The sequence below is a fragment of the Gluconacetobacter sacchari genome (assembly GCF_014174255.1).
GTDB lineage: Bacteria > Pseudomonadota > Alphaproteobacteria > Acetobacterales > Acetobacteraceae > Gluconacetobacter > Gluconacetobacter sacchari.
In genome coordinates this window covers 283,543-379,605 of the sequence record NZ_JABEQJ010000001.1, presented here as the reverse complement: position 1 = coordinate 379,605, position 96,063 = coordinate 283,543, and the positions used below count along the sequence as shown (strand labels likewise).

At 68.1% G+C, this 96,063-nt stretch carries 86 protein-coding genes, 1 tRNA gene and 2 pseudogenes (1 of these 89 only partly in view); 32 read left to right on the top strand and 57 right to left on the bottom strand.

Annotated elements, in window-relative coordinates:
- Positions 1-70 precede the first annotated feature (70 nt).
- From HLH48_RS01735 to HLH48_RS01715, 5 genes are all read right to left on the bottom strand, one after another.
- Entirely contained in the window at positions 71-1,264 is a 1,194-nt protein-coding gene (locus HLH48_RS01735; protein ID WP_246386655.1) for a TonB-dependent receptor plug domain-containing protein, read from the bottom strand.
- A 681-nt stretch (positions 1,265-1,945) separates the two neighbouring features.
- Positions 1,946-2,881: a 2-hydroxyacid dehydrogenase gene (locus tag HLH48_RS01730; RefSeq protein ID WP_182995757.1), complete on the bottom strand. Its 936-nt coding sequence runs from the start codon at positions 2,879-2,881 to the stop codon at positions 1,946-1,948.
- Positions 2,882-2,951: 70 nt separating this feature from the next.
- A complete protein-coding gene (locus HLH48_RS01725; protein WP_182995756.1) occupies positions 2,952-3,872 on the bottom strand; it encodes an EamA family transporter in 921 nt (306 codons plus the stop codon).
- A 44-nt stretch (positions 3,873-3,916) separates the two neighbouring features.
- The gene (gene parE / locus HLH48_RS01720; RefSeq protein ID WP_182995755.1) at positions 3,917-5,947 is read right to left on the bottom strand and encodes a DNA topoisomerase IV subunit B; all 2,031 of its coding nucleotides are present in this window, start codon (positions 5,945-5,947) and stop codon (positions 3,917-3,919) included.
- Positions 5,948-6,009: 62 nt separating this feature from the next.
- The gene (locus HLH48_RS01715; RefSeq protein WP_182995754.1) at positions 6,010-6,561 is read right to left on the bottom strand and encodes a hypothetical protein; all 552 of its coding nucleotides are present in this window, start codon (positions 6,559-6,561) and stop codon (positions 6,010-6,012) included.
- Between the two features lie 349 nt (positions 6,562-6,910).
- On the opposite strand from HLH48_RS01715, the gene HLH48_RS01710 reads away from it, so the two are divergent.
- Complete coding sequence (locus HLH48_RS01710; protein WP_264812400.1) at positions 6,911-7,423, top strand: hypothetical protein; 513 nt, start codon at positions 6,911-6,913, stop codon at positions 7,421-7,423.
- Between the two features lie 21 nt (positions 7,424-7,444).
- Here HLH48_RS01710 and HLH48_RS01705 read toward each other — a convergent pair whose 3' ends face one another.
- Positions 7,445-7,894, bottom strand: a complete 450-nt coding sequence (locus HLH48_RS01705) for an RrF2 family transcriptional regulator (RefSeq protein WP_182995753.1) — start codon at positions 7,892-7,894, stop codon at positions 7,445-7,447.
- 167 nt (positions 7,895-8,061) lie between these two features.
- Between HLH48_RS01705 and cysK the strand changes: the two genes are divergently transcribed.
- Positions 8,062-9,051, top strand: coding sequence for a cysteine synthase A (cysK, locus tag HLH48_RS01700; RefSeq protein WP_182995752.1), 990 nt, complete (start codon positions 8,062-8,064; stop codon positions 9,049-9,051).
- A 239-nt stretch (positions 9,052-9,290) separates the two neighbouring features.
- Here the strand turns inward: cysK and HLH48_RS01695 are convergent, their stop codons facing one another.
- The 10 genes from HLH48_RS01695 to gltX form a co-directional block, all read right to left on the bottom strand.
- On the bottom strand, positions 9,291-10,433 hold the full coding sequence (locus HLH48_RS01695; RefSeq protein WP_182995751.1) for an OmpA family protein: 1,143 nt from the start codon (positions 10,431-10,433) through the stop codon (positions 9,291-9,293).
- Positions 10,434-10,635: 202 nt separating this feature from the next.
- A complete protein-coding gene (locus HLH48_RS01690; protein WP_182995750.1) occupies positions 10,636-10,974 on the bottom strand; it encodes a DUF1491 family protein in 339 nt (112 codons plus the stop codon).
- Between the two features lie 12 nt (positions 10,975-10,986).
- Complete coding sequence (locus HLH48_RS01685; RefSeq protein ID WP_182995749.1) at positions 10,987-12,576, bottom strand: S41 family peptidase; 1,590 nt, start codon at positions 12,574-12,576, stop codon at positions 10,987-10,989.
- On the bottom strand, positions 12,576-14,834 hold the full coding sequence (gene rnr / locus HLH48_RS01680; protein WP_182995748.1) for a ribonuclease R: 2,259 nt from the start codon (positions 14,832-14,834) through the stop codon (positions 12,576-12,578). Before rnr ends, HLH48_RS01685 begins: the two co-directional genes overlap by 1 nt.
- Before the next feature lie 2 nt (positions 14,835-14,836).
- Entirely contained in the window at positions 14,837-17,554 is a 2,718-nt protein-coding gene (gene topA, locus HLH48_RS01675; RefSeq protein ID WP_182995747.1) for a type I DNA topoisomerase, read from the bottom strand.
- Between the two features lie 36 nt (positions 17,555-17,590).
- Positions 17,591-18,766, bottom strand: coding sequence for a DNA-processing protein DprA (gene dprA / locus HLH48_RS01670; RefSeq protein ID WP_182995746.1), 1,176 nt, complete (start codon positions 18,764-18,766; stop codon positions 17,591-17,593).
- Positions 18,763-19,398 (bottom strand): glycerol-3-phosphate 1-O-acyltransferase PlsY, encoded by a 636-nt coding sequence (gene plsY / locus HLH48_RS01665; RefSeq protein ID WP_182995745.1) that lies wholly within the window; start codon positions 19,396-19,398, stop codon positions 18,763-18,765. The genes dprA and plsY overlap by 4 nt, the downstream gene beginning before the upstream one ends.
- Positions 19,395-20,708 (bottom strand): dihydroorotase, encoded by a 1,314-nt coding sequence (locus tag HLH48_RS01660; RefSeq protein ID WP_182995744.1) that lies wholly within the window; start codon positions 20,706-20,708, stop codon positions 19,395-19,397. The genes plsY and HLH48_RS01660 overlap by 4 nt, the downstream gene beginning before the upstream one ends.
- Positions 20,705-21,670 (bottom strand): aspartate carbamoyltransferase catalytic subunit, encoded by a 966-nt coding sequence (locus HLH48_RS01655; RefSeq protein ID WP_182995743.1) that lies wholly within the window; start codon positions 21,668-21,670, stop codon positions 20,705-20,707. The genes HLH48_RS01660 and HLH48_RS01655 overlap by 4 nt, the downstream gene beginning before the upstream one ends.
- The gene (gltX, locus tag HLH48_RS01650; protein ID WP_182995742.1) at positions 21,667-23,067 is read right to left on the bottom strand and encodes a glutamate--tRNA ligase; all 1,401 of its coding nucleotides are present in this window, start codon (positions 23,065-23,067) and stop codon (positions 21,667-21,669) included. Before gltX ends, HLH48_RS01655 begins: the two co-directional genes overlap by 4 nt.
- A gap of 179 nt (positions 23,068-23,246) precedes the next feature.
- Here gltX and HLH48_RS01645 point away from each other — a divergent pair, with 179 nt between their 5' ends.
- Positions 23,247-25,337: a ComEC/Rec2 family competence protein gene (locus HLH48_RS01645; RefSeq protein WP_246386653.1), complete on the top strand. Its 2,091-nt coding sequence runs from the start codon at positions 23,247-23,249 to the stop codon at positions 25,335-25,337.
- A 10-nt stretch (positions 25,338-25,347) separates the two neighbouring features.
- On the opposite strand, the gene nth is transcribed toward HLH48_RS01645, so the two are convergent.
- Entirely contained in the window at positions 25,348-25,989 is a 642-nt protein-coding gene (gene nth / locus HLH48_RS01640) for an endonuclease III (RefSeq protein ID WP_182995789.1), read from the bottom strand.
- A 289-nt stretch (positions 25,990-26,278) separates the two neighbouring features.
- Between nth and HLH48_RS01635 the strand changes: the two genes are divergently transcribed.
- A complete protein-coding gene (locus HLH48_RS01635; RefSeq protein ID WP_408871441.1) occupies positions 26,279-28,117 on the top strand; it encodes an ABC transporter ATP-binding protein in 1,839 nt (612 codons plus the stop codon).
- Between the two features lie 70 nt (positions 28,118-28,187).
- On the opposite strand, the gene HLH48_RS01630 is transcribed toward HLH48_RS01635, so the two are convergent.
- From HLH48_RS01630 to HLH48_RS01620, 3 genes are all read right to left on the bottom strand, one after another.
- A complete protein-coding gene (locus tag HLH48_RS01630) occupies positions 28,188-28,496 on the bottom strand; it encodes a pentapeptide MXKDX repeat protein (RefSeq protein WP_182995740.1) in 309 nt (102 codons plus the stop codon).
- 106 nt (positions 28,497-28,602) lie between these two features.
- Complete coding sequence (locus tag HLH48_RS01625; RefSeq protein WP_182995739.1) at positions 28,603-29,352, bottom strand: molybdopterin-dependent oxidoreductase; 750 nt, start codon at positions 29,350-29,352, stop codon at positions 28,603-28,605.
- Positions 29,349-29,972, bottom strand: coding sequence for a cytochrome b/b6 domain-containing protein (locus HLH48_RS01620; protein ID WP_182995738.1), 624 nt, complete (start codon positions 29,970-29,972; stop codon positions 29,349-29,351). Before HLH48_RS01620 ends, HLH48_RS01625 begins: the two co-directional genes overlap by 4 nt.
- Before the next feature lie 153 nt (positions 29,973-30,125).
- Between HLH48_RS01620 and msrB the strand changes: the two genes are divergently transcribed.
- Genes msrB through HLH48_RS01600 form a run of 4 tightly spaced genes read left to right on the top strand, consistent with a single transcriptional unit; the run spans position 30,126 to position 32,502 of the window.
- Entirely contained in the window at positions 30,126-30,590 is a 465-nt protein-coding gene (gene msrB, locus HLH48_RS01615) for a peptide-methionine (R)-S-oxide reductase MsrB (RefSeq protein WP_182995737.1), read from the top strand.
- Positions 30,591-30,603: 13 nt separating this feature from the next.
- Entirely contained in the window at positions 30,604-31,308 is a 705-nt protein-coding gene (msrA, locus tag HLH48_RS01610; RefSeq protein ID WP_182995736.1) for a peptide-methionine (S)-S-oxide reductase MsrA, read from the top strand.
- Between the two features lie 29 nt (positions 31,309-31,337).
- The gene (locus HLH48_RS01605; RefSeq protein ID WP_264812315.1) at positions 31,338-31,868 is read left to right on the top strand and encodes a sigma-70 family RNA polymerase sigma factor; all 531 of its coding nucleotides are present in this window, start codon (positions 31,338-31,340) and stop codon (positions 31,866-31,868) included.
- Positions 31,858-32,502 (top strand): NrsF family protein, encoded by a 645-nt coding sequence (locus HLH48_RS01600; protein ID WP_182995735.1) that lies wholly within the window; start codon positions 31,858-31,860, stop codon positions 32,500-32,502. Before HLH48_RS01605 ends, HLH48_RS01600 begins: the two co-directional genes overlap by 11 nt.
- A gap of 98 nt (positions 32,503-32,600) precedes the next feature.
- Here HLH48_RS01600 and HLH48_RS01595 read toward each other — a convergent pair whose 3' ends face one another.
- The 5 genes from HLH48_RS01595 to HLH48_RS01575 all read right to left on the bottom strand — a co-directional run bounded on the left by HLH48_RS01595 (position 32,601) and on the right by HLH48_RS01575 (position 36,410).
- A complete protein-coding gene (locus HLH48_RS01595; protein WP_182995734.1) occupies positions 32,601-33,350 on the bottom strand; it encodes an SDR family NAD(P)-dependent oxidoreductase in 750 nt (249 codons plus the stop codon).
- Between the two features lie 24 nt (positions 33,351-33,374).
- Positions 33,375-33,791: a carboxymuconolactone decarboxylase family protein gene (locus HLH48_RS01590; RefSeq protein WP_182995733.1), complete on the bottom strand. Its 417-nt coding sequence runs from the start codon at positions 33,789-33,791 to the stop codon at positions 33,375-33,377.
- Positions 33,792-33,825: 34 nt separating this feature from the next.
- On the bottom strand, positions 33,826-34,500 hold the full coding sequence (locus HLH48_RS01585; protein ID WP_182995732.1) for a peroxiredoxin-like family protein: 675 nt from the start codon (positions 34,498-34,500) through the stop codon (positions 33,826-33,828).
- 108 nt (positions 34,501-34,608) lie between these two features.
- A complete protein-coding gene (locus HLH48_RS01580; RefSeq protein ID WP_182995731.1) occupies positions 34,609-35,703 on the bottom strand; it encodes an alkene reductase in 1,095 nt (364 codons plus the stop codon).
- Between the two features lie 26 nt (positions 35,704-35,729).
- Positions 35,730-36,410: a glutathione S-transferase family protein gene (locus tag HLH48_RS01575; protein ID WP_246386651.1), complete on the bottom strand. Its 681-nt coding sequence runs from the start codon at positions 36,408-36,410 to the stop codon at positions 35,730-35,732.
- Between the two features lie 113 nt (positions 36,411-36,523).
- Between HLH48_RS01575 and HLH48_RS01570 the strand changes: the two genes are divergently transcribed.
- The gene (locus HLH48_RS01570) at positions 36,524-37,408 is read left to right on the top strand and encodes a LysR family transcriptional regulator (protein ID WP_182995730.1); all 885 of its coding nucleotides are present in this window, start codon (positions 36,524-36,526) and stop codon (positions 37,406-37,408) included.
- 15 nt (positions 37,409-37,423) lie between these two features.
- On the opposite strand, the gene HLH48_RS01565 is transcribed toward HLH48_RS01570, so the two are convergent.
- Positions 37,424-38,047, bottom strand: a complete 624-nt coding sequence (locus HLH48_RS01565; RefSeq protein WP_182995729.1) for a TetR/AcrR family transcriptional regulator — start codon at positions 38,045-38,047, stop codon at positions 37,424-37,426.
- 86 nt (positions 38,048-38,133) lie between these two features.
- Between HLH48_RS01565 and HLH48_RS01560 the strand changes: the two genes are divergently transcribed.
- Complete coding sequence (locus HLH48_RS01560) at positions 38,134-38,625, top strand: redoxin domain-containing protein (RefSeq protein WP_182995728.1); 492 nt, start codon at positions 38,134-38,136, stop codon at positions 38,623-38,625.
- 11 nt (positions 38,626-38,636) lie between these two features.
- Here HLH48_RS01560 and HLH48_RS01555 read toward each other — a convergent pair whose 3' ends face one another.
- The 8 genes from HLH48_RS01555 to HLH48_RS01520 all read right to left on the bottom strand — a co-directional run bounded on the left by HLH48_RS01555 (position 38,637) and on the right by HLH48_RS01520 (position 51,000).
- Positions 38,637-39,635, bottom strand: coding sequence for a TonB-dependent receptor domain-containing protein (locus tag HLH48_RS01555; RefSeq protein ID WP_264812321.1), 999 nt, complete (start codon positions 39,633-39,635; stop codon positions 38,637-38,639).
- A 189-nt stretch (positions 39,636-39,824) separates the two neighbouring features.
- Positions 39,825-42,233 (bottom strand): TonB-dependent receptor, encoded by a 2,409-nt coding sequence (locus tag HLH48_RS01550; protein ID WP_182995727.1) that lies wholly within the window; start codon positions 42,231-42,233, stop codon positions 39,825-39,827.
- Positions 42,234-42,429: 196 nt separating this feature from the next.
- A complete protein-coding gene (locus HLH48_RS01545; protein ID WP_182995726.1) occupies positions 42,430-43,146 on the bottom strand; it encodes an MgtC/SapB family protein in 717 nt (238 codons plus the stop codon).
- Between the two features lie 17 nt (positions 43,147-43,163).
- Complete coding sequence (locus HLH48_RS01540) at positions 43,164-45,812, bottom strand: M16 family metallopeptidase (RefSeq protein ID WP_182995725.1); 2,649 nt, start codon at positions 45,810-45,812, stop codon at positions 43,164-43,166.
- 137 nt (positions 45,813-45,949) lie between these two features.
- Entirely contained in the window at positions 45,950-46,696 is a 747-nt protein-coding gene (locus HLH48_RS01535) for a pirin family protein (RefSeq protein ID WP_182995724.1), read from the bottom strand.
- Positions 46,697-46,713: 17 nt separating this feature from the next.
- Positions 46,714-48,273 (bottom strand): efflux transporter outer membrane subunit, encoded by a 1,560-nt coding sequence (locus tag HLH48_RS01530; RefSeq protein ID WP_182995723.1) that lies wholly within the window; start codon positions 48,271-48,273, stop codon positions 46,714-46,716.
- Positions 48,260-49,336, bottom strand: coding sequence for an HlyD family secretion protein (locus HLH48_RS01525; protein WP_182995722.1), 1,077 nt, complete (start codon positions 49,334-49,336; stop codon positions 48,260-48,262). The genes HLH48_RS01530 and HLH48_RS01525 overlap by 14 nt, the downstream gene beginning before the upstream one ends.
- Before the next feature lie 20 nt (positions 49,337-49,356).
- Positions 49,357-51,000 (bottom strand): MFS transporter, encoded by a 1,644-nt coding sequence (locus HLH48_RS01520; protein WP_182995721.1) that lies wholly within the window; start codon positions 50,998-51,000, stop codon positions 49,357-49,359.
- 118 nt (positions 51,001-51,118) lie between these two features.
- On the opposite strand from HLH48_RS01520, the gene HLH48_RS01515 reads away from it, so the two are divergent.
- From HLH48_RS01515 to HLH48_RS01505, 3 genes and pseudogenes are all read left to right on the top strand, one after another.
- On the top strand, positions 51,119-52,039 hold the full coding sequence (locus tag HLH48_RS01515; RefSeq protein ID WP_182995720.1) for a LysR family transcriptional regulator: 921 nt from the start codon (positions 51,119-51,121) through the stop codon (positions 52,037-52,039).
- Positions 52,040-52,095: 56 nt separating this feature from the next.
- Complete coding sequence (locus tag HLH48_RS01510) at positions 52,096-52,305, top strand: hypothetical protein (RefSeq protein ID WP_182995719.1); 210 nt, start codon at positions 52,096-52,098, stop codon at positions 52,303-52,305.
- 87 nt (positions 52,306-52,392) lie between these two features.
- Positions 52,393-52,542: pseudogene (locus HLH48_RS01505) on the top strand (cupin domain-containing protein); the annotation flags it as partial.
- 24 nt (positions 52,543-52,566) lie between these two features.
- Here the strand turns inward: HLH48_RS01505 and HLH48_RS01500 are convergent.
- The 3 genes from HLH48_RS01500 to HLH48_RS01490 all read right to left on the bottom strand — a co-directional run bounded on the left by HLH48_RS01500 (position 52,567) and on the right by HLH48_RS01490 (position 55,664).
- Positions 52,567-52,911 carry an acyl-CoA thioesterase gene (locus tag HLH48_RS01500; RefSeq protein ID WP_182966851.1) on the bottom strand — a complete coding sequence of 115 codons (345 nt, stop codon included), beginning with the start codon at positions 52,909-52,911 and terminating at the stop codon, positions 52,567-52,569.
- A 107-nt stretch (positions 52,912-53,018) separates the two neighbouring features.
- Complete coding sequence (locus HLH48_RS01495) at positions 53,019-54,476, bottom strand: AMP nucleosidase (protein ID WP_182995717.1); 1,458 nt, start codon at positions 54,474-54,476, stop codon at positions 53,019-53,021.
- A 42-nt stretch (positions 54,477-54,518) separates the two neighbouring features.
- Positions 54,519-55,664, bottom strand: a complete 1,146-nt coding sequence (locus HLH48_RS01490) for an energy transducer TonB (RefSeq protein ID WP_182995716.1) — start codon at positions 55,662-55,664, stop codon at positions 54,519-54,521.
- 153 nt (positions 55,665-55,817) lie between these two features.
- Between HLH48_RS01490 and HLH48_RS01485 the strand changes: the two genes are divergently transcribed.
- Complete coding sequence (locus HLH48_RS01485; RefSeq protein ID WP_182995715.1) at positions 55,818-56,483, top strand: DNA-3-methyladenine glycosylase family protein; 666 nt, start codon at positions 55,818-55,820, stop codon at positions 56,481-56,483.
- Here the strand turns inward: HLH48_RS01485 and HLH48_RS01480 are convergent.
- Together HLH48_RS01480 and HLH48_RS01475 are read right to left on the bottom strand one after the other, a co-directional pair.
- On the bottom strand, positions 56,467-57,258 hold the full coding sequence (locus tag HLH48_RS01480) for an alpha/beta fold hydrolase (RefSeq protein WP_182995714.1): 792 nt from the start codon (positions 57,256-57,258) through the stop codon (positions 56,467-56,469). The genes HLH48_RS01485 and HLH48_RS01480 overlap by 17 nt on opposite strands.
- A gap of 53 nt (positions 57,259-57,311) precedes the next feature.
- Positions 57,312-58,328: an NAD(P)H-quinone oxidoreductase gene (locus tag HLH48_RS01475; protein WP_373320174.1), complete on the bottom strand. Its 1,017-nt coding sequence runs from the start codon at positions 58,326-58,328 to the stop codon at positions 57,312-57,314.
- Between the two features lie 211 nt (positions 58,329-58,539).
- Here HLH48_RS01475 and HLH48_RS01470 point away from each other — a divergent pair, with 211 nt between their 5' ends.
- Complete coding sequence (locus tag HLH48_RS01470; RefSeq protein ID WP_264812320.1) at positions 58,540-60,306, top strand: chloride channel protein; 1,767 nt, start codon at positions 58,540-58,542, stop codon at positions 60,304-60,306.
- A gap of 74 nt (positions 60,307-60,380) precedes the next feature.
- Here the strand turns inward: HLH48_RS01470 and glnA are convergent, their stop codons facing one another.
- The gene (glnA, locus tag HLH48_RS01465; protein WP_182995713.1) at positions 60,381-61,841 is read right to left on the bottom strand and encodes a type I glutamate--ammonia ligase; all 1,461 of its coding nucleotides are present in this window, start codon (positions 61,839-61,841) and stop codon (positions 60,381-60,383) included.
- 144 nt (positions 61,842-61,985) lie between these two features.
- Positions 61,986-62,324, bottom strand: a complete 339-nt coding sequence (locus HLH48_RS01460; protein WP_182995712.1) for a P-II family nitrogen regulator — start codon at positions 62,322-62,324, stop codon at positions 61,986-61,988.
- A gap of 223 nt (positions 62,325-62,547) precedes the next feature.
- Between HLH48_RS01460 and HLH48_RS01455 the strand changes: the two genes are divergently transcribed.
- Positions 62,548-63,720, top strand: a complete 1,173-nt coding sequence (locus tag HLH48_RS01455) for an aminotransferase (protein WP_182995711.1) — start codon at positions 62,548-62,550, stop codon at positions 63,718-63,720.
- 107 nt (positions 63,721-63,827) lie between these two features.
- Positions 63,828-63,903 (top strand) — tRNA-His (locus HLH48_RS01450).
- 72 nt (positions 63,904-63,975) lie between these two features.
- Here the strand turns inward: HLH48_RS01450 and HLH48_RS01445 are convergent.
- Positions 63,976-64,848 carry an SDR family oxidoreductase gene (locus HLH48_RS01445; protein WP_182995710.1) on the bottom strand — a complete coding sequence of 291 codons (873 nt, stop codon included), beginning with the start codon at positions 64,846-64,848 and terminating at the stop codon, positions 63,976-63,978.
- Positions 64,845-66,191, bottom strand: a complete 1,347-nt coding sequence (locus tag HLH48_RS01440) for a hypothetical protein (RefSeq protein WP_182995709.1) — start codon at positions 66,189-66,191, stop codon at positions 64,845-64,847. The genes HLH48_RS01445 and HLH48_RS01440 overlap by 4 nt, the downstream gene beginning before the upstream one ends.
- 216 nt (positions 66,192-66,407) lie before the next feature.
- Here HLH48_RS01440 and rplM point away from each other — a divergent pair, with 216 nt between their 5' ends.
- Positions 66,408-66,890, top strand: coding sequence for a 50S ribosomal protein L13 (rplM, locus tag HLH48_RS01435; RefSeq protein ID WP_182995708.1), 483 nt, complete (start codon positions 66,408-66,410; stop codon positions 66,888-66,890).
- 4 nt (positions 66,891-66,894) lie between these two features.
- Entirely contained in the window at positions 66,895-67,395 is a 501-nt protein-coding gene (gene rpsI / locus HLH48_RS01430; protein WP_182949950.1) for a 30S ribosomal protein S9, read from the top strand.
- Here the strand turns inward: rpsI and HLH48_RS22920 are convergent.
- Positions 67,382-67,717 carry a hypothetical protein gene (locus HLH48_RS22920; RefSeq protein ID WP_220794948.1) on the bottom strand — a complete coding sequence of 112 codons (336 nt, stop codon included), beginning with the start codon at positions 67,715-67,717 and terminating at the stop codon, positions 67,382-67,384. The two genes, rpsI and HLH48_RS22920, sit on opposite strands and share 14 nt — an antisense overlap.
- Before the next feature lie 116 nt (positions 67,718-67,833).
- Between HLH48_RS22920 and HLH48_RS22915 the strand changes: the two genes are divergently transcribed.
- Positions 67,834-68,079: a hypothetical protein gene (locus HLH48_RS22915; protein WP_220794947.1), complete on the top strand. Its 246-nt coding sequence runs from the start codon at positions 67,834-67,836 to the stop codon at positions 68,077-68,079.
- A 416-nt stretch (positions 68,080-68,495) separates the two neighbouring features.
- Here the strand turns inward: HLH48_RS22915 and ada are convergent, their stop codons facing one another.
- Entirely contained in the window at positions 68,496-69,545 is a 1,050-nt protein-coding gene (gene ada / locus HLH48_RS01420; protein WP_182995707.1) for a bifunctional DNA-binding transcriptional regulator/O6-methylguanine-DNA methyltransferase Ada, read from the bottom strand.
- Positions 69,546-69,729: 184 nt separating this feature from the next.
- On the opposite strand from ada, the gene HLH48_RS01415 reads away from it, so the two are divergent.
- Positions 69,730-70,959 (top strand): MFS transporter, encoded by a 1,230-nt coding sequence (locus HLH48_RS01415; RefSeq protein WP_182995706.1) that lies wholly within the window; start codon positions 69,730-69,732, stop codon positions 70,957-70,959.
- Here HLH48_RS01415 and HLH48_RS01410 read toward each other — a convergent pair.
- From HLH48_RS01410 to HLH48_RS01390, 5 genes are read right to left on the bottom strand one after another with little or no spacing between them, the layout of a single operon-like run.
- Positions 70,943-72,202 carry an acyl-CoA dehydrogenase family protein gene (locus HLH48_RS01410; RefSeq protein WP_182995704.1) on the bottom strand — a complete coding sequence of 420 codons (1,260 nt, stop codon included), beginning with the start codon at positions 72,200-72,202 and terminating at the stop codon, positions 70,943-70,945. The two genes, HLH48_RS01415 and HLH48_RS01410, sit on opposite strands and share 17 nt — an antisense overlap.
- Before the next feature lie 27 nt (positions 72,203-72,229).
- Positions 72,230-73,513, bottom strand: a complete 1,284-nt coding sequence (locus tag HLH48_RS01405) for an MFS transporter (RefSeq protein WP_182995702.1) — start codon at positions 73,511-73,513, stop codon at positions 72,230-72,232.
- Positions 73,514-73,517: 4 nt separating this feature from the next.
- Positions 73,518-74,552, bottom strand: coding sequence for an ABC transporter substrate-binding protein (locus HLH48_RS01400; protein WP_182995701.1), 1,035 nt, complete (start codon positions 74,550-74,552; stop codon positions 73,518-73,520).
- Entirely contained in the window at positions 74,549-75,625 is a 1,077-nt protein-coding gene (locus HLH48_RS01395) for an amidohydrolase family protein (RefSeq protein WP_182995699.1), read from the bottom strand. The genes HLH48_RS01400 and HLH48_RS01395 overlap by 4 nt, the downstream gene beginning before the upstream one ends.
- Positions 75,626-75,634: 9 nt before the next feature.
- The gene (locus HLH48_RS01390; protein WP_182995697.1) at positions 75,635-78,028 is read right to left on the bottom strand and encodes a TonB-dependent receptor; all 2,394 of its coding nucleotides are present in this window, start codon (positions 78,026-78,028) and stop codon (positions 75,635-75,637) included.
- A gap of 138 nt (positions 78,029-78,166) precedes the next feature.
- Between HLH48_RS01390 and HLH48_RS01385 the strand changes: the two genes are divergently transcribed.
- The 4 genes from HLH48_RS01385 (at position 78,167) to HLH48_RS01370 (ending at position 82,236) form a co-directional block, all read left to right on the top strand.
- Positions 78,167-79,633, top strand: coding sequence for an aminotransferase-like domain-containing protein (locus HLH48_RS01385; RefSeq protein WP_182995695.1), 1,467 nt, complete (start codon positions 78,167-78,169; stop codon positions 79,631-79,633).
- Between the two features lie 314 nt (positions 79,634-79,947).
- On the top strand, positions 79,948-80,178 hold the full coding sequence (locus HLH48_RS01380) for a hypothetical protein (RefSeq protein ID WP_182995693.1): 231 nt from the start codon (positions 79,948-79,950) through the stop codon (positions 80,176-80,178).
- 29 nt (positions 80,179-80,207) lie between these two features.
- On the top strand, positions 80,208-80,354 hold the full coding sequence (locus tag HLH48_RS23715) for a NepR family anti-sigma factor (RefSeq protein ID WP_182995691.1): 147 nt from the start codon (positions 80,208-80,210) through the stop codon (positions 80,352-80,354).
- A 121-nt stretch (positions 80,355-80,475) separates the two neighbouring features.
- Positions 80,476-82,236, top strand: coding sequence for a GGDEF domain-containing protein (locus HLH48_RS01370; protein ID WP_246386645.1), 1,761 nt, complete (start codon positions 80,476-80,478; stop codon positions 82,234-82,236).
- Here HLH48_RS01370 and HLH48_RS01365 read toward each other — a convergent pair.
- On the bottom strand, positions 82,233-82,643 hold the full coding sequence (locus tag HLH48_RS01365) for a DoxX family protein (protein WP_182995690.1): 411 nt from the start codon (positions 82,641-82,643) through the stop codon (positions 82,233-82,235). The two genes, HLH48_RS01370 and HLH48_RS01365, sit on opposite strands and share 4 nt — an antisense overlap.
- Positions 82,644-82,879: 236 nt before the next feature.
- Between HLH48_RS01365 and HLH48_RS01360 the strand changes: the two genes are divergently transcribed.
- Positions 82,880-83,665: a meso-2,3-butanediol dehydrogenase gene (locus tag HLH48_RS01360; protein WP_182995688.1), complete on the top strand. Its 786-nt coding sequence runs from the start codon at positions 82,880-82,882 to the stop codon at positions 83,663-83,665.
- A gap of 95 nt (positions 83,666-83,760) precedes the next feature.
- Here HLH48_RS01360 and HLH48_RS01355 read toward each other — a convergent pair whose 3' ends face one another.
- A complete protein-coding gene (locus HLH48_RS01355) occupies positions 83,761-85,341 on the bottom strand; it encodes a Na+/H+ antiporter (protein ID WP_182995687.1) in 1,581 nt (526 codons plus the stop codon).
- Between the two features lie 315 nt (positions 85,342-85,656).
- Between HLH48_RS01355 and HLH48_RS01350 the strand changes: the two genes are divergently transcribed.
- The 4 genes from HLH48_RS01350 to HLH48_RS01335 all read left to right on the top strand — a co-directional run bounded on the left by HLH48_RS01350 (position 85,657) and on the right by HLH48_RS01335 (position 91,478).
- Positions 85,657-88,110, top strand: a complete 2,454-nt coding sequence (locus HLH48_RS01350; protein WP_182995686.1) for a membrane-bound PQQ-dependent dehydrogenase, glucose/quinate/shikimate family — start codon at positions 85,657-85,659, stop codon at positions 88,108-88,110.
- 73 nt (positions 88,111-88,183) lie between these two features.
- Complete coding sequence (locus HLH48_RS01345) at positions 88,184-89,137, top strand: transporter (protein WP_182995685.1); 954 nt, start codon at positions 88,184-88,186, stop codon at positions 89,135-89,137.
- Positions 89,138-89,378: 241 nt separating this feature from the next.
- On the top strand, positions 89,379-90,257 hold the full coding sequence (locus HLH48_RS01340) for a helix-turn-helix domain-containing protein (protein ID WP_246386688.1): 879 nt from the start codon (positions 89,379-89,381) through the stop codon (positions 90,255-90,257).
- A gap of 75 nt (positions 90,258-90,332) precedes the next feature.
- Positions 90,333-91,478, top strand: a complete 1,146-nt coding sequence (locus HLH48_RS01335) for a PepSY-associated TM helix domain-containing protein (protein ID WP_182995683.1) — start codon at positions 90,333-90,335, stop codon at positions 91,476-91,478.
- Here HLH48_RS01335 and HLH48_RS01330 read toward each other — a convergent pair.
- The 3 genes from HLH48_RS01330 to HLH48_RS01320 form a co-directional block, all read right to left on the bottom strand.
- Positions 91,475-92,311 carry an aldo/keto reductase gene (locus tag HLH48_RS01330; RefSeq protein ID WP_182995682.1) on the bottom strand — a complete coding sequence of 279 codons (837 nt, stop codon included), beginning with the start codon at positions 92,309-92,311 and terminating at the stop codon, positions 91,475-91,477. The genes HLH48_RS01335 and HLH48_RS01330 overlap by 4 nt on opposite strands.
- Before the next feature lie 377 nt (positions 92,312-92,688).
- Complete coding sequence (locus HLH48_RS01325) at positions 92,689-93,381, bottom strand: CBS domain-containing protein (protein ID WP_246386642.1); 693 nt, start codon at positions 93,379-93,381, stop codon at positions 92,689-92,691.
- Between the two features lie 14 nt (positions 93,382-93,395).
- Positions 93,396-93,671: a hypothetical protein gene (locus HLH48_RS01320; RefSeq protein ID WP_220794946.1), complete on the bottom strand. Its 276-nt coding sequence runs from the start codon at positions 93,669-93,671 to the stop codon at positions 93,396-93,398.
- 62 nt (positions 93,672-93,733) lie between these two features.
- On the opposite strand from HLH48_RS01320, the pseudogene HLH48_RS23640 reads away from it, so the two are divergent.
- Together HLH48_RS23640 and HLH48_RS01315 are read left to right on the top strand one after the other, a co-directional pair.
- Positions 93,734-94,060, top strand: a pseudogene (locus HLH48_RS23640) (hypothetical protein); the annotation flags it as partial.
- Positions 94,061-94,124: 64 nt separating this feature from the next.
- Positions 94,125-94,895, top strand: coding sequence for an aminotransferase-like domain-containing protein (locus tag HLH48_RS01315; RefSeq protein ID WP_306309930.1), 771 nt, complete (start codon positions 94,125-94,127; stop codon positions 94,893-94,895).
- 12 nt (positions 94,896-94,907) lie between these two features.
- Here HLH48_RS01315 and HLH48_RS01310 read toward each other — a convergent pair whose 3' ends face one another.
- Together HLH48_RS01310 and HLH48_RS23485 are read right to left on the bottom strand one after the other, a co-directional pair.
- On the bottom strand, positions 94,908-95,801 hold the full coding sequence (locus HLH48_RS01310) for an SDR family oxidoreductase (protein WP_182995680.1): 894 nt from the start codon (positions 95,799-95,801) through the stop codon (positions 94,908-94,910).
- Positions 95,802-95,834: 33 nt separating this feature from the next.
- A protein-coding gene (locus HLH48_RS23485) for an SDR family oxidoreductase (RefSeq protein ID WP_182995679.1) crosses the window boundary here: on the bottom strand, positions 95,835-96,063 show its 3' portion. The gene runs 74 nt beyond the window's last position; only the last 229 of its 303 coding nucleotides appear in the window; its start codon lies off the right edge, out of view; it ends in the stop codon at positions 95,835-95,837.

Here is a 96,063-nt window from a genome sequence, read left to right as displayed (position 1 = left end):
TTGAACGGCACGGGTTCATCTCCCCGAATGCCGTGCGTGCCAGGGCTCTTTCCACTGCGGCTCTCGCCGCTTAGGCTTCAACCAGATGTCTCAAAAACCGAGGCCGGTACACGGCTTCGGTGCGGCGGTTGCCGAATTCGCTCAGACGCTTGTACATCTGAACGTCTTCGCCGAACGGATTATACGGATTGTCCGCCGGAATGATGACCGATGCCGGCAAATTCGACGGCGGAACCGCGCCGGTTACCGGCTCGGGCGCCATCTGGGCCGATGAGGTACGGTGGCTGTACAGCACGTTGGCATACAGGTTGAAGTGCTTGTTGATTTCGTAGTGCAGGTCCCCGCTGAGCGTCGAGTTCTGCAACTGGTTCAGAAGCTGCTGCTGGGCACCGTAATTATAGCGATCGGCGCTGGTGAAATCATGGAACGAGGTCCCGTTGGCCGATCCGGCGAGGTCGGAGCCGCTATCCAGGCCGAAATATTGCCCGTTCGGCGGGATTCCCGAGCCATAAGAAGCCGCGCCGGGCGTGGTCGGATTGTTGGCCTGTACCGGCTGGGCCCATCCCCGGCTGCGTTGCATCACGCCGCCCTGGCTCATGTAGGAGCCGAACAGCGTAAGATTGCCCTTGCCGTGGTCGAAACCGAAGCCCTTGTAGCCGGAAATCAGGCCGGTATCGTTATCGCCATGGCCGGTGATGCCGCCGCGAATGGTGATGTTGCCGTCCGTCGTGTCGTGGCGCAGCTTTATGTTGATCACGCCCGCGACGGCATCGGCGCCATAGAGTTCCGAACCGCCATCCTTCAGGATCTCGATACTCTGAACCAGCGAGGCCGGGATCGTGTTCATGTCCACGCATTCGCCGACGCCGCTCGAAGTGGTGCGTTTGCCGTCGATCAGGACCAGGACGCGATTCGAGCCCAGGTTGCGCAGGTCGGTACAGGACAGGCCGTCCGTGGCGTTGGTCTGGTTGTTGGTGGTGCCGGATGACCCGATCGACGGCAGGCGTTGCAGATAGTCGCCCAGCGTCGTGGAGCCGGACTGCTGGATTTCGCGCGCGGTGATCGTCTGGACCGGGTTGGCCGAAGTGTTGTTCGAACTGCGCAGAAACGAGCCCGTCACGACCACGCTTTCGCCACCCGAGGAGTCGGACATGCCGGACGACGAAGCGGCATTGACGGCCGACAGGGTCCCGGTCTGTGACGATGCGGCCGTCTGGGCGAAAGCTGGCGAAGCCAGCGTTCCGCCGACCGCGAAGCCCGCCATCAATGCGAATCTCTTGCTATAAAGACCCATTCTGTTGTTACCCCGCAGTAATTTGTTCAGGTAAGAAAACGTGTAAACGGGGGGTGCGTGGCTTGTCGATTGATACGGTTCGGCCATGTCATTTTTTTGACGTATTCCGCGTGTGCTGTGTCTTTTCAGTGACAGTCATGATCGTCGCGGCACCAGATCGCCACTCGCTCCGCAGGTCGCGATTGTCATATTTTTATTTTACTAAACAGTCTATTGCGCGAAATTTCTCGATGTTCTTCAGGTATACCGAAAGGATCGCCGTTGCTCCGATGCATCATCCTCTTGCCTCATGTCATGCGGGCTTGTCTCGAGCGTCCGCATAGTCTGGTGAATGACGGCGCAATTAAATTTTGTAATATTTGATATACATACAACGTAATGTACGATCTCGTAACGATCTGGCTGCGATCCCGGATGTGAATGAAATGTTTCGTGTTGTTCGGTATTGTCTCGAAAATAGAATGATTTGGGTATTTTCTGTTTTTTAAAAACAGGGGTCCGGCGGCATACGATATTCGGGAGGGACACCATCATGCTTACAAAGTAATGATCTGTATTTGCCCTGTGATGCGCGCGCGTCAGGCCGATTGCTGATGAATGAGCCGCCAGGGAATGAAAAAGCCGATCATTCCCCTACGGCAGCCCTGTCGTTCAATAGCCGCGCGCCACATCCACCGGGTCGTTGACCGGCAGGCCGGCGCGCAGGCGGCGGATATTCTCGGCAATCTGCGGCGCGGCGGAGTCCGGCAGCGCGACCGAGGCGACGTGCGGCGTGATCAGCACATTGTCCAGGCGCCAGAGCGGATGGTCCGCCGGCAAGGGTTCGGGCGTGAACACATCCAGCATGGCCTGTCCGATCCGGCGGGATCGCAGGGCCTCGACCAGCGCGTCCTGGTCGACGATGTCGCCGCGCGCGACATTGATGAAGCCGGCACCGTGCGGCAGCATCGCCAGCCGCTCGGCATTCAGCAGGCCGATGGTCTGCGGCGTCTTGGGCAGCATGCAGACCACGATGTCGCAGCCGCCCAGAAAGGCGGGCAGGCTGTCCATCCCCGCATGGCAGGTGATGCCGGGTTCGGATTTCGGGCTGCGTGACCAGCCGCTGACGGCAAAGCCCAGGCGCGCGCATTCCCGCGCCGCGAACAGGCCCAGCTCGCCCAGGCCCATGATGCCGACGCGGATGCGCGACAGGGGCCGGGGCTCGATGAAGTGCCAGCGCGCCTGGCGCTGCGCGGCCTCGAAGGCCGGAATGTCCCGGGCCAGCCGCAGCGTCGCGAACAGGACGTAGCTGGCCATCATCCGCGACATCAACGGGTCCTGCAACCGCGTGATCGCCACGCCGGGCGGCAGGTCGTCGCGTGTCACCAGGGCATCCACGCCGGCCCCCAGGCTGACGATCATCCGCAGGTCGGGAAAACGGGCGAAGAAGCCGCGCGGCGGGTTCCAGACCAGCGCGTAGCGGACCCCGGCAGGGTCGGTGACCGCATCGGCCATCGCGAACTCCAGGTCGGGCAACGCCGCATGCAGCGCCGCCCGCCAGGGTTCGGGCGTGTCCAGTTGGCTATAGAAGACTACCCGGTCGGTCATGTCGCGCTCCTCGCTATCGGATCGTTACGAATCTATCGCGTTCCTCGGGCGGCGGGGAGGGGCGGCGTCGCTACATTTCGGGCAGCGCGGGCGCGGGGGCCAGGCCTGGACGCTGGATCATGACGCCGCCGATCGAACTCAGCACGATGCACAGGATCCCCGCCCATTGCGCGGGGGCCAGATGCTCGCCCAGCAGCACCAGGCCGATGATGGCGGCCACGGCCGGGTCCAGGCTGGTCAGGATACCGAACTGGCGCGGGTGCAGCCGCTTCATGGCCAGCATTTCCAGCGTATAGGGCAGCGCGGACGACAGGACGGCGACGAAGCAGGCCAGCAGCGCCGCATGCGGGTGGCTGGCGGCGGCGGGCAGGGTCGCCATCATCATCGGCGTGACCAGCACGGCGCCCACGGCCTGGCCCAGCGCGGTGGCGCGCGCCGCGTCGATGCGCCGGCTGACGCGGCCACCCGCTACGATATAGGCGGCCCAACCCGCCGCGGCCATCAGCCCATAGGCCACGCCCAGCAGGTCCAGCGGTCGCCCGGCCAGCGCCGCGCCGGGTTGCAGCAGCAGGTACAGCCCGCCAAGGATCATGGGAAACAGCAGCCATTCTCGGGCGCGGCGCGCGCCCGACAGGGACAGGGTCAGCGGCCCGAGAAATTCCACCGCGACGGTCACGCCCAGCGGCAGGCGTGCCAGCGACAGATAGAACGACATGTTCATCACGCCGATCGCGGCGCCATACCACAGGATCATCTTCAGCGTGGCGCGATCCGGCGCCGCGCGCCAGGGGCGGGTCAAGATGCCCAGCACGATGGCGGCGATCCACAGGCGCAGGCCGACCGTGCCCAGCGGCCCGAAGACCGGAAACAGCAGCTTGGCGAACGAACCGCCGACCTGGAACGAGACCATGCCCCCCACGACCAGCAGGATGCCGCCCAGAGGATCATGCGCCTGCCCCTCTCCGGCCGGCCCGGGCGCGGGGCCGGTCATCGCCTGCCCGGGCGGGCGGGGGAGTGTTCAGGAACCATCGGGGCTCAGACGTCCAGTTCCTCGACCAGGCCTGCATGGTCCTGGATGAACTGGAAGCGCGATTCCGCCTTGCGGCCCATCAGTTGCTCCACCCGGTCGCTGGTCAGGGCGCGGTCCTCGGGCCGGGTGACCACTTGCAGCAGCGTGCGCTTCCCGGGGTCCATCGTCGTCTGCTTCAGATCGCCCGGCGGCATTTCGCCCAGCCCCTTGAAGCGCGAGATCTCGACCTTGGCGTTGGGTTTGAAATCCGATTTCAGCTTCCGCTCGCGGTCGGCGTCATCCATCGCATAGACCGTCCTGCCGCCCTGGGTCAGGCGGTACAGCGGCGGCTGCGCCAGGTAGACATGACCCCGACGGATCAGCTCGGGCAGTTCGCGGTAGAAGAAGGTCATCAGCAGCGACGCGATATGCGCGCCGTCCACGTCGGCATCGGTCATGATGATGACGCGCCCGTAGCGCAGGCGCGTGGCATCGAACCGTTCGCCGATGCCGCAGCCCAGGGCCTCGACCAGGTCGCGCAGTTCCTGGTTGGCGCGCAGCTTCTCGGTCGAGGCGCTGGCGACGTTCAGGATCTTGCCGCGCAGCGGCAGCACCGCCTGCGTCTCGCGATTGCGCGCCTGCTTGGCCGAACCGCCGGCGGAATCGCCCTCGACCAGGAAGATCTCGGTCTCGGCCGCGTTCTCCCGCGTGCAGTCGGTCAGCTTGCCGGGCAGGCGCAGGCGCCGGGTTGCGCTCTTGCGCGGCGTGTCCTTCAGGTCCTTGCGGCGCAGCCGTTCCTCGGCGCGCTCGATGATGAAGGCCAGCAGATTGTCCGCCTGCGCGGGGTGCCCGGCCAGCCATTGCTCGAACCGGTCGCGCAGCGCGGTCTCGACCAGGCGGCCGGCCTCGGGCGAGGTCAGTTTTTCCTTGGTCTGCCCCTGGAATTGCGGATCGCGGATGAAGACGGACAGTTTCGCGGCGATGATCCCCAGAATGTCGTCGGCCGCGATCGCGCCGGCGCGGCGGTTCGACCGCTGCTCGCCCCAGGCGCGGAAACCCTTCAGCAGCGCGGTGCGAAACCCGGCCTCGTGCGTGCCGCCCAGCGGGGTGGGGATGGTGTTGCAGTACGAAGCCAGGCTGGACGACCCCGCTTCCAGGAACGCCACCGCCCATTCCATCCGGCCGGTCTCGGCGCCGTCCGGCCCGACCGGCAGGTCGGCATCGCCGGACCACATCTCGGCCAGCAGGGCCGCGCTGCCCAGTTCGTCGCGCAGGCTGTCGGCCACGCCGCCGGGGAAATGCAGCACCGCCTCGGCGGGAATGTCGCCGTCACGGATCAGCGCCGGGTCGCAGGCCCAGCGGATGGTCACGCCACGATACAGATAGGCCTTGGACCGGCACAGCTTGTACAGCCGGGCGGCGGAGAAATGGAGCCGTCCGAAGATCTGCGGATCGGGGGTGAAGCGGATCTGCGTGCCGCGCCGGTTCTGCGTCGGGCCGACCTTCTCCAGGGTCGTGACCGGATGGCCGCGCTCATAGGCCTGGCGCCACACGGTGCGGTCGCGCGCGACCTCGACCTCCATCCGCGCCGACAGGGCATTGACCACCGACGAACCCACGCCATGCAGGCCGCCCGAGGTCGCATAGGCCTTGCCCGAGAATTTCCCACCCGCATGCAGCGTGGTCAGGATGACTTCCAGCGCCGAGCGGTCCTTGAATTTGGGGTGCGGATCGACCGGGATGCCCCGGCCATTGTCGCGGATGGTCAGCCAGTCGCCGGCTTCCAGCGTCACGTCGATGGTGGTGGCGTGGCCCGCCACGGCCTCGTCCATCGCATTGTCCAGGATTTCGGCGGCCAGGTGATGGTACGCCCCCTCGTCCGTGCCGCCGATATACATGCCGGGGCGCCGCCGGACGGGCTCCAGCCCCTCCAGCACCTCGATGGCGCTGGCGTCGTACGTCTCGGCCGTGCCGGCCGGAGCCGGTGCGGTGGCCTCGGTCGCGCGGGGGCGCGGTTCCCGCTTCGGGCGCGGCGCGGAAAAGAGATCGTCGTTCATGGACTGTTCTTTGTTCCGCGCCCCTGTTCCCTGTCAAGCGGGACCGGCCTGACAGGCGTGCGTCAGCTCCGGGTGGAGCGGGTGGCGCGCGTCGCGCGGGCTCGGGCCCGCGTACGGGTTTCGGTGTGCTGCGTGCGCGCGGGGGCGGCGCAGGTCTCGTACGACGCGGGTTGGATAATGTCCTTCGCCTGGGCGTAATGCGCCAGGTCCTGCGCGCTTTCCAGCACCGCGACCTCGTCGAACATCGCCGCGCGCTGGCCGCACAGGGCGGTGCCCGATTTCAGCCCATGCTCGGACTGCGTCAGGGAAAGCTGCGTCTTGTAGCTGTCGAACTCCGTCTGGAACCCGCGGCCGTAGGTGGCGCGGAAATAGGCCCCCAGCGTCCTTTCCGTCTCCAGAAGCGACGGATTGAACTTGCGGGTGAACGAATTGTAGCGGTCCTGGAGGCCGCAGGTCAGCGCGGTGACCATGAGTTCGTTCTGCAACCCGTAGATATCGAATGCGTCATGCGCGGGGGAGGGCGAACATTGTCCGGCGGCGCGCGCCGCCGCCCCGTTCACAAGACCGGCAAGAACCAGACCGGCCACGACGGCGCGCCGAATGGGGGAAGTCATGATGTGCTGTCTCTCGCTCTCGATCGATCAGGATGTTGCGCCCCAAGAGGGCAGGTGACATGAACCGACATGTGAACTGGGCTTGCTAGCATTTTATAATGGCAGCATAACCCTGACCAGAGAGTTGGCAATCACATTTTGGGTTCACGGCCGGTCGCCGCACCATGGCGCGTTCTGCCCGGCCTTGCCATCCATGATTGCCGATCCCCCGGGATCGGGTAGGGTCTTTATGTGCGTCCCGGAGTTGCTTTAGAGCGGTGCCGGGCGATTCGCGGCGGCATCCGGGGCTGCCGGTTTCTTGAGCGAGCGGAGTTGACGAGTGCGCGTGCGACGGTCTTCTGCAATTCTGGTGGCGGTGTCAGCCGTGCTGGCCGGATGTCAAAACAAGCCTGCGCTCCAGGTCGCGGGGCCGCCCGATCCGTTCGGCTATATGAAGCGGTCGGCCGTCTGCCGGGTCAGCCCGGTCAAATCGGCCGGGCCGGCGCTGAAGACGGCGTCGATGTCGGTGCGGAGTGATGACGGCAATTGCGTCGTCCTGGTCCAGAGCGACGGCGAGCACGCCTACGCGTCGTTCGGCGTCGCGCCGGCGCCGGAGCACGGCAAGGCCTTCCTGTATAATCACAACGATCATACGGTTGTGATGTACACCCCCAATACCGCTTATGCCGGCCCCGACCATTTCGGCGTGACGCTGATCCGTGGCCCCGGCCAGCCGCGCGATACGCTGGAGATCACGGCGACGGTCGATGCGACGGGCGTGATCGTGCCGACCCCGATGGTAAAGGCCCCAACCCCCGCGCCGGCACCGGCCAAGGGGACGAGCAAGGCGGCGACCCGGCACCGCGCCAGGGCGGCCCACTGAAACCGGGCGCGGCGGGGCCGATCAGATCGAAAAGCTGATCGGCTCGGCCAGCGGCCGGCGCATGCCGCTGGATTCCGCCCGGTGGACCAGGTCGTCCAGGGTCAGCTTGCGGCATTGGGCGGACAGCGTGTCGTCCAGCTTCTGCCAGCACGGATCGATGACCCGGGTGTAAAGCTGGCCCATCGGCCCATCGTCGGACGACGAATCGTCCGCCGTCGCGACCTCGACGATATCGGCCACGGTGATGTCGCGCCGCGGGCGCCCCAGCCGATAGCCGCCGCGCGGCCCGCGCACGCTTTCCAGCAGGCTGGACCGCGACAGGGTCTGGAGCAGCGGTTCGATCCCCCGCCGGGCCAGGCCGGCGCGCTCGGCGATGTCGGCGGCGCTGACGGTGCCGGTGCGTCCGGCATGAAATGCGACATCGAGCATGATGAGCACCGCGATCATGGCCCTGTCACGCCGAAGCAGCATTCCCGATTTCTCCCGCAATTCATGGTGTGTCCGACAGCCGGTCACCTGTCGCCCGTAACGCTAGCAGGATCGGCGGCGATGATCCACGCTTCTGTTTGGTGTGATGATGGATTATGTCAGCTATTACGATTAAATCTGCGGCAATGCGTTGAAGGAGGGAGCGACCCATGGATCATTCAGTGGCGGCGGACGGCCATCTGGGCCTGTCCGGTCCGCGGGGCCGGGTGTACGAATCGATCGTCGACACGGTCGGCGGCACCCCACTGGTCGCCCTGCCGCGCCTGATGCGCGAGGACGAGGTCGCCAGCCGGATTCTGCTGAAGCTGGAATTCTTCAACCCGCTGGGCTCGGTAAAGGACCGGATCGGCGCCGCCATGGTGCTGGCGGCCGAACAGCGGGGCGACATCACGCCCGGCCGCACGATCCTGGTCGAGCCGACATCGGGCAATACCGGCATTTCGCTGGCCTTCGTCGCCGCCGCGCGCGGCTATCGGCTGATCGTGACGATGCCCGAGGGCGCGTCGATGGAGCGGCGCAAGATGCTGCGTCTGCTGGACGCCGAATTGCAGCTTACCCCCTCCCGCCTGGGCATGGCCGGCGCGATCGCCCGTGCCGAGGACATCGTGAAGAAGACGCCGCATGCCTGGATGCCGCGTCAGTTCGAAAACGCGGACAACCCCACGATCCACGCCCTGACCACCGCCGAGGAGATCTGGACCGACACCGCCGGCGCGGTCGACATCGTGGTGGCCGGCGTGGGCACTGGCGGCACCGCCAGCGGCATCGCGCACGCGCTGAAGCCGCGCAAGCCCGGCCTGGCGGTCTATGGCGTGGAGCCGGTGGAAAGCGCGATCCTGAACGGGGACGAGGCCGGTCCGCACGGAATCCAGGGGATCGGCCCGGGCTTCTGCCCACGCACGCTGGATCTGCCGGCGCTGGACGGCGTGCTGACGGTGTCGGAACGCGAGGCGATCGCGGCCGCGCGGCGTTGCGCGCGGCTGGACGGGGTGCCGATCGGCATTTCCTCGGGGGCCGCGCTGCATGCGGGGCTGAAGCTGGCCGAGTTGCCGGAAAACGCGGGTAAGACGATCGTCGTCATCGCCCCGTCCTTCGCCGAACGGTATTTGTCCACATCCCTCTTCACCGGCCTCACCTGACGTTTTGGCCTGGAAACGCGCGCTGGCGGCGATCCGACGCGCGTTTCCTGCGCTTCGGTGCTCACGGCCATCAAGGCCGCTCCGCTCCGATGCTCGGAAACACACGCCGGGCGTGCCGCTACGCGGCACTCTCGCTCGCCAGCCCCCGTTTCCAGGCCAAAACGGAGGCGACCTGAAGCGAATCGGGGTCAAGGGGCCGACTGGCCCCTTGCGGGTTCGGGCGGAGCCCGACCTCCGCCTTACTTCAGGATAATCTCAACCCGGCGATTCTGCGGTTCGCGGATGTTCGGGCCGGTCGATACCAGCGGATGATCTTCCCCGTAACCGTGGATGTCGATCGCGGCACCGGGCACCCCGTCGCGGATCAGTTCGGCCTGCACGGTCTGCGCGCGGCGCAGCGAAAGCGCCATGTTGTAGCGCGCGCCGCGCGGGCCCGGATGGGCGGCGGAATTGTCGGTATAGCCGTTGACCTCGATCCGCGTGGTCTGGGTGTGGGTCGAGGCCTGGGCGGCCGTGGCCACGATGGTGCGGGCGCGATCCGACAGGCCGGACTGGTCCCAGTCGAAGAACACGAGATAGGTCCGGGTCTGGGCCGGGGCGGGGGCGGTGGGCTCGACCGAGGGCGGCGCGGGGGGCGGCGCCGGATTGAATTCGTAGCGCAGGCCCAGCATCAGCGAATGGTTGAAATCGGTCATGGTGTCGCGATTGCCGGTCGCGATGCCGTAGGCGCGACTGGTGTCGTATCCGCCGATCGTGCCCACCGAGCGCGCGCCGTGGGATTGCGGGCCGAGCATGGTCCAGAACCGGTATTCCGCCGTCGCCGACAGGCCGACGACCCACGGCACCGGGAAGGCCAGGCCGAAAATGCCCTGATAGGCGAAATTGCCGAAGGTGCCGCCGATCTGCTGGTTGAAGCCCTGCCCCATGACGGAGGCGTTCATCGACTGCCAGGCATAGCCGACGCCGGCGCCGAAATAGGGGTAGAGCCAGCTCTTGCCGATATCCATGTCGAACAGCGCGTTGGCCATGACGCCATAGGTCTGCTGCCGTCCGCCGACATGGCTGTTGGGCACGGCGCCCGAGCTGAAATCCTTCAGCCCGCTATTGCGGTAATTGCCTTCGACCTCGACGCGGAAGCCGTTGCCCAGCCCCCAGCCGATGCTGCCGATTCCCACCGCGCCGGTATGATACCTGTCCCGCCCGTCGGGGAAATTGGGCGACGAGCGCACCCGCTGGTCCTGGTTGAAGGTGGCTCCGCCCTCGCCGGCGACATAGAGGCCCTGGACGGGCTGGGCGAAGGCCGGGGCGACGGAAAGGGTGGAACCGAAGGCGAGCGCCGTCGCCAGAATCGTTCCTCCGAGCAATCCGTGCCGCACTGTCATGGTCTGGTTTCTCCCTTTGCCGGGTATGCCGTACCGCCCGGTCGAGTGAACGCGCGTCGCCTTTTGGTCTGTCTTCTTTGCCGAAAGACGCGCCGATGGCAATCCATTGGGTGGAATGAGCGGCGGCCGGAGCGGCGCCGGGCGATGGTGACGGGACGGGTGTGGAGCGCACGACACACCCGCATGGTTCCACCGGGGACACTCAGAGCAGGGTTGCCTCGAAGGGCGGCTTCAGATCGGGAGCATCGAATTCCAGCACCCACAGGTCGGGGTCCCGGCCCACCTGGCGGGCGACATAGGCGTCGGCCGCCGCCTGGTCGACCGGGTCGGGCCCGGTGCCGCGAATCCAGGCCGGCTCGCCCTCCGGCGTCCGGGTCTGGGCCAGGACGGCCAGCTTTCCGTCCCGCCCCAGCAGCACGGCGAGGATGCCGCCCGCGTCGGCGTCGCCGCGCCGCAGCACCACTGATGGATGGCCGGTCTGGTTGGCGTGCCGGACCACGGCGGAAACCCACAGGCCGGCGCGCAACCGGGCCTCGGTCATGGCGCGACGCTCTTATGGGGCATAGGTCCCTTCTTCCGGAATGGCGGACAAAGCCGCGCGATACTCCGCCGGGTTGTCGATCAGCGACCGGGCGGCATCCAGGTCGGAATCGGTGCCGATCGCGGCGGGGCAGGCCTTGCGCAGGTCCAGGATCCGCGACACCGGGACGGGAAAGCGGACGGCCCGTGTCGCCCGCACGATATCGCGCATGTCCACCTGGCCGGCGGCCAGGTCCTGGAGCTGCCGTTCCAGGTCGGCCTCGCCCCGGCTGGTGCAGACCTGCGGCATCACGCCCAGCCCCTGCAACGGCCAGCCCAGCGGCGCCAGCACGCGGCTCCAGGTCACGAACAGCTCGCCGCCGTCCGGCATCTGGCCGATCGTCTGCACCAGCCCCTTGCCCAGCGTGGCGCTGCCCACCACCACGGCGCGCCGGTGGTCGGCCAGCGCGGCGGCCAGGATCTCGGCGGCGCTGGCGGTGCGGCCGTCGACCAGCACGACGATGGGCACGCCATTGGTCATGTCGCCGCCCTGCACGGCCCAGACATGGTTGGCCTGCGCGTCGCGCCCATGGGTGATCACCGCCACGCCGCGATCCAGCACCAGGGCGCTGGCGGTCACCGCCTGTTGCAGCACGCCGCCCCGGTTGCCGCGCAGGTCCATCACCAGCCCGCGCAGATGCGGGTCGTCGCTCGCCTGGTCCAGGTACTGGCTCATTTCCTGCGCGGTATCGGCGGAAAAGGCGGTGATGCGGATCACCACCACATGCCCGTCGGCATAGGCGAAGACCGTTTCGGGCGGGACGGAGGCCCGGCGCAGCGTGATCGTGCGCCGCGCGCGCTCGTCGCCCACCAGCAGCGTCACCCTGCTGCCGGGATCGCCCAGCAGCCATTGTGTCACCGCCTGCGGCGTCTGGTCGCGGGTGGACCGGCCATCGACCGCATAAAGCCGCTGCCCGACCACCAGGCCCGCCGGCCAGGCCGGCCCGTTGGCATTGACCGCCGTGATCAGGATCGACCGCGCATCGCGCCCCAGGGTCAGGCCCGTGCCGGCCTCGCCGCCGGTGCGGGTGTCGCGGTCGGTGGTCGCCGGGGCGGGCGCGACATAGCGCGAATACGGGTCCATATGGTTGAACAGTTCGTCGAAGAACCCTTGCAGCAGGCCGCCGCTCCCCGCGTCGCGCACGGCGGCGGACTGGCTCCACGCCGCCTGCATCAGCCGCACCGTCACGTCGGTCCAGCCCGCCTGGTCGGTTTCGGCGGGGTCGGCCACGCGCAGCAGCACGTCCTGCCCCAGTGCCAGTTGCACGGTGCCGTCCCGGTCGGTCACGGTCAGCGACGGGTCGATCGCGCTCAGCCCGTTCAGGCCCCACAGGCAGAAATCGCGCGAGGTATGGCTCTCCAGCGTGCGGGGCAGCAGAAAGGTCAGGGCGGCGTTGAGCACGGCCTGCGTCATCGCGATGTCCAGCGCCGGCCGGGCCGGATCGGCGGCCGCCAGCCGGGGCGTCATCAGGTAGAGGACGATCAGCACGATCGCGGCCGGTCGCGCCGGCCGCCGCAGGCGCGACCGGCCGCCTGCCCGCGTTGAGGCGGCGCGGAGGCGCATCAGCGTGGGCGCTGCCCGCGGGCGCGGCGCGCGGGGGCGGGCGGCGGGTCCGTCAGGGTGAAGAGCAGCCCGCCCGTCACCGGCGTCGCCTCGGCCAGGCGCACGGTGACCGGCTGGCCCAGCCGCAGGACCAGCCCGCTGTCGCGGCCGCGCAGGGTGTGGGTCTTGTCGTCATGGGTCCAGACATCGTCGGGCAGGGTCGATACCGGCACCAGACCGCCGGCCCCGGTCCGCGTCAATGTCACGAACACGCCGAACCGGGTCACGCCCGACACATGGCCGGTCAATTCCGCGCCGACCCGGTCGGCCAGCCAGGCGGCGACATAGCGCTCGGTCGTCTCGCGCTCGGCCAGGATGGCCCGCCGCTCGGCGGTGCTGACCTGCTGGCCGATCTCCTCCAGCTTCGCCGCGTCGGCGGCGAGCATCGCATCGGGCGGGGTCGTGCCCAGGCCGATCAGCGCCCGATGCACCATCAGGTCGGCATAGCGGCGGATCGGGCTGGTGAAATGGGCGTAGGACGGCAGGGCCAGGCCGAAATGGCCGATATTGCCCGGGCTGTATTCGGCCTGGCTCTGCGCCCGCAGGATGGTCTCGCTGACCAGCGTGGGCGCGTCGCCCTCGGCGGCGCGGGCCAGCACCCCGGCCAGGTCGCGCGCATGCAGCGTGCCGGCCGGCGGCAGGGCAAAGCCCATGGCCTCCAGGGTGTCGCGCATCGACGCGGCGCGTTCCGGCGAGGGCGCGGCATGGATGCGGTACAGGCACGGAAGGCGACGGCGTTCCAGTTCCTCGGCGGCGGCTACGTTGGCCAGCACCATGAACTCCTCGATCAGGCGATGGCTGTCGTGGCGGATGCGGGGCTCGATGGCGGTAATCCGCCCGGTCTCGTCGAGTCGCACCACCCGTTCCGGCACGTCGAGTTCCAGCGTGCCACGTTGCGCCCGCGCCGTCGACAGGGCACGCCACGCGGCGAACAGCGTGGCGACCAGGCCCTCGGGCAGGGGGCTGTCCTGCGCGCCGCCATCCGCGATCGCCTGCACCGCGTCATAGGTCAGGCGCGCGGCGCTGCGCATGATGCCCCGGCCGAAACGGTGGCGCAGCTTCCGTCCGTCCGCATCGATATGGATCTCGGCGAACAGGCAGCCGCGATCCTCGCCCGGGCGTAGCGAACACCAGCCGTTCGACAGCGCCTCGGGCAGCATGGGCACCACGCGGTCGGGGAAATAGACCGAATTGCCGCGCCGCCGGGCTTCACGGTCCAGGGCGGAGCCGGGGCGTACATAATGCGCCACGTCGGCGATGGCGACGATCAGGCGAAAGCCTGTGCCGTCCGGCTCGGCATACACGGCGTCGTCGAAATCGCGGGCATCGGCGCCGTCGATCGTGATCAGCGGCACCGCGCGCAGGTCCTCGCGCCCGTCCACCGGCACGCCGCGCGCGCGCGCGGCTTCGGCCAGCGCGTCGGCGGCGAACTGGTCCGGGATGCCATGGGTGTGGATCGCCAGCAGGCTGACCGAGCGCGCATCGCCCATCGGGCCCAGCCGTTCGACGATCCGCGCGGGTTTCAGCCCGTGTCCCGCCATCGGCAGCGGTTCGGCCACCACGATCTCGTCCGTCTCGGCGCCCAGCGTCTCGCCCGCCGGAACGACCCATTCCGCCTTGGCGCGCCGGTCGGCGGGGACGATGCGCCCGGCTTCCCGCGCCCCGCGCGGCGTGGCGGCCGGATCGGCCGGCGTGGCGCGGAACAGGCCGACGATCCGCCCCGGCGCATCGGTCAGCCGGCGCAGGGTGCGGCCCTCGTACCGGCCCGGCCCCACGCGCTTCAGCCGCGCCACCACCCGCTCGCCGGGCGCCAGGGCCGGGCGGCCCTTCTGCTCGGGGTGCATGAAGATGACGGGCGCCGGCCCGTCGCCCTCCCACAGCACGGGCCGGGCGATCGGGTCGCCGTCGGGGTCGGTGCCGGTGACCTGCACCACCGTCGCCTCGGGCATGGCGGCCGACGCGCGGAAGCGGCGCGCGCCGGCCGGGACCAGCGTGCCGTCCATGGCCAGTTCGCGCAGCATGTCGCGCAAGGCCGCCTTGTGTGCCGGCCCCAGGCCGAAGGCGCGCGCGATCTCGCGCTTGCCGACGCGGCCGGTGGCCTCGGTCACGAACCGGCGCAGGGTCTCGCGATCCGGAAGTCCGCCATCCCGTGGGGGGCTGGCGGGGCCGGGCGGCGTTTCGGGCGGCGGCTGAGGGTCGGAAGGCTTCCTCCCCTCCATCGTCACTCGGCCTTGGCTGCCGTGCGGCGGCCGCGCTTCGCAGGGCTTTCGGCGCCTTCGGCCGGCGCGGCCTTTCTGGCGCGGGTGGCCCTGGGCTTGGCGGCCGGGGCGTCGGCCCCGTCGGCCTCCTTCTTCGTCGTCTTCGCCGCCGTCTTGCGCGTGGTGCTTTTGGCGGTCGTCTTCTTGGCGGCGGCCTTGCCCTTGGGCTTCAGCGGCTTGCCCTTCTCGGCCAGCAGCGCCACCGCCTGGTCCAGCGTCACGTCTTCCATCGCCTCGCCACGCGGCACGTTCACCACCATCTGGCCGTGCTGGATGTAGGGCCCGAACCGGCCCTTGCGTACCATCACCGGCTCGCCGTCCCTGGGATGCGGCGCGATGGTGCGGACCGAGGCCAGCTTGCGCGCCAGCACGTCGACCGCGCGGTTCAGCCCGACGGTCAGGATGTCGTCATCCTTGTCCAGCGAGCCATAGATGGCGCCCATCTTCACATAGGGCCCGAACCGCCCCAGCCCGGCCTCGATCGGCTCGCCGGTCTCGGGGTGGAGGCCGACCATGCGCGGCAGCGACAGCAGGCCCAGCGCCTGGTCCAGGGTGATCTTGTCACCCTCTATGCCGCGCGGAATGGTGGCGCGCTTCGGCTTGGCCTTCTTGTCCTCGGGGTCGGGCTCGCCCTGCTGGACATACAGCCCCCACGGGCCGCGCTTGACGGTCACGTCCTCGCCGCTCGGCGCCTGGCCCAGCACGCGCATGCCGTCCTTCAGCGTGTCGGCCTCGCCTTCCTCCTTGGCGTCCACCACCAGGCGACGGGTGAACTGGCAGGTCGGATAGTTCGAGCAGCCGATGAAGGCGCCATAGCGCCCCAGCTTCAGCCCCAGCCGGCCGGTGCCGCAGGCGGTGCAGACGCGCGGGTCGGTGCCGTCGGGGCGCGGCGGAAAGAAATGCGGCGCCAGATCGCCATCGAGCGCGGTGATGACGTCGGAGATCTTCAGATCCTTCGTCTGGTCCACCGCGTGCGAGAAATCGCGCCAGAAGGCCGACATCACGTCCCGCCAGTCGGCCCGGCCGCCCGAGATGTCGTCGAGCTGCTCCTCCAGCCCGGCCGTGAAGCCGGTATCGACATAGCGTTCGAAGAACGAGGTCAGGAAGGCCGTCACCAGACGGCCCCGATCCTCGGGCACGAAGCGCCGCGCCTCGAGTCGCACGTAATTGCGGTCGCGCAGCACCGACAGGATCGAGGCATAGGTCGAGGGCCGGCCGATGCCGATCTCCTCCATCTTCTTGACCAGCGACGCTTCCGAATAGCGCGGCGGCGGCTGGGTGAAATGCTGGTCGGCTTCGACGGTGCCGGTCTTCAGCGGGTCGCGTTCGCGCATCGGCGGCAGCATCCGGCTCTCGTCGTCCTGCTCGTCCTTCGGCGCGGCGTCGTCACGCCCCTCACTGTACAGTTTCAGGAAGCCGTCGAACGCGATGATCGAGCCGTTGGCACGCAGGGTCGCGGCGCCGGCGGCATCCGCGATCTCGACGATCACCTGGTCCAGTTCGGCCGACTGCATCTGGCTGGCGACCGAGCGCTTCCAGACCAGTTCGTACAGCCGCCGCTGCTCGTCGCTCAGATAGCGGGCGACCTCGGCGGGGGTGCGGGCGACATCGGTGGGGCGGATCGCCTCGTGCGCCTCCTGCGCGTTCTTGGCGCGGGTGGAATAGATCCGGGCCTTTTCCGGCACATAGGGGGCGCCGAAGCTGCTGCCGATATGGTCGCGGATGGCGGTGATCGCCTCGCCGGCCATCTGCACGCCGTCGGTTCGCATATAAGTGATCAGGCCGACCGTCTCGCCGCCCAGATCGATGCCCTCGTACAGTTGCTGCGCGACGCGCATCGCCGCCTGCGCGCCCATGCCCAGCTTGCGCGAGGCCTCCTGCTGCATGGTCGAGGTGGTGAAGGGCGGCGGCGGGTTGCGCCGCACCTTGCGCCGCTCGACCGACCGCACCGCGAACGTGCCGCCTTCGACCGTCGCCTTGGCCGCCATGGCCCCGGCTTCGTCATGCAGGTCGAACTGTTCCAGCTTCCGGCCGGCCAGGTGGGTCAGGCGCGCGGTGAAGGGCGCGCCCCCGGGCGTGGTGAACTGGGCGGCGACCGTCCAGTATTCCCGAGTCTTGAACGCCTCGATCTCGGCTTCGCGCTCGCAGATCAGCCGCAGGGCGACCGACTGCACGCGGCCGGCGCTGCGCGACCCCGGCAGCTTGCGCCACAGGACCGGCGACAGGGTGAAGCCCACCAGGTAGTCCAGCGCCCGGCGGGCCAGATAGGCCTCGATCAGCGGCTGGTCCAGCTCGCGGGGGTGGGCCATCGCGGTGCGGATGGCGGATTTGGTGATCTCGTTGAAGGTGACGCGCTGGACATCCACGCCCTTCAGCAGCTTCCGCTCCTCCAGCATGGCGCGGACATGCCACGAAATTGCCTCGCCCTCGCGATCCGGGTCGGTGGCCAGATACAGGTGCTTGGCCCCGCGCAGCGCCTTGGCGATGGCAGCGATCTGCCGGTTGCCGCGCTCGTCGGCTTCCCAGTCCATGGCGAAATTCTCGTCCGGGCGGACGCTGCCATCCTTGGGCGGCAGGTCGCGGACATGGCCGAACGACGCCAGAACGGTAAAGCCGTCTCCCAGATACTTGTTGATCGTCTTCGCCTTGGCAGGCGATTCGACCACGACCACGTCAGTCATTCTGTCTCCGGATCACGCGTCTCGTTCCGGCACCCGTCAGGGTCCGTCGGGCAGGGATGGCAAGACGACACTCCCGCCGGGAAGGGTTTCAATGTCGCCCGCCAGTTCCAGTTCCGACAGAACGGTCAGGATCGCCGATGTCGAGAACTGGCAGCGCCGTACAAGATCGTCAACCGGCGTTGGCGTGAATGACAGCAGACGAAGGATCGCCCGCCGGATGTCCGGCGCCTCCCCGGGGGTGTCAGCAGGGGGCGGCGAACCCGCTCCGGCCGGCGGTTCCGGCCAGGGCGTGCCGCCTTGCGCCGGTCCGCCGGGCCGCCGGAGCGCCTGGGTGGAAAAGAGGTCCCGGTTCGCCGGATCGGGCAGTTCGGCCAGGATATCGGTCTCGCTCTCGGTCAGGATCGCGCCGCGCCGCAGCAGGGAATTGGCGCCCCGGCTGCGCGGATCCAGCGGCGATCCGGGTACGGCGAAGACCGTGCGGCCATAATCCGCCGCCAGGTCGGCGGTGATCAGGCTGCCCGAACGCAGCGCGGCCTCGACGACCACGCAGCCCAGCGACAGGCCGGCGATCAGCCGGTTGCGGCGGGGGAAATGCCGGCTCTGCGGCGCGATGCCCAACGGGGTTTCGGTAACGACGGCGCCGTATTGTGCAATCCTGTCCTGCAAGGACGCATGGTCCGCCGGATAGGGGCGGTCCAGCCCTCCGGCGACGGCGGCGATGGTGGTGCCGGCCCGTAGCGCCCCCGCATGGGCGGCGGCATCGATGCCCCGCGCCAGGCCCGAGACCACGGTGACGCCCCGCGCCGCCAGGGTGGCGGCCAGGCTTTCGGCCATGCGCGCGCCGTTCGACGAGGCATTGCGCGCCCCCACGATCGCGATGCAGCATCCGCCCAGCCGCGCCGGGTCGCCCAGGACCGACAATGCCGGCGGCGCGTCGTGGATGGCGGCCAGCAGCGGCGGATAATCGGGGTCGCCCAGCATCAGGATCCGCCCGCCCAGGGCCGCGGTGCCCGCGATCTCGGCCGCGATCTCGTCCTCGGGCGGAATGCGCAGCCCCCGCGCCCGGCCGGCGGCCCGGGCCCGGGCCGGCAGGGCGGACAGCGCGCTTGCCGCGTCGCCGTAATCGAGCAGAAGCTTGCGATAGCCGACCGGGCCCACGCCTTCGCTGCGCGCCAGGCGCAGGCGCGCGGCCAGCGGCCCGCCCGATGTCACGGGGTCTTCCGTCCGATTCGCGGCTCGGTCCCGTTCAGCAGGCGCCGGATATTGCCGTGATGCCGCGCGATCACCAGCACCGCGATCAGCAGTCCCGCCAGCGGAATCGGGCCGCGCGGGCCGCCGTCCAGCAGCACCAGCAGCACCGGCAAGGCCACGAACGCGGCCAAAGCCCCGGCCGAGGAGATCCGTGTCAGCTTCGCCACCCCCAGCCACAGGGCGCAGCAGGCCAGACCGGCCAGCGGCGACAGGGCCAGCGCCGCGCCCAGCCCGGTGGCCACGCCCTTGCCACCCTTGAATTTCAGCCAGATGGGAAAGCAATGGCCGATGACGGCGCACAGGGCCGCCACCGCCATCGCCGGCGCGGTATGGAAGGGCGAGAGAATGAAGCCGCACAGCACCGCGAAGGCGCCCTTGCCGCCATCCAGCAGTAGCGTCGCCGCCGCCAGCCCGCGCCGGCCGGTGCGCAGCACGTTGGTGGCGCCGATATTGCCCGACCCGATGGCGCGGATATCGCCCGCGCCGCCCAATTGCGTCAGCAGCAGGCCGAAGGGGACGCTGCCGATGCCGTAGGCCAGCACGCCGATGGCCGCCAGCAATTGCAGGACATAGCCCGGGAGTGTGTCGGTCATTCCGCCGCGTCCTGCCCGAAGACCCGGCGCCCGGCCTTCCAGGTGCCGAGCACCCGCCCTTCGACGGCGCGCCCGTCGAAGGGCGTGTTGCGCGCCCGGCCCGGCAGCTCGCCGGCCACGATCTGCCAGGCGCGATCGGGCTCGAACAGGCACAGATCGGCCGCCGCCCCCTGGGCCAGCGTGCCGGCGCCGCTGCCCAGCAGGGCCGCGGGCCGATGGGTCAGCAGCCCCAGCGCGTCGATCAGCGCCAGCGTGCCGCCATGGACCCGCGCCAGCGTGACGGGCAGCAGGGTGGCCAGCCCGGTGCCGCCGGCCGAGGCCATGGCGAAAGGCTGGCGCTTGTCGTCGGCGTCGCAGGGCGCGTGGTCCGAGGCGATGGCGTCGATCGTCCCGTCGGCCAGCGCGGCGCAGACGGCCAGCCGGTCGGCTTCGCCCCGCAGCGGCGGCGACAGCTTGGCATAGGTGCGGAAATCGCCGATCGCGGTCTCGTTCAGGTCGAAATAGGGCGGCGCGGTATCGCAGGTCACGCGCAGGCCGCGCGCCTTGGCGGCGCGGATCAGCTCCAGCCCCTCGGCGGTGGAGACATGGGCGAAATGCAGCCGCCCCCGCGTCAGTTCGGCCAGCCGCAGGTCGCGGGCGATCATGATCGCCTCCGCCGCCGTGGGAATGCCCGGCAGGCCCAGCCGCGTCGCCAGCTCGCCATCGGTGGCGCAACCGCCGCGCGCCAGCGACGGATCCTCGGGGTGCTGCACCACCAGGGCGTCGAATCCCCTGGCATAGGTCAGGGCCAGCCGCATCATCCGCGCGTCGGCCAGGGCCTGCGTGCCGTCGGTGAAGGCGACCGCCCCGGCCTCGTCCAGCAGGCCGATCTCCGCCATCTCGGTGCCCGCGCACCCGCGCGTCAGCGCGCCATAGGGCAGGATCGAGACCATGCCCGTTTCCTCGCCGCGCGCCCGCAGGTGCCGCACCAGCGCGGGGTCGTCGATCGCGGGCTGGCTGTTGGGCAGCACCGCCATGGTGGTGATGCCGCCCGCCGCCGCCGCGCGGGCGGCCGAGGCCACGGTTTCGCGATATTCGAATCCGGGCTCGCCGATCGCCACCCGCATATCGACCAGGCCGGGACACAGCACCGTGCCGCCGCCATCGATCGTCCGGGCGTCCCCGGGCACCCCCTCGGCGCCCGGCAGGTCGATGCCGGCGATCACGCCGCCCCGGACCAGCAGGCGCCCGGGCCGGTCGAGCCCCCCCGCGGGGTCGATCAGGCGGACATTCTCGAACAGCAGCGGCCGGGCCGGGTGGGAAGTGCTCACGTCTGGTCTCCGGCGCGCGACAGCAGGTCCAGGACGGCCATGCGCACGGCCACCCCCATCTCGACCTGTTCGCGGATCACGCTCTGGTCCGAATCGGCGACGCGGCTTTCGATCTCGACACCGCGATTCATCGGGCCGGGATGCATCACCAGCGCCCCCGGCCGGGCCAGCGCCAGCCGCTTGAGGTCCAGCCCGTAGAAACGGAAATATTCGCGCGGGCTGGGCACCTGGCCGCCATTCATCCGCTCGCGCTGCATGCGCAGCATCATCACCACGTCGGCATCGCGCAGCCCGTCTTCCATCGTGTAATGGACATCGACGCCCAGCGCGCCGATGGCGCCGGGGATCAGTGTCGGCGGCCCGACCACCCGCACCTGTGCCCCCATGGCCGTCAGCAGGTGGATGTTCGACCGCGCCACCCGGCTGTGGCTGACATCGCCGCAGATCGCCACCGTCAGCCCGTGCAGCGTGCCGAAATGCCGGCGGATGGTCAGCGCGTCCAGCAGGGCCTGGGTCGGGTGTTCATGGGTGCCGTCGCCGGCATTCACCACGCTGGCCTCGACCTTGCGCGCCAGCAGCGCCGGCGCGCCGGACTGCGAATGGCGCACCACCAGCAGGTCGGTACGCATCGCGTTCAGCGTGGCGGCGGTGTCCAGCAGCGTCTCGCCCTTGTTCACCGACGAGGTGGCGACCGTCATGTTGACCACGTCCGCCCCCAGCCGCCGCGCCGCCAGTTCGAACGAGGTGCGGGTCCGCGTGCTGTCCTCGAAGAACAGGTTGATGACGGTGCGCCCGCGCAGCCGGTCGCGCGGCGTCTGGCGCGAGCGGTTCATCAGCGCGTAGCTCTCGGCCAGGTCCAGGAAGGGCGCGATCCGGGTGGGATGCATGCCCTGGAGGCCCAGCAGGTGCCGCCCGTGCTGCGGGAAGAACCGGGGCGGCACCGCGCGCGGGCTGTCGTTCATCGGGCGACGGCCCCCAGCCGCGCCATCACCTCGTCCCGGCCCAGGGCGGCCAGCGTGGCGTCGATGCCGGGCGAGGTCGCGCCGCCGGTCATCGCGGCGCGCAGCGGCTGGGCCACCTGGCCCAGCTTGTGGCCGTGATTCTCGGCGAAATGGCGCAGGGCGGCGTCGATCGCGGGCGCGTCGAATGCCGCCAGCACCGCCAGGTCGCGGGCCAGCAGGCCCAGCATGGCGCGGGCCTCGTCCGTCAGCAGTTTCTCGGCCTTGGCGTCGAACGCCAGCGGCACGTGCCGGCCCAGGAAGGCGGCGCTGTCGGCCAGTTCCACCAGCGTCTTGGCGCGCTCCTTCAGTCCGGGCATCAGCGCCAGCACCCGCGCGCGCAGCGTGTCGTCCACCGTCACGCCCTCGTGGCCGGCCAGCCGCTCCAGCACGTCGCCGGTCAGGCGGGCATCGTCGGCCTGGCGCAGCCACACGCCGTTGAGGTGCAGCAGCTTGGCGTAATCCATCCGCGACGGCGCCCGGCCGACGCCATCGAGGTCGAACAGATGGATCTGCTCGTCGCGCGACAGGATCTCGGCATCGCCATGCCCCCAGCCCAGGCGCAGCAGGTAATTGTTCAGCGCCTCGGGCAGGTAGCCCATGTCGCGGAATTCCACCACCGACTGCGCACCGTGCCGCTTGGACAGCTTGGCGCCGTCCGGCCCGTGGATCAGCGGCAGATGCGCGAATTTCGGCAGGTCCCAGCCCATGGCGCGATAGATCATCGCCTGGCGGAAGGTGTTGGTCAGGTGGTCGTCGCCCCGTATGACATGGGTGATGTCCATGTCGTGGTCGTCCACCACCACTGCGAGCTGATAGACCGGCGTGCCGTCGGCGCGCAGGATGATCATGTCGTCCATCTCGGCATTGGCGACGCGGACATCGCCCTGCACCAGGTCCTGGATCACCGTCTCGCCCTCGCGCGGGGCGCGGATGCGCACCGTATAGGGCGCCCCGGGCGGGGCCTCGGACGGGTCGCGATCGCGCCAGTAGCCGTTATAGCGGGGCGGCCTGTGCTCCTGCATGGCCTGCTCGCGCATCTGCTGCAATTCTTCCTGCGTGCAGTAGCAGCGATAGGCCAGCCCCCGCGCCAGCAGGTGCTGCGCGATCTCGGCATGGCGGGCCTGGCGGGTGGACTGGAACACAGGCTCCTCGTCGGGGTCGATGCCCATCCAGGCCAGCCCGTCGAACAGCACGTCGACCGCATGCTGGGTCGAGCGTTCGCGGTCGGTATCCTCGACACGAAGCAGGAATTTCCCGCCATGGTGGCGGGCATAGAGGAAGTTGAACAGGGCGGCGCGGGCGTTGCCGATATGCAGCAACCCGGTCGGGCTCGGGGCGAAGCGCGTGCGGACGGTCATGAGCCGGCTCCTTACCATGGGACGAGGTTTGCCGACAGGGGGCGCCGGTATGGGAGTGTCGCGGGTGCGGGGTGTTTGTCTCTTCTCTTTCTGAAGAAAAAGACGCAAAAAGACTTTTGATCCGTTGTCGGTATTCCGCCTTGCCCGGCGGTTTTCCCTTTATAAAGGCTAAACGTTTTTTGGTTCTTTTTTTCAAAAAAGAACGGGACCTGCTCGCCCGCCTGCTGCTGGCGGAACAGCGGCGCCTGGCGCTGTGGCTGCCGGTCGGACTGGGGCTGGGCATCGCGTGGTATTTCTCGCTGCGGCGCGAGCCGGGCACGCCGGAGGTTCTGGCCTGGGCCGGCGTCGCGGCTCTGGGGCTCGGCTGGATCGCCTGGCGGCCTCATGCCCTCGCCCCGCGTCTCATCGGCGGGGGCGCCGCGACGCTGGCGGTGGGGTGCCTCGCCGCGTTCTGGGCCACGCATCGCCAGCCGCCTCTGCCCGACCTGCCGGCACGCGCGACCATCGTCACCGGGCGCGTGGCGGCGGTGGCGCTGCTGCCGGCCGATGGTCCCGCCATCCGCCGGCTGGACCTGGCCGGCGCGGTGCTGGACGACCCGCTGGATGCCGGCATGCCGCCTCTGCGTCGCATCCTGCGCGTGCGCCTGCGCGCCGACGATCCGCTCGCGCCCGTTCCCGGCATGGTGGTGCGGGTCCGCGCCCTGCTGCGGCCCCCGGCCCCGCCATCCTGGCCCGGCGGCCCCGACCGGCAGCGCCGCGCCTATTTCGACGGAACCGCCGGCGGCGGCACGGCCCTGGGCCGGGCGCAGGCCATCGGGCCGGTGCCGGCATCATCGTCGCTGGAGGCCCTGCGCGAGCGGATTTCGGCGCGGATCGTGCGCGTTCTGCCCGGTGCGGCGGGTGGCGTGGCGACGGCGGTGCTGACCGGGTCCGCCGTCGGCATGGCGCGGGCGGACCGCGATGCGTTCGCCGATGCGGGGCTGGCCCACCTGCTGGCGGTGGCGGGGCTGCATCTGGGCATCGTCATGGGGGTCTCGGTGGCGGCGGCGCGGCTGCTGCTGGCCTGTTCGGAATGGGCCTCGCTGCATTGGCCCTGCCGGTCGATCGCCGCCGTCGCCGGGCTGGTGGCCGGTATCCTGTATGTGGGGCTGACGGGCGCGCATCTGCCGGCCCTGCGCAGCCTGACCATGGCGGCGCTGGTGGTGCTGGCCATCGTCACCGGTCGGCGGGCGCTGTCGCTGCGCGGGCTGGCGGTCGGCGCGATCCTGCTGCTGCTGACCGGCCCCGCCGACCTGCTGGAGGCCCCGTTGCAGATGTCGCTGGTCGCCGTCATGGCCCTGGCGGCGGGCGCCGAGCATACCCGTCCGATCCTGGCCCGCCTGACCGAACAGCCCGCCCGCTGGCGGCGCGGCGCGCTGCATGCCGCGCATCTGGCGCAGGCCAGCCTGCTGGCCGGCGGGGCGACGGTGCCGGTGGTGATGGCGCATTTCGGCACGCTCCAGCCCTGGTTCGTCCTGGCCAACCTGCTGGCGGTGCCGCTGATGGCGATGTGGGTGCTGCCGCTGGGCCTGCTATCGCTCTTCCTGATGCCGCTGGGATTCGATTCCGTGGCCCTGGTGCCGATGGGCTGGGGCATCGGGCTGATCCTCGATCTGGCCCGCATGGTCTCCGGCTGGCCGGCGGCGCGCCTGGCGGTGCCGGCCATGCCCGACTGGGGGCTGGCGCTCTGGATGCTGGGCCTGTGCTGGCTCTGCCTGTGGGCGGGCCGATGGCGCGCCTGGGGCATGGCGCCGATGGCGCTGGCACTGGCCGTGCCCTTCCTGGTCGCGCGGCCGGACCTGCTGCTCTCCCCCGACGGCCGCACGCTGGCGGTGCGCGACGGCGCCGCGCTGCGCATCGGTCCGCACCCAGGCAGCGAACGGCTGGTCGAGGATGACTGGCGCCAGGCCCTGGCGTTGCCGGTCATGCCGCTGGCGGGCGGCGCGATCCTGCCGGATCGCGGGCGCGTGGCGCTCCGCCTGCGGGGCGCGCCGCCGGCCCGGTGTGACGGGCTGGCCCTGCTGGTCACGCTGGCCCCCGATGACGCGGGCTGCCCCGGCGCGCGCATGCTCGACTCGCTGGCGACCTGGAAAGGCGGCGCGCAGGCCGTCTTCCTGCGCGCCGGCGGCCCGGTCGTGGTTTCGGACCGCGACTGGCGCGGGGCGCGCCCGTGGGTGCTGGCGCCCGGGCAGCACGGGCTGCCCGTTCTGCCCATGGCGCAGCGGGAGTAGACGAACAGCCTTACGGTGCGATCAGCACCTTCCCCGTATACTGACAGGGCTCGGTCGCCGGGCACCGCCAGCACTCCGGGCGCCGCGCCTTGCAGACATAGCGTCCGTGCAGGATCAGCCAGTGATGCGCCGGGCGCAGCATCGGGGCGGGGATGCGGGCCACCAGTTGGTCTTCCACCGCGCGGGGTGTCTTGCCGGGGGCCAGGCCGGTGCGGTTGCCGATCCGGAAGATATGGGTATCGACGGCCATGGTACTGTCGCCGAAGGCCACGTTCATCACCACGTTCGCGGTCTTGCGGCCCACGCCGGGCAGCGCCTCCAGCGCCGCGCGGTCATGCGGCACCTGGCCGCCATGCCGGTCCAGCAGCGCCTGCGACAGGGCGACGACATTGCGGGCCTTGGTGCGCCACAGGCCGATGGTCCGGATATGCGTGCCGACCGCCTCCTCGCCCAGCGCCACCATGGCGGCCGGGGTGGGTGCGTCGCGGAACAGCCCTTTGGTCGCGCGGTTGACCGACGCGTCGGTGGCCTGGGCGGACAAGGCGACGGCGACCAGCAGCGTGTAATCGTCGACGAAATCCAGTTCGCTTTCCGCATTGGGGTGGGCTTCGGCCAGCAGGGTGATGAAGCGTTCGGCTTCCTTCAGCGTCATGCGGCGGCGGGCGCCGGCGGGGCGGCCAGTCGGGGTGCGGGTCATGCCGTCTCTGCGGAAGATGGTGGGATGGGGCGGTCCGTTTTCGGCCGGTTGGCGCCGTCTGTAAATCGTTCGCGGCGTCGGCCGGCCGCGCCATCTTGCGTTCCAAAGGCGGCGCGGCGATAGTTCGGCCCGAAAACCGGGACAAGATCAGAATGCCCATCGCACGGCGCGGGCGCGCGCCGCGCGGCACGCGACGGCCTGCGCCGTCGCCGCGGTTGGGGCCGACGCACTGAGGATGGCCGGCATGACCGGCCGGAGCATCATGACAGACCTACACGCCGCGCCGGGCCAGGATCGCCCGGCGCGCAACGAATTCGCCGAAGTGCTGGATTTCGTGATCCGTCGCTGGCTGCGCCACCCCGGCGCGCTGGCCTGGACGCTGGCGGGCGTCTCGGTGGCGACGGTGGCCGACGTGGTCACGCCATTGCTCGCCGGATGGATGGTGGATGACGTCTCCCGCGCCGCCGGCGGCGGGGTCGCCACCCCCTCGATGGAGGCCGCCCGGCGCGGCGTGCTGTGGCTGGTCGGCGGCCTGGTGCTGCTGGGCCTGCTGGGGGTGGCCGGCCGCCGCATGTCCTATCTGGGCATCACGCACCTGACCGCGCGCACCATGCGCGGCATCGCCGAGAGCGCCTTTGCCCGCGTCCAGCGTTTTTCGACCGACTGGCACGGCAATAATTTCGCGGGCTCGACCGTGCGCCGGCTGACGCGCGGCATGTGGGCCACCGATACGCTGGCCGACACGCTGATGCTGATGCTGCTGCCCAGCGTGCTGGTCCTGGCGGCGACCACCGTGGTGCTGGCGGCGCACTGGCCGTCGATGGGCCTGCTGCTGGGGGTCAGCGCGATCCTGCTGGTGGTGATGTCCACCGCGCTGACCCTGCGCTATGTCGCGCCCTCGGCCCGGCTGGCCAACCGGTGGGACACCCGGATGGGCGCCGCGCTGGCCGATGCCGTCACCTGCAATTCCGTCGTCAAGGCATTCGGCGCCGAACGGCGCGAGGACGCGCACCTGTCGCGCATCCTGGCCCGCTGGCAGGTGCGGACGGAACGGTCGTGGATCCGGGGCACCAATTCGGGAAATCTGCAGAACCTGGCGGCCCTGGTCATGCGTGTGCTGCTGATCGGCGCGGTGCTGGCGCTGTGGTGGCGCGGCCGGGCCGGCCCGGGCGACGTGGCCTATGTGCTGACGATGGTGTTCCTGGTGCAGGGCTACCTGCGCGATATCGGCCAGCAGATCTCCATGGTCCAGCGCTCGGTGAACGAGATGGAGGAACTGGTCGCCATCTACCGCCTGCCGCTGGGCGTGGCGGACCGGCCGGCGGCCGGCACGCTGCGGGTGACGCACGGCGCCATCCGCTTCGATCGTGTCGGGTTCGGCTACCGGGCGCAGGCCCGGCCGCTGTTCCATGACCTGTCGATCGACATCCCCGCCGGCAGCCGCGTCGCGCTGGTCGGGCCCTCCGGCTCGGGCAAGACCACGCTGATCAAGCTGTTGCAGCGGCTGTATGACGTGACCTCGGGCCAGATCCTGATCGACGGCATCGACATCGCCACCGTGACGCAGGAAAGCCTGCGGTCGCAGATCGCGATCGTGCAGCAGGAACCGGTGCTGTTCCATCGCTCGCTGGCCGAGAACATCGCCTATGGCCGCCCCGGCGCCTCGATGGCGGACATCGAGGAGGCGGCGCGCCAGGCCAACGCGGCGGGCTTCATCGACCGCCTGCCCAAGGGCTACGCCACCATGGTCGGCGAACGCGGCGTCAAGCTGTCGGGCGGCGAGCGCCAGCGCGTGGCCATCGCGCGTGCCTTCCTGGCCAACGCCCCGATCCTGATCTTCGACGAGGCCACCTCCAGCCTGGATTCGGAATCGGAAATCCTGGTGCAGGACGCCATGGAGCGGCTGATGGTCGGCCGCACGGTCCTGGTCATCGCCCACCGCCTGTCCACCGTCGTCGGCCTGGACCGCATCCTGGTCTTCGCCCACGGCACGTTGCTCGAAGACGGGTCGCACACGGACCTAGTGACGCACGAGGGCGGGCTGTATCGGCGATTGTTCGAATTGCAGTCGCTGGACGGGTAGGGGCCTTCCGGCCCCCATCCCCCGCCATCCCCGTCATCCGGCGGCTGCCCGCCGGATGACCCGGCACGCCTCAGTTGGGCTTGGACATGCCGTCGTCATGCGGCGGCGCCATCATGCCGCCATGCCCCATCGTGCCCTTGGACATCGTATCCTTGGACATCGCATTCTTCTCCATGCCGTGGCGGGCGGCCTCCGCATGTTTCCCCATATTGCCGCCGGACATGGCGTTCGGCGCCATCTTGTCGTGCGCCATGGCACTCTTGGACATGCCGTCATGCGCCATGGCGCCGTGCGACATGCCATCCTGCGCGACCGCCGCGCCGGCGATGGCGACATTGGACACCAGCGCGGCCGCGAACATGAAATGACGAATGGACATAGCGATTCTCCCTGATTGAAAAAAGTCCGTGCGGAGACGGACCTTTCCGCCTCACTGTCCTGTTCTTCGCCCGCGCGGGGCCGAAGGTTACAGGGCGCGCGTTATTTTACGATCCGCCGAACCAGTCATATCCCTGGTCCTCCCAATAGCCGCCGGGAAAGCGGTTCGTGACGCTGATCGCCGCCAGGTATTTCGGATTCTTGTAGCCCAGCTTGGTCGGAATCCGGACCTTCATCGGCGCGCCATAGGCCGCGGGCAACCCGCGATCGTCGAAATCCAGCACCATGACGGTCTGCGGATGCAGGGCCGTCGCCATGTCGATGCTGGTCGAATAATCGTCGAAACAGTGAAAATCGACGTATTTCGCCCGCAGGTCGGCCCCGACCCGGTTCAGGAACACCGACAGCGGCACGCCGGACCAGCAGCCGATCGCGCTCCAGCCCTCCACGCAGATATGGCGCGTGATCTGCCGCTTCTGCGGCAGGGCGCGAAACTGCGCGAGCGACCAGGGGCGCCGGTCCGCGACCAGGCCCGATACCTCAAGCCGCCATTGCGCCGGATCGACCGTCCGCACGTCATCCTGCCCGTAATAGGCATTGAACGGGAATGGACGCGTGATCCGCGAGGCATCGAATTCGCGCGCCAGGCGATGGCGGCTGAACAGCAGCGCCTGCGCGCGGTCGGTCAGGCTCATCACCCGCGCGAGCGCGCGTTCGACCGCGGGTTCGTCATCCAGCGCGCAGCCCGACAGCAGGGACAGCCCGCCGAGCGAGACCATGCCCCTCAGCATCAGGCGGCGTTCCAGGCGGCGCAATTCCGGCGCGATGGCCGTTCGATCCAGTTGCGGCCGCTTCATCGCACCGTCTCCGGATCCTGCGGGGCCGGTCTGCGGCCGAACACCATGCCGAACAGCGTCGACGGTACCAGCAGGGCCAGCACCACATGAACGATCAGGAACCCCACGATCAGCGCCATCATCGTGAAGTGGATCCGGCGCGCGATGTCATAGCCGCCGAACAGCCAGGTCAGCCAGCCAAGCTGCACGGGTTTCCAGATCGAAAGGCCCGAGGCCACCGTCAGGGCGGCCACGATCAGCACGCCCGTATAGAGCAGGCGCTGCACCGCATTGTACCGACCCGGCGCGTGAGAAAGCCGAAAGCGCAGCGCAAGGCCCATGTCCCGCCCGATGGCGCGCGCGCCCTGCGGGCGCAGGTCGCGCCGGAAATGGCCCGAGACGACGCCATGCGCCAGATAGACGCATCCGGCGCCCATCAGCGTCCACATCGCCGCGAAATGCCAGGCGATCCCGCCGGCAAGCCATCCGCCCAGCGTCATCCAGGAGGGAAAGGAGAACGGCAGGATGGGCGAGGCATTGTAGATCTGCCACCCGCTGCCGATCATGGCGAGCATCGACAGCGCGCCGATCCAGTGGGTGATCCTGATGACAGGCGTGGGCGTGCGGCGTGGTCGGGGCATCTGCGGGCCTCCAGGCAATGATGTCGGTGCCTTCGTCCGGCGCCCGCGAATGGTTACAGGCTCCCGCAAAAAGATTGTCGGCCGCCGCCCGTAACCGATGGCCCCGGCGCGCCGAAGAACCGGACGATGCTGTTATCGTGAAGGAGCGGTTTCATGACCTCCCGCCGCCAGTTCTGCCTTGCCTCGGCCACGTTCCTGCTGGCCGCGCGCGCCGGCCGCGCCGCGCCGTCCTATGCCGTCGTGCATTCCGACGCCGAATGGCGCCGCCTGCTGACGCCCGCGCAATATGACGTCCTGCGCCGCGCCGGCACCGAAATGCCGTGGTCGAGCCCCCTGCTGGGCGAGCATCGGCCCGGGCGCTTCGCCTGCGCCGGCTGCGACACCGCCGCGTTCGACGCCGGCACCAAGTTCGAAAGCGGCACCGGCTGGCCCAGCTTCTACCGCGCCCTGCCGCGCGCGGTGCAGGAGCGCGCGGACAGGTCGCTCGGCATGGACCGGACCGAGGTGCTGTGCGCCACCTGCGGCGGCCATCTCGGCCATGTCTTCGACGACGGGCCGGCGCCTACGGGCCTGCGCTACTGCATGAACGGCGTCGCCCTCTCGTTCCACCCGGCCTGAAAGGACCCGAACCATGACACGCACCGGAATACTCGGCGTCTCGCTCATTGCCATGGGGACACTCGGCATGGCGTGCCACGCCGCGGAAACGCCGCTGGCCGCGCATCTGCCGCCGCCCGTGGTCGCGGACGCCCCCGCGACGACCCATCATGCGACCGCCATTTTCGCCGGCGGATGCTTCTGGGGCGTCCAGAGCGTCTTCCAGCACATTCGCGGCGTGACCGCGACGCGCGCGGGATATGACGGCGGCGCGAGGGACACCGCCGAATACGAGACCGTCGGCGAAGGCGATACGGGCCACGCGGAATCGGTCGCGGTCGAATATGACCCGACGCAGGTCAGCTACGCCGCGCTGATGCGCATCTTCTTTTCCGTCGCGCTGGATCCGACACAGGTGAATGCGCAGTTTCCCGATACCGGCAGCCAGTATCGCTCGGTCCTGTTCACGCGCACGCCGGAACAGGCGGCGGAGGCGCGCGCCTATATCCGGCAACTGGACGGCGCGCATGTCTTCGCCCGTCCGGTCGCAACGCAGGTCGTCCCGGACCGTGGCTTTTATCCGGCCGAGGACTATCACCAGAATTTCGCGGCCCGCCACCCGGACAATCCCTATATCGCAACCTATGATACCCCTCGGATCGACACGCTGAAGATGCTATATGGCGGACAGTATCGCGATCACCCGATCCTGGCGCTCGCCACGCCTGGCGAACCGTAGGGGCGGGGGCGGCAGCAACAGGAGCGAGAGTGACGGAAGCCGAATGGAGTCACTGGATGGCGGCCGCCCAGCGGGGCGACGCCAACGCCTATCGCTTTGTCCTGGCCGAGGCCGCCGTGTGGTTGAAGCGTTTCTTCCAACGGCGGCTGCCGCCTTCCATGATCGACGACGCCGTGCAGGACACGTTGCTCGCGGTGCATGAGAAACGCCACACATTCGATCCGGCGCAGGGGTTCGGGCCATGGCTGGCCGCGATCGCGCGCCATAAATGGATCGACCGGCTGCGGGCCGAAAACCGGGTGGACATGGTGCCGATCGAGGACGATCTGGCCATTCCCGATCATGAGGAGCAGATCACGACGGCCCATGCGCTGGAGCGGCTGCTTGGCATGCTGAAACCGGCGCAGGCCGAGGTCATCCGGCTGGTGAAGCTGCACGGCCTCAGCATCGAGGAAGCGGCCCGGCGCACCGGACAATCCGCTGCCCTGGTCAAGGTCAATATTCACCGTGGGCTGGGACGGATGAACGACATGGTATTGCGAGGTAGTGATGTCGACTGATCCCCTGATCGACCGGCTCGCGACCGACCTGCGTCCGGTCAGGCGGCGGACGCCCTGGCGTGACGCGACCATTCTGCTGGTCCTCGGCATCATCGAGATCGCCTGGGTGGTATCGGCGGGCCTGATGCGCCCGGACATGCCGCATGCGATGCACATGCCCAGCTTCTGGTGGAAAACCGCGGGCCTGGCGGCGGTCGCGGTCATCAGCGGCGTCACCGCGCTGCTCTCGCTCAGCCCGACGCGCTCGCCGCGGCGCGGCCTGCGCATCGTCGGCGGCGTGGCGTTCCTCATGCTGGGCGCGGGATGGCTGGTCGATGCCCTGCAAGCCGGCGGGCCGGCCGTTCTGTGGCACCGGCTGGACCCGGCGCACGGCCTGGTCTGCGCGCGCAAGATCGTGGAACTGTCCCTGCCCCTCGCCCTGGCGCTGGGCCTGCTGGCAAGGCGGGGCGCGCCGGTCGATTCCCACGGCACGGCCTGGGCCGCGGGCATTGCCGCATCCGCCTTCGGCGCGCTGACCTTCGCGCTGGCCTGTCCGTTCGACGATCCGCTGTATCTGGCGGTATGGTATCTGTCGGCCGGTGGCGTCGTCACCCTTGCGACGCGCCTGGTCCTGCCGTGGCTCACGCGGTGGTAGACGGCAGGCCGTCACGGATGCGCCGCATGGCGCATCCGTGATCCTGCCCCGGGTTTTCGTATCGCCGGCGCCGGTATCGGGCGCGGCGGTCGCGCAAGTCAGATCGCGGCAGCCCCGCCATCGACGATCAGGTCGATCCCCGCGACATAGCTGCTCTCGTCCGAGGCCAGGAACAGCGCGGCGGCGGCGAGTTCTTCCGGCCGGCCCAGCCGCTTCATCGGCACGGCGGCGGCCCATTTGGCACGCACCGCGTCCCGGCCCTCCGGCGTGTCGGCCTGCCCGTCCATGATCGGGGTATCGAACGGGCCGGGGCTCAGCGTATTCACGCGGATGCCGCGCTCCAGCAATTCGGCCGTCCAGGTTCTGGAGAAACTGCGGACCGCCGCCTTGCTCGCGCTGTAGGTCCCATAGCCGGGAACCCCCTTGTTCGCGGCGATCGAGGAGACGAGAATCACCGAGCTGCCGCGCGCCAGCAGCGACAATGCCCGATCGACCGTGAAATACACGCCCCGGACATTGACGCCGAACGTCGTGTCGAAATTCCCGTCCGTCGCATCCGCCAGAAGCTGCGGCGCGACCATGCCGGAATTTGCGACCAGGATGTCGATCCGCCCTTTCTCCGTCCGGATCCGCTCGACCAGACGGTCGATATCCTCGCTCCGCTGAACGTCGCCCTGCACGCCCGCGACCGTGCCGCCGATCGACGCCGCCGCCTTGTCGAGTTCGCCCTGCCGCCGACCCGTGATGTAGACGAACGCGCCTTCCTCGGCGAACCGCCTGGCCATCGCCAGGCCGAGTCCGCTGCTGCCGCCGGTGACGACGGCGACCTTTCCTTCAAGCTTCGTCATGTTTCGCTCCTTCGAACGATACGCTCACAGCAGGCCGCGATGGCCCGCGTAATCGGCCTTCTTGTCCAGGCCGCGCTCGGCCACGATTTTCGTGGCCACCGGCATGACGCCCGAAATGGCGGGAAAGCCGACATAAGGCAGCATCTGGATCAGCGCCTCTTCGATTTCCCGGAGCGGCATGCCGTGATCGAGCGCGAAATTCATGTGAAGGCCGAATTCGTGCGGCTGCCGCAGCGCCACCATGACCGTCATGGTAATCAGGCTCCGGCGCGCCTGGTCGAGCCCATCGCGCGTCCAGATATCGCCGAAGACATGATCGACCGCGTATCCCGCGATATCGGCGCCGAACGTATCGGATTCCGCCGCGGCGGCCAGGCGCGCGGACTGTTCGGAGCCCATCAGCGCCCGGGTGGCCGCATTTCCTTTTTCTCTCGGTGTCATCTGAAGTCCTTGCTGTTCGACGTTTCGATTCGGCTCAGGCGGTAACGGTCGAGGCCTTGCGCAGGGCCGGGAGCATGTCTTCCGGCTCCGGCCGGCGCGTGTAATCCGGGTTCACCTCGGCATAGAGGATCACGCCGTCCCGGCCGATGACGAAGCGGCCCGGCATCGGCAGCGTCCAGCTCTCGTCGCCATTGAATCCCGGCAGGTCGTTTTTCAGGTTCTTGTAGAGTTCGACCAGATAGTCGGGCAGCGCGAAACGCAGGCCGAAGCGCGCCGCGACATCGTTGTGCGTATCCGACAGGATCGGGAAATCCAGGTCGTTCTGGCGCACGGACTTGCGGCTGTTCACCGCCGTCTGCGGCGAGATGGCGATCAGGCTCGCGCCGAGTGCGCGGAACGACGGTAGCGCCGCTTCAAGCGCCTGGAGTTCCATGTTGCAATAGGGGCACCAGACGCCGCGATAGAAGCTGACGACCAGCGGGCCCTTCGCCAGCAGCTCGGCGGACGAGACAGGGTTGCCGTCCGGATCGTTCAGCGTGAAGGACGGGGCCTTGTCGCCCGCCTTCAGCGCCTTTTCGGCGGCTCCGGACGCGACCAGTTCGGCGGTGGCACGATGCATGACCTCGATCACCGCGTGCGGCACGCTGTAAGGCGGCCTGCCGGCTTCGAAATCAGCCTTGAATGCATCAAGATTTTCTTGCAGAGACATCGTCGTTTCCTTCATTGATCGTGGTAGCGGGACGAAGAGTAGGTCGCTCCGTCGTCCCGGGGATGCCGGCGCGGACGACTATCCGCCATTCCGCGCCGGAATGGCGTTTCAGGCGACGGTTTCGTCGTGCGGATAGTCGACATAGCCATGCGCCCCGCCGCCATAGAAGGTCGAGCGGTCGTAAGGGGCGAGCGGCAGGTTGCGTCGCAGGCGCTCCGGCAGGTCGGGATTGCTGATGAAATACCGCCCGAACGCGACCGCATCGGCGTCGCCCGCCCGGACGATCGCCTCCGCGCTCGCGCCGTCGAAGCCGCCGGCGGCGATGAGCGTGCCGCTGAAGACGCCGCGCAGGGTCCTGGCCGCGACCGCGTCGCTCTCGGCGACCAATTCCGTGCCCTTGATGCGCGGCTCGACGACATGCAGGTAGGCGATGCCCATCCCGTCCAGTTTCTCCGCGACATAGCCGAAGGTTTTCTGCGGATCGCTGTCGGACATCTCGCCATAGGTGCCGCTCGGGCTCAGCCGCACGCCCACGCGGTCCGCCCCCCAGACATCGATCGCCGCCTGCGTGATGTCGAGCAGGAAACGGGCGCGGTTCTCGATCGGGCCGCCATATTCGTCGGTGCGATGATTGGTGCCATCCTGCAGGAACTGGTCCGGCAGGTAGCCATTGGCGCCATGGATCTCGACACCGTCGAAACCGGCCGCCTTCGCGCGCGCGGCCCCGTCGCGAAACTGCGCGACGATCGCCGGAATTTCGTCGCGTTCCAGGGCGCGCGGCATGGAAAACGGCACCGGGCCGTTCGCGGTATAGGCATAGCCTTCCGCCTGGATCGCGGAGGGCGCGACGGGCGCCGCGCCGCCCGGCTGAAGATCGTGGTGGGACTGGCGGCCGACATGCCAGAGCTGCAGGACGATCCTGCCGCCATGGGCATGCACCGCGTCGGTGACGGTGCGCCAGCCCGCGATCTGGGCGTCATCGTAGATTCCGGGCGCGCCGGCATAGCCATACCCTTCGGGCGCGACGGGGGTCGCTTCCGAGACGATAAGCCCGCCGCGGGACGTGCGCTGCGTATAATATTCGCGCATCAATTCCCCCGGCATGTCGCCGGGTTCCGAACGCAGGCGGGTCAGCGGCGCCATGACGACCCGATGGCCGAGCGACAGCGCGCCCGCCCGGAACGGCGTGAAAAGCATGGACATAAGGGGCTCCTTGTCTGGAATGGATATCAGCCTTGCGGGACGAGAGCCTCGACGCGGGCAATGCCGCGCCGCACGGCGGGACGCGCCGCGATCGCTTCGTACCAGCGCGCGACATTGGGCGTGTCGTCGAACGACACCCCCGCGAAGGCGCGCCGCCACAGCCAGCCGAAATGGGCGATATCGGCGATGGTGAACGCCTCGCCGGCGACGAATGGCCGGTTCGCCAGCACGCCGTCGAGCACGCCCAGGGTGCGTTTCGCCTCGCCGGAGAATCGCTCTATCGCGATCGGCTGCGGCTCGGCGGCGAAACGCTGGAAGAAGCCTGATTGCCCGAAAGCCGGGCTCAGGCCGGAGGCGTGAAAGAAAAGCTGCTCGAATACCCGGGCACGGGCCACGCCGCCACCCGGCAGCAGCCGCCCGGTCTTCTCGGCGAGATAGACGAGGATCGCGGCGGATTCCGTCAGGACGAAGGGGCCGTCCTCCACGGTCCGATCCACCAGGACGGGCACCTTGCCGTTGGGATTGAGCGCCAGGAACTCCGGCGTCTTCTGCGCGCCCTGGCGGACATTGACGCCATGCAGCGTATAGGGAAGACCAAGCTCCTCAAGCGCGATCGGCACCTTGACGCTGTTCGGCGTCGCAAACGCATGGACATCGAGCAGCGGCCGTTCTTCTCCGGCGGCCGCGGGTATGGATGAACCGGACATCGAGACGTCTTCCTTCCGGCCCGGCCTATCCGGGCATGGGAAAGACATGTCGCCATACCGCTCGACATGGCAGGTGCGTCGAGGCGATAAACGCCATTCCCGGGAGGAATGACATGGATCGATACCAGGCGATGGCGACGTTCGTGCGGGTGGTGGAGACCGGCTCGTTCTCGGCGGCGGCGCGCCACCTCAATGTCGGACAACCGGCGGTGTCCAAGACCGTCGCGCAGCTCGAATCCCGGCTACAGGTCAGCCTGCTCATCCGCTCCACGCATCAACTGACGCCGACCGAGGCAGGACAAAGCTTCTATGAGCGGGCGCGAATCGCCATCCAGGCGGCAGACGAGGCGGAACTCGCCGCGAAGGGCGCGGGGGCGGGCCTGTCCGGGCGGCTGCGCGTTTCCGCCGCGACGACCTTCGCGCGCCTGCATGTCATTCCCAGGCTGCCGCAATTCCTGGCGGCGCACCCGCATCTCGATGTCGATATCCTTCTCGACGACCGCCTGATCGACCTGGTGGCCGAGGGCGTGGATATCTCGCTGCGCCTGGGCGTGCTCTCGGACTCCGCGGCGGTTGCCCGCAAAATCGTCACCGGCGGCCGCTCGGTCCTGGCAACGCCGGCCTATCTCGCGCGGGCGGGGCTGCCGCAAAGCCCGGCGGACCTCGCGAATCACGAGGCGATCGTCTACAGCCAGTTGCCGAGTGCATGGTCGTTCACGCGCAACGGCGCGGCGGTGTCGGTTTCCGTCACCGGCCGCCTGCGCGTCAGCGCCGCCGAAGGCCTGCGCGCGGCGGTCCTGGCCGATATGGGGGTGACCATCGCCTCGGACTGGATGTTCGCCCCGGAACTGGCGAACGGCACCGTCGTCAGGGTGCTGAAGACCTGGTCGCTGCCCTCGATCGATCTCTGGGCGGTCTTTCCCGCCGGGCACATGATGACCACGAAGGCGCGTCAGTTCGCGACCTTCGTCGAAGGGATCATGCGATCGGCCGATTGAACCGCTTCCACGGCATTACGCCGCGTGTCGCGCCACATAGGCAAGCGCCATGTCGACGGCGCATTCCAGCGACCGGGCGTCACGGGCCGTCTTGGCCAGAAGTATGCCCCCCTGAACCGCCGCCACCATGGCGACGGCCACCCCGCCGACGTCGGTATCGGGGCGCAGCCGGCCATCCTGCCGCATGCGGCGCAGACCGTTTTCGATCACCGTGGCCCAGGTCGAAAAGCTCTGCTTCAACTGGAGCCTCGCGTCCTCGGACCGGCTCGACAGTTCGTTGGCGAGCGAGCCGAGCGGGCAACCGCCCACGCCGCCGCCGGCCCGGTAGGCCGCGACGACCATGTCTCCCCACGCACGGAGCGCGGTGAAGGAATCGAGCGCGCCGAGATAGGCCGCATTGGCCGCCACGATGCGGCCGGTCTGTAGGTCGATCACGTCGCGAACCAGGGCCTCCTTGTTCGCGAAATAATGGTAGAGCTGGGATTTGCTGGTGTTCGTGATCTCCATCAAATCGTCCAGACTCACATGCTCCGCGCCGCGCGCATGGATCAGTTCGGCGGCGGCCTCGACGATACGCCGTTTCGTCGCCGCTCCGCGCGGGGTCAGGGGGCGGTTCATGATCGTGGTCTCGCGGTCCATGGCTTCATGCTTCCACATAATGGACTGGACAGTCCACTACGAAAATCGCATGGCTGGACGCCTTGTTCCATATTGCCGAGGACCACATGACCAACCAGCTCAAGAACGGCGACAGGTTTCCGACTCTCGCGATTCCGCAAGTCGACGGCGGCACGCTTGACCCCGCGCGCGATTTCGCCGGAGAGTACGGGGTCGTCCTGATGTACCGTGGCCATTGGTGCCCGTTCTGCAACGAGCAGATCGCGGCGTTCGCCCATGCAGCGGAGGCGCTGTCGCAGGCGGCGATCAAGGTCATGGCCTTTTCAGTCGACGACGAGGCCGCGTCCGCCGCATTCGCCGCCCGGCACAACTGGCCGTTCCCGCTCGGCCATTCAGCCGATGTCGAGACGATTGTCGCGCGTACCGGCGCATACGACATGCGCCACCCGGGTCGCGGACATTTTCTGGAAACGACCGGCTTCATCCTCGCGCCGGACGGCACGATCGTGAACGCGGTCTATTCGACCCGCGCCATAGGCCGCCTCGTCCCCGGCGACGTGATCCGGCTGGTGGCATTCATGCGATCCCTGCCGGGCTGAACGCCCGAATATCAGAACTGGGCCGAAACCGTCCCGAAATACTGTCTCGGCGCCCCGATGAACAGCGTAGGATAATCGCCCGAAACAGGGAAACCGGAAATGCCAAGTCCTCCGATATAGGCGGAATTGAACAGGTTGGTGACGCCGAAACTGACCTGAACATGCCGGGCGAAGCCGACACGCCCGAACGTATAGGTGCTGGAAAGACCCGCTACCCAGTAAGACGGCACATACACGTCGTTGACATAGGAAAGCGGGCGTCTGCCGGTATACGTCGCATTGAAATTGACCTGAAACTTCCTGTAGGTATAGGACGCGTTGGTCTTGTAAATAAAACGAGGATACGCGACCTGGTTCTTTCCCTTCAAACTGACATTTGCGCCTTCATAATTGATATCGCCCCGATACTCGGCGTCCGCATAGCTGGCGGTATTGAGAATTTCCAGTCCCGAGACGGGGCGGATTGTAACCGACGCGTCTCCGCCATTGACCTCCTCACGTCCCGCATTGACGAATGTGCTGATCGGCTGAAGGGGTGATCCCGCTTCCGTAGCGGTAGCCGATGACATAGTTCCAGGTCCTTTCCGGTTTGATATTATCCTTGTTTTCCAGAAATTGCTGTTGGTTTCCCACGGACCACGCGCCGCATTGCCAAGAAACCACGGGTTGTACGTATACGCACGCATGTTTTCGGCAATGTCCAGATAGAGTTCGTTATGTTGATTGATCCGGTAGTTGATGGAAAAATGCGGAAGAAACGCGTTAGACGCCGTGAGCGAACCATCGGGTAGCGCGTCCTGCCCGGTCAGGTCGGGGTCGTTCTGCTTGGCGCCGCCATGTGTCGTCTGGATGGCGGAACGAAACCCGGAGGCAATATGCAGGTTCTTAAGTATCTCGTAGGTATCCTGCAAATAGAACTGAAACGTGTTGGCATTGAACTGGTCATCCAGTTCCTCGGCGAACGGGTTGTGGAACGGACCAAGCGGATTGCGCGGCGGCCCCTCTCCCAGCAGCGGCTGCTGATTCTTTCATCTTGGGCGCTTTGCAGCCTATTACGCCGAAACATTCGGCAAACCGCCAGCCAGGACGATCCGGCGCGTCCTGGAGGGGCGCGCGGCATGAGCGATGATGCATGCCGTGGCATGACAGCGTCGCGTCGGGCCATGCCGGCCCTCCATGAGAGGGCCGGATAGCGCGGGTCAGAAAGCCGTCGAAACGGTGCCGGTCATGCTGAAGCGCGGTTCGACCATGAAGGAATTGCCGTAGCCCAGCGCGGGGGCGTTGCTGCCGCTATAGACATAGTGGCTGTTCAGGTCGCTGCCGCGATACACCACGCCCATCGGCCCGGTGCGGACGATCGATCCGGTCAGGTTGGTGAAGTTCAGGCGGAAGGTCGGCGATTTCGCGAACAGGAAGGCCGGGAAGTGATAGCCCAGCGACAGCGTGTTGGTCACAAAGCCGGGCATGCGCTGGTCGCCGGCGATGCTGACCGATTGCGGCCCGGTATAGTGCAGGCTGCCGTTGGCGAAGAATCCCTTATAGGTATAGGTCAGGCCGAAATTCGCCATGACGCGCGGCGCCATCACCGCCTGCGTGCCCTTGGAATGGATCAGCGTGCCGTCCGGGTCCATCACGTTGCTGTCCTGCGTGGCGTGCAGATACTCGAACGACGCATAGGGGCTGAAGCCATGGATCGACCGGCCCGAAATCATGGCGTCGAAGCCGCGCATCGTCTGGTTGCCGATCGACATGGGCAGGAAGCTGTTCATGCCGATATACTGGTTCACGATGCGGTTCGTGACGTTGTAGTTGAACAGCGACAGGTCGGCGATAATGTATTTGTCGTGATAGCGATATCCCAGCTCTTCCTTGATGGAATACTGGTTTTTCAGAAAGTTCGGTCCAGACGGCAGCCAGCCCATATCCACCGCGCTGGGCTGGCGGTAATCGCCCTCGGCGTTGATATAGATCTGGTGATGCTCGTTGAAGGTGTAGCCGATCGACAGTTGCGGCAGCGGCTCGGTGCGGTTGTTGCTGCAATGCTGGAAATTGTCGCTGTTGTCGCAGACCGATCCCTTGACCTTGGTGCCGTCGATGTTGGCGAAGCTGGCGGTCCAGCTATTGATCATCGCGAACTTGAAGCCCGCATGGATCACCAGCCGGTCTTGCAGATATTTCGCGGTATCCTGGACGAACAGCGAATGGATCTCGTAGCCCGCATTCTGGCCGAAGGTGAAGTCGCCGGTCTTGTACAGATACCACGGGCTGGGCGGGTTGCCGTTGGCCCTGGTGTTGCCGGACGGGTAGGACTGGTTGGTATAGGTATTTTCATACCAGTACCCGACCGAGAACACGTTATGCGGGTCTATCTGGTAGTTCAGCTTCGTGACCACGCCCACGCCGCGCGTGTCGTTTTGCAGGAAGAAGCTGGTCTGGTTCGGGCCGCTATAGGGCGTGCCGTCGGCGTTGCTGATCGGATTGGCGGGCGCGGCATCCCAGCCCTGGCCGAAGGTATAATAGGGTTGCAGGTCCAGGCTCAGGCGCGCGGGCAGCACGATATGCACCGGCGCGGTCAGGAAGACCTGGTTCCAGTGATCCTTGCTGTTCTCCCAGTAATTGTCGTTCCTGGGGTCGGCCGAGCGGCCCCAGCCCTGGCCGGTATGCTTGTACTGGTAGAATTCCTGCGCGGTCGGGTAATTGTCGATGGTGAAGTTCTCGTTGTTCCACGACAGGAACAGCCTGGCGGTCGATCCGTTCTGCCAGTCCTTCTGGAGGCCGAAATCCAGATGGCGGCGCTCGTTGATGCCGGCACCCATCCACGACCGGTTGTGGGTATTGGAGAACGAGATATAGCTGCGCACGCCGCTATGGCCGATCTCGCCCGATTCCAGGCGCAGGAATTCGCGCGACAGGTTGTTGGTGCCGTACGAGAAATCCATCAACCCGCCGAATTTCTGCGCCGCCGTGTGGCTGCGCTCGTCCATCACGCCGCCGGCGGCGGACATGACGGGCAGGTCGGTTGCCGAACTGCCGGGCGCGACGTTGACCTCTTCCAGGTTTTCCGAATCGATGTCCTCGGCCATGTATTTGGCCGCCGCCGCCGGCGCGCCGTCGACCATCAGCCCCATATCCAGGTCGGTCAGGCCGCGCACCTGGATCATGCCGCCCTGCATGCCGGCGGTGTCGGGCGTCGAGACGCTGACGCTGGGCAGGTTCTTGATCAGGTCCAGCGCCGTGCTGGTCGGCGCGCGCATGTCGATATATTCCTTGGCGACGGTCTGCACGGCATGCGGCGCCGTTTCCAGCCGCATCATGCCGCCGCCGCCGTTCAGCGCCTGGCGGGACGAGGTGACCGAAATGTCTTCCGCCGTCGCGGCGCGGGCGACGACGACCGGGCGCGGAACGATGGGGGCCCGCGTGGTCGGCGCGGCGGCCCTGGGGGTGGTGGCGGCCGGCCGCCCGGCGGGGTTCGAGGCATGACGGTACTGGTGGGGCGTCGCCGCGCGGGCGCCCTGGCCCGGTGCCGTGACGATACAGAACACGCCTGCCAGGCAGGTCATGGCCTGCAACCGGCCCCGCAATCCGGGCGTGCGGCAGAAATGCGTCATTCCTCGATCCTTTTCATTTCGTCCGTCCCGCCCCCGCTCTGTGCCGGTCTTGCTGCAAAAGACGAAAGATCGCCTTCCGGATCGGTGCGAAATCGAAATTACGAAGGCGGGGCAATCACCTCAAGGATAAAAGAGACATCACTCTGTTGCCGTTTTGAGCACGCCTGCCGGTCGCGGATTCGCGCGGGCGGCCGGGTCAGGCCTCGGGCGTGACCAGCCAGCTCGCATGCGCCACCCTGTGCATGGTGGCCAGATGAGTGACGACGCGTTGCAACTCGGCCTTGTCGACCGTGGTGCTGGTCAGGGTCGCGACGATTTCCACCTGGTCGGCGCCCCGGTCGACCAGTTCGATATCGGCGACGGGAAAGCGGGCCTGCTCCAGATGCGCCACCAGCAGGTCGCGCAGCGTGTCGACATGCGCGCGGTCCGTCAGCAGGCTGACGGTATAGCTCGCCTCCACCCCGCGTCCTTGCAGTGGAATGCGGTCGATGGCATTGACCAGCGGTCGCAGCAGCGTGTTGCCGGCAATGACGAACACCGTCAGCAACCCGCCCTCGGCCACCATGTCGCATCCGGTGCAGGCACCCACGGCGGCCGAGCACCACAGCGTGGCGGCGGTGTTCAGCCCCTGCACGTTGGTGCCGTCCTTCATGATCACGCCGGCCCCCAGAAAGCCGATGCCCGAGACCACGTAGGAAATCACGCGCACGGCCTCGGCATCGCCCGCGATCCGCTGGGCCAGGTCGACGAAGGCGGCGGCCCCCACCGCCACCAGCACGTTGGTCCGCAGCCCCGCCGTGCGCTGCCGGTACTGACGCTCGGCCCCGATCAGCGTGCCGAACAGAAAGGCCGACAGATAGCTGACGATCGTATCGAGAAAAGCCGGCCCGTTGAATGTCTGGATGAAATGCATCGCATCGGTCCTTGTCGTTAGTCCTGCGGTGGGGCCGGGCCGTAGACGAAGGTCGACAGCCCCGGCGGGTGAACGATCCTGGCGAACAGGTCGCGTATCCGTTCCGGGGTCGCGGCGTTCGCGGTGGCGATGTCACGGTCGGGCTGGTCCAGCGGCAGATCGTGGGTCGCCAGCCCGATATCGCGCAGTGCGATCGCGTCGAGCGAGGCCCCGGCGAACGGCAGGGTGCGCAGATACCCGGATCGCACCCGTTCCAGTTCCTCCGCGCCGACCGGATGGGCGCGCATGTCGTCGAGAATCGACAGGATCTCGGCCTCCACGCGGGGCACCTTGGCCGGGTCGGCGCCGAGCGCGATCAGAAACGTGCCGCGTGTCTCGCTGGTCGAAGCCATGCTGCTCACGCCATAGACATAGCCGGTGCGTACCCGCAGCGCCTGGTACAGCCGCGACGAAAAGCCCCGGCTGAGCACCCCGTTGCCCAGTTCGAACAGCGCGGTCTCCGCCGTGCCCCGGCGCAGGGGTACGGCCTGTGCCAGGATGATGCGGTCCTGGGTCCGGCCCTCCCCATCCATCTGGACGCGCGCCACCGGCGGGTCGGCGATCGGCGGCTCGATCACCTCGGGTTTCGGCTCCTTGGCCGTCCAGCCGCCGAAGGCCGACAGGATGGCCGTCCGCGCCGCCTGCGGTTCGATATCGCCGATGAGTTCGATCACCGTCATGTCCGGCCGATAGGCCCGCCGGAAATAGGCCAGGACGTCATCGCGCGTCAGGCGGCCGATCGTCTCCGGCGTGTCCTCGCGCAGGCTCGGGTCGCCGGCCGGCACCATGGCCGCCCGCACCGCACGGCCGAACGCATGGGCCGGGGTTTGCAGGAATCCCTTCTGCGCCTGGGACAACTTGTCGCGCATGATCGCCAGATCGGCCTCGCGAAAGGCCGGATGCAGTTCGGTATCGGCCAGCAGCGCCAGCGTCGGGCCGAAATCCGCCGTCTGCGCCGCCAGCCCGAATGTGGGGCCGACATCGATGCTGCTGCCCAGCGCATCGGCGGCGGCCTCGGTCGCGACCCGGTCCCGGGCCGCGGTGCCGAACGGCATCAGGCTGGCCGTCAGGCGGGCCACGCCATCCTGCCCCGCGGGTTCCTCCATATTGGCATTCTCATGAATCCGCGCACGGAGCAGGATCGTGTGCGTCCGGTGATTGGGGCGGACGATCAGGCGCAGCCCGTTGGGCAATCTCCAATCGGCGGCGGGCGGCGCGAAATGCGGCGTCGGCGGCGGTGCCAGCACCGATTGTGCCCATTGCGGCAGCGGGGCATCGGGCACAGGCCTGTCGCCGAAGCTCTCGGCCCCGCCGAACCCGCTATCGTGCGGCGGCGCGATATGCTCGGCCGGCAGATCGACCTGGATCAGGGCATGATCCGGCGCCAGTTCGCGCGCCATCAGCGCATTGACGGCGGCGGGCGTCACGGTGGCACACTGGCGCACCAGTTCATCCGGGTCCGACACATCGCGTTCGACCAGCGCACTCAGCCAGGTCTGGGTCAGGCCGAGGATGCTGTTGCGGTCGAACGCCGCATGTTTCACGCGGGCGCGTTTCGCCGCCTCGACCAGTTCGGGCGGCACGCCATGCGCGCGAAAATCGGCCAGCACGGCTTGCAGATCGGCCAGATAGCGCGCCGGATCGGCGCCGCGCGGAAAGCGGATGGTGGCGATGGCCTGCCCCCAGTCACGCCGCCCACTATAGGAGAAATAGGCCCCCAGACCCCGTCCCTCGACCGACAGCCGGCCCAGTCCGCCGCGCCGGTTGTTGATGGCATCGGCCAGGATCAGGCGGGTTGCCATGTCCGGATCGCGCAGGCCGGGCGTCCGCCAGCCGATCGTCACCGTGCCGACGCCGGCATCGGTCGGCGCGCTCAACGTGCGCGGCGCAAGCGGCGGCGGCACTTTCGGCGCCCCCGGCCGGGGCAGCGCACGGCGCGGAATATCGGCGAAATCGGCGCGCACCATTGCCAGCGTCGCCCGCGGCGCCACGTCGCCGACGATCAGCAGCACGGCATTGTTCGGCGCATACCACGAATCGTGAAATTGCCTCAGCCGCTCGATATCGGTGGCATCGAACGATTCCCGCGTTCCCACTCCGCGCCACGCATAGGGCGTGCCGGCGAACAGCGCCGCATTGAACTGCTCCGCCGCCCGATAGCCGGTATTGGACCGGTCGGCGGAGACTTCCTGCTCGATCGCGCCGCGTTCCCGCGCCCACTGGTTGGGGTCGAGCGCGATGCCGCGCATCCGGTCGGCCTCGACATGCAGGATCACCCCCAGGTCGGCCGGCGCGATATTGAACAGATATTGCGTGTAATCGGTGCCCGTCATGGCATTGGCCACGCCGCCGGTCGCCTGAATGATGCGATAGAGCTGGTTCGCGTCCAGGTCTCGCGTGCCCCGGAACATCATATGTTCCACCGCATGCGCCGTGCCGGGAAAATCGGCCGAAGACTGGGCCGATCCGGCAAGATAGACCAGCCGGGTCGCGACCATCGGCGCCAGCGCGTCGCGCACGATCACCACCCGCAGCCCGTTGGCCAGCGTGTCGCGCAGCACCGCCGGTTCGTCGGCCCGGGCCGCCCCCGATAGGGCGCAGGCCAGCAGCCCCATGCCTATCCGCATGATCCATCGCATCCGACCTGCCCGCGCTCCGTATGTTCCCGCTGATGCATCGTACGTCAGATCGCTCAGGGCGGGGAGGGGGGAAGGTCTGCGTGGCGAGGGAACGGGCTACGCTCGTGGCGCTCCCCGGCCGGCAGTCAGAGGCCGGGCTCCAGCCGCGCGGTATCCGCCAGCAGAATCACGGCGTCGTCCGTCGCCATGACGACGCATTGCGTTTCGTCATCGATCCGCGCGCCGTCGCCGGGGCCGAGGCCCGTGCCGTCCAGCGTGACGGTGCCGCGCGCCACCACCAGATAGAGCGCGCGCCCCGCAACCGTCCGGTAGCTTGCCCCTTCCCCGCGCGGGATCGCCGCGTGCAGCAGGCGGGCACTGGCGCGCAGCACGGCCGGCGCGCCGTCGGCAATGGTGCCGGCGTCCTCCGGATCGTCCTCGGGAAAGCCGGAGGCGAGAATGCGAAAGCCGCCATCTTCCAGCCCGGCGAAGGCGGGCCGCGCCTCCTGCGCCGGGGTCCCGCCCTCATCGTCGGGCAGGAACCAGAATTGCAGGAACGACGCGCCACCCGCCTCCGCGCGCCAGCCCATCGACAGGCACCCCTCGGCGGTACGGATCAGATGCAGCCCGTTCGTCCCGACGGCCATGTCGGCAAACAGGTCGCTGCGCGCCGTCAGCGCGCCGTCCACCACCCAGGTGGCGATATCGACATTCCGTTCGGGGCCCAGCGCATACTCCGCGCCGGCCGGCAGATGCACCGCGTTGACCACGCGCAGCCGGCCGTCATGGACATGAAGCGGGTCCTGGTACGGCCCGAAGGCGAAATGGCAGCGCAGAGACGCGTCGCCCTGCCGCACCTGGCCCAGGCTGCCCGCGCGCCGGATCGTGATCATTGGTTCATGGCCCTTCTTCAGCCGTGCGATGTCGCCGGGGTTGCCGGGGTCGCGTCAGGGTAGGTGCTCTCCCACCCGCCGCCAAGCGCGCGGTAGAGCTGCGTGACCGAACGCGCGATGTCGGTGGTCGCATCCACGAAGCGGGCCTGCGCGGCCAGAAGCTGGTTCTGCACGGTCAGCACGGTCAGGAAGTCCGACGCGCCGGCCCTGTATTGCGCCCGCGCGGTGTCCACGGCGATCTCGTTCTCCCGCACCGCCTCGCGCAGCCGGTCGCGTTCGCATTGCGCGGTCGCCAGATCGGCCATCGCGTTGTCGATTTCCTGCCAGGCCTTCAGCATGGTCCGGCGCAGCATGATGGCGGCCTCCTTCTGCTGGGCCTGGCGCAGACGAAGCTGCCCGGTCAGGCGCCCGCCTTCGAACAGCGGCAGGGTGGCGGTCGGGCCGAACCCGTACTGGCGCGAGGCCCAGGACCCCAGCCCGCTGAATTGCAGCGCCTGGATATCGAGGCTGCCCGACAGCGTGACGCGCGGGAAGAAATCGGCCACCGCGACCCCGATGCTGGCGGTCGCGACATGCAGCCGCTCCTCCGCCATGCGGATGTCCGGCCGCCGTTCCGCCAGTTGCGAGGGCAGCCCGACAGGCAGCGCGGCCGGCACGGGCGGAACGGGCGCGGGCTTGCCGAGCCGGGCATTCAGGGCCCCCGGCGCGCGCGCCACCAGGAAGCTCAGCGCATTGAGCAGATGCACCTGCTGGCGCTCCAGCGGCGGCCGCAGGGCCTCGAAGCCGTGCAACTGGCCGGTCGAATCCGCCACGTCCAGCCGCGTGGCGGCCCCCTGGCCGAAGCGCATGGTCGTCAGCCGCACGCTGTCGCGCGCGATGGCGATATCATGGTCCAGGATGGCCAGCCGGGCCTGCACGCCGCGCAGGTCGATATAATCCCGCGCGGTTTCCGCCATCAGCGACACCAGCACGTCGCGGCGCATGTCCTCGCTGGCCCGCATCGCCGCCGTGGCCGCCTCGACCTGCCGGCGCACATGGCCCCACAGGTCGACTTCCCATGAGGCGTTCATGCCATATTGCGGCAGGTTGAAGGACGGGTTGCCGACGCTGCCGGGCAGCGCGGTCGGCCCGAAACCCTGCGTGCCGCTGGCGACGGTGCCCGCCTGCTCGCGTTCCAGGGTGCCCAGCAGGCCGAGAATGCCGTTGGTGCTGGCACGCTCCCGCGCATAGGACGCATTGGCCTCGGCATGGGGAAACTGCGCGGCGCTGGCGATCCGGCGCTCGGCCGCACTCTCCGTCAGGCGCAGCGACGCGGCCTGAAGGTCGAGATTCTCCGCCGCGACTTCCCGCTCCAGCGCCGTCAGCACCGGGTCGTCGAATTGCCGCCACCATTGCGGGTCGGTCGAGGCCACGACCGGGTGGCTGGTCGCGGGTGCGACGCTCTGGTGCCAGGCGCGCGGGCCGTCCATGGCGGGCGTATGGTAGTCGGGCCCGACCGTGCAGGCGGCCAATGCCGCCAGGCAGGCGCCGGCCAGCGCCCGGCGCGCCTGCCCGGGCATGGTTTCAGCGCCAGACATAGCGCGTGTCGCCGGCATGCGGTCCCGAGGGATGCGAGGCGGTATCGATGCTGACTTCCACCGACAGGCCGACACGCACCCTGGCGGCCAACGGCTGGCCGGGGTCGAAGGTCAGCTTCACCGGCACGCGCTGCACGACCTTGGTGAAATTGCCGGTCGCGTTGTCCGGCTGGATCGGCGCGAAGGCGACGCCGGTGGCCGGCGCCACCGAATCGACATGCGCCCTCAGCGGCTGGCCGGGAAAGGTATCGATCCAGACGGTCGCGCTCTGCCCGGTCTGGACATGCGTCAATTGCGTTTCCTGATAGTTCGCCAGCACATAGGCCGCCTGCGTGGGCACCACGGCCAGGATCGCGGTGCCGGGACGCACATAGGCCCCCACACGCACCCCGCGCTCGCCGACAATGCCGGTCACCGGCGCCGGGATGGTGCAGTAGGACAGATTCAGCTCCGCCTGCCGCGCGTCACCCTGCGCCTGAAGCACTTCGCCCTGGGCGCGCGCGAGCTGGGCCTTCAGCACGTCGATCTGCCGGGTCGCGGCGTCGGTCGCGGCTTCGTCCCGCGCCACGGCGGCCGCGGTCTCCTTCTCGCGGGCCTCGGTGGCTTCCTTCTGCTCCACCGTGCCCGCGCCGCCCGACGACAGGTTGCGATAGCGCGCCATGTTCTGGCGCGCGAATTGCCATGTGGCCTGGTCGGCCCGTACCGCCGCCTGGGCGCCCGCAATCACCGATTCCTGCCGCCCCAGTTCGGCTTGCAGGTTCCGGACCGTGCCCTGGGCCGCCATCAGCCGGCCGCGCGCGACATCCAGCGCGGCGCGGTAGTCGTCATCCTCGATATGGGCCAGTTCCTCGCCCGCGCGGACGGCCTCGTTATCCTCGGCCAGCACCCGGTCGATGCGCCCGGCCACCTTGGGCGCGACGGCGGTGAAATCGGCGGTGACATAGGCGTCGTTGGTATATTGGTCGATGCCGTTGCCAAGGACCAGCCGGCTGCCGCCCCAGGCGGCGACCGCCAGCACGACAGCGGCGCTGCCGGCGTAAAGCAGAGGTTTCCTGTAGATCATTTCATTTGGGTCCGCGAGGTTCAGTGGGCGGGAGCCGTCGCCGCGGGCGGGCGAGGCGGATAGACGCGACGGGGCAGGATGACGTTCAGCGCGGCGTAGAACAGACAGACCCAGATCAGGATGAAATAGATATCCGCCAGCCCGAGGACGAGCGACTGTTCCCGGATGTAGGTGTGAAAGACGTCCAGCGCGTTGCGCGCGACATGCCCCGCATCCGGCGAGGTGCCCGCGAGCTGCCGGCCGATCGGCTCGCCGAGCCCCTGCAACGCCAGCCCCTGCGTGCCGTGATGGTCGAGCAGCATGGTGGAATGATACTGCTCGCGCCGCCGCGTCAGGGCCGCGAACAGCGCGAAGGCCACGGCGTTGGCCAGCCCCTTGAGCATGTTGACCATGCCCGAGATGAACGGCCCGTCGGCCGGCCCCAGCGCCAGCGTCGCCAGCATCAGGGTCGGGATCACGGTCATCGGCTGGCCGAATACCTGGAGGATCTGGATGACATAGAAATTGTCGCGCACCCAGTCGGGCGTCAGCCAGGTGCCGCACCAGGCCGCCGCCGCCAGGCACAGCATCCCGCCGGCCAGCACATAGCGGCAATCTACGCGGCGGCTGTTGCAGAGGGCCGCGATCAGCGGAAGCATGATCAACTGCGGCAGCGCCACGACCAGCGAGATCGGCGCGGTCTGGATCGGCCGGTAACCGCGCACCGCCTCCAGATAGGTCGCCGGCAGTTCGGCCATCAGGCCGCAGATCGCCAGAATGCCGACCAGCGACAGCAGCGACGCCTGGATGTTGCGCGACAGCCAGTAATGAATCTTGAAATACGGGCTCGGATGAAAGGATTCGTTGATCAGGAAGACGACGAACGCGGCCCCGCCCCAGAAGGCAAGATGCGTGATGACCGGCGAGCGGAACCAGTCCAGCCGGTCGCCCTGGTACAGCACGATCACCAGCGAACAGATGGCCGGCAGCCCGACCAGCAGCCCGAACCAGTTGAACGTCTCGAACCGTTCCAGACGCATCGGGTCGCGCGGCAGGCCGTAGGCCAGCATGGCGACCGACAGGGCGGCCAGGGGAATGATCTCCCAATACAGCCAGTGCCAGCCGACATGCTCGAACCAGAACGCCTCCAGCGGCAGGCCCAGATTGGGGCCGAAGGTGGCGCTCATGGCATAGCCGCCGATGCCGAACACGCGGATTTCCGCCGGCAGATATTTCAGCATCACGGTCATCAGCACCGGCGGCAGGCATCCGGCCGTCAGCCCCTGGAACGCCCGCAGCACGCAGAGCGAGGTGATGTCGGGCATGAAGGGGGCCGGAACGGCCAGCAGCGCCATCGTCGCGGTGACGAAGATCGAGAAACGATAGATCGAAAACGTCATGTAGAACCATGGCGTGAACGCCATGGACGCGATGTTGAACGCCTCGTAGATCGTGGTGAACCACGTGCCTTCGTCGTGGCCGACATGCATGGCGCCACGAATGTCGGACAGGCCGATTTCCGTGACATGCTCGTTGAATCCCGCAACATGCACGGCCAGCAACATGCCCAGGCAACCGATGATCGTGCGTAACCCGAAAGGCGGGATATAGGACGGCACGGGCGGCGCGGCATGGATCACCGGCGCCGCCGCGCCGCCGCGTGGAGCATGCGGGTCGGACTTCATGGCGCGATCATCATCGAAACCGAATCGCGGAAAACCTCCATTCCGATTATGTCAGGATTTCACTTTCCGGAACCGTTTCCGCTGGCCTTTCCCCTTCATGAAAAGATAAATTGCCCGGATGCGTGGATACGATCTCGACCTGTTGCGCTTCTTGCAGGTGCTGATTGAAGAACAGAGCGTATCCGTCGCGGCGCGGCGCATGCATATCAGCGAGCCGGCGATGAGCCGCCACCTGGCCAAACTGCGTACCGTGTTCGGCGACCCGATCCTGGTCCCCTCGGGCCGGCATCTGATCGCCTCCGCCTTCGCGCAGGGCATCCGCGATCGCGTGCAGGACGTGGTGCGCGCCGCCGACGGGCTGATCGAAACCCAGGTCCTGGCCGCCCTGCATAACATGGCGCCCAAATTCGTCATCCGTGCGAACGATGTCGTCATCGGCCCGCTGGCGCTGCCGCTGATGCGCGCATTGCGGCAGGATTGCCCGAACTGCGAACTGGTCTTCGCGCCCGAGATCGATGACGCGGCCAACCAGGCCCTGCGCGACGACGCGATCGACCTGTATATCGGCGCGACCGACATGCTGAAGCCGGAAATCCGGCGCCAGACCATTCTCCACCATGTCATGAAGGCGCTGGTACGGAAGGACCACCCGATCTTCGCCGAGGGCATCACGCCCGAGACCCTGACCCACTACGACCATATCAGCATCTCGCGCCGGGGCCGCGCCCACGGCCCGATCGACCGCATCCTGCGCGACCAGTATGGCCTGTCCCGCCGCGTCGTGCTGGTCGTCCCGCAATACAAGGCGATGATCGACAGCATGCGCGATACGGACCTCATCGTGACCCTGCCCGACATGGCCCTCTACCGCGTGCCGCTAGCCGAGCGCGGTCTGGCGGTCTTCGACTATCCGTTTCCCCTGCCACGGGTCGTCGCCTTCCAGGCCTGGCACCCCAGGCGCGACACCGATCCGGTGCATCGCTGGCTGCGTGAGACCATCGTCCGCGTCGCCCGCCAGATCCAGAGCGAACTGGGCTGAATTGGCCCGATCGTCCGCATCCGGCCGCGATTGAAGTGAAGGCGATCCGTGGGGACGTGACGGTGACGGACCTTGCCCGGCGCCATGAGGTTCAGCCGAAGCGGATTGACGCTTGGAAGAAGCAGTTGCAGGACCAGGCGGCGCGGGCGTTTGACGGTGGAGCGGGGTTTTTTAGCGTCGATGCCTGTGGAGATGTGGACGAGGCTGACGCGTCGCCCACATCTCCACAGGGTCAACATCATCAGGAAGACCTGATGGTCGCCTGAAAAAAGGATCAACCGGGCTACGCTCTCCGACTTAAATCGTGCCGCCCGTGGTCCTCATGACGGGGGCCACTTCAGTATGTCCTCGAAGGCAAGCTGGAGATGACGGTCGGCAGGAAGAGCTTCGTGCTCGGTCCAGGCGACAGCGTCCGGTTCGACCTGCGCCTTCTCTATTCCGCCGCGGCAACGGCCGACGGCGACGTGCGGCTTATCTGGGTCGGGACATCCGGTCCGATCTGAGCCGCCTCGCGGTCATGCCCGCCCTCAGCGCGGCATCTCCGGCGGCAGGGGGCGCGGCCGGCGCTCGTCGTCGATGGCGACGAAGGTGAACACACCCTCCGTCACCTTCACCGTCTCGTGCGAATGCCGGGCCCGGCGCCAGGTCTGCACATGGATCGACATCGAGGTCCGGCCGGTGCGGATAATGTCGGTATACAGGCTCACCTCATCGCCGATCAGCACCGGCTGGTGCAAAATCACCTTGTCGATCGCCACCGTCACGCAGCGCCCCCTGGCCCGCAGGGCGGCGGCGGTGCCGGCGGCCAGATCCATCTGCGACATCAGCCAGCCGCCGAAAATGTCGCCCGCCGCATTGGCATCGGCCGGCATCGCCACCACGCGGATGGTCGGCTGGCCGGATGGCGGCACGGGGGCGGCGGATGGCTGGTCTGGATCGGTCACGCATTCTTCTCCTTGCTCGGCCCGCGGCGATGCATTCAGCGGAACGGGGGCTCGTCGAACCCGCGTAGCTTGCGCGAATGCAGCCGGTCCACCCCCTGCGCGCGCAACTGGCGCATGGTTTCGATCCCCACCGTCAGATGCTGGCTGACGCGCTCGCGATAGAAGGCATTGGCCATGCCGCGCAGCTTCAGCTCGCCATGCAGCGGTTTGTCCGACACGCACAGCAAGGTGCCGTACGGCACGCGAAAGCGGAACCCGTTGGCGGCGATGGTGGCGGACTCCATATCCACCGCGATGGATCGCGACATGTTGATCTGCGTGAACAGCGCCTGAAGCCGCAATTCCCAGTTCCGGTTGTCGGTCGTCATCACCGTGCCGGTCCGCAGCCGGGTCTTCAGTTCCGAGTCGTGCAGCCCGGTCACCCGCGCCGTCACGTCCTGCAACGCCACCTGCACCTCGGCGATCGGCGGCACCGGCACCCAGGGCGGCAAATCGTCGTCCAGCACGTGGTCGTCGCGCACATAGCCGTGCGCCAGCACATAGTCGCCCAGCCGCTGGGTCCGCCGCAGCCCGGCGCAATGGCCCACCATCAGCCAGCAATGGGGCCGCAGCACCGCCAGATGGTCGGTGATGGTCTTGGCGTTGGCCGGGCCGACGCCGATATTGACCAGCGTAATCCCGTCACCGTCGGGCCGGCACAGATGATAGGCCGGCATCTGCGGCAGCGACCCGGCCAGCGGCGGCCGGTCCGGGTCGCCGCGTCGATGGATCTGGTCGCCAGGCTCGACGAACCGGTCGTACTCGCCGCCCAGGTCCACCTGGGCCCGGCCATAGTCGCGAAACGCGTCCACATAGCGCTGGTAATTGGTCAGCAGGATGAAGCGCTGCACGTGTCGCGGCGCGGTGCCGGTGTAATGATGCAGCCGCGCCAGGGAATAATCGGTGCGCTCGGCGGTAAACAGCGCCAACGGGCGCGGCTCGTCGGGGCGGGGGATCAGCGCGCAGTTGGCGATGCTGTCGTCGGTGGCGTGCAGGTCGGGCAACGCGTAATGGCGTTGCAGCAGGCGCAGGTCGTCCTCGGTGATGGCGGTCACCGCGTCTTCCATCACATAAGGCAGCGGGATCGGCCGGCGCGACCGGCCGACCAGCACCGGCTGGCGGTAATGATGCAGCAGAATGCCGATCTGCTCGCGCCAGTAATCGCGAAACAGTTCCGGGCGCGTCAGGGTGGTGCCGTAGACTCCCGGTTCCAGCAGCACGTCGAAGGGCGGCCGCGTGTCCTCCGCCGTGGGCGCGCGGGTCACGGCGAAGGCCAGGTACGGATAGGTCGGCGCCTCGGCCCCGGGCGACTGCCGCCGGCCGAAGGCGGTCCGCAACTCATGCACGGCGGCCTCGTACAGGCCGGTTATGCGCCGCACCGCCGCCTCGGCATCGTCGAAGCTCTCGAAATCCGTTCCCACGCGGTCGCGGATCGCTGTGAAATCGCCATTCATGCGCCATTCCTCCCCGGCAGGAGCGTCACACCCGGCCCCGTGTCAGCGCCGGATCAGGATATAGTTGATCGTCACGTCGATATCGAAATGGTCGCCCGTCATGTCCGGCGGCACCGGAGGCAGTTCGGCACCGTGGAACATGCCGGTGGTCGCGGCATCCAGATAATACGAGCCCGACTGGTTGGTCAGGCGCACGCCGCGCACGCGCCCGCTGCGGTCCAGCACCACATGCACCGTCGAGGCCCCGTCCTCGCCGGCGCGGGCGGCTTCCTCGGGATAATACATGTGGTTGCGGATCCAGCGGTCGATTTCCTCGCCGTAATCCTCGCTGACGCCGCGCACCTGCGTCTGGGTCGAATAGGGGGCGTTCAACTGCCCGTTGCGCACCACCGGCCCCACCGACAGGTCGATCGGGCCGCCCGACCCGCCGGCGCGGCCGCGCCGCTGGCGCACCGGCCCCGGCGACGGGGCGAAGGACAGGTCCATCGGATGATCGAACGGCGAGGGCGCGCGGCTGGGCGTGCGCTGCCGGGCCGGCTGCGGGTGGCGCGGCGTGGGGTGCGCCGTGGGGTGGGCGGCCTGGCCCGGGCTCTGCATCGCCGGGTTGGGCGGCGCGGTCGAGGGCTGGTCGGGCAGGGTCTGGTCCGATGGCGAGCGCGGCAGCGGCGGGGCCGCCGGGGTCTGCGGCGACGGCACGCTGGGCGACGGCGAGGAATCGCTGGGCTGCGGCTGGTCGGGCTGGGGCGTGGTGGGGGTGGGCTTGGCCGGCGACCCGCTGCCGCCGGCCTGGTCGGGCGAATTGCGCCCCTGCATGCCGCTCGAAGCCTGCGGGGTGAACATCATCTCGACCGACTGCGATTCGGGCGCCGTCGCCCCGCCGGCATGGTGGCGCGCGGCCTGAAGGATGATCGCGAGCAGGATCAGGTGCAGCGCGGCGGAAACCGCGAGTACGGTGGTGACGCCGGGTTCCGCGATCGTATCCGGGCGCACCATCGGCGCCCCGGCCTGTTTCAGCGCGCGATATCCCGCCGGCCGGGCCACCGGCTCGGGACGCAGGCCCTCGCGCCCGTCGCGGCGCCCGGGTGTTTCCGGTTGGCGCACCGAACGCTCCCGCATATCCGCGCGCGGGATCAGGACGGGCTCCTCGGCCTGGCGGTGGCGGGAGGAAGGACTGAGTGTCACCGTCATGAAGTGCCGGGAGTCTCCGCGTGGTCGCCTGCGGCGCATGATGTATCCGGGACCCTAGCCGCTGGCGACCCCATTGTCATGATACCTTGCTGTCATGCGATCGTATCAACTTGTCACCGATGCGGTCGAGTTGCTACGCCGATCTGTGCCGTCATGAGTTCTTCCATCCCCTCTCCCGACCCCCATCGCGCCCTCCGCGCCCATCTTTCCGCCGCCGATCCCGACCTGGCCGCCCTGGTGGCGCGGGTGGGGCCGTGCGGCCTGCGGGTCGAGGCCGATCGCGCGCCCTACGAGGCTCTGGTGAACGCCATCGCCTACCAGCAGCTTCACGGCCGGGCGGCGCAGGCCATCCTGGGGCGGCTGGTGGCGCTGGCCGGCGGAGTCTTCCCGGCGCCGGAGGCGCTGCTGGCGCTGTCCGAGGCCGATCTGCGCGCCTGCGGCCTGTCGGGCAGCAAGATCCGGGCGATCCGTGGCGTGGCCCAGGCCCGCCGCGACGGCATCGTCCCTTCGCGGCGGCAGGCCGAGTCGATGGATGACGATGAGCTGATCGCCCGGCTGACCAGCCTGCGCGGCGTGGGGCGGTGGACGGTGGAAATGCTGCTGATCTTCTCGCTGGGGCGTCCGGACGTGATGCCGGTCGACGATTTCGGCGTGCGCGAGGGCTGGCGGGCGATCAAGCGCCTGGACGCCCAGCCCCGCCCCGCCGCCCTGGCGGCGATCGCCCGGGACTGGAGCCCCTACCGCTCCGCCGCCGCCTGGTATCTGTGGCGCGCCGCCGAGGCCGCGAAGGCCGGGCGCTATGTCAGTACCGGTCCGTGAAATCCTCGACCAGCGCGGCGAAGCGGGTCGGGTTTTCGACATGCAGCCAGTGGCCGGCATGCTCGATCAGTTCCAGATGATAATTGGGAAACAGCCGGCGCATCACCGTATAATGCTCGCGCCGGATATAGGGTGAATTGCCGCCGGCCAGGAACAGGGTCGGCCCGGGATAGGTATAGCCCTCGGGAATATAGGGCCAGCTCTCGATATTGGTCATCGACGCCACGATGTCCTTCAGCCCGATCACCCAGCCCGGATTCTCGCCCAGCCGGATATTCTGCAACATCAGCGCCCGCACGTCGGCATTGGGGATCTCGGGCCGCAGCAGGGCATCGGCCTCGGCCCGGTTCAGATAGGGCGGAAAGCGGATCCGCAGCATCTGCTCGCCCAGCGAGAACTGCCCATGCCCGGTGCGGGCGGGCGGAATGTCGGCCACCACCAGGCTATGCACCATCCCCGGCCGGGTCAGCGCCAGCGTCATCGCCACCTTGCCGCCCATCGAATGGCCCACCAGCGTGGCCGGCAGCGCCGCGTGATGGGCCAGCGTGTCCAGCAGGTCGCCGGCCATGCTGTTGTAGTCCATCGGGCCATGCGGGCTGTCGCCGTGATTGCGCAGGTCGATCGCCAGCGTCCGCCGGGTGCGGGCCAGCCGGCGCTGGAAGAAGCCCAGGTTGCGGGCACGGCCGAACAGGCCATGCAGCAGGACGATGGGCGGACGGGCGGCCTGGGCGCCGGACGGTTCGTCCGGCCCGCGCGCGATGACGTTCAGCAGCACGATGGCATGGTCCTCAACCTCGCTCCGGACATGACCGGCCTTCTGTTATAACATTAACGCAGATCGAGGACGATCTTGCCGGAATGGCTGCCCGATTCCATCAGTTTATGGGCCGCGACGACTTCGGCCAGGGGAAAGGTCGCGTGGATCAGCGGGGCGATCGTACCGTCGGAGAGTGCGGGCCACAGCGCCGCGCGCAGCCCCTCGGCCACCCGGGCCTTGTACGCGCGGTCGCGCGGGCGCAGCGTGGTGCCGGCCACCGTCAGGTGCCGGGTCAGGATCCGGGCCACCCCCACCTCCTGGGCTTTCGCGCCGCCTTGCAGCGCGATGATCACCAGCCGGCCGCCCTGCGCCAGGCAGCGCAGGTTGCGGTCCAGGTACGGGCCGCCGATCACGTCCAGCACCACATCCACGCCCCGCCCCCCGGTCAGGTCGTCGATCCGCGCGACGAAATCCTCCTCCCGGTAGTCGATCGCGGCTTCGGCGCCCAGTTTCAGGCACAGCGCCGCCTTGTCGGTCGAGCCCACGGTCACGTAGGGCACGGCCCCCAGCACCCGGACGGTCTGGATCGCCGCGGTGCCGATGCCGCCGGCGCCGCCATGGATCAGCACCCGCTCGCCGGGGGCGACATGCGCCGTCATCACCAGGTTCGACCATACGGTGAAGAACGTCTCGGGCAGGGCGGCGGCGCGGATGGCGTCGAACCCGTCCGGCCAGGGCAGGCACTGGCCGGCCGGCACAGCGCAATACGCGGCATAGCCGCCGCCATTGGTCAGCGCGCAGACCGGCGTGCCGAGCGCCGGCCAGTCCGGGGCGTCGGGCGCCTTCGCCACGACCTCGCCCGCGATCTCCAGCCCCAGGATCGGGCTGGCCCCCGGCGGCGGCGGATACTGGCCCTTGCGCTGCATCAGGTCGGGCCGGTTCACCCCGGCCGCCTGCACCCGCACCAGCACCTCGCCCGGTCCGGGCACGGGCAGGGGGATGTCGGCCAGCGTCATCGATTCGGGGGCGCCGGCTTCGCGCACAATGACCGCGCGCATGGTGGGGGGCAGGGCAGGGGACATCGGCATTTCTCCGCGATCGAAGCCGTAGGGGCGCCGGGGCGGCATGGTAAGGCCGAATTCGGGTTGATCCGACAGGCACATCACTTCAAATAGTCGCTACGGGCGTCCGGGCGCCCCGCGAGAGTACCCTGCCGTGCCGTCTTCCACCCTCGGCCTGCTGAATCATCTGCGACGCCGTCGCGGCGCATTCCTGCCTCCGGACGGGGCGGAGGGCGACGTGCGCGACGATCGCGTGGCCTATGTTCCGCGCCTGCTGCGCGCGCTGGTGCGGGCCGACGAATTATGGCTGGTGATGCTGGCGGCCGCGGTCGGCTGCGCCGCGGGCCTGCTGGTCGGCGCCATGAGCCACGCCACCCTGCTGGCGCATCGCCTGCTGTTCGCCGCCCCCGGCATCGGCCGGATCTCGGGGCTTGGGGCGATCGCCCCCGCCCGCGCGATCCTGGTGCCGACCCTGGGTGGATTGCTGCTCGGCCTGCTAGGGGTATGGGTGACGCGCCGCGTGCCCGGCCGCCCGGTCGACCCGATCGAGGCCAATGCCCTGCATGGCGGCCGGATGTCGATACGCGACAGCGCGATCGTCGCCGTCCAGACGGTCCTGTCGAATTCCGTCGGCGCCTCGGTGGGGCTGGAGGCCGGCTTCACCCAGATCGGCGCCGCCACCGGCTCGCGCCTGGGCCGCATGTTCCGCGTGCGGCGCGAGGACCTGCGGCTGCTGGTCGGCTGCGGCGCGGCGGGGGCGATCGGGGCGGCGTTCGACGCGCCGCTGGCCGGGGCGTTCTACGCGTTCGAACTGGTCATCGGCACCTATTCGCTGGCCAACCTGGCCCCGGTCGCGGCGGCGTCGGTCTCCGCGATCGGGGTGGCGCATCTGCTGCACAGCACGGTGCCGGGGGTCAGCGTGGTGCTGCCGGCCGCCTTGCGGATGGACGATTACCTGCCCATCGCCACGCTGGGCATCGTCGCCGCCCTGCTGGGCGTCGGGCTGATGTATTGCGTGACCCTGGCCGAGATGCTGTTTCGCCGGTCCGGCCTGCCGGTCTGGATGCGCCCCGCCATCGGCGGGCTGGTGGTGGGCCTGCTGGCGCTGGCATCGCCTTCGGTCATGTCGTCGGGCCACTGGGCGATGCGGGTGGCGCTGGAACATGCCATGCCGACCGGGCAGGTCCTGGCGCTGCTGGTCATGAAGGCGCTGGCCTCCTCGGTGTCGATCGGCGCGGGGTTCCGCGGCGGCCTGTTCTTCGCCTCGCTCTATCTGGGCGTGCTGACCGGGGCGGCGTTCGGCGGCGGCCTGGCGCTGATCTCCGCGACCCCCCTTTCGGCCGAACTCTGCGCCCTGGTGGGCATGAGCGCGATGGCCGTCGCGGTGGTCGGCGCACCGATGACCATGGTCTTCCTGGCGCTGGAAATGACGGGCAGCCTGCCGCTGACCGCCGCCGTGCTGGTGGCCTCGGTGATTTCCAGCCTGACGGTGCGCCGCACCTTCGGCTATTCCTTCGCCACCTGGCGCTTCCACCTGCGCGGGGAATCGATCCGCTCGGCGGTCGATATCGGCTGGATCCGCACGCTGACGGTCGGGCGGATGATGCGGCACGATGTGAAGACGCTGTGCCAGGATACGACGGTACAGGCGGCCCGCCGGGCCTATCCGCTGGGATCGGGGCAGCGCATCGTGCTGGTCGACCAGGCGGGGCGGTATGTCGGACTGGTGCTGGTGCCCGAATTATATGCCGAGAGCGCGCTGCCCGACGAAACCCTCGCCCGCTTCGCCCAGTATCGCGACCAGATGTTGACGCCGCAGATGAACCTGCGCGAGGCCATCGCCCGCTTCGAACAGGCCGAAAGCGACGCGCTGGTGGTGGTGGACAGCGCGGAAGGGCGACAGGTGCGCGGCATGCTGACCGAGCAGCACGCGCTGCGCCGCTATAGCGAGGAACTGGACCGGTCCCGGCGGGAACTCGCGGGCGAAAAGGGGCCGAGCGCGTAAGCCTTCTTTGTCTGCAAAAAAAGAACGCCGGACCCTCGCGGATCCGGCGCCCGTTCTCCAATCCCGAAGCCGGATCAGACGGAGTAGTACATCTCGAACTCCACCGGATGCGGCGTATGTTCGAAGCGGTACACTTCCTGCCATTTCAGTTCGAGATAGCTCTCGATCTGGTCCTTGGTGAACACGCCGCCGGCCAGCAGGAATTCATAATCGGCGGCCAGCGATTCCAGCGCCTCGCGCAGCGATCCGCAGACGGTGGGGATCTGCTTCAGCTCGTCGGGCGGCAGGTCGTACAGATCCTTGTCCATGGCGTCGCCCGGGTGGATCTTGTTCTTGATGCCGTCCAGGCCGGCCATCAGCATGGCGGCGAAGGACAGGTACGGGTTGGCGGTCGGGTCGGGGAAACGCACCTCGACGCGCTTCGCCTTCGGGCTGGTCGCGTACGGGATACGACACGAGGCCGAGCGGTTGCGGGCCGAATAGGCCAGCAGCACCGGCGCCTCGAAGCCCGGGATCAGCCGCTTGTAGGAGTTGGTGGACGGGTTGGTGAAGGCGTTCAGCGCCTTGGCGTGCTTGATGATGCCGCCGATGTAATACAGCGCCTGGTCCGACAGGTCGGCATAGCCGTTGCCGGCGAAGACGGGCTTGCCGTTCTTCCAGATCGACTGATGCACATGCATGCCCGAGCCGTTGTCGCCATAGATCGGCTTGGGCATGAAGGTCGCGGATTTGCCATAGGAATGCGCGACGTTATGCACGCAGTATTTGTAGATCTGCATGAAGTCGGCGGACTTCACCAGGGTCGTGAAGGTCGTGCCCAGCTCATGCTGCGACTGCGCGACCTCGTGGTGGTGCTTTTCGATCGGCAGGCCCATCTCGCCCATCGTGGTCAGCATCTCGGCGCGCAGGTCGCTCTCGCTGTCCACCGGCGGCACCGGGAAATAGCCGCCCTTGACGCCCGGCCGATGGCCCATGTTGCCTTCCGGATAATCCTTCAGCGACGCGCCGGGGCCTTCGATGCTGTCGAGCTGATAGATGCCGAAATTCGGGCCGGTGCCGAACTTGACGTTGTCGAAGATGAAGAACTCGGCTTCCGGGCCGAAGAAGGCGGTGTCGCCCAGGCCGGTCGATTTCAGGTACGCCTCGGCCAGCTTGGCGGTCGAGCGCGGGTCGCGATTATAGAACTGGCCGGTCGAGGGCTCGATGATGTCGCAGATCAGGATCAGTTGCGGCTTGGCCGAGAACGGGTCCATGACGGCGGTGGCGGGGTCCGGCAGCAGGACCATGTCGCTCTCGTTGATGGCCTTCCAGCCGCCGATCGACGAACCGTCGAACATGAAGCCGTCGCGGAACGTGTCCTGCTCGATGGTCGAGACATGCTGGCAGGTGTGGTGCCAGGTGCCGTACGGGTCGGTGAAGCGCAGGTCCACCAGCTCCACGGAATGTTCCTGGATCAGGCTGAAGACCTTGGCGACAGCCTCAGCGGAAGGGGACGGAAGGGTGGTCGGAGCTGAACTCTGGGCTTTCTTCGCCATCGATATACCTGCCTTGAACTGAAGGTGCCGCACGACACGGCGGTGGAACGGTTACGAAACTAGCGGCCCGTTGTCGATAGGATGACAGGCCCGCGATCGTCCGCTTGCTTGCGCCGGGCGGAGGAAGGGGGAAACGGCCCGGGGTCAGATGGCGTCATCGCCGCGTTCCCCGGTGCGGATGCGGATCACGTCCTCGACCGGCGTGATGAAGATCTTGCCGTCGCCGATGCGGCCGGTACGGGCGGCGGAGACGATGGTCTCGACCGCGCGATCGACCATGTCGTCCGCGCAGACGATCTCCAGCTTCACCTTGGGCAGGAAATCGACGATGTATTCGGCGCCGCGATACAGCTCGGTATGGCCTTTCTGGCGGCCGAACCCCTTGGCCTCGGTCACCGTGATGCCCATCAGGCCGATATCGTGCAGCGCGTCCTTCACTTCGTCGAGCTTGAACGGCTTGATGATGGCCTCGATCTTCTTCATGCCCGCGTCGCCACATCCTGGGGCGGTGCCCGGGGGCCGGGACCGCGCTGTGCCTGGGCGATCCGGTCCGTAACGGTGCGGAAACCGCGTGGCCGGCCACCCGCCATACCGTGGCACGGGTCGCGCCCGCAGGCAATCGGAGCGGATTGCAAAATGCCGGGATTTTCCGCACATCTGCGCACGGTCGGCCGCAAGGGTGCCCCTCTGCCAGGAAAGAGCGAACATGAAACCGTTGAACAGCCAGTTGTCCGGCCTGCCGACGACCATCTTCACCGTCATGTCCGCCCTGGCCGCGCGGCATGACGCGATCAATCTCGGCCAGGGCTTCCCCGATACCGAAGGCCCGGCCGACCTGATCGAGGCCGCCGCCGCCGCCCTGCGCGACGGCCGCAACCAGTATCCGCCGCTGACCGGCGTGCCCGAGCTGCGCGCCGCCGTGGCCCGCGCGAACGCGCGGTTCTACGACCTGGCGATCGACCCGGCCACCGAGGTCATCGTGACCTCCGGCGCCACCGAGGCCCTGGCGGCGTCGCTGATGGCGCTGCTCGACCCGGGCGACGAGGTCGTGGTGCTGGAACCGCTCTACGACACGTATGTGCCGATGATCCGCGCCCTGGGCGCGATCCCCCGCCCGGTCCGGCTCACCCCGCCCCACTGGTCGCTGCCCCGCGCGGCGCTGGAGGCGGCGTTCGGCCCCCGCACCAAGGCGCTCCTGCTCAATTCGCCGATGAACCCGACCGGCAAGGTCTTCACGCCGGACGAGCTGGCCGTCATCGCCGGCCTGGTGGCCCGCCACGACGCCTATGCGCTCTGCGACGAGGTGTACGAACATCTGACCTTCGGCGCCCGCCACGTGCCGCTGATGACCCTGCCGGGCATGCGCGGGCGCTGCCTGCGCATCGGCAGCGCGGGCAAGAGCTTCTCGCTGACCGGGTGGAAGGTCGGCTACATCACCGCCCCCGCCGCCCTCGCCGGCTGCGTCGCGAAGGCCCACCAGCTCCTCACCTTCACCACGCCCCCCAACCTGCAACGCGCCGTCGCCATGGGGCTGGACAAGGACACGGACTATTTCGCCGCCCTGGCCGCCGACATGCGGGGCAAGCGCGACCTGCTCTCCGACGGGCTGCGCGGCGTGGGGTTCGACGTGCTGCCGTGCGACGGCAGCTATTTCGTGGTGGCCGACATCCGCCCCACGGGCTTCGCGGGCGACGACGCGGCCTTCTGCCGCGCCATGACCGAGCGCTGCCGCGTGACCGCGATCCCGGTCTCGGCGTTCTACAGCACCGAGGGCGCGCCGGACCATCTGGTGCGATTCGCCTTCTGCAAGCGCGAGGACGTGCTGGCCGAGGCCGTGGCGCGGCTGCGCGCCGGGCTGGCGGATCTGCGCGGCGCATAGAGCAGCGGCGCGCGGAAGGCCGGCGGCGCGTCGGTTTTTTTCGTGCCTTCGCGCGTGCTGGGCGATTGACGGGGCGGACTCAGTTCTCTACATGACAGCCCGCTGTGGCGGACGTAGCTCAGCTGGTAGAGCGCCGGTTTGTGGTACCGGTGGTCGCGGGTTCGAGCCCCGTCGTTCGCCCCAGCGGTTTTCCGGTCAGGCTGTCTGGAACAGCCCGGAAACAGAATCGATCACCAAACGGGATCGATCACCACATCAGCGCCCGAACAGCCGCGTCAGCCCCTCTTCCAGGCCGATGGGGGCGAAGCCCAGTTCCCGTTCCATCGGCGCGATGTCGAACGCCTTGTCCTCCAGCAGCCGCCGGATTTCCGCCGTGCCCACCGATGGCACCCCCGGCAGCACCCGCGTCACCCACGCCGCCGCCATCATGGCCACCGCCGGCACCGGCACCACCGGGCGCGGGCGCAGGCCCGACAGCCGCGCCACCATGGCGGCGAAATCGCGATAGGACAGGGCGGTCCCCCCCGCGATCACCAGCGCATGCGGCCCGTCCCACGGGCGGTCCAGGGCGGCCAGCAGGCCGCGCGTCACGTCGTCCTGATGGATCGGCTGCACCAGCGCGCGCCCGCCGCCGGGCAGCGGCACGACCGGCAGCCGGCGCAGCAGGGCCGCCAGCCGGCGCACGTTATTCTCGCCTTGCGCGCCATAGATCATGGTGGGGTGCAGGATCACCCCGTTCCGCCCCGAGTCCATCAGCGCCGCCTCGCCGGCCAGCACCCCGTCGCCATGCGCGTCGGGCCAGCGGGTGAATTTGCGCGTGCTGCCCAGGCAGACCAGCGTGGCCTCCGCCGGCATCGCGGCCAGCAGGGCCGGCACATGCCGCGCGTGGGCGGTGCCGGCCACCCGCGTCGCGCCGGCCAGGGCCCGGCGCAGCATGTCCGCCGGCCCGGCCAGGTCCGCGATCGCCGGGGTGCCGGGCAGCCCGGTCGCCCGCCAGCGTGCGGCATCGCGCACCACGGGAATAAAGGGCGTACCCCGGTCCAGCAGCGCCCGGCATAGCGCGGCGCCCGACCGGCCGGAGGCACCGATGACATGCGTGGGCCCGCCGGGCACCGGGGGAGGCGTCACGGCGTGCTGATCGACAGGCCCAGCAGGCCGGCCGTCGACGGGTCGCCGGCCATCGACAGCGCCACGCCCAGCATCAATACGCTGATCGGCCGGGGCGGGCGCAGCATCACGCGCAGGCGCTGCTGGCCGGGCTGCGCCAGGAAATGGCCCAGCGCCTGCATCGACGGGTCGGGCGACGCCGCCAGCGCGGCCTGGATCTGCTGGCGATAGGCATCGGGCGCCACCTGCCGGGCGCGGGCCAGCCCGTCCAGCACATGGTCGGCCAGCGAACGGTCCTGCCAGTCGATGGTGGCCGAGACGATCCGCGCGGTCTCGGGCATGTTGGCCGGGTCGTCGACCGGAATCTGGTCCAGGTCGGCCATGATGGTCATGTGCCCCATCTCCGGGGCGTCGATATCCAGCGGGTGCAGGCTCATCGTCCCGCTCTGGCGCTGGATGGTGCTGACGGCATGGACGCGGCCGGCGAAATGATCGTAGCCGATCATCCGCAGCAGCGACTGGTCCTGCGGCGGGCTGGGCCAGGCGGACAGGTCGGTGAGGGTGGTCTCAAGGTCGTCCTGGCTGGCGCTGGCCTCCTGCTCGGCCTCCAGATGGCCGACGCGCAGCAGCGGGCTGGCACCGTCGATCGTCAGCGCGGTCACGTCGAACCGGCGGCGGCCGACCGTATGGATCAGATGGCCCGATTGCAGCAGGCTGGCGATCTGGCCGGCGAAATCCGGCCCGTCGATACGCAGGTGGCCGACCCCGATGCGGCGCGTCGGCGCCACGCGAACCTGCACGGCCAGCGTCTCGACATCCAGGTGCGAGGTCCTGCCCAGCCCGTAATCGCGGATCGTGGCGCCGGCGACGGTCAGGTCGGTCTGGCTGGCGGGCACCGCCACATGCAGGCTCGTCACCTGCGCCGAATCCACCACCAGCGAATCCAGGCGCGGCGGGGCCGGGGCGCGAAACAGGTCCGGCCCGGTATTGGGCAGCACCAGGCCCTTGAGCACCAGCGACGCGATCGATGCCGTGGCGCCGGGCTCCATGACCTGGACATCCCGCAGCGTCAGGGCCCCGATATGCTGCCCGTCGACCGCATTGCCGGTGACGCGGCCGACGATCGCCTCCGACGCGGTCAGGGTCATGGCCTGGTTGCGATAGCTCACCGAGGTCAGCCGCGCGCCGCGCGCCAGGATGCGCGGCCGGGCGGTGGCGTAGGTGAAGCTGGCGCCGGGCCCGATCGCCGTCCGCAGGTCGGCGATCGCGGATTCCATGCGGCTCTGGGCGAAATGCCTCAGCCCCAGCCCCCCCACGACGACGATGATCAGCAGCAGAACAAGGGCGGAAGTCAGCTTTTTCACGTAGGGGATACCCGTCTATGGCCGGTGCGACAGCTATAACATTCCCTCGCCCCTGGGCAATCACCGGATGGTAACAAACCTGCGGTATCAGGATACCGCACGGCTAGTTGCCCGAAAAATCGGGGCAAAACCCGTTTTTGTCTTGACGCGATGCCTGCCTGCGCGGATAACGCGCCACCCGTTACCGCTCCCTATCATCAGACGGAACACAAACAGATGAAGACCACCCTCTCGCTGAAGCCCGCAGAGGTGACGCGAGACTGGATCCTGATCGACGCCGAAGGCCTCGTTCTGGGACGTCTCGCCGCCATTATCGCGCAGCGCCTGCGCGGCAAGCACAAGCCGCAATTCACCCCGCACGTCGATTGCGGCGACAATATCGTCGTGATCAACGCGGAAAAGATCACTCTGACCGGCAACAAGGTCGGCCAGAAGCTGTTCCATTACCACACCGGCTACCCGGGCGGCATCAAGCAGCGCACGATCACCCAGCGGCTGGAGGGCAAGAACCCCGGCCACGTGGTGACCAAGGCGGTCGAGCGGATGATCACCCGCGGCCCGCTGCAACGCGCGCAGATGAAGCATCTGTATGTCTATGCGGGCACCGAGCATCCGCATGCCGGCCAGCAGCCCAAGCCGCTCGACGTCGCGGCGCTGAACCGCAAGAACACCGTCAACACCCAGAAGATCGGGGCCTGATAGAATGTCTGAAACCCAAGAGCGTACAGGCACGCTGGCCGACCTGAAGGGTGCCGTCGCGACCGGCCAGGTCGTCTCCACGCAGGATGCCCCGGTCTACGAGGCCAAGCGCGACGCGCAGGGCCGTTCCTATGCCACCGGCCGCCGCAAGGACGCGGTGGCCCGCGTCTGGATCAAGCCGGGCAAGGGCGACATCACGGTCAACGGCCGTCCGGTCGGCACCTATTTCGCCCGTCCGGTGCTGCGGATGCTGATCACCCAGCCGTTCCTGGTGGCCGACCGCTACAACCAGTTCGACGTCTATTGCACGGTGACGGGCGGTGGTCTGTCCGGGCAGGCCGGCGCGGTCCGTCACGGCATCAGCCGCGCGCTGACGCATTACGAGCCCACGCTGCGCGGCATCCTGAAGGCCGCCGGCTTCCTGACTCGCGATTCCCGCGTTGTCGAGCGCAAGAAGTACGGCCGCGCCAAGGCCCGCCGTTCCTTCCAGTTCAGCAAGCGCTGATCGCGCTGCCGGCCGGCGGCGCAACCGCGCCCCGGCCGGCGGGCATCGAACGGGGGATATCCGGCCGCCACGCGGCTGGGTATTCCCCGTTTTTTTTGGCGATCGTGCCGTGCGCCACGGGGCGCCTTTTTTTGGGGCGGGTTCTCAGCCGCCGGAATTGGCGGGTCGAGAGGATATTATCACAGCCGCAGATACCGCGTTGCAACGCGTTCTGCTCGGACGGCCGGCGCAATCGCAAATGCGGCTTGGCCTGCGCGCGTCGGAAAAACCGTTCTCCTGAATAGAATCGAACAAATCGCCGAAGATCGCGGTTATCTGACATCTTTCATTGAAGCTCCAGAAGATCGAAAGCTCGCCGATCTTCTCTATCCGAAGATTCATCAGGTCCTCCGCAAGCTATCGCTTCTGGAAACTGCAAGAACGGCCACTCATGCTGCCTTGCGCGCGCTCCGCAGTTTCGCAGGTGCGTTCAAGGTCCGCGTCGGCGATTTCGAAGTGTCGGTGGACTCCGAACCGGGGGTGGCCGACAGCGGCAACCTTGAACACGACCTCACCGAGCTTTTTCTGGAAGTCGGTGAGGCCGCGAGAGCAGCCGGCCGCGGATGGGCGCTTCTGATAGATGAAGACTTACGCGCTAAAATAGTCACCTTGACAAAAGAATGCCCATATTTTCTACAAGAATAGGGATATCAGGTATGGAGCGCATCCCATGATTCGCCCATCGCCATCAGTTGCATTGAAATCGCCGAGAGCGAAGCTCTCCGAAGACTTGATGATGGCTTCTTTAAAGTTCGAATCGACCGTCTGGCCCCCAAAGAAAAGGACTATGTGATTGCCATGGCGCGCCTGGGACCGGGTCCGTACCGTTCCTTGGATGTCGCCGAAGTTCTGGGAGAAAAACTCACGACGCCGGGGCCCAGGTGCGCGCAGATCATCGCAAAGGGGATGATCTACAGCCCCGCGGATGGGGACATAGCGTTTACGGTCCCAATGTTTGATGCGTATCTGAAACGTCACTGGAGTGTGGACTGATGGCGATCGTCGCCGCAAATGGACTCTCCGGAATCCAGGCGAATCCAATCTGGAAAACATATAGGAAATTATAAGGTCTTTTCTCGTTCAATTAGCCTTTCCTTGCGTTCGACACCCCAGCGATAACCTGAGAGTGCGCCGTCTCGGCGGATCACGCGATGGCAGGGAATGGCCACGGCAAGGGCATTGGCACCACAGGCATTCGCCACGGCCCGCACCGATGCCGGCACCCCGATCCGATGCGCGATCTCGGTATAGGTCGTTGTGCTGCCGGCAGGAATCTCGCGCAGGGCATTCCACACGCGTTGCTGGAACGCCGTGCCGCGAATATCGAGGGGCAGGCCAAGGCCGACACCCGGCGCTTCCATGAAGCCGACGACCGTCGCCACCAGTTGCGCATATTCCCGGTCCTCCCCGATCAGGTCCGCCCGGGGAAAGCGGTCCTGAAGATCCCGCGCCAACTGATCGGGATCGTCTCCCAGCAGAATGGCCACGATCCCCTTGTCGCTGGACGCCACCAGGATCGCGCCCAGCGAACAGGCCCCGATGGCAAAGCGCAGCCGCTCGGCCGGCGCGCCCCTGCGCAGCGCGGTCGGCGTCATTCCCAGCAGGTTGGCGGCCTTCTCATAGAAACGACTGCTGGACCCATATCCGGCGGCGTAGATCGCATCCGTAACCGTCCTGGCTTCGCGCAGGCCGTCGCGCAGGCGCCCGCTCCGGCAGGCTTCGGCATATTGGCGGGGCGAAAGCCCGGTGACGCTTTTGAAGACACGTTGGAAATGGCCGGGGCTCAGGCCGATTTGCCGCGCCAGCGCGGCCAGGGTCGGCGGCGCGTCACCGGCTTCGATCAGACGGCAGGCCCGGACGATCCGCGCATTCCCGCGCGCCTCGGGCGACGCCGCATCCGGGTCGCAGCGTCGGCAGGGCCGGGCACCGCTCGCCCTCGCCGCTTCGATCGTGTCGTGCAGCCGCATGTTGTCCGGCCGCGCCAGCCGGGACGGGCAGGACGGACGGCAATAGATTCGGGTGGTGATGACGGAGTACCAGAATCGGCCGTCCGCCTTCCTGTCCCGCTTGACGATCGCGGTCCAGCGGGGGTCGTGTTCGATCGATGTCATTGTCCTGCCCCGGTTCGTTGCGATGTTCGCGACCCTATGCACGTCAACGGTGTCCCGCACTCCGGACCTTGCGATCAAATCCCGATCGCCTTGCCGGTATCGTTATCGACTGCCCTGACTTAACATGGGCGCGCATCGGGCCGGCAACCGCACGGGCGGTCCGGAAAAAGGAAAAGAGGTCGTTTTGTCGAAAGCCGAATCTTCGTCCCCTCTCGCGCTGCTGTCGCTGGCCTGCGGGGCGTTCGCGATCGGGGTGACCGAATTTACCCCCATGGGGCTGCTGCCCGTCCTGGCCGACGGGGTCCATGTCAGCGTGCCCAAGGCCGGCAGCCTCATCAGCGCCTATGCGTTCGGCGTGATGGGCGGGGCGCCCTTCGTCACCCTGCTGCTGGCACGCTACCCGCGCAAATACGCGCTGATCGGGCTGATGATCCTCTATGCGGTCGGCAACCTGACCTCGGCGGCCAGTAGCGACTACATGCAGTTGCTGCTGTCGCGGGTCCTCACCAGCATGGCCCACGGCGCGTTCTTCGGGCTGGGCGCGGTGGAGGCGGCCAGCCTGGTGGCCCCCAACCGGCGGGCCAGCGCGGTGGCCGGCATGTTCATGGGGCTGACCGTCGCCAACATCTTCGGCGTGCCGGCGGCCACCTGGCTGGGCGACACGCTGGGCTGGCGCAGCGCCTTCGCCACCATTTCGGCACTGGGGGTGATCGCGGCGGCCGCCCTCGCCGTCGCCCTGCCCCTGGCCGAAGCCGGCCCCAGGCCCGACGCGGCGGCCGAACTGAAAGCCATCCTGCGGCCCAACGTGCTGATGGCGCTGGGCGTCACGGTGATCGGCGCCGGGGCGATGTTCGAGCTTTATACCTATATCGTGCCGATGCTGGAGCATATCACCCAGGCGGGCCCGGCGCTGACGACGGCGGCGCTGATGCTGATCGGCGTCGGCTTCTCCATCGGCAACGCCATCGGCGGCCGCGCGGCGGACCGCTCGCTGGTCGGCACGCTGCTGGTCTTCTTCCCGATCCTCGGCCTGATCATGCTGGCCTTTCCCTTCGCGGCGCGGACGCCGGCCGGCGCGCTGGTGGGCGTCCTGCTGTGGGGGGCCGCCAGTTTCTCCCTGATGCCGGCCTTGCAGATGCGGACGATGCAGGCCGCGCACGACGCGCCGGGCCTGGCCTCGTCGGTCAATATCGGCGCGTTCAACCTGGGCAACGCCCTGGGCGCGGCCCTGGGCGGGGCGGTCCTGTCGCTCGGCTTCGGCTACCCGATGGTCTCCGCCGCCGGACTGGGGATCTGCCTGCTGGGCGTGGCGCTGGTCCTGCTGTCGCGGACCGGCCGCCTGTCACCGCAAGCCGCATGCCCGGCGGATCGGGCCGCCCCCGGCCCGATCCGCGCTCTCAGCCTTCCGGCTTGAAATGCGGCGGAAAGAAGAGCGGGCTGTCATGCAGCACATGCCGCCCGATCGTCCGCCGCGCCAGCACTTCCGGGTCGTGCGACGACAGGGTGCGGACATCGCGCCAGAACCGGTCGAAATCGGCCGCGAAGCCCGTACCCCGCCCGCCGGCGAATTCGAAGATCCGGGGCGTGACATGCAGGGCGGTGCGCGAGGTGAACGTGCGCAGCGCCAGCGTGTCCAGCGCGATGCGCCCGCGATCCGCCTCGGTCAACCGGGCGCGGTCATCCCATGCCTGCTGCACCCGGGCGATCGTGCCGTCCAGATAGGCAAGCGCGGCCTGCGCCGCGATCCAGTATTCGGCGAATTCCGCCTGGATGAACGGATCGTCCGCCGACAGGTCGGAGCCGGGAAACGTCCCCTGGCGCTTGCCCTGCAAGGTCCAGTCGCGGGCCAGTTCCAGCGCCCCCAGCGTGCGCCCCACATAGACGGCGGAATAGAAGATGGCGCCGAAACTGGCCCAGAGCGGCAGCGGCCCGGTCTGCGCCGGCCCGTGCGACCAGTGCAGCACCTCGTCGGGAAAGATCCTGACATCCTCGAAGGTGATCGTGCTCGAATCCGTGCCGCGCAGGCCGATCGGCGCCCAGTCGTCGTGAAAGCGCAGCCCGGCGCGGCTGGTCGGTATGGCGGCGTAGAGATAGCGGTCCTGGTCCGGGTGAATCGCCAGCACGGTGGTGATTTCGGCCAGCGGCGCCCCGGTATTCCAGCGCTTGGTGCCGCTGAGCACGAAGCCCCCGTCCGGATGATGCCGCGCCACGAACGCGCGGTTCACATACTGGGTCACATTGCCCCACAGCCATCGCTCCCCGGTCGAGCGCCGCACCACCGCCGCGTTGCGATCCGCGTAATCCGTCAGCAGCGGCACGAGGGAATTATAGAAGTGGAACCCCAGCAATGCCGCGGTGGAGCCATCGGTTTTCGCGATTTCCAGCACGGCGTGCGCCGCATCGCGCAGCGTGCCGCCCCCGCCGCCCAGCGACGCGGGATAGAGCAGGTTGACCAGCCCGCTTTCCCGCAACTGGCGGATCTGGTCCAGCGGCCGCGTGCCGTCATGGTCGCGATCGACCGTGCCTTCCGCGAAAAGGGCCGCCAGTTCCCGTGCTTTCCCGATCCAGTCGGCGGGGTAGGGGGCATGCGCGCGCGGGCGTGTCTGTTCCCACAGGGCATGCGACGCGGCAGGACGGGGCGAGGCAATCTGATTCATGGTTGGCATATCCCAGGGAAAATACGGTCAGGCGGAGGTCTTGCGACCGGCGGGGCGGAGGGCGAGGCCGATCCACAGCAGGCCGGCGCAGGCATAGAACAGCGGCCCGATCAGGATGGCGCGCGCCAGGCCGTACTGGTCCGACAGGGCACCCAGCAGCCAGGGCGCGAAAAAGCCGGAAACGGCGGTGGACGCCATGGCGCCGAACGAGCCCGAGATCGTCCGCAGCGTCGCGGGCACCGTCTCGATCAGCAGCGTGGTCAGGCTGCCGGCCGTGGAGCCGAAGGCGACGATGGCGCCCAGCGCCGCGATTTCGCTGACGCGCAGGCTGCCGGTGGTGAAGGACACGGTGAACAGCACCGCCGCGATCAGCGTCGTCGCGGCCAGGCTGGCCGGCAGGCCCCAGGCGCGGCGCGCCAGGTATCGCCCCGTCAGCCATCCGCCCAGCGGCCCCGCCGGCATGGTAAGCAGCAGGGTGGCGGAAAGGAAACGGGTCGCATGCAGATTGTCCAGCCCATGCACGCGGTGCAGAAAGGGCGGCAGCCACATCTGCGCCGTCATCATGCCGGAAAAAAACAGGCTGAGAGCCAGAAGATGCGTGACATACGGCCCGATGCGCAGCACCGCGACCTGCCGTTTCCACGACGCGTCGCGCGGCGCGTCGATCGGCCGCCCGTCCGCCTGGCCCGGGCGTGGCTCGGGCAGATGGAACAGGAACAGCGCCAGCAGCAATCCCGGCAGCCCGGTCAGCAGAAAGGCCTGGTGCCATCCATACCGCGCGGCGATCCATCCCCCGAAACCGAAGGCCAGGGCCGAACCCAGCTTGTTGCGCGCCATGAAAAGCGCGAACACCAGGTTGCGGGCCTTGCGGTCATAGAGGTCGGCAAGCCAGCCGGGCGCGATGCCCTGATAGGCGGCGATGCCGAAACTGGTCAGCGCCCGCCAGAAGACGAGCGTCGCCAGCCCCGCCGCCAGCGCGCTGCCGGCCGAGGCGACGCTCCACAGGATCACGGTGCCGACCAGCACGGCCTTGCGCCCGAAACGCCCCGTCAGCAGGGCGAAAAGCGGTGCGCCGACAATGCCCGCCAGGGTCGAGACCGCCATGACGCTGCCAAACGCCGTGTCGGAGAGCCGCAGATCCGCCTTCATCGGGGTCAGCAGGCCGGACAGGATCATGCCCTCCATCGCACAGGCCGTCCCGGTCGCCAGCATCACGACGACAGCGCGCGTGCGCGAGGCCCGGGCGGCATCGGCCGGTGTCGCAAAAGACCCATCCCCGACGGGCGGGGACAGCGCATGCGTGGCGGACATCGGCCTACGCCCCCGCGCCGACGGGCTGGGTCACGGCATGGCGCGCGCGATGCAGCGCCGCCGCTTCGGCCAGGAGGCCCCGGTCGAGCCAGCCTTCAAGGTCGAAATCCCGCTCGATGAGCCCCTGTTCGCGCAGAAACGCCTTCTGCACCGCCAGCGTCTCGACATAGGCATCGTCCAGCGACAGGCGAATGCCCTGCGGAATGTTCTCGTACACCGCCGTCAGGCTCTCCGGCTCCTGGTGCAAATCGGCGGACAGCGCCCGTACGGCCGCAATCGGCGCCGACGCCGCCCAGTCCGAGGCCTCGATCAGCCGCGCGACCACGCGCACCACCAGGTCCCGCCGCTCTTCCAGCAGCGGTGTGCTCACCACCAGCCCGCGCAGCACCGACGGATGCACCCGCGCGGTCAGGTCGGGCGCCAGGCGGGTATCGTACAGCACGTTCAGAAGCGGATAGAGCCCGCCATCGGGCGGGATCGAGGCCGTCACCGCATCCACCGCGCCGCTTTCCAGCGCCTCCAGCGCCGTCTGGAACGCAAAGCGCAGAAAGCCCCCCTTGGCCGCGCCCGGGCTGAACCGGCGCGGGACATAGACCAGTTCCACATCCTCCAGCGTCAGCCCCGCCTGTTGCAGCGCGACGCGATAGATCTTGAGCTGCTGGGCCACCATCAGGTCGAACGGGCTGTCGGGATTATGGAACACCGCCAGCCTGCGCCCCCGCAGCCCTTCCACCCGGTCGATCCCCGAGCGGTTCAGCGACAGGACCGGATAACGCCCGTCGAGAAACGCCAGCCCGACGACCTTGCAGTCCACGCCCTGGCTGCGCTTCCACACCGCCGGCGCATGGCCCGCATTGCGGATCCAGAAGCGCTCGTCATGGCCGTAGACGATCTGCGGCGAAAACCCGACCGATTTGAAGACGAACCGCACGTCGCGTTCGTCGCGGAACTCCTCTTCCAGCAGCCCGCGCGCATGGGCGATTGCGCTGACGGTCGGCACGGACGGGCAACGGGTATAGGAAATGACAGGCACGGTCATGATATGTGCTCCTTGAGCCAGGAAAGGGATGCGGGCAGGTGCCCATGTCGCGCCAGCAGCGCGCGGGCATTGCCGAACAGCACGGCGTCCTGGCTGTCCGGGTCGGTCGCGGTGGCCGCGCACACCCGCTCCAGCGTCGGCACGGCATCGGCCAGCGGCGCATAGTCCGAGCCGAAGACGATCCGCTCCGCGCCCAGCACGCGGATCGCGGCGGCCACGGCGGCGGTGCCGCTTCCCGCCGCCCCGGTATCCAGCCAGATCTGTCGGAAATGCCGGCGCAGCGGGCCGATCGCGATGCGCGGCGACACCTCCGCCTGCTCGGCCGCCAGCGCCCCCAGCGCCGATCCGCCCAGCATCGCGATCTGGATCGCGACATCGGGGAAGGGATCGAGAAAATCGGTAAAGGCCAGGGTTGCCACCGCCGAGGCGAAATGAAACCCGTTATCGATCACCCAGCGGATGCCGTCATTGTCGCCATGGAGGATATCGGGCGGCTGCCCGGTAATAGCCGGGTTGGCAAAACCCGTGTGCAGATAAAGATGGCTGCGATGCGCCTGCGCCGCTTCCAGCAGCGGGCGGAACTGTTCGGCCGAGGCACGGGAAAAGAAGCCGTTGACCGGCAGCACCCCGCCGATCAGCCCCAGCGTGCCATGCGCGCGCTCCAGTTCGCGCACCGACCAGCCGATATCGCTGGTGCTCAGGGCCGCCACCGCGCTGAAACGGTCCGGGTGGCGCCGGATCAGCGCCGCCGTATCGTCGTTCCATGCCGACCACAGGTCGCGCGTGGCGTCGGCGGGCAGGGCGGCATCCACCCCCAGCGTCGTCGGCCAGGACAGGAGCTGATGCACGATCCCGGCCTGGTCCAGATGCGCCAGGCGCCGGTCGATATCATGCCATTGCGGCCCCAGTGGAAAGGCCCCGCCGGTCCCCGCCCCGGCCCCGGCGCGCCAGATGGCCAGCCCGCCGTCCCGCGCGCCGATGCGTGGCGCCTCGGTCCGTCGGCCCAGGATTTCCAGGGTCGAGGGCGGAAACCAGTGGGCATGCAGGTCGATGACAGGGTGTGTGCTGCTCATGGAAACCTCTCAGAAATCGGCACGGGCGGAGAGCAGGAACATCCGCGCCGCGCCGTACTGGTAGGTGAAGGTCTGCGACGTGGCCGAGTACGGCAGCACCTGCACCAGGTAGCGCGCGCCTGCGACGTTGTTGATGATGCCGCTGATTTCCCACCGGCTGTTGCCGGGACGGAACGAGGCATGGACATCCCCCAGCCACACCGCCCGCTGCTGGAGCGCCGAGGCCGTTTCGTTGGACACCAGGTAGTAATAATGGCCGGTATAGTTCCACCGCGTGCCGACCGAGCCAGTGCCGATGGGGGTGCGGAAATCCCAGTCCGCCGCGATATTGGCTGTCTGGCGCGGCGCCCGGGCAAACGCGTTCCCCGTCAGGTTGGCCGCCCCCGTGGTGCCGGCGGGCGCCGCAAAGCGCGTGAATGCCGTTCGCAGCACGCCGACATTGCCTGACAGGGTCAGATCCGCGACCGGCCGCGCCTGGAACGAGAACTCCCCGCCATAGGACCTGCCGGACGCCGCGTTCGTCAGCGCCAGCACGGTCGCCTTCGTCGCCGCGTCGGTCGCGGTCCACGAGGTCTGGATATTGTCGTATTGCGAATAGAATCCGTCGGCACTCAGCGTCAGGCGACGGCCGAACCAGCTCCCTTTGTATCCACCCTCGTAGGAAATAAGGGTTTCCGGACTGACTGGCGCGGCCTTCTGTAACGGCGCCCCGCCGCGCTTGACCGGATTGGGCGTGACCTGGGTATTGAAGATGCCCGACCGATACCCGTCCGCGATCCGCGCATAGAGCATCTGGTGGTCGCCGATCAGGAATTGCGGCTCGACGTCGAAACTGACATTCGACCAGTTCCGCCCCCCATGATAGGCGTCGATCGTCGCAATCCCGCTGCCGACGCGGGCGGCATTCCACCAGTCCGCCGGATTGGCGGCGAACGAGACCGGATACAGCGCCTGCCGGCTGTCGAGGTCCAGATGCAGGTGGTCATGCGTCCACCGCACCCCGCCCGCGATCTGGAACCACTTCACCACATGGATGGTGGTATTGCCGAACAGCGCGAAACTGTCGGTCGTCTGGGTATAATGCGTGCCCGCCCATGCCGGCTGGCCGATGATCGCGGGCGTGGTGGCGGCACCGGGCGGCAATGTCGCCGTGGCGTAGCGGTCGTTCAGGTTTTCATGGAAATAATAGGCCCCCGCGATCCAGGAAACGCGCCGCCGCGCGTCGGACGCCAGGCGGAACTCCTGGCTCACCTGAGTCGGGTGCAACTTGTCGTACGACCGGCTGTATTCGGCCGGCGTATAGTCCCCGTCGCCCGAAACCCGCCGCTGGGCAGTGTCGAACGACGTGATCGCAGTGAAGGTCAGCCCATGGCCCGGATGCCAGACGGTATGAAGCGACACCCCCTCGGATACCAACGCCTGCCGCCCGTTGACGTTGGTGTTCGTATGGTCCCGGCTGCCGATGGCCAGCGGTGAATAGACCGACGTGCCGCCGGCGCTGTAATAGGGCACGTTCGTGCCCTGCATGTCGCGCACATGCAGGTTCAGCAGAAATTCCAGCGCGTCGGTGGGTTTCCACAGCGCCTGGAAGCGGGTGGCGAAATCGCCGAACGTCCCCACGCGCTTGCCGCTGTACAGATTATGCGCCCAGCCATCCTGGTTCTCGTCGCGGACCGAAAGACGAACGGCCAGCCTGTCCTTCACCACGGGCGTGTTGAAGACCAGTTCGCCGCGCTTCTGCCCGTAATTGCCGAAATCGACCTGGGCATACCCGCTCCGGGCGAAGTCCGGGCGTCGCGACGTGAACTGGATCGCCCCGGCCGTCGCGTTCTTGCCCCACAGCGTCCCCTGCGGGCCGTTCAGCACCGCCACCTGCGCCTGGTCGAAAAGCGGAAAACCCTGGAAGGCGAGGCTGTTCAGATAGACGTCGTCCGCATAGACCGCGACCGCGCCCACCGCGTTGTTCGCCTGATTTCCATTGCCGACCCCGCGAATATAATAGCGCGGGCGCAACCGCCCGTCGAAATTATAGCCCAGCGCGTTGGGCGCCAGCGCGGCGACATCGGCGGCGCTGTCCAGGTGCAGGCGAGCGATGGTCCGTGCGCTGACGGCGGTGACGGTGCCCGCGACCTTCTGGATATCCTGCGACCGCCGGTTCGCCGTCACCATGACGGTTTCCACACCGCCTGGGTGTGAATCCTGCCCCGCCGGCGCGGCCTTCCGGGCGGGCGTCTCCGCCTGGGCAACAGGGCGGGACAGGCCGACCAGCACCGTACCACATGCCAGCACACGCGCGCAGGGCATCATCACGCCATGCCGACCCAGGCCGGAACGGCCGGCGGAAACAAGGCGGCGCGTCCGGTTCTGCAACGCGGGATCGATGTGCCGTACGGTATTGGACACCTGTATATGCCTTTTAACATAAACCACAACAAAACTAAGTGTAGTCGGTGCCCCAAAGACATCATAGTGACGGTGATTAAATTTGACATGGGTACAGATATAACTTAATAAAATAGTGAATAAGCACGAGGCGGCGCCATGACACCCTTCCTTCCGTCCCTGGACCGGGGGGCGGACGACAATTTGCAGGAACAGATCGTCCGCCAGTTCATCGCGGCCATCGTGGCGGGCGCCCTGCGTCCGGGGCAGAGGCTCCTCAGCGTGCGGGAAAGCGCCGCTCGCTGGCGCGTGTCGCGCAACACCGTGGTGCTGGCCTACGAGCGCCTGGGGGCGGAAGGCTATATCGAGCCCCGGTCTTCCAGCGGCACGTTCGTCCATCGCATGCCGCCCGGCGCCCGGCGGGCGATCGCGACCCCCTCCGCGGGGCTCGAAGCCGGGGAAAGCCTGCGCCCGCGCCCGGCCGATTCATTGTTCGACCAGGCCTTCGTCGATGACAGGCGGCACGGCTCGTCGCAGTCGGTGGCGCTCAGCCTCGGCTTCGGGTCCAACGTGCCGCTCTATCGCGCGCGCGAATGGCGCCGGGTCGTCCAGCGCCTTCTGGTCCATGACGGCTGGAAGGGGGGTGGGCAGTTCCAGCCCAATGCCGGCCTTCCCTTCCTGCGGGACATGCTGGCCCGCTGGCTGACCGCCCGGCATGGCCTGCCGGTCGATGCCCGGCAGGTGATCGTCGTCGCCGGCCTCCAGCAGGCGCATTCGATCATTGCGCGCGCCCTGTCGCGGCACGACCGGGCCGTCATGCTGGAAGATCCGTGCTATGTCGGCAAGCGCCGGCTGTACGAGGCATGCGGCGCGGGCATCCGCCCGGTACCCGTCGACGAGCACGGGATCAGCCTGCACGACGCGGCGTTCGAGGGCGTGGGGCTCGCGGTGGTCAATCCGGGCTGTCACGTCCCGCTGGGCGTGACGCTGCCTCTGGCGCGCAGGCGCCAGCTTCTGGCGGCCGCGCGGGCGGCGGGGGCGCTCCTGGTCGAGGAATCGATGTACGACCTGCTCAGTCTCGATGACGATTTGCCGTCCCTGCTCGCGCTCGCCGGCGGCCAGGGCGTCATCCATGCCGGACTCTTCGCGCCGACGCTCGGCGGCGGCGTCATGCTCGGCTATCTCGTCGTGCCGTGGGCGGAATTGCAGGCGGTGCTCGAAACGAAGCTCCTCATGGATAACGGCCTCCCATGGCTGGAGCAGGAAGCCCTCGCCCGCCTCATCGACACGGGCGAACTGGATCAGATCCTGCGCCGCACGCGCACGGTGATGATGCGCCGCCGGCAGGCGGTGCTCGACGCGCAGCGCCGTCACCTGGGGGAGGTGACGCATGTCGGTATCGGTAAGGCGCCGAGAATGAGCTGGCTCCTCCCGTCCCGCTGGCCCGATACCGCCACCTTCGTCGCGCGCGGCGCCCAGGCCGGCATCTACGTTCCGGGACGCTACCCCCTCGTTCCGGAGTCGGGAAGAAAGTCGCTGATAAGCGGGCGCATCATCTCGCACGGCTATGGCGAGGTCGATGACGGGGAAATCGACAGGGTCTTCGCCCTGCTGGCCGGTCTGTGACGACCGGCCCCGCCCATGCCCGCCTCCGTCCCGGCGCTGGCATGGGGCCGGCTCATATGCTATCGTTCACATCGGCGTGTCGAAGCGCTTTTGCAACTGGGCGGCCTCCTCTGTCGGGTGGCCTGCCAAATAGAACACCCGGACCTATGGTCCTGAGGTGAACGGCCTCGGCCGTTCGCCACGGGGAATAGGCAGGAGGTGCGTACGCCCAGTGCAAAACACCTTTCGACCCGCCCGACGCCAGGCGGGTCGCGGGAAACTTGTGTCCCTCGTCCTTCCAGCGCCGTTATATCGTGCGCGGATGGGAAGGCGGGTTGGCGATGCGGGACGATGACGACATATCCCACGAAATCTCCGCGTCCGAGATGGTGGATGCCCTGGTGCGCACCTGCGGAAGGAGGCTTGCGCGACAAAAGGCGCATCTGCACGTCCTCCGCTGCGTCGAGGCGCGGCGGACGGACGAGGCGGCATTCTGGCTGGCCGTCCGCGCTCTCCTAGATCGCCGGATGGAAATCGATCCGGAAGAGACCGATCGGTTTCACTGAAGAGAATTTTGAAGACGCGTGAGGTTCGCATGAACTCGATAGTAGAGACATGGATCGGACAAAGCCTTCACGACCAGTTCGATCGCGTGGTCGAGGAACCCGTTCCCGAGAAACTCCTCGGTCTTCTCGATGGGCTGGAAAAAGACGACGAGGACCGCGCCGACCCTGCCGGATAATGCCGGCCATATCTTGGCCGCCCCGCCTGTCATCGCCGCGAAATCGCCGGTATTCATTTTTGAATTCCATCAGTTTAATAACATCCATAAAAATTCTCATGATGCTGCAACTGAAGGCAGAATGTTGGCGACGTCGGTTCAAACGGGAAAACGCCAGGCGCTGCGCAGCCTGTGGATCGGCGGGCGGTTGTGGATTGGCGCCGTGGTCGCCGTCCTGCTGTCCGCGACGATGGCCGGCATCATTCTGGCCCATGTCAGCCGGCTTTTCCTGCACGCCCGGCACGACGTGGCCACCCTGGAACAGCTTCGCCTGGTGCTGGACACGGCCAACCGCATCAGTGCCGAGCGCGCGCCGTCCAATGTGCTGATGTCCGGCGGCCCCGGCCTGCCGTCCGCCCGCGACAGGCTGCGCGCGGCAAGGGCGCAGACCGATCAGGCCCTGGCGCGCGGCGCCGCCATCGTGCCGGCGGCGCTGCTTCAGGATGCCGTGCGCCACCTGGCGCGGGCCCGCGCGCTGGTCGACCAGGCCGCCAGCCAGCCCCCGGCCGGGTATGGCGCGGTCCAGAATGCGGTCGATGCGCTTTTCGCGGCCTATGACGCCTACCGGGCGGTGGTCCTGTGGCGGGCGGCGCCCCTCATCCGCTTCGATCCGGAACTGGCCGGCCCGGTCCAGCATGCGCTGATCCTCTGCTTTCTGCGCGACGATGCCGGGCGCCTGGGCTCGACCATCATCGCGCCCCTGGTCGCCCATGCGCCGATCTCGTCGTCCAACATCGCCGCCGGCGACCGCCTCTCCGGGCGCATCGCCATGCAATGGCAGCTCCTGGCACTCGATCCCGACCTGACGGACGGCGGCTCCCGTCTGGCCGCGCTCAGGGCCGAAGCCGAGACGGCGTATTTCGGCGACGGGCAGCCTCTGGTGGCCGGCCTGATCGCCGAGGGGCGGCACGGGGGCGCCTACACCAGCGACGCCGCCGCGTTTTCCGGTCACTATGTCGAAACGCTGACGCCGCTGGAAATCTGGCGCACCGCCTGCCTGGACGCATTGCTGGCCCGATACCGGCAGAAGGAGCATCAGGCGCTGGACGTGGCGTGGATCGTGGGCGGCATGATGCTGGTCGTGGTCTGGCTGATCGCCGGCGGGGTGCTGCTGGTGCATCTGCGCGTGCTGCGCCCGCTGCTGGAAGCCAGCGAGGCCGTCGTCGCCCTGGTCCATGACCAGCCCGTCCGCCTGCCGCTGTCTCATCCCGGCGGCCCCGAACTCCGGCCGCTGATCGACGCGGTGGCCCTGCTGGACATCAAGCTCCGGGAACGCGCCGCCCAGGCCCGCCAGTTGAAATACCAGGCCGAGACCGACGAACTGACCGGCCTGCTCAACCGGCGGGCGTTCCTGATGCTGGGCGAGCCGCGGCTGGCCGGCGCGGGACCGGGCGAACGCGTCTTTTTCATCCTGCTGGATATCGACCATTTCAAGGCCATCAACGACCGGCACGGCCATACCAGCGGCGACCGGGTCCTGGTCGCCGTGGCCAACGCCCTGCGCGCGCATGTGCGGCCCTGCGACCTGGTCGCGCGTATCGGCGGCGAGGAATTCGCCATCCTGATCCAGGCGCCCAGCCAGGGAATCGCGCTGTCCCTGGCGCATCGCCTGCGGCAGAGCGTGGCGGGTCTCGCCATTCTGTCCACCGACGGCGCACGCGTCTCCGTCACCGCCAGCTTCGGGGTCGCCGCGGGCGACGGTCTCATATGGCGCCAATGCGTCGCCAAGGCGGATGTCGCGCTCTATGCCGCCAAGCGGGCGGGGCGCAATCGCGTCCACCTGGCCGAGCAGGATGTCTTCGCCTGGCCTAGCCCGCCGCGCTCCGGCCCTCTGCCCGCCTAGCCGGCCCGCGACGGCAGCGCGAACCGCCCCGGCCCGGCGACCGCGAGCGCGACCAGCCCGCCGGCGACGCCGATATTCTTGTAGAAATGAATCATCATGTCGTACCGCGGCATGCCGTCCATGGTCCAGAAATGATGGCCGATCAAGCCGGTCGCGACCGTATAGGCGGCCAGCAGCAGCGCCAGCGGCGCGACGAACACGCCCAGCACCAGCGCCACCCCGATGCCGAGTTCCACACCCGTCGCCACCAGCGCCGACAGCGCGGGCAGGGGCGCGCCGGCCTGCGTCATATAGGCGACGGCACCGGCATGGTCCGACAGCTTGCCCCACCCCATGACGAGAAAGAGGCCGGAAAGGGCGATGCGGGCGGCAAGCAGCGCGGCATCGCGGGTGGCGGGCAAGTTCATGGCGGACAATCCTCTCGAAGCTGCGGACAAGGCGGAGAAATCCGTGATGCCGGTCTCTCGCCGATGCCCCCACGCTATGCCCGGCCCGTTTCGAATAAAATAGAAACAATGGAAATTCATTAATTCCATTTATTTCCTTTCACCTCACCGCCCCCGGCCGGCACGGAACCCACGGACAGGGCGCGCGTTTCGATCGGGCGAACGGGTTGGATCGACGGACACGGACGGATACACGCATGCCCCTGCATGGATTGTCGCGCTTCAAGGACCGGACGGTAATCGTGACCGGGGCGGCGTCGGGGATCGGCCTCGCCACGGCGCTGCGTTTTCTCGAGGAAGGCGCCAGCGTCATTCTCGTGGACCGCGACGAAGCGGCCCTGCACGCCGTCATGCACGGCCTGGACCCGCAGCGGGCCATCCCGTCCCTGACCGATATTTCCATTCCCGCGCAGGTCGAGTCCCTGCTGGCGCTGGCCCGCCGCCAGTTCGGCGCGCTGGATGTCCTGGTGAACAATGCCGGCGTCACCACGATGGGCACGGTGCTGGAGTGTGACCTGGCGGCCTGGAACACGGTCTGCGCCACGATTCTGAACGGCACGATCGACGTCAGCCGCACCTTCCTGCCGATGCTGATCGACCGAGGCGGCAACATCGTCAACGTCGCCTCCGTCTCCGGCATGAGGGGGGACTGGAATACCGCCTATTACGACGTGGCCAAGGGCGGCGTCGTCAACCTGACCCGCGTGATGGCCATGGATCACGGGCGCGCGGGCGTGCGCGTCAACGCCATCTGCCCGGCCGTGACGCGCACGGGCATGACGAAGGACGCCGTAAAGGACAAGGCTTTCGTCAGGAGCGTGGAAGACCGCATCCCGCTCGGCCGCCTGGGAGAGCCCGAGGACATGGCGGCGGCGATCACGTTCCTGGCCAGTGCGGACGCCGCCTTCGTCACCGGCCTCATCATGCCGGTCGATGGCGGCGTGACGGCCTCCAACGGTCAGCCGCCCTTTCCCATGGACTGATCACGGGGCCGCGTCCGGCCTCCCGGCCGGCTGCCTCCGATCCGGTACGGCAGTTCGCGCGGCGCGCAACGGCATCGCCAGCGGGGTCGTCCCGCCTACAGCCGCGATTCCGCCGCGATCTCCTGCATGTCCAGGTCCCGCTCGATCTCCCGCAGCACATGGTCGTGGATCCGGCCGCTATGGTGCAGCGCCAGGATCTCGGCGCGGCCGGCCTGGATCGCCGCCAGCACGGCCTGATAGTGCGCGATTTCCTCCGGCCGGTGGGCCGGCATGTCATGGGCATAGTCGCGGGTCACGCGCAGGCGGTAGCGATATTGTTCCAGCAGGCGCGGGTGGCGTTCCGTGCCGTCGGGCAGGTGCGATGCCCGTTCGATCGCCCGAAGCTGGGCCTCGGCCACGCGGAGCCAGGCGGTGTTCTCGTCGGCCTGGATCCCCGCCGCGTCGTCGTCGGTCAGCTTCAGGGCGCGCACCAGCGGTTCCAGCGTAATGCCCTGCAACAGCACCGTGACCAGGATCGCGGCAAAGGCACAGCACAGCGCCAGGTCGCGGCCAGGCAGGCGCTCGGGCAGCGACAGCGCGGCCGCCAGGGTGACGACGCCGCGCATGCCCGACCAGCCCATGACGAGGGTCTCGGGCAGCGACGGGGCCGCGAAATGGCGCGGCCACCACCGGCGCAGGACCGCCCGCGCGGCGTCGGCACCGAACAGCCAGACGAAGCGCGACGCGATCATGGTCGCGAGAATGATGGCGATCGGGATCACCAGCGCGGACATCAGGTCGTGCGTGCCCTCCAGCCGATGCAGCACCCCGCGCAGCGACAGGCCGATCAGGATGAACAGCACCGATTGCAGCAGGAAGACCATCACCTTCCAGAACGCCAGCCCACGGACGCGCGTGCTGGCGCTGAAGTCGGCATGCTGGTTCCAGCCCAGCATCAGGCCGGTGGTGACGGTGGCCAGCACGCCGGAAACATGCAGCCGGTCGGCCCCGATATAGGACGCCGCCGCCAGCAGCATGGTCGCGGTAATGATCAGGTCGCCGTCGCGCAGGCGGCGGATCAGGATCAGGCCGCCCCAGCCCAGCACGGCCCCGATCGCGACCCCGCCGACCGAGACCAGGCAGAACGCCCCCACCGCCGCCATCGGGTCGAACAGCCCGGTCAGCGCCGCCGCCAGCGCGAAGCGGAACAGCACCAGGCCGGTGGCGTCGTTCAGCAGGCTCTCCCCCAGCAGGAGCGAGGTCATGCGTCCGGGCAGGCTCAGCCGTTCCATCGCCGCCTCGGCCGCCACCGCGTCGGGCGGCGAGACGATGGCCCCCAGCGTGAAGCACACCGCCCAGGGCAGCGACGGCACCGCCAGCCGGGCCGCGATGCCGACGGCGAGCGTGGTGAACAGCGTGGTGCCGACCGCCAGCGCCAGGATGCCGCGCAGGTTGCGGCGGAATTCGTGCCAGGCGGTGAACCACGCGCTGCTCATCAGCAGGGGCGGCAGGAACACGATCATCACCAGGTCGGGGTCCAGCGTCACGTCCGGCATGCCCGGCAGCAGCGCCAGCCCCGTTCCGCCCAGGATGAAGGCGGCCGCCGGCGGCAGCTTCAGCCAGCGCGCCAGCCGTTCCAGCGCCAGGATCACCAGCAGCAGGAACAGAAAATATTCATAGCGGGCGACGTCGGACATGCAGGGCGATCCGCAGCGGGACGCATCGATCAGGACGCGCCGTTCCAATCCACCATAGAGCAACAGGATCGCCAAGGGGATGGACGATGATCGAGACGACGATACGGCGCGCGCCGCCGCCCCGTTGCGACTGTCTCAGCTTTGCGACAGTCGCAACGGGCAGAGACACGTTCGTGTGAGAGCGCTTGCAGGCTTGTAGCGGTCCGAAAACCTTCCTGCCGATAAGCAGGCTGGTCGGCAATAGCCATGGGGCCACCGCCTCACGCGTTGTTCCGCATCACGGAAACTTCAATAAGAATAAGGAACATACGCAAGATGATTACGGGTGTGTTCTCGATCGTCACCTCGATCTTGCTGGCCCTCGTCGGGCTTTTTCTTTTCCTGGGCGGTGGATACCTGCTCGTTCTCGGCGGTTCCTGGTTCTATGCCCTGGCGGGCGCCGTCATGATCGGTGCCGCGCTGGCGGGGTTCCGGTCGCCCAGGCTCGCGCTCCGGCTCTATGCCGGGCTGCTGCTGTTCGCGACGGCATGGTCGCTCTTCGAGTCCGGATTCAACATCTGGAACCTGGAAGTGCGCCTGCTGACGCTGGTGGGCATCGGCGCCTGGATGCTGCTCCCGTGGGTCTGGCGCCAGGGCGGAAGCTGGCTGTCCGACAAGCGCGAGATGCTGGGCGCCGTCGGCATCGGCGTCCTGGTGCTGGTGGTCAGTTGCTTCACCTCCTATTCGATCGACGGCACGGTGCCGGCCGAGCGGATGGGCGCGCAGGACCAGGCCGATTCGGCTGTCGACGGGGTGCCCGCCGCAGACTGGCAGGCCTATGGCCGCACCATGGGCGGTGACCGCTATTCGCCCCTTGGCCAGATCACGACGGCCAATATCGGCCACCTGAAGCGCGCGTGGCTCACGCGCACGGGCGATGTCCGGCAGGATGGCGAAGGCACCGTCGCCGGCCCCGACCAGGGGCATGAATTCAACCTGGAGGTCACGCCGATCAAGGTCGGCGACACGTTGTACATGTGTACGCCCCATAGCTGGGTGATGGCGCTGGACGCCGCGACCGGCAAGGTCAAGTGGACGTTCGACCCCCATCCGGCCAAGGCGGACCAGGAGAAGAACGTCTATCTCTCCTGCCGCGGCGTGACCTATTACAAGATCCCGGACGAAATCCAGACCAGTTGCCGCACGCGTATCTACTCGCCGGTGGCCGACGTCCGCATCGTGGCGCTCGATGCCGAAACCGGCAAGCCGTGCGACGATTTCGGCGATCACGGCTTCATTTCGCTGCGCCAGTATCTGGGCCACGTGCCGCACGGGTTCCATTTCGTCACCTCGCCGCCGCTGGTGGCGAAGAACCGCCTGATCACCGGCGGCTGGATCTTCGACAACCAGGCCAATTTCGAACCCTCGGGCGCGGTGCGCGGCTTCGACGCCACGACGGGCGAAATCGCCTGGGCCTGGGATGCCGGCCACACGCCGGAAACCTGGAAGCCCGGCCCCGACGACGTGCTGACGCGCGACACGCCCAACGCCTGGGGCGTCTACACGGCCGATCCCGATCTGGGCCTGGTCTATATCCCCACCGGCAATTCCCCGCCGGACAATTGGGGTGGCTCGCGCCGTCCGTTCGACGACGCCACGTCGTCGGCGACGATCGCGCTGGACATCGTGACGGGCGAACGCCGCTGGACCTACCAGACCGTGCATCATGACCTGTGGGACATGGACATCCCGTCCGGCCCCTCGATGGTCGATCTGCCCGGCCCGAACGGCGAGACGATCCCCGCCCTGGTGCAGAGCACCAAGCGCGGCGAATTCTTCGTGCTGGACCGCCGCACCGGCCAGCCGGTCCCCGGCTACCCGGTCGAGGAACGCAAGGTGCCGACCGCCGGCGTCGCCCCCGACGACCGCGCGTCGCCCACCCAACCCTACCCGACGGCGATGCCCTCGGTCTCCCCGCCGGACCTGAAGGAGGCCGACATGTGGGGCGCCACGCTGCTGGACCAGATGATCTGCCGCATCCAGTACCGCCAGTCGGCCTATGACGGGCAGTTCACCCCGCCCCATGTCGGCCGGACCACGATCGTCTACCCGGCCTTCTACGGCATCGTCGACTGGCAGGGCATCACCATCGACCCGCAGCGCAAGATCATGCTGGCGAACGCGAGCTACCTGCCGTTCCGCATCAAGCTTGATCACCGCCAGACGCTGGAAGGGCCGGGCACCCTGCCGAAATGGAACGGCCAGGGCGAGGAACCCGCGGCCAAGGGCGACGCGCTGTCGGTCTCGCCCGACTACGGCACGCCGTACATCGCCTACACCGATCCCTGGCTGAACCCGTTGCAGATCCCCTGCAAGGGCCCGGTCTGGGGCACGCTGACGGCGATCGACCTGGTGACGAAGAAGATCGTCTGGCAGCACCCGGTCGGCACCACCCGCGACACCGGTCCGTTCCGCACGCACACCAACCTGCCGCTGCCCACCGGCATGTATAATATCGGCGGCAACATCGTGACCAAGGGCGGCCTGGTGTTCATGGGGGCCACCGCCGACGACTACCTGCGGGCCTTCGACCTGGCGACGGGCAAGGTGCTCTGGCGCGACCGCCTGCCGGCGGGCGGCCAGGCCACCCCGATGTCCTACGAGGTCGGCGGCAGGCAGTATGTCCTGATCGCGGCCGGCGGCCATGGCGGCCTGGGCACCCGCAGCGGCGACTACATCATCGCCTATACACTCGACGGCGCGCAGGGAACCGGCGCGACCGCCCAATAAGCAATAACAAGCAACAATGGGTACCGGGCGCGCCTGCCGGCGCGCCCGGCATCGCCCCAACGGAATCAAACCAATGCGTCTGACAGAACGGCCGGCACGGCTCCGGCCTCCGGCGCTCAGGACATCGGCGTTCAGGGCTCTGGCGCTCAGGGCTCTGGCCCGCCTGTCCATCCCCGGCATCATCCTGCTCGGCATCGTCCTGCTCGGCGCCGCTTCGGCGGCCCATGCCTCGGACGTCACGCTGGGCATCATCGGCCCGCACGAATACGATCTTCCCGTCGATTTCCAGCCCTTCAACGTGCTGGTGCAGTATGGCGACGGCAACGCGGCCGGCTCCTATTACAACGGGTCCGGCCAGCGGGTGGCGGGGCAGGGCAGCCACACCTGGTCGGGCCTGACCAAATACGTCCATTTTCGCAGCTTCGATGCCATCCCCCATGTCGGTTTCGCCTTCGAAATCATCCAGGGCGAAAGCTTCACGCTGGCCAACGGCCGGAATTACGGCGGCCTGGGCCCCACCATCGTCGGCCCCGCCGCGTGGTTCAAGCCGAACGCCCACAGCACTTTCGGCTTCCAGACCTTCATGCAGACGCCGGTGGGCACGCGCGATGCCACCTCGCCCAATTACTGGTCCAACATCTCCAGCTTCATCTTCGATTATGAATGGAAGCATTTCAGCTTCGACGGCGACGTCGGCACCGTCGTGGGCTCGACGAAGCATGTCAGGGGCCAGAACAGCTATTTCCCCGGAATCGTCTTCTATTCCAACCTGCGCTGGAGCTGGAAGGCTACAAGGCTGCTCGAACCGTTCTTCGCGCTCGACTGGCAGAACGTGACGGGCACCTACAACAATACGCACCATGCCTATGTCAGCGATTCCAGCAGCCGCGAGGTCGCGCTGGGCGTCGGCATGATGTTCAATATCGCGAAAAACCTGTCCTTCACCACACGCTATACACATTCGGTCGAGGGCAGGAACACGCCGGAGAGCAACGCCTATTACATCAAGTTCGTCTATCTCTGGTAATCGGCCCAGGCCGTCGCGTCATCCCGGTGTGTCGTCACATATATATCGAAATATATAGAGTATTGACCCGGGCGCGCATTGGCGTGAAGCCTTCTTCCCGGTGCGCCCCTCCCGATCCGGCGGAAGGATCCGGCGCACCGGGGCATGTTGTGAAATGATACGGGCGCGGCAGCGGACAATGGAATCGGCAGATCCGGCAAAACGCAGCATCGCCACCGCGCGGAACGGCGCCGGTGGCACCATGGTGGAACGGTCGTGGCAGCGATGCGCCTCCGCCCATCATCTCGACCCCGCGCAGGGCTGGGCGGCCGACATTCTCAGCGGCGCGGAATTCCGCCATGTCAGCGGGCGCTCCGTCCCGCTGATGCGGGCGGCCCTGCCCGAGATGCGGCGCCTGTTCGACCTGGCCTATCCGCTGGGGCTGCTGGTGCTGCTGGCCGATCCCGACGCCATGCTGCTGGCCCGCTGCGCGGACGAAACCCAGTCGGCGCACTGCCGCAGGATGGGCCTGTTGCAGGGCGCGATCTGGGACGAGGCCGTCGCCGGCACCAACGGCGTGGGCACCTGCGTCCGCGATGGCGATCCGATCTTCCTCGGCCAGGGCGAGCATTGGCGTTTCTGCCTGTCGCCGCTGGCCAGTTTCGCGACCCCGGTCTTCGACGCCCAGGGGCGGATGGCGGGCGCGCTCAACCTCGCCGCCTTCCACGGCAATGCATCCCGTCGCGCGGCGCCGCTGCTGCTGGACACCCTGACCCAGGCGGGCCGCCGGATCGAGGACCAGTTGTTCCGCAGCCGCTATGCCGGGCGCAGGATGCTGCTGCTGGATGCCGCCGGCGGATGTTCCGCGCCGCTGGTCGCGATCGACGAAGACGGCCAGGTCGTCGGCGCCACGCGCGCGGCCCGTACCCTGATGCACTGGACGGACGACATGATCCGCGAGCAGCCCAACCTGCTGTCGGCGCTGGAAGGCGACGATTCCCCCAGTTTCCGCAAGGCGGAGGAAAGCGTCATCCGCACCGCCCTGGCCACCACCCAGGGCAACGTCACCCGCGCGGCGCGCGGCCTGGGGATCAGCCGGGCCACGCTCTATCGCAAGATGCGGCTGCTGGGCGTGGCCTGATCCGTTTCGCTCCCAGCTTGCGCGGCCGACGCCCGTTTGATAATCTGCGATTGATTATCATTATCGTGGTGACGCGTGCTCCGGAAAATTCATCGCTGGATCGGCCTGGCCCTGATCCTGCCATTCGCCCTGCAAGGCCTGACCGGGGTGCTGCTGGTGGTCCTGCCATTGCTGCTGGCCGGGCGCCCCGCCGTGCCGGCCATGGGGCCCGCCATGGGGGCCGAGGCCATGATCGGCGCCGCCCGCGCCGTGGCGCCCGCCGGCACGCTGCCCCTGCGCTTCGATCCGCCACGCTGGCCGGGCGACAGCGCGGTCGTCGCCTTCGGCCCGGCCGGCGAGCGCCACCCTGAATTCGAGGTGATGGTCGACCCAACCCACGCCGCAATCCTGCGCACCCACATCGTGCCGCACATGCTGCGGGTGCTGCACAATCTGCACGCCGACCTGCTGCTGCTGCCCTACGGCCAGAACGCGACCGGTATCATGGGCGTGCTGCTGAGCGTGATGGCCATCACCGGGCTGATCCTGTGGTGGCCGCATCCGGGGCTGTGGGCATCGGGCAAATGGCGCCGCACGATCGCGGTCTCGCCCCGGGCCAGGGGCTATCGCCTGTGGCGCGAGACCCATGTCAGCCTGGGGTTCTGGACACTGGCGATGATGCTGTTTCTCGGCGCCAGCGGGGCGGTGCTGGCCTTTCCCTTCTCCCGTCCGCTGTTCGGTGTCCAGGGCGGCGACCGCCCGGCCCACGCCCGTTCGCACCGCCCGGACCACGCGGCCCCCCTCCCCGGCGAGCAGGGGCTGGACGCGGCGATGGCCGCATTGCGGAGCCAGCGGCCCGACGCGGTCCTGACCGCGGTCCGGCTGGGCGCGCTGCCCGCCGACCAATCCTTCACCGTCATCCTGCCCGGCCACGGCCCCAACCACCCGGCCACCCTGCGCTATGACGCCGAGGCCGGCGCCGTGCGCGTCACGCGCGATCCGGGGCGGCAGCGAACGGGCGAATGGGCCTTCATGTGGCTGCATACGCTGCACGAGGCCAAGCTGGCCGGGCCGGTCGCGTTCGCCGGCCTCTGGCGCACGGCGGTCGGCATCGCCGGCCTGGCGCTGTTCTTCTTCTCGATATCCGGCGGGGTGATGTGGGTGCTGCGCCGACGCGGCGCCGCCATGCGCCGGACCCGCGCGGCCCCGCGTCCGGGTCCGGACAGCGCTGCGGTTTCCTAGAACGTGGCGGGGTCGGGTCCGATCCGCCCGTCCGCGCGATCCAGGCCCGCGATCCGCGCCATATCGTCCGCATCCAGGGCGAAATCGAACACCGCGATATTCTCGTCGATCCGCTTCGCCGTCGCCGATTTGGGAATGACGATCAATCCGCTGTCGAGATGCCAGCGAATGATCACCTGCGCCGGCGTCCTGCCGTGCTTCCGGGCGATCTCCACGATCACCGGGTCCGCAAGCGCCTGCCCCTGGCCGAGCGGGCTCCAGGACTCGGTCGCGATGCCGAGTTTCGCGTTACAGGCGCGCAGCGCATGCTGCTGGAAACCCGGATGCAGCTCGATCTGGTTGACGGCCGGCACCACCCCGGTCGCATCGATGATGCGGTCCAGGTCCTCGGCCCGGAAATTCGAGACGCCGATCGACGTCACCCGCCCGTCTTTCTGAAGCGCGACCAGCGCCTTCCAGCTTTCGACGCACTTGCCCCCCTCGGGCCTGGGCCAGTGAATGAGATAGAGATCGAGCGTCTTCCGCCGCAGCTTGTGCAGGCTGGCGTCGCACGCGCGCAACGTCGCGTCGTACCCCTGGTCGTCGTTCCACAGCTTGGTGGTGACATAGATGTCGGGATGCGTCGCCAGGCCCTCTCCCACCCCGTCCTCGTTCCGATAGATCGCGGCGGTGTCGACGGCCAGATACCCCGCGGCGACGGCGTGCCGCACGATGTCGGCCGTCTCCGCGGCCGGCGTCCGCCACACGCCCAGGCCAAGCTGCGGCATCGTCGTGCCGTCATTGAGGTGGACATGCGGCTGCGCGGGCTTTTCGGGTCCGGGCGTATCGTTCATTTTCACTCTCTCACTCGACTGTCTCAGAAATGTCCGCGACCGGCGGAGGCGCGCCCGTCCGAGGACCATGGGATATCAGATTTTCACGTCGGAACGGCCGGATAGACAAGCGCTCATCGGGACCTTCGGTTTCGACAGGGTGCCGTCCCGCCGCCGAATCCGGCGCCTCCCCGCGCGGGCCGTTCCTTCAGGGGGGAACAAAAAGCCGGGGGGAAAGGCAGGAAGCCGAAATGACTTCCGCCCTTCCCCCCGGCTCATGAAGCAGATCCGCGTCTAGAGCATCATCCAACCGCATGGACTCATTCGGTCGGATAAAGATGCTCAATAAAACAATGATCTATATCCATATCCGTGAACCAGTGTGAACGGATATGGCTCTAGAATGGCGGGGCCGGAATGCTGGTGCCCGCGAAGGGGGCGACGACGATCAACTGGTTGGTGACGGAGGTGACGCCGGGCGTGTTCTCCGCCGCCACCCGCGCGGCGGTCACCAGCCGCTCGTCGGTCACGGCCCCGCTCAGGATGACGGCCCCGCGATAGGCCTCGACCTTCACCAGTTCGCGCACGCCCGAACCCAGCCCGCTTTCCAGCGCGGCTTCCACCGCCTGGCGGATCGCCTCGTCCCCGGTCGCGACGGGCGCCTCGTCGGCCAGCGGCAGCAGGGCGCGCAGCACGTCGGCGCGGGCCAGGATGCCGATCACCCTGCCGTTCTGCACCACGGGCAGGCGCCGGACATGATGGATGGTCATGCTGTCGATGGCGTCGGCCAGCATCGCCTCCGGCTCGATGGTGACGGGCTGGTCGGTCATCACGTCGGCGACCTTGCGGCCGTGGGTGTGGACATAATCCTCCGCCCTGCGACCGGGCGACAGGAACAGGTCCTTCAGCCACGAGCGCGTGCCGGTCGTTCCCAGCTCGTGCCGTCGCAGCAGGTCGCCTTCGGTGATGATCCCGACCAGTTCCCCCTGGGCGGAGGTGACGGGCACCCCGCTGATCTTGCGGTCCAGCATCAGCCGGATCGCGTCGGCGATGTTCTGCGTCGGTTCGACGCAGAACACCGGTGATGTCATGATATCCTGGACTTTCATGGCTTGCAGCCTTCTGCTGAAGACCATCCGAGTCTGGGCACGCGCCGGCACCGATGCAATCGCGGTCCGGATTTTGTGAAGAGGCCGTCCAGGCGGGCAATGACCCAGGCCGCGAGATAATGGGCGGCCAGGCAGCCGCCGGCGGTGGCGATGGTGCTGCGGGCAAAGAAGGGCTGTTCGAGCACCGTCACCCCGGCGTCCCGCACCCACGGCGCCGTCGTCAGGTCCGTGCAGGCCGGAATGTCTTCAAGCAGGCCCAGTTTCGCAAGCACCAGCGTGCCCGAACATTGCGCGCCCAGGGCGATCAGGGAATCGAGTTCGTTGTAGCCGTCGAATGTCAGGATGGCGATATGTATGGTCGTGTCTTCCCGGATATGGCGTCGCCGATCGGCATGCCGGCGGACCTGGCAGGCAGGTCTGGATGTACGGGTTCAGCATTGTCACGGCCAGCCACAATCCAATACAGTTTCATCGAACTGTATTGGCATCATGGCCCATACAATCGTCGAGGTCAGCCGTGGCACATCAGCCCACACGCCTATCCGCCATCGCGGAGGCCATCAGGCAGCGCATTGCCACCCGTGCCCTGGTGGCGGGCGACCGCCTGCGGTCGATCCGGCAGTGCGCCGAGACCATGCGGGCCTCGCCCTCGACCGTTGTGCAGGCTTATGACCGCCTGGCCGCCGAGGGCGTGATCGCCCCGCGCCGGGGGCGCGGGTTTCTACGTGACCGACCGCGCGCGTCCCGCCCTGTCGCGGGCCGACGCCGCGACGCCGGCCGCGCGGGCCGTCGACCCGTTCTGGGTATCGCGCCAATCCCTGGAATCCGATCCCCCGGAGTCCGGTCCGGCGGTCCTGAAGCCGGGATGCGGCTGGCTGCCCGCCGAATGGATGCCGAACGACGCCCTGCGCAAGGCGTTCCGTGCCGTCGCCCGGGGCCAGGGCGCCATCCTGTCGGACTATGGCAGCAGCCAGGGCGCGCTCCGCCTGCGACGCCTCCTCGCATCCCGGTTTTCCGAGGACGGGCTCGATATCGGCCCCGATCAGGTCCTGCTGACCGGATCGGGCTCGCAGGCGGTCGATCTGGTCTGCCGCCTGCTGGCGCGCCGGGGCGATACGGTTCTCGTCGACGACCCCTGTTATTTCAATTTCCAGGCCCTGCTCCGGGCGCATGAGATCAGGATCGTCGGCGTGCCGTACACGGCGGCCGGCCCGGACATCGAAGCGTTCGCACGGCTGGTCTCGCGGGAAAAGCCGCGCCTCTATCTCACGAACTCGGCATTGCACAACCCGACGGGGGCAACGCTCTCGCCCCAGGCCGCCTTCCGTCTCCTGAGCATCGCCACCGCGTCCGATCTTCTCATCGTCGAAGACGACATCTTCGCGGACTTCGAAACGGCGCCATCGCCGCGCCTGACGGTCATGGACGGGCTGGCGCGCGTGATCCGGGTCGGCAGTTTCTCGAAGACGCTCTCCGCGTCCCTGCGCTGCGCCTAAGCAAGCCGGCTTTTAGCTCGTGAAATAGCCCGGCTGACCGATATTCGCGATGAGCTCGATCTGCGTCGGTTTCCAGCCTAGCCACTTCTGCGTTAAAGCGCTGGATGCTGGCATGTCGAGGTCCGCGAACATCGCGAGTGGCCCGTAATAATCGCCAGCTTCTTCCTGCTTGATCGAGACCACAGGCACGTTCAGGGCGCGGCCGAGCACCTCGATGATCTGGCGCATGGGCACGCCCTCTTCGCCGACGGCATGATAGATGCTGTCCGCCGCGCCTTTCTCCAATGCAAGCCGATAAAGGTGGGCAACGTCCAGCCTGTGCCCCGCTGCCCAGCGGGCGCTGCCGTCACCCACATAAGCGGCGGCGCCTTTCCGCCGTGCGCCTTCAAGCAGATAGGTGATCAAGCCAGCCTTACCATCGGCGCCATGCACCTGCGGCAGGCGTATCGCCATCGCGCGCACGCCGCGCGACGCATAAGCCAGACCGGTTTTCTCCGACACACGCGGAACATGCGTGCCGGCATCGCGCCGCATCTCTTCGGTCACCACCGCGCCCGGTGGTGCGATGAGAGCCGTTCCCGAGGTGACGATGAAGGGCTTGTCGGTGCCCTCCAGCACGTCGCCCATCGCCTCGATCGCGCGCTTGTCGATCTGCCCGTTCTCCGCGAATTTGGAAAAATCGTGGATGAAGGCGAGATGGATCACGCCATCGGCGTCCGCCGCCCCGGCGCGCAAGCTGTCAAAATCTTCGAGCGAACCGCGATGCACCGCCGCGCCGGCTGCTTCCAGCGCTGCGACATTGGCGTCGGAGCGGGCGAGGCCCACCACCTGGTGGCCGTTCGCGATCAATTCCCGGGTTGTGGCGACGCCGATGAATCCGGCGGCGCCGGTCATGAAAACACGCATGTGAACTCTCCTTGTTGTTGTCGAACGAAACGCTCAGCCGGCGAGCGCTATTCCGCCTTCGATCTTGATGGTCTGCCCCGTCAGGAAGCTGTTGCGCATGCAGGTCAGATAAGCCTCTGCGGCCTCTGCGGGCTGCCCTGGCCGTGGCACGAGTTGTTTCTGCGCCATCACTGCCAGTCTTTCGCGATAACCTTGCGGGAACGCGCTCCAGATCTCGGTTTCGATCAGCCCGGGACACACACAGTTCACACGCACCGGTGCC

Coding starts and splice junctions, on each gene's coding strand:
- HLH48_RS01735 (WP_246386655.1), bottom strand. CDS start 1,264: ATGGCGGGCTTCGCGGTCGGCGGAACGCTGGCTTCGCCAGCTTTCGCC.
- HLH48_RS01730 (WP_182995757.1), bottom strand. CDS start 2,881: ATGACCGACCGGGTAGTCTTCTATAGCCAACTGGACACGCCCGAACCC.
- HLH48_RS01725 (WP_182995756.1), bottom strand. CDS start 3,872: ATGACCGGCCCCGCGCCCGGGCCGGCCGGAGAGGGGCAGGCGCATGAT.
- parE (WP_182995755.1), bottom strand. CDS start 5,947: ATGAACGACGATCTCTTTTCCGCGCCGCGCCCGAAGCGGGAACCGCGC.
- HLH48_RS01715 (WP_182995754.1), bottom strand. CDS start 6,561: ATGACTTCCCCCATTCGGCGCGCCGTCGTGGCCGGTCTGGTTCTTGCC.
- HLH48_RS01705 (WP_182995753.1), bottom strand. CDS start 7,894: ATGCTGCTTCGGCGTGACAGGGCCATGATCGCGGTGCTCATCATGCTC.
- cysK (WP_182995752.1), top strand. CDS start 8,062: ATGGATCATTCAGTGGCGGCGGACGGCCATCTGGGCCTGTCCGGTCCG.
- HLH48_RS01695 (WP_182995751.1), bottom strand. CDS start 10,433: ATGACAGTGCGGCACGGATTGCTCGGAGGAACGATTCTGGCGACGGCG.
- HLH48_RS01690 (WP_182995750.1), bottom strand. CDS start 10,974: ATGACCGAGGCCCGGTTGCGCGCCGGCCTGTGGGTTTCCGCCGTGGTC.
- HLH48_RS01685 (WP_182995749.1), bottom strand. CDS start 12,576: ATGCGCCTCCGCGCCGCCTCAACGCGGGCAGGCGGCCGGTCGCGCCTG.
- rnr (WP_182995748.1), bottom strand. CDS start 14,834: ATGGAGGGGAGGAAGCCTTCCGACCCTCAGCCGCCGCCCGAAACGCCG.
- topA (WP_182995747.1), bottom strand. CDS start 17,554: ATGACTGACGTGGTCGTGGTCGAATCGCCTGCCAAGGCGAAGACGATC.
- plsY (WP_182995745.1), bottom strand. CDS start 19,398: ATGACCGACACACTCCCGGGCTATGTCCTGCAATTGCTGGCGGCCATC.
- HLH48_RS01655 (WP_182995743.1), bottom strand. CDS start 21,670: ATGAACGACAGCCCGCGCGCGGTGCCGCCCCGGTTCTTCCCGCAGCAC.
- gltX (WP_182995742.1), bottom strand. CDS start 23,067: ATGACCGTCCGCACGCGCTTCGCCCCGAGCCCGACCGGGTTGCTGCAT.
- nth (WP_182995789.1), bottom strand. CDS start 25,989: ATGACGCTGAAGGAAGCCGAACGCTTCATCACCCTGCTGGCCGAAGCC.
- HLH48_RS01635 (WP_408871441.1), top strand. CDS start 26,279: ATGACCGGCCGGAGCATCATGACAGACCTACACGCCGCGCCGGGCCAG.
- HLH48_RS01630 (WP_182995740.1), bottom strand. CDS start 28,496: ATGTCCATTCGTCATTTCATGTTCGCGGCCGCGCTGGTGTCCAATGTC.
- HLH48_RS01625 (WP_182995739.1), bottom strand. CDS start 29,352: ATGAAGCGGCCGCAACTGGATCGAACGGCCATCGCGCCGGAATTGCGC.
- HLH48_RS01620 (WP_182995738.1), bottom strand. CDS start 29,972: ATGCCCCGACCACGCCGCACGCCCACGCCTGTCATCAGGATCACCCAC.
- msrB (WP_182995737.1), top strand. CDS start 30,126: ATGACCTCCCGCCGCCAGTTCTGCCTTGCCTCGGCCACGTTCCTGCTG.
- msrA (WP_182995736.1), top strand. CDS start 30,604: ATGACACGCACCGGAATACTCGGCGTCTCGCTCATTGCCATGGGGACA.
- HLH48_RS01600 (WP_182995735.1), top strand. CDS start 31,858: ATGTCGACTGATCCCCTGATCGACCGGCTCGCGACCGACCTGCGTCCG.
- HLH48_RS01595 (WP_182995734.1), bottom strand. CDS start 33,350: ATGACGAAGCTTGAAGGAAAGGTCGCCGTCGTCACCGGCGGCAGCAGC.
- HLH48_RS01590 (WP_182995733.1), bottom strand. CDS start 33,791: ATGACACCGAGAGAAAAAGGAAATGCGGCCACCCGGGCGCTGATGGGC.
- HLH48_RS01585 (WP_182995732.1), bottom strand. CDS start 34,500: ATGTCTCTGCAAGAAAATCTTGATGCATTCAAGGCTGATTTCGAAGCC.
- HLH48_RS01580 (WP_182995731.1), bottom strand. CDS start 35,703: ATGTCCATGCTTTTCACGCCGTTCCGGGCGGGCGCGCTGTCGCTCGGC.
- HLH48_RS01575 (WP_246386651.1), bottom strand. CDS start 36,410: ATGTCCGGTTCATCCATACCCGCGGCCGCCGGAGAAGAACGGCCGCTG.
- HLH48_RS01570 (WP_182995730.1), top strand. CDS start 36,524: ATGGATCGATACCAGGCGATGGCGACGTTCGTGCGGGTGGTGGAGACC.
- HLH48_RS01565 (WP_182995729.1), bottom strand. CDS start 38,047: ATGGACCGCGAGACCACGATCATGAACCGCCCCCTGACCCCGCGCGGA.
- HLH48_RS01560 (WP_182995728.1), top strand. CDS start 38,134: ATGACCAACCAGCTCAAGAACGGCGACAGGTTTCCGACTCTCGCGATT.
- HLH48_RS01550 (WP_182995727.1), bottom strand. CDS start 42,233: ATGACGCATTTCTGCCGCACGCCCGGATTGCGGGGCCGGTTGCAGGCC.
- HLH48_RS01545 (WP_182995726.1), bottom strand. CDS start 43,146: ATGCATTTCATCCAGACATTCAACGGGCCGGCTTTTCTCGATACGATC.
- HLH48_RS01540 (WP_182995725.1), bottom strand. CDS start 45,812: ATGCGGATAGGCATGGGGCTGCTGGCCTGCGCCCTATCGGGGGCGGCC.
- HLH48_RS01535 (WP_182995724.1), bottom strand. CDS start 46,696: ATGATCACGATCCGGCGCGCGGGCAGCCTGGGCCAGGTGCGGCAGGGC.
- HLH48_RS01530 (WP_182995723.1), bottom strand. CDS start 48,273: ATGTCTGGCGCTGAAACCATGCCCGGGCAGGCGCGCCGGGCGCTGGCC.
- HLH48_RS01525 (WP_182995722.1), bottom strand. CDS start 49,336: ATGATCTACAGGAAACCTCTGCTTTACGCCGGCAGCGCCGCTGTCGTG.
- HLH48_RS01520 (WP_182995721.1), bottom strand. CDS start 51,000: ATGAAGTCCGACCCGCATGCTCCACGCGGCGGCGCGGCGGCGCCGGTG.
- HLH48_RS01515 (WP_182995720.1), top strand. CDS start 51,119: ATGCGTGGATACGATCTCGACCTGTTGCGCTTCTTGCAGGTGCTGATT.
- HLH48_RS01500 (WP_182966851.1), bottom strand. CDS start 52,911: ATGCCGGCCGATGCCAATGCGGCGGGCGACATTTTCGGCGGCTGGCTG.
- HLH48_RS01495 (WP_182995717.1), bottom strand. CDS start 54,476: ATGAATGGCGATTTCACAGCGATCCGCGACCGCGTGGGAACGGATTTC.
- HLH48_RS01490 (WP_182995716.1), bottom strand. CDS start 55,664: ATGACGGTGACACTCAGTCCTTCCTCCCGCCACCGCCAGGCCGAGGAG.
- HLH48_RS01485 (WP_182995715.1), top strand. CDS start 55,818: ATGAGTTCTTCCATCCCCTCTCCCGACCCCCATCGCGCCCTCCGCGCC.
- HLH48_RS01475 (WP_373320174.1), bottom strand. CDS start 58,328: ATGCCGATGTCCCCTGCCCTGCCCCCCACCATGCGCGCGGTCATTGTG.
- glnA (WP_182995713.1), bottom strand. CDS start 61,841: ATGGCGAAGAAAGCCCAGAGTTCAGCTCCGACCACCCTTCCGTCCCCT.
- HLH48_RS01460 (WP_182995712.1), bottom strand. CDS start 62,324: ATGAAGAAGATCGAGGCCATCATCAAGCCGTTCAAGCTCGACGAAGTG.
- HLH48_RS01455 (WP_182995711.1), top strand. CDS start 62,548: ATGAAACCGTTGAACAGCCAGTTGTCCGGCCTGCCGACGACCATCTTC.
- rplM (WP_182995708.1), top strand. CDS start 66,408: ATGAAGACCACCCTCTCGCTGAAGCCCGCAGAGGTGACGCGAGACTGG.
- rpsI (WP_182949950.1), top strand. CDS start 66,895: ATGTCTGAAACCCAAGAGCGTACAGGCACGCTGGCCGACCTGAAGGGT.
- HLH48_RS22920 (WP_220794948.1), bottom strand. CDS start 67,717: ATGTCAGATAACCGCGATCTTCGGCGATTTGTTCGATTCTATTCAGGA.
- ada (WP_182995707.1), bottom strand. CDS start 69,545: ATGACATCGATCGAACACGACCCCCGCTGGACCGCGATCGTCAAGCGG.
- HLH48_RS01410 (WP_182995704.1), bottom strand. CDS start 72,202: ATGAATCAGATTGCCTCGCCCCGTCCTGCCGCGTCGCATGCCCTGTGG.
- HLH48_RS01405 (WP_182995702.1), bottom strand. CDS start 73,513: ATGTCCGCCACGCATGCGCTGTCCCCGCCCGTCGGGGATGGGTCTTTT.
- HLH48_RS01400 (WP_182995701.1), bottom strand. CDS start 74,552: ATGACCGTGCCTGTCATTTCCTATACCCGTTGCCCGTCCGTGCCGACC.
- HLH48_RS01395 (WP_182995699.1), bottom strand. CDS start 75,625: ATGAGCAGCACACACCCTGTCATCGACCTGCATGCCCACTGGTTTCCG.
- HLH48_RS01385 (WP_182995695.1), top strand. CDS start 78,167: ATGACACCCTTCCTTCCGTCCCTGGACCGGGGGGCGGACGACAATTTG.
- HLH48_RS23715 (WP_182995691.1), top strand. CDS start 80,208: ATGAACTCGATAGTAGAGACATGGATCGGACAAAGCCTTCACGACCAG.
- HLH48_RS01370 (WP_246386645.1), top strand. CDS start 80,476: ATGTTGGCGACGTCGGTTCAAACGGGAAAACGCCAGGCGCTGCGCAGC.
- HLH48_RS01365 (WP_182995690.1), bottom strand. CDS start 82,643: ATGAACTTGCCCGCCACCCGCGATGCCGCGCTGCTTGCCGCCCGCATC.
- HLH48_RS01360 (WP_182995688.1), top strand. CDS start 82,880: ATGCCCCTGCATGGATTGTCGCGCTTCAAGGACCGGACGGTAATCGTG.
- HLH48_RS01355 (WP_182995687.1), bottom strand. CDS start 85,341: ATGTCCGACGTCGCCCGCTATGAATATTTTCTGTTCCTGCTGCTGGTG.
- HLH48_RS01350 (WP_182995686.1), top strand. CDS start 85,657: ATGATTACGGGTGTGTTCTCGATCGTCACCTCGATCTTGCTGGCCCTC.
- HLH48_RS01345 (WP_182995685.1), top strand. CDS start 88,184: ATGCGTCTGACAGAACGGCCGGCACGGCTCCGGCCTCCGGCGCTCAGG.
- HLH48_RS01340 (WP_246386688.1), top strand. CDS start 89,379: ATGGTGGAACGGTCGTGGCAGCGATGCGCCTCCGCCCATCATCTCGAC.
- HLH48_RS01330 (WP_182995682.1), bottom strand. CDS start 92,311: ATGAACGATACGCCCGGACCCGAAAAGCCCGCGCAGCCGCATGTCCAC.
- HLH48_RS01325 (WP_246386642.1), bottom strand. CDS start 93,381: ATGACATCACCGGTGTTCTGCGTCGAACCGACGCAGAACATCGCCGAC.
- HLH48_RS01310 (WP_182995680.1), bottom strand. CDS start 95,801: ATGCGTGTTTTCATGACCGGCGCCGCCGGATTCATCGGCGTCGCCACA.